Annotated in this window: 113 protein-coding genes and 1 tRNA gene (2 of these 114 cut by a window edge); 57 read left to right on the forward strand and 57 right to left on the reverse strand. The window is 39.1% G+C overall.

All coding sequences use genetic code 11. The features are described 5' to 3' along the window. Positions 1–931, reverse strand: the 5' portion of a protein-coding gene (locus ACZ48W_RS00245; protein ID WP_464828761.1) for a DUF438 domain-containing protein. The gene continues 56 nt to the left of window position 1, outside the view; only the first 931 of its 987 coding nucleotides appear in the window; the start codon lies at positions 929–931; its stop codon lies beyond the left edge, outside the window. A 116-nt stretch (positions 932–1047) separates the two neighbouring features. After that, positions 1048–1938, reverse strand: a complete 891-nt coding sequence (locus tag ACZ48W_RS00250; RefSeq protein ID WP_464828762.1) for a 5'-nucleotidase — start codon at positions 1936–1938, stop codon at positions 1048–1050. Between the two features lie 95 nt (positions 1939–2033). Between ACZ48W_RS00250 and ACZ48W_RS00255 the strand changes: the two genes are divergently transcribed. From ACZ48W_RS00255 to ACZ48W_RS00270, 4 genes are all read left to right on the forward strand, one after another. After that, positions 2034–2597 carry a LemA family protein gene (locus ACZ48W_RS00255; protein WP_464828763.1) on the forward strand — a complete coding sequence of 188 codons (564 nt, stop codon included), beginning with the start codon at positions 2034–2036 and terminating at the stop codon, positions 2595–2597. A gap of 97 nt (positions 2598–2694) precedes the next feature. Then, on the forward strand, positions 2695–4572 hold the full coding sequence (locus ACZ48W_RS00260; protein ID WP_464828764.1) for a DUF2207 domain-containing protein: 1878 nt from the start codon (positions 2695–2697) through the stop codon (positions 4570–4572). 110 nt (positions 4573–4682) lie between these two features. Then, a complete protein-coding gene (locus tag ACZ48W_RS00265; protein ID WP_464828765.1) occupies positions 4683–5024 on the forward strand; it encodes a hypothetical protein in 342 nt (113 codons plus the stop codon). 296 nt (positions 5025–5320) lie between these two features. Next, on the forward strand, positions 5321–5764 hold the full coding sequence (locus ACZ48W_RS00270; RefSeq protein WP_464828766.1) for a DsrE family protein: 444 nt from the start codon (positions 5321–5323) through the stop codon (positions 5762–5764). Positions 5765–5827: 63 nt separating this feature from the next. Here the strand turns inward: ACZ48W_RS00270 and ACZ48W_RS00275 are convergent, their stop codons facing one another. Further along, a complete protein-coding gene (locus ACZ48W_RS00275) occupies positions 5828–8401 on the reverse strand; it encodes an ATP-dependent Clp protease ATP-binding subunit (RefSeq protein WP_464828767.1) in 2574 nt (857 codons plus the stop codon). A gap of 293 nt (positions 8402–8694) precedes the next feature. On the opposite strand from ACZ48W_RS00275, the gene ACZ48W_RS00280 reads away from it, so the two are divergent. From ACZ48W_RS00280 to ACZ48W_RS00320, 9 genes are all read left to right on the forward strand, one after another. Further along, on the forward strand, positions 8695–10041 hold the full coding sequence (locus ACZ48W_RS00280; RefSeq protein WP_464828768.1) for a S41 family peptidase: 1347 nt from the start codon (positions 8695–8697) through the stop codon (positions 10039–10041). Next, positions 10041–10772, forward strand: a complete 732-nt coding sequence (gene purC, locus ACZ48W_RS00285; RefSeq protein ID WP_464828769.1) for a phosphoribosylaminoimidazolesuccinocarboxamide synthase — start codon at positions 10041–10043, stop codon at positions 10770–10772. Before ACZ48W_RS00280 ends, purC begins: the two co-directional genes overlap by 1 nt. A gap of 53 nt (positions 10773–10825) precedes the next feature. Further along, entirely contained in the window at positions 10826–11065 is a 240-nt protein-coding gene (purS, locus tag ACZ48W_RS00290; protein WP_464828770.1) for a phosphoribosylformylglycinamidine synthase subunit PurS, read from the forward strand. Then, positions 11065–11736: a phosphoribosylformylglycinamidine synthase subunit PurQ gene (purQ, locus tag ACZ48W_RS00295; RefSeq protein ID WP_464828771.1), complete on the forward strand. Its 672-nt coding sequence runs from the start codon at positions 11065–11067 to the stop codon at positions 11734–11736. Before purS ends, purQ begins: the two co-directional genes overlap by 1 nt. After that, entirely contained in the window at positions 11736–12776 is a 1041-nt protein-coding gene (locus tag ACZ48W_RS00300; RefSeq protein ID WP_464828772.1) for a hypothetical protein, read from the forward strand. The genes purQ and ACZ48W_RS00300 overlap by 1 nt, the downstream gene beginning before the upstream one ends. Next, positions 12754–13464 (forward strand): lysophospholipid acyltransferase family protein, encoded by a 711-nt coding sequence (locus tag ACZ48W_RS00305; protein ID WP_464828773.1) that lies wholly within the window; start codon positions 12754–12756, stop codon positions 13462–13464. Before ACZ48W_RS00300 ends, ACZ48W_RS00305 begins: the two co-directional genes overlap by 23 nt. Then, positions 13433–13819 (forward strand): fluoride efflux transporter CrcB, encoded by a 387-nt coding sequence (crcB, locus tag ACZ48W_RS00310; protein WP_464828774.1) that lies wholly within the window; start codon positions 13433–13435, stop codon positions 13817–13819. The genes ACZ48W_RS00305 and crcB overlap by 32 nt, the downstream gene beginning before the upstream one ends. A 17-nt stretch (positions 13820–13836) precedes the next feature. Then, positions 13837–14100: a hypothetical protein gene (locus tag ACZ48W_RS00315; protein WP_464828775.1), complete on the forward strand. Its 264-nt coding sequence runs from the start codon at positions 13837–13839 to the stop codon at positions 14098–14100. A 93-nt stretch (positions 14101–14193) separates the two neighbouring features. Then, the gene (locus ACZ48W_RS00320) at positions 14194–14340 is read left to right on the forward strand and encodes a hypothetical protein (protein ID WP_464828776.1); all 147 of its coding nucleotides are present in this window, start codon (positions 14194–14196) and stop codon (positions 14338–14340) included. A gap of 165 nt (positions 14341–14505) precedes the next feature. Here the strand turns inward: ACZ48W_RS00320 and ACZ48W_RS00325 are convergent, their stop codons facing one another. Beyond that, on the reverse strand, positions 14506–15144 hold the full coding sequence (locus ACZ48W_RS00325; RefSeq protein ID WP_464828777.1) for a superoxide dismutase: 639 nt from the start codon (positions 15142–15144) through the stop codon (positions 14506–14508). Between the two features lie 218 nt (positions 15145–15362). On the opposite strand from ACZ48W_RS00325, the gene ACZ48W_RS00330 reads away from it, so the two are divergent. Next, the gene (locus ACZ48W_RS00330; RefSeq protein ID WP_464828778.1) at positions 15363–16760 is read left to right on the forward strand and encodes an MBL fold metallo-hydrolase RNA specificity domain-containing protein; all 1398 of its coding nucleotides are present in this window, start codon (positions 15363–15365) and stop codon (positions 16758–16760) included. A gap of 61 nt (positions 16761–16821) precedes the next feature. Here the strand turns inward: ACZ48W_RS00330 and ACZ48W_RS00335 are convergent, their stop codons facing one another. After that, a complete protein-coding gene (locus tag ACZ48W_RS00335; protein ID WP_464828779.1) occupies positions 16822–17688 on the reverse strand; it encodes a universal stress protein in 867 nt (288 codons plus the stop codon). 160 nt (positions 17689–17848) lie between these two features. Between ACZ48W_RS00335 and ACZ48W_RS00340 the strand changes: the two genes are divergently transcribed. After that, complete coding sequence (locus ACZ48W_RS00340; RefSeq protein ID WP_464828780.1) at positions 17849–20434, forward strand: cation-translocating P-type ATPase; 2586 nt, start codon at positions 17849–17851, stop codon at positions 20432–20434. Positions 20435–20441: 7 nt separating this feature from the next. On the opposite strand, the gene ACZ48W_RS00345 is transcribed toward ACZ48W_RS00340, so the two are convergent. The 5 genes from ACZ48W_RS00345 to ACZ48W_RS00365 form a co-directional block, all read right to left on the reverse strand. Continuing rightward, positions 20442–21392, reverse strand: coding sequence for an MBL fold metallo-hydrolase (locus tag ACZ48W_RS00345; protein WP_464828781.1), 951 nt, complete (start codon positions 21390–21392; stop codon positions 20442–20444). A gap of 368 nt (positions 21393–21760) precedes the next feature. After that, on the reverse strand, positions 21761–23167 hold the full coding sequence (locus ACZ48W_RS00350) for an alpha,alpha-trehalose-phosphate synthase (UDP-forming) (protein ID WP_464828782.1): 1407 nt from the start codon (positions 23165–23167) through the stop codon (positions 21761–21763). A 22-nt stretch (positions 23168–23189) separates the two neighbouring features. Continuing rightward, positions 23190–26753, reverse strand: a complete 3564-nt coding sequence (gene otsB / locus ACZ48W_RS00355) for a trehalose-phosphatase (protein ID WP_464828783.1) — start codon at positions 26751–26753, stop codon at positions 23190–23192. Further along, positions 26750–27142 (reverse strand): hypothetical protein, encoded by a 393-nt coding sequence (locus tag ACZ48W_RS00360; RefSeq protein WP_464828784.1) that lies wholly within the window; start codon positions 27140–27142, stop codon positions 26750–26752. The genes otsB and ACZ48W_RS00360 overlap by 4 nt, the downstream gene beginning before the upstream one ends. 417 nt (positions 27143–27559) lie before the next feature. Continuing rightward, complete coding sequence (locus ACZ48W_RS00365) at positions 27560–27994, reverse strand: Hsp20/alpha crystallin family protein (RefSeq protein WP_464828785.1); 435 nt, start codon at positions 27992–27994, stop codon at positions 27560–27562. A gap of 292 nt (positions 27995–28286) precedes the next feature. Between ACZ48W_RS00365 and ACZ48W_RS00370 the strand changes: the two genes are divergently transcribed. Beyond that, positions 28287–28799, forward strand: a complete 513-nt coding sequence (locus tag ACZ48W_RS00370) for a type 1 glutamine amidotransferase domain-containing protein (protein WP_464828786.1) — start codon at positions 28287–28289, stop codon at positions 28797–28799. 197 nt (positions 28800–28996) lie between these two features. Beyond that, positions 28997–30985 (forward strand): glycyl radical enzyme family protein, encoded by a 1989-nt coding sequence (locus tag ACZ48W_RS00375; protein ID WP_464828787.1) that lies wholly within the window; start codon positions 28997–28999, stop codon positions 30983–30985. 103 nt (positions 30986–31088) lie between these two features. Here ACZ48W_RS00375 and ACZ48W_RS00380 read toward each other — a convergent pair whose 3' ends face one another. The 10 genes from ACZ48W_RS00380 to metK form a co-directional block, all read right to left on the reverse strand. Beyond that, positions 31089–31850 (reverse strand): slipin family protein, encoded by a 762-nt coding sequence (locus ACZ48W_RS00380; protein WP_464828788.1) that lies wholly within the window; start codon positions 31848–31850, stop codon positions 31089–31091. Between the two features lie 3 nt (positions 31851–31853). Then, a complete protein-coding gene (locus ACZ48W_RS00385; RefSeq protein WP_464828789.1) occupies positions 31854–33149 on the reverse strand; it encodes an NfeD family protein in 1296 nt (431 codons plus the stop codon). A 121-nt stretch (positions 33150–33270) separates the two neighbouring features. Next, the gene (locus tag ACZ48W_RS00390; protein WP_464828790.1) at positions 33271–34314 is read right to left on the reverse strand and encodes a glutathione synthetase; all 1044 of its coding nucleotides are present in this window, start codon (positions 34312–34314) and stop codon (positions 33271–33273) included. Beyond that, positions 34311–35471 (reverse strand): flavohemoglobin expression-modulating QEGLA motif protein, encoded by a 1161-nt coding sequence (locus tag ACZ48W_RS00395; protein ID WP_464828791.1) that lies wholly within the window; start codon positions 35469–35471, stop codon positions 34311–34313. The genes ACZ48W_RS00390 and ACZ48W_RS00395 overlap by 4 nt, the downstream gene beginning before the upstream one ends. Positions 35472–35560: 89 nt before the next feature. After that, the gene (locus ACZ48W_RS00400; RefSeq protein WP_464828792.1) at positions 35561–36205 is read right to left on the reverse strand and encodes a hypothetical protein; all 645 of its coding nucleotides are present in this window, start codon (positions 36203–36205) and stop codon (positions 35561–35563) included. A 1-nt stretch (position 36206) separates the two neighbouring features. Then, positions 36207–37013: an N-formylglutamate amidohydrolase gene (locus ACZ48W_RS00405; protein WP_464828793.1), complete on the reverse strand. Its 807-nt coding sequence runs from the start codon at positions 37011–37013 to the stop codon at positions 36207–36209. Between the two features lie 106 nt (positions 37014–37119). Further along, positions 37120–39507 (reverse strand): Lon protease family protein, encoded by a 2388-nt coding sequence (locus ACZ48W_RS00410; RefSeq protein ID WP_464828794.1) that lies wholly within the window; start codon positions 39505–39507, stop codon positions 37120–37122. Next, positions 39504–40643 carry an alanine dehydrogenase gene (ald, locus tag ACZ48W_RS00415; RefSeq protein WP_464828795.1) on the reverse strand — a complete coding sequence of 380 codons (1140 nt, stop codon included), beginning with the start codon at positions 40641–40643 and terminating at the stop codon, positions 39504–39506. The genes ACZ48W_RS00410 and ald overlap by 4 nt, the downstream gene beginning before the upstream one ends. A 105-nt stretch (positions 40644–40748) precedes the next feature. Then, positions 40749–41093 (reverse strand): TraR/DksA family transcriptional regulator, encoded by a 345-nt coding sequence (locus tag ACZ48W_RS00420; protein WP_464828796.1) that lies wholly within the window; start codon positions 41091–41093, stop codon positions 40749–40751. 89 nt (positions 41094–41182) lie between these two features. Next, a complete protein-coding gene (gene metK / locus ACZ48W_RS00425; RefSeq protein ID WP_464828797.1) occupies positions 41183–42397 on the reverse strand; it encodes a methionine adenosyltransferase in 1215 nt (404 codons plus the stop codon). A gap of 161 nt (positions 42398–42558) precedes the next feature. Here metK and amrS point away from each other — a divergent pair, with 161 nt between their 5' ends. After that, entirely contained in the window at positions 42559–43584 is a 1026-nt protein-coding gene (gene amrS / locus ACZ48W_RS00430) for an AmmeMemoRadiSam system radical SAM enzyme (protein ID WP_464828798.1), read from the forward strand. Positions 43585–43624: 40 nt separating this feature from the next. On the opposite strand, the gene ACZ48W_RS00435 is transcribed toward amrS, so the two are convergent. Beyond that, entirely contained in the window at positions 43625–44149 is a 525-nt protein-coding gene (locus ACZ48W_RS00435; protein WP_464828799.1) for an O-acetyl-ADP-ribose deacetylase, read from the reverse strand. Positions 44150–44404: 255 nt separating this feature from the next. Then, positions 44405–45724, reverse strand: a complete 1320-nt coding sequence (locus ACZ48W_RS00440; RefSeq protein WP_464827689.1) for an IS1380 family transposase — start codon at positions 45722–45724, stop codon at positions 44405–44407. 189 nt (positions 45725–45913) lie between these two features. On the opposite strand from ACZ48W_RS00440, the gene ACZ48W_RS00445 reads away from it, so the two are divergent. Further along, complete coding sequence (locus tag ACZ48W_RS00445) at positions 45914–46516, forward strand: DUF2238 domain-containing protein (RefSeq protein WP_464828800.1); 603 nt, start codon at positions 45914–45916, stop codon at positions 46514–46516. Position 46517: 1 nt separating this feature from the next. Here the strand turns inward: ACZ48W_RS00445 and ACZ48W_RS00450 are convergent, their stop codons facing one another. Further along, on the reverse strand, positions 46518–47489 hold the full coding sequence (locus ACZ48W_RS00450) for a 6-phosphofructokinase (protein ID WP_464828801.1): 972 nt from the start codon (positions 47487–47489) through the stop codon (positions 46518–46520). Positions 47490–47587: 98 nt separating this feature from the next. On the opposite strand from ACZ48W_RS00450, the gene ACZ48W_RS00455 reads away from it, so the two are divergent. Continuing rightward, complete coding sequence (locus ACZ48W_RS00455) at positions 47588–48460, forward strand: LOG family protein (protein WP_464828802.1); 873 nt, start codon at positions 47588–47590, stop codon at positions 48458–48460. Between the two features lie 64 nt (positions 48461–48524). Here ACZ48W_RS00455 and ACZ48W_RS00460 read toward each other — a convergent pair whose 3' ends face one another. Genes ACZ48W_RS00460 through ACZ48W_RS00470 form a run of 3 tightly spaced genes read right to left on the reverse strand, consistent with a single transcriptional unit; the run spans position 48525 to position 51340 of the window. Then, a complete protein-coding gene (locus ACZ48W_RS00460; RefSeq protein ID WP_464828803.1) occupies positions 48525–49160 on the reverse strand; it encodes an Hsp20/alpha crystallin family protein in 636 nt (211 codons plus the stop codon). Between the two features lie 49 nt (positions 49161–49209). After that, positions 49210–50907 carry a glutamate synthase-related protein gene (locus tag ACZ48W_RS00465; protein ID WP_464828804.1) on the reverse strand — a complete coding sequence of 566 codons (1698 nt, stop codon included), beginning with the start codon at positions 50905–50907 and terminating at the stop codon, positions 49210–49212. Beyond that, complete coding sequence (locus ACZ48W_RS00470) at positions 50900–51340, reverse strand: DoxX family protein (protein ID WP_464828805.1); 441 nt, start codon at positions 51338–51340, stop codon at positions 50900–50902. The genes ACZ48W_RS00465 and ACZ48W_RS00470 overlap by 8 nt, the downstream gene beginning before the upstream one ends. A 336-nt stretch (positions 51341–51676) precedes the next feature. Here ACZ48W_RS00470 and ACZ48W_RS00475 point away from each other — a divergent pair, with 336 nt between their 5' ends. Further along, a complete protein-coding gene (locus tag ACZ48W_RS00475; protein WP_464828806.1) occupies positions 51677–52288 on the forward strand; it encodes a class I SAM-dependent methyltransferase in 612 nt (203 codons plus the stop codon). Positions 52289–52344: 56 nt separating this feature from the next. Here the strand turns inward: ACZ48W_RS00475 and ACZ48W_RS00480 are convergent, their stop codons facing one another. The 3 genes from ACZ48W_RS00480 to ACZ48W_RS00490 form a co-directional block, all read right to left on the reverse strand. Beyond that, the gene (locus tag ACZ48W_RS00480; RefSeq protein ID WP_464828807.1) at positions 52345–52524 is read right to left on the reverse strand and encodes a hypothetical protein; all 180 of its coding nucleotides are present in this window, start codon (positions 52522–52524) and stop codon (positions 52345–52347) included. Positions 52525–52536: 12 nt separating this feature from the next. Further along, entirely contained in the window at positions 52537–52731 is a 195-nt protein-coding gene (locus ACZ48W_RS00485) for a hypothetical protein (protein ID WP_464828808.1), read from the reverse strand. Between the two features lie 293 nt (positions 52732–53024). Continuing rightward, positions 53025–54344, reverse strand: a complete 1320-nt coding sequence (locus ACZ48W_RS00490; RefSeq protein WP_464828809.1) for an IS1380 family transposase — start codon at positions 54342–54344, stop codon at positions 53025–53027. 187 nt (positions 54345–54531) lie between these two features. On the opposite strand from ACZ48W_RS00490, the gene nhaA reads away from it, so the two are divergent. Then, the gene (gene nhaA / locus ACZ48W_RS00495; RefSeq protein ID WP_464828810.1) at positions 54532–55701 is read left to right on the forward strand and encodes a Na+/H+ antiporter NhaA; all 1170 of its coding nucleotides are present in this window, start codon (positions 54532–54534) and stop codon (positions 55699–55701) included. On the opposite strand, the gene ACZ48W_RS00500 is transcribed toward nhaA, so the two are convergent. After that, the gene (locus ACZ48W_RS00500; protein WP_464828811.1) at positions 55673–56110 is read right to left on the reverse strand and encodes a hypothetical protein; all 438 of its coding nucleotides are present in this window, start codon (positions 56108–56110) and stop codon (positions 55673–55675) included. The two genes, nhaA and ACZ48W_RS00500, sit on opposite strands and share 29 nt — an antisense overlap. 96 nt (positions 56111–56206) lie before the next feature. Here ACZ48W_RS00500 and ACZ48W_RS00505 point away from each other — a divergent pair, with 96 nt between their 5' ends. Further along, positions 56207–58846, forward strand: coding sequence for a valine--tRNA ligase (locus ACZ48W_RS00505; RefSeq protein ID WP_464828812.1), 2640 nt, complete (start codon positions 56207–56209; stop codon positions 58844–58846). A 113-nt stretch (positions 58847–58959) separates the two neighbouring features. After that, positions 58960–59544, forward strand: coding sequence for a tetratricopeptide repeat protein (locus ACZ48W_RS00510; RefSeq protein WP_464828813.1), 585 nt, complete (start codon positions 58960–58962; stop codon positions 59542–59544). A 36-nt stretch (positions 59545–59580) separates the two neighbouring features. On the opposite strand, the gene ACZ48W_RS00515 is transcribed toward ACZ48W_RS00510, so the two are convergent. The 8 genes from ACZ48W_RS00515 to ACZ48W_RS00550 form a co-directional block, all read right to left on the reverse strand. Next, positions 59581–61866 (reverse strand): putative bifunctional diguanylate cyclase/phosphodiesterase, encoded by a 2286-nt coding sequence (locus ACZ48W_RS00515; RefSeq protein ID WP_464828814.1) that lies wholly within the window; start codon positions 61864–61866, stop codon positions 59581–59583. Between the two features lie 67 nt (positions 61867–61933). Further along, positions 61934–63202, reverse strand: a complete 1269-nt coding sequence (locus ACZ48W_RS00520) for a Y-family DNA polymerase (RefSeq protein ID WP_464828815.1) — start codon at positions 63200–63202, stop codon at positions 61934–61936. Between the two features lie 89 nt (positions 63203–63291). Beyond that, on the reverse strand, positions 63292–63606 hold the full coding sequence (locus tag ACZ48W_RS00525; RefSeq protein WP_464828816.1) for a hypothetical protein: 315 nt from the start codon (positions 63604–63606) through the stop codon (positions 63292–63294). A 140-nt stretch (positions 63607–63746) separates the two neighbouring features. Beyond that, positions 63747–63837: transfer RNA gene (locus tag ACZ48W_RS00530), tRNA-Ser, on the reverse strand. A 72-nt stretch (positions 63838–63909) separates the two neighbouring features. Beyond that, entirely contained in the window at positions 63910–65076 is a 1167-nt protein-coding gene (locus tag ACZ48W_RS00535; protein ID WP_464828817.1) for a GGDEF domain-containing protein, read from the reverse strand. Next, entirely contained in the window at positions 65073–65549 is a 477-nt protein-coding gene (locus tag ACZ48W_RS00540; RefSeq protein ID WP_464828818.1) for a Rab family GTPase, read from the reverse strand. Before ACZ48W_RS00540 ends, ACZ48W_RS00535 begins: the two co-directional genes overlap by 4 nt. Further along, positions 65546–67501: an OmpA family protein gene (locus ACZ48W_RS00545; RefSeq protein ID WP_464828819.1), complete on the reverse strand. Its 1956-nt coding sequence runs from the start codon at positions 67499–67501 to the stop codon at positions 65546–65548. Before ACZ48W_RS00545 ends, ACZ48W_RS00540 begins: the two co-directional genes overlap by 4 nt. Then, positions 67473–68021 (reverse strand): hypothetical protein, encoded by a 549-nt coding sequence (locus ACZ48W_RS00550; RefSeq protein WP_464828820.1) that lies wholly within the window; start codon positions 68019–68021, stop codon positions 67473–67475. The genes ACZ48W_RS00545 and ACZ48W_RS00550 overlap by 29 nt, the downstream gene beginning before the upstream one ends. Positions 68022–68150: 129 nt before the next feature. On the opposite strand from ACZ48W_RS00550, the gene ACZ48W_RS00555 reads away from it, so the two are divergent. Further along, positions 68151–68279: a hypothetical protein gene (locus ACZ48W_RS00555; RefSeq protein ID WP_464828821.1), complete on the forward strand. Its 129-nt coding sequence runs from the start codon at positions 68151–68153 to the stop codon at positions 68277–68279. Here ACZ48W_RS00555 and pyrF read toward each other — a convergent pair. After that, positions 68263–68955: an orotidine-5'-phosphate decarboxylase gene (pyrF, locus tag ACZ48W_RS00560; RefSeq protein ID WP_464828822.1), complete on the reverse strand. Its 693-nt coding sequence runs from the start codon at positions 68953–68955 to the stop codon at positions 68263–68265. The two genes, ACZ48W_RS00555 and pyrF, sit on opposite strands and share 17 nt — an antisense overlap. Positions 68956–69022: 67 nt before the next feature. Here pyrF and ACZ48W_RS00565 point away from each other — a divergent pair, with 67 nt between their 5' ends. Next, positions 69023–69550 (forward strand): peptidylprolyl isomerase, encoded by a 528-nt coding sequence (locus tag ACZ48W_RS00565; RefSeq protein ID WP_464828823.1) that lies wholly within the window; start codon positions 69023–69025, stop codon positions 69548–69550. 235 nt (positions 69551–69785) lie between these two features. Beyond that, a complete protein-coding gene (locus ACZ48W_RS00570; RefSeq protein ID WP_464828824.1) occupies positions 69786–71681 on the forward strand; it encodes an NAD(+) synthase in 1896 nt (631 codons plus the stop codon). 101 nt (positions 71682–71782) lie between these two features. Here ACZ48W_RS00570 and ACZ48W_RS00575 read toward each other — a convergent pair whose 3' ends face one another. Beyond that, the gene (locus tag ACZ48W_RS00575) at positions 71783–72325 is read right to left on the reverse strand and encodes a DUF4410 domain-containing protein (RefSeq protein WP_464828825.1); all 543 of its coding nucleotides are present in this window, start codon (positions 72323–72325) and stop codon (positions 71783–71785) included. Between the two features lie 286 nt (positions 72326–72611). On the opposite strand from ACZ48W_RS00575, the gene ACZ48W_RS00580 reads away from it, so the two are divergent. From ACZ48W_RS00580 to ACZ48W_RS00600, 5 genes are all read left to right on the forward strand, one after another. Further along, entirely contained in the window at positions 72612–73280 is a 669-nt protein-coding gene (locus ACZ48W_RS00580; RefSeq protein WP_464828826.1) for a DUF502 domain-containing protein, read from the forward strand. Between the two features lie 38 nt (positions 73281–73318). Further along, positions 73319–73795: a hypothetical protein gene (locus ACZ48W_RS00585; RefSeq protein WP_464828827.1), complete on the forward strand. Its 477-nt coding sequence runs from the start codon at positions 73319–73321 to the stop codon at positions 73793–73795. Between the two features lie 87 nt (positions 73796–73882). Further along, complete coding sequence (locus ACZ48W_RS00590) at positions 73883–74038, forward strand: hypothetical protein (protein ID WP_464828828.1); 156 nt, start codon at positions 73883–73885, stop codon at positions 74036–74038. A gap of 55 nt (positions 74039–74093) precedes the next feature. After that, on the forward strand, positions 74094–74588 hold the full coding sequence (locus ACZ48W_RS00595) for a hypothetical protein (RefSeq protein WP_464828829.1): 495 nt from the start codon (positions 74094–74096) through the stop codon (positions 74586–74588). 336 nt (positions 74589–74924) lie between these two features. Next, positions 74925–75143 carry a cold-shock protein gene (locus tag ACZ48W_RS00600; RefSeq protein ID WP_464828830.1) on the forward strand — a complete coding sequence of 73 codons (219 nt, stop codon included), beginning with the start codon at positions 74925–74927 and terminating at the stop codon, positions 75141–75143. A gap of 38 nt (positions 75144–75181) precedes the next feature. Here the strand turns inward: ACZ48W_RS00600 and ACZ48W_RS00605 are convergent, their stop codons facing one another. Both ACZ48W_RS00605 and ACZ48W_RS00610 read right to left on the reverse strand, forming a co-directional pair. Beyond that, positions 75182–75325, reverse strand: coding sequence for a hypothetical protein (locus ACZ48W_RS00605; protein WP_464828831.1), 144 nt, complete (start codon positions 75323–75325; stop codon positions 75182–75184). A 60-nt stretch (positions 75326–75385) separates the two neighbouring features. Further along, the gene (locus tag ACZ48W_RS00610) at positions 75386–75760 is read right to left on the reverse strand and encodes a c-type cytochrome (protein ID WP_464828832.1); all 375 of its coding nucleotides are present in this window, start codon (positions 75758–75760) and stop codon (positions 75386–75388) included. A 64-nt stretch (positions 75761–75824) separates the two neighbouring features. Here ACZ48W_RS00610 and folD point away from each other — a divergent pair, with 64 nt between their 5' ends. The 3 genes from folD to rpiB are packed head-to-tail and all read left to right on the forward strand — an operon-like array spanning position 75825 to position 78111. Continuing rightward, positions 75825–76670, forward strand: a complete 846-nt coding sequence (folD, locus tag ACZ48W_RS00615) for a bifunctional methylenetetrahydrofolate dehydrogenase/methenyltetrahydrofolate cyclohydrolase FolD (RefSeq protein WP_464828833.1) — start codon at positions 75825–75827, stop codon at positions 76668–76670. After that, complete coding sequence (lepB, locus tag ACZ48W_RS00620) at positions 76671–77642, forward strand: signal peptidase I (RefSeq protein WP_464828834.1); 972 nt, start codon at positions 76671–76673, stop codon at positions 77640–77642. Between the two features lie 10 nt (positions 77643–77652). Continuing rightward, positions 77653–78111, forward strand: a complete 459-nt coding sequence (gene rpiB, locus ACZ48W_RS00625) for a ribose 5-phosphate isomerase B (RefSeq protein WP_464828835.1) — start codon at positions 77653–77655, stop codon at positions 78109–78111. A gap of 19 nt (positions 78112–78130) precedes the next feature. Here rpiB and ACZ48W_RS00630 read toward each other — a convergent pair whose 3' ends face one another. Then, positions 78131–79102 (reverse strand): integron integrase, encoded by a 972-nt coding sequence (locus ACZ48W_RS00630; protein ID WP_464828836.1) that lies wholly within the window; start codon positions 79100–79102, stop codon positions 78131–78133. 464 nt (positions 79103–79566) lie between these two features. On the opposite strand from ACZ48W_RS00630, the gene ACZ48W_RS00635 reads away from it, so the two are divergent. From ACZ48W_RS00635 to ACZ48W_RS00670, 8 genes are all read left to right on the forward strand, one after another. After that, on the forward strand, positions 79567–80319 hold the full coding sequence (locus ACZ48W_RS00635; protein ID WP_464828837.1) for a DUF3825 domain-containing protein: 753 nt from the start codon (positions 79567–79569) through the stop codon (positions 80317–80319). A gap of 145 nt (positions 80320–80464) precedes the next feature. Next, complete coding sequence (locus ACZ48W_RS00640) at positions 80465–80962, forward strand: hypothetical protein (protein WP_464828838.1); 498 nt, start codon at positions 80465–80467, stop codon at positions 80960–80962. A 9-nt stretch (positions 80963–80971) separates the two neighbouring features. Further along, positions 80972–81205: a hypothetical protein gene (locus ACZ48W_RS00645; protein ID WP_464828839.1), complete on the forward strand. Its 234-nt coding sequence runs from the start codon at positions 80972–80974 to the stop codon at positions 81203–81205. Between the two features lie 81 nt (positions 81206–81286). Further along, positions 81287–81934 (forward strand): HEPN domain-containing protein, encoded by a 648-nt coding sequence (locus tag ACZ48W_RS00650; protein WP_464828840.1) that lies wholly within the window; start codon positions 81287–81289, stop codon positions 81932–81934. Between the two features lie 142 nt (positions 81935–82076). Beyond that, positions 82077–82922: an AraC family transcriptional regulator gene (locus ACZ48W_RS00655; RefSeq protein WP_464828841.1), complete on the forward strand. Its 846-nt coding sequence runs from the start codon at positions 82077–82079 to the stop codon at positions 82920–82922. A 377-nt stretch (positions 82923–83299) separates the two neighbouring features. Next, entirely contained in the window at positions 83300–83860 is a 561-nt protein-coding gene (locus tag ACZ48W_RS00660; RefSeq protein ID WP_464828842.1) for an adenine phosphoribosyltransferase, read from the forward strand. 84 nt (positions 83861–83944) lie between these two features. After that, on the forward strand, positions 83945–85171 hold the full coding sequence (gene trpB / locus ACZ48W_RS00665; RefSeq protein ID WP_464828843.1) for a tryptophan synthase subunit beta: 1227 nt from the start codon (positions 83945–83947) through the stop codon (positions 85169–85171). A 398-nt stretch (positions 85172–85569) separates the two neighbouring features. Then, positions 85570–87039: a leucyl aminopeptidase gene (locus ACZ48W_RS00670; RefSeq protein WP_464828844.1), complete on the forward strand. Its 1470-nt coding sequence runs from the start codon at positions 85570–85572 to the stop codon at positions 87037–87039. Positions 87040–87073: 34 nt separating this feature from the next. On the opposite strand, the gene ACZ48W_RS00675 is transcribed toward ACZ48W_RS00670, so the two are convergent. Then, positions 87074–88753: a cation:proton antiporter gene (locus ACZ48W_RS00675; RefSeq protein ID WP_464828845.1), complete on the reverse strand. Its 1680-nt coding sequence runs from the start codon at positions 88751–88753 to the stop codon at positions 87074–87076. 63 nt (positions 88754–88816) lie between these two features. On the opposite strand from ACZ48W_RS00675, the gene ychF reads away from it, so the two are divergent. The 4 genes from ychF (at position 88817) to ACZ48W_RS00695 (ending at position 91602) form a co-directional block, all read left to right on the forward strand. Next, a complete protein-coding gene (ychF, locus tag ACZ48W_RS00680) occupies positions 88817–89920 on the forward strand; it encodes a redox-regulated ATPase YchF (RefSeq protein ID WP_464828846.1) in 1104 nt (367 codons plus the stop codon). Positions 89921–89962: 42 nt separating this feature from the next. Further along, a complete protein-coding gene (locus ACZ48W_RS00685; protein ID WP_464828847.1) occupies positions 89963–90433 on the forward strand; it encodes a DUF302 domain-containing protein in 471 nt (156 codons plus the stop codon). A 69-nt stretch (positions 90434–90502) separates the two neighbouring features. Then, entirely contained in the window at positions 90503–91120 is a 618-nt protein-coding gene (locus ACZ48W_RS00690; RefSeq protein WP_464828848.1) for a YceI family protein, read from the forward strand. A gap of 8 nt (positions 91121–91128) precedes the next feature. Continuing rightward, complete coding sequence (locus ACZ48W_RS00695) at positions 91129–91602, forward strand: YehS family protein (protein WP_464828849.1); 474 nt, start codon at positions 91129–91131, stop codon at positions 91600–91602. Between the two features lie 18 nt (positions 91603–91620). Here the strand turns inward: ACZ48W_RS00695 and ACZ48W_RS00700 are convergent, their stop codons facing one another. Both ACZ48W_RS00700 and ACZ48W_RS00705 read right to left on the reverse strand, forming a co-directional pair. Beyond that, positions 91621–95466 carry an EAL domain-containing protein gene (locus ACZ48W_RS00700; protein ID WP_464828850.1) on the reverse strand — a complete coding sequence of 1282 codons (3846 nt, stop codon included), beginning with the start codon at positions 95464–95466 and terminating at the stop codon, positions 91621–91623. Between the two features lie 539 nt (positions 95467–96005). Next, the gene (locus ACZ48W_RS00705) at positions 96006–96785 is read right to left on the reverse strand and encodes an exodeoxyribonuclease III (RefSeq protein ID WP_464828851.1); all 780 of its coding nucleotides are present in this window, start codon (positions 96783–96785) and stop codon (positions 96006–96008) included. Between the two features lie 89 nt (positions 96786–96874). On the opposite strand from ACZ48W_RS00705, the gene ACZ48W_RS00710 reads away from it, so the two are divergent. Further along, positions 96875–97435 (forward strand): class I SAM-dependent methyltransferase, encoded by a 561-nt coding sequence (locus ACZ48W_RS00710; protein ID WP_464828852.1) that lies wholly within the window; start codon positions 96875–96877, stop codon positions 97433–97435. A gap of 49 nt (positions 97436–97484) precedes the next feature. Here ACZ48W_RS00710 and ACZ48W_RS00715 read toward each other — a convergent pair whose 3' ends face one another. The 7 genes from ACZ48W_RS00715 to ACZ48W_RS00745 form a co-directional block, all read right to left on the reverse strand. Next, complete coding sequence (locus ACZ48W_RS00715) at positions 97485–98051, reverse strand: L,D-transpeptidase (protein WP_464828853.1); 567 nt, start codon at positions 98049–98051, stop codon at positions 97485–97487. Positions 98052–98141: 90 nt separating this feature from the next. Next, positions 98142–98846 carry a DUF445 domain-containing protein gene (locus ACZ48W_RS00720; protein ID WP_464828854.1) on the reverse strand — a complete coding sequence of 235 codons (705 nt, stop codon included), beginning with the start codon at positions 98844–98846 and terminating at the stop codon, positions 98142–98144. A gap of 437 nt (positions 98847–99283) precedes the next feature. After that, a complete protein-coding gene (locus ACZ48W_RS00725) occupies positions 99284–99907 on the reverse strand; it encodes an HAD family hydrolase (RefSeq protein ID WP_464828855.1) in 624 nt (207 codons plus the stop codon). Then, positions 99904–100824, reverse strand: a complete 921-nt coding sequence (locus ACZ48W_RS00730) for a PDC sensor domain-containing protein (RefSeq protein WP_464828856.1) — start codon at positions 100822–100824, stop codon at positions 99904–99906. Before ACZ48W_RS00730 ends, ACZ48W_RS00725 begins: the two co-directional genes overlap by 4 nt. A 15-nt stretch (positions 100825–100839) precedes the next feature. Continuing rightward, a complete protein-coding gene (locus ACZ48W_RS00735) occupies positions 100840–101655 on the reverse strand; it encodes a phosphatidylserine decarboxylase (protein WP_464828857.1) in 816 nt (271 codons plus the stop codon). Next, complete coding sequence (locus ACZ48W_RS00740) at positions 101648–102484, reverse strand: hypothetical protein (RefSeq protein ID WP_464828858.1); 837 nt, start codon at positions 102482–102484, stop codon at positions 101648–101650. The genes ACZ48W_RS00735 and ACZ48W_RS00740 overlap by 8 nt, the downstream gene beginning before the upstream one ends. Beyond that, positions 102481–102942, reverse strand: a complete 462-nt coding sequence (locus tag ACZ48W_RS00745; protein ID WP_464828859.1) for an iron-sulfur cluster assembly scaffold protein — start codon at positions 102940–102942, stop codon at positions 102481–102483. The genes ACZ48W_RS00740 and ACZ48W_RS00745 overlap by 4 nt, the downstream gene beginning before the upstream one ends. A 133-nt stretch (positions 102943–103075) precedes the next feature. Between ACZ48W_RS00745 and ACZ48W_RS00750 the strand changes: the two genes are divergently transcribed. Next, positions 103076–103813 (forward strand): exonuclease domain-containing protein, encoded by a 738-nt coding sequence (locus tag ACZ48W_RS00750; protein WP_464828860.1) that lies wholly within the window; start codon positions 103076–103078, stop codon positions 103811–103813. 33 nt (positions 103814–103846) lie between these two features. Here the strand turns inward: ACZ48W_RS00750 and ACZ48W_RS00755 are convergent, their stop codons facing one another. Further along, positions 103847–105559, reverse strand: coding sequence for a sensor domain-containing diguanylate cyclase (locus ACZ48W_RS00755; protein ID WP_464828861.1), 1713 nt, complete (start codon positions 105557–105559; stop codon positions 103847–103849). A 213-nt stretch (positions 105560–105772) separates the two neighbouring features. On the opposite strand from ACZ48W_RS00755, the gene ACZ48W_RS00760 reads away from it, so the two are divergent. Then, on the forward strand, positions 105773–108049 hold the full coding sequence (locus ACZ48W_RS00760; protein WP_464828862.1) for a glutamine--tRNA ligase/YqeY domain fusion protein: 2277 nt from the start codon (positions 105773–105775) through the stop codon (positions 108047–108049). Positions 108050–108196: 147 nt separating this feature from the next. Here ACZ48W_RS00760 and ACZ48W_RS00765 read toward each other — a convergent pair whose 3' ends face one another. Further along, positions 108197–109126, reverse strand: a complete 930-nt coding sequence (locus ACZ48W_RS00765; RefSeq protein WP_464828863.1) for a Fic family protein — start codon at positions 109124–109126, stop codon at positions 108197–108199. A gap of 240 nt (positions 109127–109366) precedes the next feature. Here ACZ48W_RS00765 and gltX point away from each other — a divergent pair, with 240 nt between their 5' ends. The 3 genes from gltX to ACZ48W_RS00780 are packed head-to-tail and all read left to right on the forward strand — an operon-like array spanning position 109367 to position 112238. Next, positions 109367–110677, forward strand: a complete 1311-nt coding sequence (gene gltX, locus ACZ48W_RS00770; protein WP_464828864.1) for a glutamate--tRNA ligase — start codon at positions 109367–109369, stop codon at positions 110675–110677. Continuing rightward, complete coding sequence (locus ACZ48W_RS00775; RefSeq protein ID WP_464828865.1) at positions 110674–110949, forward strand: YggT family protein; 276 nt, start codon at positions 110674–110676, stop codon at positions 110947–110949. Before gltX ends, ACZ48W_RS00775 begins: the two co-directional genes overlap by 4 nt. A 2-nt stretch (positions 110950–110951) precedes the next feature. Then, positions 110952–112238 carry a lytic transglycosylase domain-containing protein gene (locus tag ACZ48W_RS00780; protein WP_464828866.1) on the forward strand — a complete coding sequence of 429 codons (1287 nt, stop codon included), beginning with the start codon at positions 110952–110954 and terminating at the stop codon, positions 112236–112238. 35 nt (positions 112239–112273) lie between these two features. Here ACZ48W_RS00780 and ACZ48W_RS00785 read toward each other — a convergent pair whose 3' ends face one another. Continuing rightward, positions 112274–112792: a hypothetical protein gene (locus ACZ48W_RS00785; RefSeq protein WP_464828867.1), complete on the reverse strand. Its 519-nt coding sequence runs from the start codon at positions 112790–112792 to the stop codon at positions 112274–112276. Positions 112793–112920: 128 nt separating this feature from the next. Between ACZ48W_RS00785 and ACZ48W_RS00790 the strand changes: the two genes are divergently transcribed. The 4 genes from ACZ48W_RS00790 (at position 112921) to ACZ48W_RS00805 (ending at position 115296) form a co-directional block, all read left to right on the forward strand. After that, complete coding sequence (locus ACZ48W_RS00790; protein WP_464828868.1) at positions 112921–113511, forward strand: hypothetical protein; 591 nt, start codon at positions 112921–112923, stop codon at positions 113509–113511. A 238-nt stretch (positions 113512–113749) separates the two neighbouring features. After that, complete coding sequence (gene mobB / locus ACZ48W_RS00795) at positions 113750–114247, forward strand: molybdopterin-guanine dinucleotide biosynthesis protein B (protein WP_464828869.1); 498 nt, start codon at positions 113750–113752, stop codon at positions 114245–114247. Further along, positions 114248–115099 (forward strand): class 1 fructose-bisphosphatase, encoded by an 852-nt coding sequence (locus tag ACZ48W_RS00800; RefSeq protein ID WP_464828870.1) that lies wholly within the window; start codon positions 114248–114250, stop codon positions 115097–115099. It abuts the gene before it with no gap. After that, positions 115099–115296, forward strand: a complete 198-nt coding sequence (locus ACZ48W_RS00805) for a hypothetical protein (protein WP_464828871.1) — start codon at positions 115099–115101, stop codon at positions 115294–115296. The genes ACZ48W_RS00800 and ACZ48W_RS00805 overlap by 1 nt, the downstream gene beginning before the upstream one ends. Here the strand turns inward: ACZ48W_RS00805 and ACZ48W_RS00810 are convergent. Next, positions 115293–115343: the final stretch of a GIY-YIG nuclease family protein gene (locus tag ACZ48W_RS00810; RefSeq protein ID WP_464828872.1), read on the reverse strand. The gene runs 195 nt beyond the window's last position; the window shows 51 of its 246 coding nt (coding positions 196–246); the start codon falls outside the window, past its right edge — the gene reads right to left on this strand; it ends in the stop codon at positions 115293–115295. The two genes, ACZ48W_RS00805 and ACZ48W_RS00810, sit on opposite strands and share 4 nt — an antisense overlap.

A 115343-nucleotide genomic window follows, 5' to 3' on the forward strand; every position in this document is an offset into this window, starting at 1 on the left:
CATCCTGACTCATCTCTATTACACCGCGATAAGTACCGTCCGGGTCTCGTACAGCAAAGTACTGGATATGGATAAACTTCCCTTTGAACTGGATCCAGAATTCAGCCAGATCCTGTGTTCCTGCTTTGAATTCTTCAAGGATTCTAAGGACCTGATCAACACTTTTTGGAGGGTGACAGAACTTCACTTCACGACCGATAATACCCGCACTTCTGGGGAAGACCCTGTCCTCGCCGCGGTTATAGAAAACGACCTGGTCATTTTCGTTTACATAAGTGATATCTACTGGAAGGATCCTGAAAATGGAGTTGACCTGCTCCGGAGTAAGGTAGCCTTCATCATAGTGTGTTTTGTCCTCTGTACCGAAAGGCAGTGCTTTTCGCTTTGTATCCTGGCTTGGATGTATATATTCGTCTGCAGGGTAAGGTGCAGGGGCTTTGTCGAACATCCATCCTATCTCTTTGTCCCCCTCTTTAAACTCTTTCCACTCCTCTTCACTGAGTAAGTTCATTGCATTGGGCAAAAGTCGCCCCTCCTCCACCTGCATGATGTGTTCCAGAGAACGGAATAGACGCTGGGAGTTCATAATGATCGCTTCAATATCTTCTGCTTCTATGGCTTTTCTGCTCTCTTTGATCTCTTCTCTTATCTGGTCATGAAATGCCCACATATTCTGTGAAGGACTTGTCCAGCCGTGTTTTTCAAGGTAAGGGAAAAGCTGGTTCTCTTTTCGTGCAAAGTGAAGCTCGACTTTTCTCAGCTTCTGAAAAAGTTCTTTGAAGAAACCGAACTGTGCCTGAATGTCAACAGATTGCAATTCACGGATAATATTGCGGATAAGAAGATTTTCTTCAAGGTAGGTACGTACGGGGTGTCCGTCCGGATATTGTCCTTCTAAAGGAGAGGTATGGTTATTTAAAAATTCGCTCATATGATGATAGCCTTAGATAGTTTCGTGAAGTATATTGAAATGAAAGAAAAAATCTATTGAGCTACATCAAGAAGCATCTCAAAAGTAAGAAAAAGAGAATTAATATTAATTACTATTTAACGTCTGTAAGGTACTTTTGCTGAAGGTGTCTCTTTTGAAGTATGTTCCAAATGTGCATCCTGGTCATCAAAAAAGATATCTGCACCGAAGGCTTTGATGACTTCGTATTTCTGTACACCGCCTTGAAAGAATGCTTCATCTACACGTACACCCCAACCTTCCAGTGTTCCCAGTACCCTTTCATGGGTTGAAAAGTTTCGTGCAGTCACCAGAGCTGTACGTATGGGTGAGGCTTCCATAGGAAACTTGTCCTGTATCTCCGAGATGGTTTTCAGGAATTTGAAGAAAGGTCCTTTGCTGAGTGGATTCTTGGCATTATCTTTTTCATATTCTATAAAGGCTTCCAGACCTTTTTCCTGATACACTTTCTCACTCTCATCACCAAAAATGACGGCATCACCATCAAAGGCTATTTTTACCATGTCACTCTCTTCTGAGGTAATGGGAGTATGAGGAAGTATGGTTGCTGCGGCAACACCGGAGTTCACTGCTTCTTCTACATCAGGTGCATATACAGAAAGAAAAAGATCTACTTTGAACGCTTCAAGGTAACGTGCTACCGGTGTACCTGCAGTCCATCCGGTACGTTCTATATCCAGATCGTAGTGTTCTATGGAACGTCCTATGCGTAGACCTGTGGCAGCATTATTCCGAGAAAGAATGATCACTTCTATGAGTTTATTATCAAATTTTTTATTGATGGCAAGCAGGTTTTGTACAAATCTGAATGCTGAACCTTTTGAGAGTGGGTCATTCAAATGGGAAAGCTGATACTCATAGTATGCCTCAAGGCCTTTTTCATCAAAAATAGCATTCTCTTCCTCCAAACTGAAAAGTGCACGTGAGGAAATAGCGATAACAAGTTTGTCTTTTAAGTCGTATGCCATGGGGTACTCTTTTTTGAAAAGTATATCATCTTAATTTTATCCTTATGTTATAATTAGTCTGTATTATAATAAACATCAAAGTAAAAGGATGGGAAATGGGTTTTGGGAATATTATATTGCTGATCATTGTCGGAGTAGCTGTTTATCTTATAGCGATCTATAACAAATTCGTGTCTCTCAGAGCGGGCATAGATGCTGCCTGGTCGGATATAGATGTACAACTTAAACGCCGTTATAACTTGATACCTGCACTGGTAGAAACCGTTAAAGGGTATAAGTACTATGAAGCAGGTACCCTTGAGAAAGTGATCCAGGCACGCCAGCAGGGTCTGAATGCCAATACTATGGATGAAAAAGCAACAGCGGCGAATATGCTTTCAGGTGCATTAGGCAAACTCTTCGCACTTGCCGAAGCATATCCGGATCTGAAGGCCAATGAGAATTTTCTGCATCTCCAGGGAGAGTTGAGCAATCTTGAAAATACTATTCAGAATGCAAGACGGTACTATAATGCCATTGTCAGAGACTATAATGCGAAATTAGAGTCATTTCCTGATCTTATTGTGGCACAGAAATTTGATTTCAAACCTCGTAACTATTTTGAACTTGATGAGAGTGAAGCCGAAGCTGTAAAGAAAATGCCTAAAATAGAGTTCTAAAGAAGAGTGATGATGAGAGGCATAACAATACAGTATAGCAAGGCACTTTTAAGACGGAAGTCTGAGGCAGGCTTTGTACAGAATAAAAGGATGTAAAATGCCGAAGCTTGGAAAACTTCTTGCGGTATTGCTTTTTTTAGGATGTACTTTTTCTCTTTGGGCTGAGAATATCTCAGCATACAAAGTCAATATCAGTATAGAACAAAGCGGTGAGCTCTCTATTGTGGAATTGATAGAATATGATTTCGAAGGGGCTTCCAGACATGGTATCTTCCGTGATATTCCTTTTACGGTAAAGGTCAATGGAGTTGTCAAAGACCTGGGATTTCATAATTTCTCTGTCAAAATGGACAATAAAGGGGTGGAATGGTCAAAATCCATTATGAATTCCACCCATGCCGGAAAAGTGATCCGTCTTAAAATCGGTTCTGCAAACCGTTATGTCACTGGAAAACATCTCTACAGAATCGCTTACCGTGTTAAAAAAGGTGTTCTTCCTGCAGCACAGAATGAAGAGAATGATGCAATACGGTGGAATATCGTTGGTACAGGATGGAAAATACCCATCAGAAATATTGAAGCCGATCTTTTTCTCCCTGATGCACTGGACCAGAGCAGGATAGCACTTTCAACCTATACCGGAAGTTACGGCAGTACAACATCTTCTGCTCAAAGCAGTTGGATCACACCAAGACACCTGCAGGTAAAAGTACCGATGCTGCATCCATATGAAGGTGCCACTATTGAGCTGGCATATCCTGCATATACTCTGGATCAGAATGGACTTGAAAATGTCAAAGCATCATTTTTGGACCGTTTTCTTGGCATCTGGCACTGGGGTGCCCTGATAGGTTTTCTAATCTATTTTTACCGTACCCTGGAACGTCATACAGGATTTGCAGACAGGCGATCTGTCGCAGTACAGTATGGACCTCCGAAAGGTTTGAGTCTGTTGCAGTCCGGGCTCATCCTGGATAAATTTGCCGACAATAAGGATTTTGCAGCTGCAGTACTGGAGCTTGCACAGCTTGGATACCTGGAGATACATCATGAAGAGAAGAAGGTCGATCCTCTGCTGAAACGTACAGAGAAAACAGCAGAAGATCTTACTTCAGATCAGAAATATCTGCTGGAACATGTTTTGTTTAAAGGTACAAAAAGTTTTATCATGTCAGGAGGATCAGCTTCAAAGGCACAAAAGCTCCAGAACGGATTTAAACATATTGAAGAAGATCTTTATGTCTGGTCTGTAGCTGAGGGTTATATGAGTGAAAATCCAAAAAAAGTACGTAATGCATTCCTGCTGAAAAGTATTTTGTTGCTTCTGCCTGTACTTGCTCTGGTCTTTTATACCTTTTATATCCGATTTGGTGTTGATGTGATCTTCATTCTGCTCTTTCCTGTTGTTTTTATCGGTACTGGTCTGGCGATCGCCTTCGGACAAAAGGGCTGGGCATCGAAGATCATTGGATTTGTTTTTGCAGCAGCCGGAGCAGGACCTGCTATAGGACTACTGGGGTCGACTATGTCCCTGAAAGACCTTCTGGCTGGTCCGTTCGGTATTTTTCTGTTCCTGCTTCTGGCTCTCTTCTACACATACAGGAAAATAGGGAAATATACACAAAGGGGTGCATATGCCCATAAACATCTGTTGGGTTTCAAAGAGTTTGTAGAACGGGTAAAAGAGGATGAGATCAGAAGACGTTTGAAACTGGATCCTCTTTATCTTGAAAAAACACTGCCTTATGCTGTTCTTTTCAATGAGACGGAACACTGGCTCTCTTTTTTCCCTTTGTTGAATGTATCGGCACCCTACTGGTACCATGGGGATATATCCGATATAGATTACTTTGCTTCCAGTTTTGACAGTGCTGCAACTCCTCCTTCCACAAGCAGCAGTGGAGGAGGTGGATTTTCCGGAGGGGGCGGTTTCTCCGGAGGCGGAGGAGGAGGCGGAGGGGGTGGTTCCTGGTGACCCTTCCCTCTCTCACTTTCTTTTCTTGAAAATATGACAATATGACATATTTTTAATGTTCTTTTTTAAATCACTATAAAATACTACTATAAAACAATAAAGAATTTTTCATGTACCAAAAAAAGAAAGAACGTTTTTACATCACCGATCTGATCGAAGATCCTGCTGTTCCCTATCCGGCATATTATGTCTTGAGCAGTTCCATGCTTAAAAATGAGATGTTGCAGGATGCGATCATAGCATTGCACAGTTTTGATCTTTCCTGTTATGAGACAGCAAAAAGCTATAAAGATATTTTTGCTATGTTCTACTCCGGAACATTTCCTATTTATAAAGAAAAATATATTGTAGGATATTTTGGAAATAAAATGATGTACCTGGAATCAAACGGATGGAAGGGTATGCCGGCTACAGAGGATATATTCAAGCTGGAAAACTGGCTGGTATTTTAAAACAGAAAGAGGATAAATTCCATAAATTACAGAGATCTTTTTTAATTAAGACTAATTTTATCTTATTTAGCTATACTTCTACATATCTTAGGTATCGATATAAACTTTTTATTCTTCCTCCTTTTGTAAAAAGCGTTGTATCGACTACCCTCGAACACACCCATGATCAAGTCGGTACCTAAGATAATCTCACTTTATTCCATCACTGATCCAAAATTTCTTTTCTCTTTTTTTTAGTGTATACTTATGGTCAATTTTATATAATTGCAAGTGATCATATCAGATAAGGAATCATAATGAAAAAATTACTTATGGGATTAGGCTTTTTAATACCATTTACACTTATGGCGGAAATACCCACAGAACAAAAGGTTGTTTTTGACTGTGCCAGTGATGATATGGATTATGTAAGTTCCCGTATGTGGCTCATAGCTGAAACTGCTAAAGAATTTGAAGAGAAAAACATCCCTTACAAGATGGTACTTACGATCCATTCCGGATGTACAGAAATTATCTCGAAAGAAGCTGCAAAAGAGGATGAGACCATACAGAAGATACAAAAAAGAGTCACAGAACTTTCAAAAAAATACCATGTATCCATAGAAGCCTGTAAACTGGCAATACGGAGCCATGATCTTAAAAAAGAAGATATTCTCCCCGTTATCAGTACAGTACGGAACTCCATTACACGTGTCATAATGCTGCAGACTGAAGGCTATGCTGTGATCACCTATCATTGACAGGGAAGTGTATCTCCCCATCTGTAGTAAAATATGGGGAGATGTGGAAAGATATAAAGGTGATTAAGAGATATGTACCTCTATTTCACCGTTTTGAACATCAAACTCAACATTTGATCCTTCAACGACTTTGTCTTCAAGTATCAGTTCAGCCAATCTGTCCTCTACTACTTCATATAAAGCTCTTTTAAGCGGACGGGCACCATATACAGGATCAAAACCGGCTTCAGCAATATATGCTTTTGCCGCCGGTGTCAGTGTGATATTGATATCACGCTCTGCAAGTTTTGCCTGGATACTTTTGAACAGAATATCCACAATATTTGTAATCGCTTCAAGATCAAGCGGATTGAAGATAACAATATCATCCAGACGGTTGAGGAACTCCGGTTTGAAGTTTCGTTTCAACTCATCATTCACGGCTTTTCTTCTGTCTTCAGGATCTCTGAACTCCATGATCTTGTCTGATGCGATATTCGATGTCATAATGATGATCGTATTTTTAAAATCAACCGTAACACCTTTGTTGTCTGTCAGACGACCGTCATCCAGCACTTGCAGGAGAGTGTTGAACACATCCGGGTGTGCTTTTTCTATCTCATCAAAGAGAACGACTGAGTATGGTTTACGGCGTACCGCTTCGGTGAGCTGACCACCCTCTTCGTATCCTACATATCCTGGAGGTGCACCAACCAGACGGCTTGCTGCATGTTTCTCCATATACTCACTCATATCGATACGAATAAGAGACTTCTCAGAGTCAAAGAGGAATTTCGCAAGTGTTTTGGCTACCTGTGTTTTACCTACACCTGTCGGTCCAAGGAACATGAAACTTCCTATAGGACGGTTCACATCACTGAGTCCGGCTTTGTTACGCTTGATAGCACGGGCAACAGCTTTCAGTGCCTCTTCCTGCCCTACTACCTCTTCTTTGAGGATACTTTCGATCGCAAGGATCTTCTCTTTTTCACCCTGGAGCATTTTGTTGACCGAGATACCTGTCCAGCGGCTTACGATACTGGCGATCATCTCTTCATCTACAGAATTCTTGAGCAGCGTGCCCTCTGCCATCATTTGTGCCCACTTCTCTTCCAAAGTTTTAAGCTCTTCCTGTTTTGCAGGTATCTGTCCATACTCGATCTCGGCAGCCTTGTTGAAGTCACCTTCGCGTTTGACCTGCTCTGCCTGATTTTTGAGTGATTCGATGGCAGATTTGACCTCGGCTATCTGGTTGAAGACCTCTTTTTCATTGTCGAACTGGTTTTGAAGTGAAACACGCTTCTCTTCAAGATCAGCCAATTCTTTCTCTATCTCTTCAAGACGTGCAGCATTTTTTTCATTCTCTTCCATTTTAAGGGCTTCTTTTTCTACCTGAAGCGTACTTATCTCACGTTTTGCTTTGGAGAGGTCTGTCGGTTCACTCTCTATCTGCATTTTGAGTTCAGCTGCTGCTTCATCTATGAGGTCTATGGCTTTATCCGGCAGGAATCTGTCTGTAATATATCTGTCAGACAATTTTGCAGCTGCTACCAATGCACCGTCTGTAATAATGACATTATGGTGTGTTTCAAGTCTGTCTTTGATCCCCCTGAGGATCTGCAGTGCTTCATTGATGCTCGGTTCATCAACTTTAACAGGCTGGAAACGTCTTTGAAGTGCCGCATCTTTCTCAAAATACTTTCTGTACTCTTTAAGCGTCGTTGCTCCTATGGTATGCAGCTCTCCACGTGCAAGTGCCGGTTTAAGGATGTTCGCTGCATCCATACTTCCCTCACTTGCCCCTGCACCTACAATAGTATGGATCTCATCGATGAAGAGAATAACATTGGCTGCTTCTTTGACTTCATCCACAACTGCTTTGAGTCTGTCTTCGAACTCACCTCTGTATTTTGCTCCTGCGATAAGACGGCTCATATCCAGAGAGATCACACGCATATTTTGCAGGCTTAAAGGTACCTCTTTATTTACGATACGTTGTGCAAGTCCCTCTACAATCGCAGTTTTACCTGTTCCCGGCTCTCCTATTAAGATAGGATTGTTCTTTGTCTTACGGATAAGGATCTGCATCACACGCTGCACTTCTTCATCTCTCCCGATGACCGGATCAAGTTCACCGTCCAGGGCTTTTTGGTTCAAATCTATACCGTACTGAGCCAGTGCCTCCAGTGTTTCATCTCCGCTCTGAGAGTCTATCTGTTTTCCTCCGCGAATGGATTCCAGTGTCTTTTTGAATTCGGATATATCCAGATACTTACCCAGAACATCCCTGATGAAACTCTCATTGGTATTGGCAAGCAGCCATGCATCCACGGCAAGATACTGGTCTCCATTTGCCGTCATTACACCTTCGGCATTCTGTAGTGAACGTACAAGGTTCTGTGAGAGCTTAATGTTCTCCTTTGTTACGGTGGAAACCGTTGGCAGTTTGTTGGCAATACTCTTTGCTTCCAACTCTATAGCAGCTTTGTCCACATTCATTTTATTCAGTGCCTGATGCAGAATGGAACTGCTGTTGGTAAGCAGCGCCCAGATAAGATGGATAGGTTCTACTTCCTGATTTTTATTATGCAGAGCAAGTGATACACCCGACTCTATCGCCCCTTGCATTTGATTGGTCAACTTCTCTAATATACTCATGACAACTCCTTGAAATCAATTAATTTGGATTATTATACAACTTTAGTCACTCTGTGTCAAGTTTCTTTCATAATTTTGCTTAAATATTGGAAAATACCGTCTTAAATCTAGCTAAATTTAGGTATATAAAGAAATATTCTAATATTTCTATGGAGGTAAGGATATTCATATTATAAGAATGCTTTATTAAACTTGGATTAACCCTGTGAATATACACTATGCAAAAGCGAGCTCTTATACGTTTTTAAATAAAATAATGAACTTATTCTTCATTCCTTAGGAAAAATATAATTATGATTAAAAAAAGTAAGAAAATTATTGTTACCGGATTACTCTCTACTTTAACAGCTGCCTATCTTTTCGGCAGTTTTGCCCAGGCTGAAAGTACTCCTGTAAAATCTACAGCAAAAGAGAAACTTCAAGCCTATATCAAATTTACTCAGATACTCAATGTAATAGAGAAAGAGTATGTGGATGAAGTAAACACTACAGCACTTATAGATAAGGCACTTAAGGGGCTTATGACAAATCTTGATTCCCATTCTACTTTTATGGATAAAAAATCATATAGGGACCTTACTGTTCAGACCAAAGGTGAATTTGGGGGACTGGGTATCTCTGTAGGTATGAAAGACGGTGCATTGACGGTGATCGCCCCTCTGGACGGAACACCTGCTTTCAAAGCCGGTATAAAGGCCGGAGATATTATTCTGAAGATAGATGACAAAGCGACTATAGGAATGAATATCGATGAGTCGGTCAAGCTGATGAGGGGTAAGCCCAAAACAGATATTGCCCTGACAATCATACGAAAAAAAGAGCCTAAACCTCTTGTAATCAAGATCACAAGAGATATTATTAAGATCCAATCCGTTTATGCAAAGACCATAGACAAGAATGTACTTTATATTCATGTAGCTTCTTTTGACCAGAAAGTTGTGGAAGGTGTAAAAAAAGCTGTTAAAGAACATCCGGAAACGGAAGGAATCATTCTTGACCTTAGAAATAATCCCGGCGGACTGCTTGATCAGGCGGTAGGCTTGGTTGATCTTTTTGTGGATGAAGGTATTATCGTCAGTCAAAAAGGAAGAGCAAAAGAAGAGAATATGGACTATAAGGCACATAAGGAAGAGAGTAATACCCGAACTCCTATCGTTGTTCTGGTCAATGGCGGATCTGCCAGTGCCAGTGAGATCGTCTCTGGTGCATTGCAGGATTTTCATCGTTCCATTATTGTAGGTGAAAAGACATTTGGAAAGGGATCTGTACAGATCGTTATGCCTGTAGGTGAAAATGAAGCACTGAAACTTACTGTAGCAAGATATTATCTTCCAAGCGGACGCACCATTCAAGCTGTAGGTGTAACGCCGGATATTATTGTGCATTCAGGAGAGATAGCACAGAAAGAGGATCCTCTCTTCCTCAAAGAACGTGATCTTAAAAAACATTTAGAGAGTGAATTAGAAAAAATAGAACCTAAAAAGAGTTCAGGATCTGACAGCAATACTACATCTGAGAATAATGATACAAAGATCGATAAAAATATCATTACTGAGGAACAGCTCTATAAAGATGCCCAGCTGAAAAGCAGTGTAGATATTCTAAAAGCATTAATTATCACAAATAAAGGAAAGAAATAATGGCAAAAGACACGCTTGTAAAACAATCATTGGTCTATGAAGGTAAAGCAAAGAAAATCTGGACGACAGAATATGAAGATCTTTATATTTCAGAGTTCAAGGATGACCTTACAGCTTTTAACGGTGAAAAAAAATCCAGCGAAGAGGGAAAAGGTGCACTGAACAATAAGATCTCTACGGAACTTTTCAAGTATCTTAATGACAAAGGTATTCCTACCCATTTTGTGGAAATGCTTGATGATAACCATATGTTACATAAAAAAGCAGAGGTGATTCTGATCGAAGTGATCGTCAGAAATATTGCTACGGGATCTTTAAGCAGAAATCTCGGTATAGAAGACGGGAAAGTACTTCCGTTCACTTTGGTGGAGTTCGATTACAAAAATGATGCACTGGGTGACCCGAAACTCAATGACCAGCATTGTCTTATATTGGAATTGGTCAAAGATACATCCGAACTTGACTATATCCGCTATATGGCCAGAAAGATCAATGGATTGCTTAAAGCTTTCTATGCAGAACGCAACCTTACACTTGTAGACTTTAAACTGGAGTTCGGGAGGGATTTGAATGACAATATCATTCTTATTGATGAACTCAGTCCGGATAATTTCAGACTTTGGGACAGTGAGAGTGGCGAAAAAATGGATAAAGACAGATTCAGAGAAGGATTGGGCGGGCTTAAAGTGGCTTATGAAGAGGTATTGAACAGAATACTCGGAACGAAATAGTTCTCAGACCGTTAAGAAAGATCAAAAATAATAAATTCAGGGAGAAAACAATAATGACAGCAACAGTAAATGTATTTTTAAAAGAAGGTGTTCTTGATCCGCAGGGAAAAGCAGCACACCATGCACTTGATTCTTTGGGATTTGACGGTGTAGAGGATGTACGTATCGGTAAACAGATCATCATTAAACTTGATACAACAGATAAAGCCAAAGCGGAAGCAGAAGTAAAAGAGATGTGTGAAACACTGCTTGCGAACACTGTGATTGAAGATTACACTATAGAGATAGCATAATGAAAGTTGCAGTACTTAGATTTCCAGGGACGAATTGTGAGTTCGATACCCAGTATGCTTTTGAAAAATTGGGACATACCACAGAACTTGTGTGGCATAATGATGATACACTGCCTGAAGATATAGAGCTTGTAGTCGTTCCTGGCGGATTTTCTTATGGTGATTACCTTCGTTCAGGATCTATTGCCAGATTTTCAAATATTATGAAAGCGGTGCAGGATCATGCAGAGAATGGCGGTAAAGTACTCGGTATCTGTAACGGTTTTCAGATACTTACAGAGGCGGGACTTCTTCCCGGAGCATTGAAACGCAACAATAACCTGCATTTTATTTCAAAATATCAAAAGCTTTGTGTCATCAACAATGACAATGCATTTTTGAACAAGTGTACAAAAGGTGAAGTACTCAATATTCCTATCGCTCATGCAGACGGGAACTACTACATCGATGATGAAGGATTCAAGAAGCTTGAAGCCAATGGCCAGATACTTCTTCGTTATTCGGATGAAGAAGGAAATCCTGTTGTTGTGAACGGTTCAGTCACTTCTATCGCAGGTGTATGCAATGAAGCTAAAAATGTATTTGGATTGATGCCTCACCCTGAGCGTGCATTAGAAATGATACTGGGTTCTGAAGACGGTATAAAGATGCTTAAAGGTTTTGAAGTATAATGTCATTTTCTCGCTCTATTTTGCTTATATGGGGGATCGTATTTGTCTTGACCACCCTGCTAAGCGCCCAGAACGAATATGAATATAGCTATATGCCTAAAAAGGTATATGAGAACCAGCTCTTTCCTGTAACAGTCATAGATACTACGCACCGTGAGGATCATCCACAATTCGAGTTTGATACATCAAGTGATATCCAGCCACTTTTCAAACAGCCTTTAGTGGTAAGCAACGGCAGTGACCGTTTTTATACGTTTTACTTCAAAGCATCTAAAACCGATGTTCATATTCCAAGACTTTTTATTGTATCTGACAGTCAGGATATTTCTCTTGACCCTCAAACCATCTCTTTGGGAACCCTTAAAAGCAGAGAAGATTTTTGCGCTGTACTCGCAGCAGATATGAAGATCAAGAATCATCAAGTCTCTAATTATGATGAAGAACACCATTTGGTAACCCTCTCTTTAGAAGCTTTCGAAGCGAATCTTGAAGATATGAAATTAAACCATGTAGAAGAGTACGGTATTGAACATCTCAAAAGGGATCATGCCAAAGTCGAGGCAGAGTTCTATGTCGTATTGCCCCAGGATCAAAAATTTCTGAAATTCACCTATTTTAATACGATCAAGAAACAGTATGTTTTTCTTGAAGTCCCTGTAGAACTTGAAGATGATTCTGTAACGACGCAGTCAGACCTGAATCCTAAAGAAGACAGTTTTGACAAACTGAAAAAATATACTTTTATTACCTTGGTACTTTTCTTCTTTCTGATGTTTTTGATCAGAAGAGATTTCTTTTATCTGGTCCTGGCTACTGTATCACTTATTACATTACTGACTTTTTATATACCACATAAACAGATATGTATCAAACAGGGGGCTCCACTCTATATATTGCCTACGAAAACAAGTACAATGAGTACAAAAGTAGATCAGAAATTCGATACGATGCTGCTGGGTGAACATGGTGATTTTAAGAAAGTGGAGTATAAAAAAGGAATTATAGGATGGATCAGGAATGAAGATCTTTGCGAAAATTAGATTTTACTGGGGTGCATTTGTAATTTCTTTCAATACGGCGGTTCTTATGATCCCCGCACTGATGCTGTTTGGAAAATACAAAAATACCATTGTACACTATATCAACAGCCTTACACTTGTAATGATGGGCGGAAAGTTGTCTCAGGAAGGCACAATGGATGAGAGTGCCGATATGTATGTGATGAACCATCAGGGTATCGTAGATATCATTGCGATGGAAGCATTGCAGAACCATCATCTCCGATGGGTTGCAAAAAAAGAACTTTTTGATACGCCATGGTTTGGAAATCTATTGAGGCACGGTGAAATGATCTCCCTTGACAGAGGGAACAAAGCAGGTCTGATAAAACTGATAAAAGATGTCAAAGAGTCCAGAGAAGTCAAACATAGACCTGTAGCTATTTTCCCGGAGGGAACAAGAGCAAAAAATCAGACTTTGCTTCCCTTTAAACAGGGAACAAAGATCATAGCAGAGAAATTGGGATTAAAAGTACAGCCTGTGATCATTACAGGAAGCAAATGGGTACTGAATGAACATGAAAGAACAGGACACAGCGGTACAGTACACTATAAGTTCCTGCCTACGATCGATGTCAGCAAAGCCGATGAGAACTGGTTTGAAAAACTGCATGATGAGATGCAAAAGGTAATAGACGATGAATATACTAACAATAATCGCAGTCGCTAGCGGCGGAGCAATAGGTGCAACATCAAGGTTACTCATCAACGGTATGGTCAACAAACATTTTGAACATGCTCTTCCTTTGGGAACTTTGGCTGTTAATCTCCTGGGGAGTCTGATCATTGGGATACTTTTTGCCTATTTTCATTTAAACACTTCCCTCTCTCCTCACATAAAGACTTTTATGGTCACAGGTATATTGGGGGCTCTTACAACCTACTCTACTTTTGCCATAGAAAGTTTTTTTCTATTGGAATCGGGACATTATACTCAGGCATTCAGTAATATGGCACTGAATGTCTTTGGTACGATCCTCATGGCGGGAATCGGGTATTTATCAATACTTCAACTTACAAAATAATCATTAAGGAAATTAAATTGTCAACATTAACTCAAGAGACAGAAAAACATATCAAAAAACTGGTGAACCCGCTTAAAGAAGAAGAGGAACTGCTTGCAGTACTCAAAGTAAAACTTACAAAAAAAGAATTCAAACTTCTGAAAGCATGGGCAGATGCAAGGTCACAGAAAGATATCCAGACAAGTTTAAACCTTGATGAAGAGCGTTATGGAGAACTTTCCGGTAAACTTATTAAAAAACTCAACCAGGAAAAACTCAAACAGGCAATGTGTATCGTGTAAGGTTTCATAACATTCAAAGTTTTTTTACCTTATTATATAAAAAGGTACTGCTGCTAACAGTAGTTGACCTGAAAAAAATAAAAGGATGAAGATATGATTGAGAAGAAAAAGATCAAAAAGTACATTAAAAAACAGATGGACAGTATGCTTAAAAAAGAGTTGAAGCAAGAGATCAAAAAGCACATTAAAGACTATAAAAGAAAAGAAAAAGAAGAACAGAAAAAAAGTAAGAAGAAATAGTTTTTAAAGAGAGTATTTGACCTTTTTGATATCAGTCGAGGAATAGACTGATATAAAGATCATTACTTCCAGGCTCTTGCAGCTCCATACTGTTTGTCGAATGCTTTCTGAGCAGATGGCCTTATTGTTTTATTTCGAAACACTTCTGTCCTCTGTTACAGTCAATCACTCTTCCTTAAATTCACACGCGCCACTATAGTCATCACAGGGGAATTCAATATATAAAGAATTTGCCAGATTTTCCGATACAAAATCCCAGTTAACAAGACTCCACCACTTTTCAAGGTATTCTGCTCTTGCATTTCTGTAATCTATATAGTATGCATGTTCCCAGACATCACAGGTAAGTAACGGAATATACCCATCCAGAAGTGGGCTATCTGCATTGGACCTTGCCTCAATGATCAGACTGCCATTTTTGTTGATACTCAGCCATACCCATCCGGATCCGAACAGACCTGCAGCAGTTTGCAGAAAAAGCTCTTTCAACCGTTCCATTGATCCAAAGTCACGTGCTATGCGCTCTGACAATATAGTTGAAACTTCACTCTTCCTGCTGTTTATACCGTTAAAATAAAAATCATGATTATAAACCTGGGAAGCATTATTGAAAATGCCTCCTTCAGATCTCAGAATGATCTCCTCAAGTGACAAATCCGTATAGTCTGTATCCTTGATCAGACTATTTAATTTATTTACGTAACCTGCATGGTGCTTACCATGATGATATTGTATGGTCTCTTTTGAAATATAAGGTTCCAAAGCATTTTCATTAAAGGGTAATTCCATCAATCTATGTATCATAACAACTCCTTTATATACTCTAAGTATAGTATGTATTTCTTCTTTAAATTTTAAACAGAAAGTATGTAATATCCGTGTAGTAGCATATTTGAATGGAACCTACTGTTCTAAAAAGTGCTGATTTTCCATTTCACTATTCGGGTTAATGAACTTATCATCATAAAGGAAGTAGAATAGAATATAAAGTAGATATTTCTAAATCATAAAGAGGAGGATCTATGGCTACACTACAATCATACGGCGCAGCTGAGGTCGTTACAGGTTCCTGTCATCTGCTCCAATTGCAATGCGGGACAAACATATTGGTAGACTGCGGAATGTTTCAAGGGGCGGTGGAAGACCTTAACCAAAACCCTTTTGGCTTCGATCCTGGAGATGTGGACTTTCTTCTTATCACTCATGGACATCTTGATCATGTAGGACGTATACCTAAACTGGTTAAAGAAGGATTTAAAGGGACTATCGTCACACATCGCTCAACTATGGATTTGGCGGAAGTAGTTATGATGGACAGTGCACATCTCATGGAAGAAAGTTATAAAACAGCTTACAGAAAAGCGCAACGTCGCGGTGAGGAAAAAAAGGTAAGGAAACCTCTTTACAAAAAACATGATGTACGTGCTGTCTATCGTTGTTCAATAATCTACACTACTTACAATGAGAAGATCGATCTTGGGAACGGAATCTCTGTTGTCTTCAAAAATGCCGGGCATATTCTTGACTCGGCTGTCATTCAAGTGATGTTTGAAGAGGATGGAGCGAAAAAAACAGTTGTTTTCAGCGGAGATCTTGGTAATGAGGATGATCTTGTCATGCCCTCCCCTGATATCGTTGAAGAAGCAGATGCCCTTTTTATAGAATCAACTTATGGAGACAGAAACCATAAAGGGGTTAAAGAGAGTGACCTTGAATTAAAACATGTGATACAGAAAACATTCCTGAATGAAGGGAATGTCCTTATCCCCTCTTTTGCCATTGAACGTACACAGGAGATACTATGTCTGCTTAAACAGATGTATGACAGAGGTGATCTCCCTGCATGTCAGATCTTTCTTGATTCACCTATGGCGATACGTGCAACAGAGATATATAAACGATATCACGAAGAACTAAGTAAGTGCTGTAACGATTTTTTGGAACGTGATGGCACTATTTTTGATTTTCCATATCTGCATTATACACCCGAGGTAAAAGACTCCATAAAGATCAATGATGAAGATTCCCGGTGCATTATCATTGCTGGTGCAGGTATGTGTAGCGGCGGCCGTATACTGCAACACTTTAAACATCGTCTCTGGAATGAAAAGAATGCACTTGTTTTTGTAGGGTATCAAGTAGAGGGTACACTGGGACGAAAACTTGTAGATGGTGCCAAAAAGATCAAAGTATATGGTGAGGATATCATCGTTAAGGCAGAAGTATATACTATTAACGGATTTTCCGCACACGCAGATCAAAATGGTCTTATAACCTGGATGGAAAATTTCAAAAGATTGGATAAAATTTTTCTCGTTCACGGTGAAAGAGATAAACAGGAGATCTTCCAAAAAGAGATAGAGCGTCGTTTACACAAAAAATCGCATATCGTCAGACATGGAGAGAAGATAGGGATATGATCTTCTCACTTTTACTAGAACACCTCTGAATAACCCTGGGCACTCAGAGGGCTCAATAGTATCAATCTATAGGTACATACACCAATACATCTGTTGGTGTTTCTCTCAAGATGAAAGAAGCCATACTTCCAAGCAATATATTAAAGCCTGCTGTACCTCGTGAACCGACAACCACAAGATCGTATGAATTCTTTTTTATATATTGAAGCAGCACTTCTTTGCTGTCGGTTTCTCCATCAATTACTTTTCCTTTGTTTACAGAAACTTCTTTCATTAACTCTTTTAAATCTTTTTTTGCACACGCTTTTGCAACATCATTATACTGTCGAAGATCACGACCTACTACAAAGTAAGGACCATCCATATAAATTGTTTCGGAAATATGGACTATATCAATTTTGGAAGCAGGAAAAATATTTTTTGTAAATAAAATACTCTGTTTTGACTGTATTTGAAAGTCCGTTGGAGCCAAAATATTTTTATATGCGCCTTTTACTCTGTTCTTTACAACCAAAACCGGCAAATGACTTCGATGTGCTACTTTTTGCGCTGTTGAACCCAAGAAACTTTTTCTTTTTTTGGCCTTTGTATGAGCCCCTATAACAATCATATCTACTTTGAGTAATTTTGATTCATAGAGTATGACATCATCAGCATCACCTTCTTTTAGAAGAACAAAACAAGGTACTTTTCTATCAGAGTTCAATGTTTTTATCTTTTTTTCTATCTTCTTTTTGATACCCTTTGTATCAACTATTATCTTTTTTGAACTAAAATAATCTGGTACAGATAACCAGGGTGTTTGTATCGCTTGAACAATAAACAATTCAGCTTTATTCTCTTTTGCCAACATAAACGCTCTTTTTAAAACATTGTCTGATTTTGCAAAAATATCTATTCCAACCATAATTCTTTTTAGATTTTTCATGATTTATTCACCTTTTTATCAAAATTAAATACACCTAACTTCTCAGCATCTCTTTATATTCTACTCCTTAAAAGTTAACAGTCGAACTCAACTCATTAATGATAATATTTATCTAAAAGATGTAGAATAGAAAAAACAATATATTGCAGAGAGGTTTAGAATGTATTTTCATACAAAAAGTATTGATGAATCGCTCTTGCTTTTAAAAACAAGTACTTCTGGATTAACAAGTGATGAAGCTACTAAAAGGCAGGAACAATACGGTTTAAACATTCTTCCCTCAAGATCTGAAACAACACTTTTTGCACACTTTATACGACAGTTTAAAAGTCCGATCATCTATATTCTGCTTCTGGCAGCTTTTATGGCACTGGTCATTCATGAGTATACAGATGCGGGTTTTATTCTTGCTGTTTTATTTCTGAACGCCGTGATCGGAACCTATCAGGAGTATTCTGCATCCCTAAAAGCCAGATCACTTCAAAATCTTATTAAAACCAATGCTATGGTACTGAGAGACGTCATCCAGGAGATGGACAGTAAATATATTGTACCCGGAGATATCCTGATACTTGAACCGGGTACCAAAGTTGCAGCTGACATCAGGCTGACAGAAACAAAAAATCTCATGGTCGATGAATCACTGCTGACCGGTGAATCAACTGATGTGAACAAAGATGCTTTTTTTGTAAGTGATAATACCGATCTTCTTATTGCAGAGAGAAAAAATATGCTCTTTGCAGGTACCTACATCTCCAGCGGTAGAGCAGTGGGAGTCGTATGCAGTACAGGAGCAGATACGGAAGCCGGGAAGATCGCACAGATCCTCAGTAAAAAGAGTAAAGCCAAAATACCTTTACTTGAAAAGATGGAAAAGCTTTCGTTTACCATCTCTATCGTTATCGGGATCATGATCCTGGTCCTTTTTGCGATAGGTTTGCTCAAAGGGATGACCTTTTACTCACTCTTTCTCTTCTCTGTGGCACTGGCAGTCTCTACCATACCTGAAGGGCTTCCTGTAGCGATCACCGTTGCTTTGACATCAGCCTCTATGGCAATGTCCAAAAGAAATGTGATCGTACGTAAATTAGCTGCTATCGAAGGGCTTGGGGCCTGTACACTCATAGCCAGTGATAAGACGGGAACATTGACACAGAATCGTCTGAGCGTAGAGTATTTTATCTCACCAACGCAAGTCTATGATACCGGCACAATGAATGAAACCCACGATAAAGTCTATCTTGCTTCCATCCTCTGTAATGAGATACACTATGAAGAAGGAAAGGAAGGTGGTGTTGATTTTTTCGGGGATCAGGTAGATATTGCATTGGCACGTTTTGCAGCAAATGCCAACGAATCTTATGTGACAAACTCAAAATCCTATAGAAAGATCGATGAGATACCCTATGAACCGATCAATAGATTTTCTGCAGTTATGATGGAACAGGATGAGAAGATATTCCAATTCAGCAAAGGCTCTCCTGAAACAGTGCTGGCACACTGTAATGTTACGGAAAAGGAAAAAAAAGATATTTTGACAAAGGTAGATGAATGGGCACTCAAAGGATACCGAACCATTGCCCTTGCCTATAAAGAGTCTTTTGATGAATCCACCATTAACCTCAATAACTTTACCTATCTGGGTTTTGTAGCTATTATCGACCCGGTAAGAGAAGAGAGCCCCGAGGCGATCAGAAAAGCCATGGAAGCCGGTATAAAAGTTGTTATGATCACAGGAGATCATCCAAATACAGCTTTTTGCATTGCCAAAGAGCTTGGTATTGCCTCTTCTGAAAAAGAGAGCATGAGTGAAAAAGAATTACTCAATTGGGAAAAGAATGGAGCAAAAGCAGAAGAGATAAAAGACAAAACCGTTTTTTCACGTGTAACCCCCTCACAAAAAATGAAGATCGTCATTGCATTTCAGACTCTTGGACATTATGTTGCCGTTACCGGAGACGGGGTAAATGATGCTCCTGCACTCAGGCATGCAAATATAGGTGTAGCTATGGGAAAGAGCGGTACAGATATTGCCAAAGCTTCCAGTGACCTTATTTTGACCGATGACAACTTCTCCTCTATCGTCAATGGTATTGAAGAAGGAAGACGTGCTCATGACAATATCAGAAAAGTGATCTATTTATTGATATCTACCGGGTTTGCAGAGCTTGTTTTAGTAATGCTCTCTTTTATTACCGGACTGCCGCTGCCGCTGCTCCCAGTACAACTTTTATGGCTTAATGTGGTAACGAACGGCATAGAAGATGTTATGCTTGGACTTGAAAAAGCAGAACCCGGACTTTTGAAAAGAGCCCCACGATCTCCTCAAGAACCTATTTTCAATACTCTAATGCTTAGGCGGATCATAGTAGGCGGTTTATATATCGGTATCGCCTCCTTTATCCTCTTTTACTTCTTGCTTCAAAGCGGAGAGAGTGTTGAGGGGGCAAGAAATATTACATTACTTCTGATGGTACTGTTCGAAAATGTACATGTTTTCAATGCCAGAACAGAGATCAATTACCTCCATAGAATAGACTATAGAAGCAGTGCTTTTTTAATAATGTGGGTAATATTTACTCAGCTTTTGCACCTTGCATCTATGCATATTCCGTTTATGCAAAATGTACTTAAAATCCAACCTGTTTCTTTAGATACATGGTTTGCACTTGTCCTGGTTGCGACTGGTCTTGTTCTTGTAATGGAAGGAGACAAGTGGCTGATGTTAAGAAGAAGGAAGCATTAAATATATTCTATAATTTCTCAACGATCCTCTTCCTGCCAAGTGTATAGACATCAAAATCATCGGCAATAAAAAGTCTGCCTGCATAACTGCATTTGATCTCATTGTAGATCATCTCTACACCCAGACGGCTGTTCTTGTTATAGCGGGGGTTTATATGGGTAGCAATAAGGTTTTTTACATGCTTTTCCTCTACAGCCATGCCAAGCTCTTTGGCGGTGGTATGCAGAACCTTTTCAGGCAGATCATCATAGACATCCTGTGTATAGGTACACTCGTGGACCAGCAGATCCAGATCTTCAAGATATCTTCCCAATATTGCCGGTTTGCTGTTATCTCCGGCAATGATCAAGGACCTTCCCAATATGGGTTCAAGCATAAACTCTTTTGGATCCAGTTGTTTCCCTTGAAAAGTAATACTTTTTCCCTTTTTCAATTCACCGTATAGCGGTGACGGTTCCAATCCCTCTGCTCTTAACTTCTCTTCATTGAGTTTATTGCTTATATCATTCTCTTTCATATAAAAGGCAAAACTCTCTATAGAATGCAGCAGAGGCAGGACCTTCAACGTGAATTTATCGAATATGAAAGTCTCTTCAGGTTCATATTCGATGATCTTCAGATGATATCCAAGGTGCTCATATGAAATATCAAGTGCACATTCAATGAACTTTCTGATTCCTTTTGGGCCATAAATACTCAGAGGTTTAAATGCTTTATCCAGCTTTTTGGTAGACAATAGACCCGGCAGTCCATAATAGTGGTCTCCGTGAAGATGCGTGATGAAAATGGTATCAAGTTTGCCAATAGAGAGCCTGCTTCGCATGATCTGATACTGTGTCGCTTCCCCACAGTCAAAAAGATACCACTTGTTATCCTGATCGAATTCCAGTCCAAGTGCAGAAACATTTCTTTCTTTTGTGGGTTTTCCGGCACTTGTTCCTAAAAATGTCAGTTGCAATGCCTCCTCCTTCCAGTTACTTGATACGACAATATTATATTATACTGACAATATTAAAGAAAGAGAGCATAATGAATAAAAAGGAGGACGAAATGACTCTAATAAAGAGATCAGGAGGATCGTCAGAAAGCTTTAAGGAAAGGCATATCGGGCAGTACGTTAGCAATGAACTTGATGATAAATTCAGGTGTTCTCTCCATGTGCTGCTTTTTCCATACTCTTTTAAACCTGCTGCTCCACCCATAAGATAAGCGGAGATCAATAATTAGTTTACTATGAATTTCTCAATTGCTTTTAAACCAATATCATCAGATCTTAAAATTGCGCTAAGGAAGGACATGCCTGGCTGCATTCAGAAAAGAATCCATCTACCAATAGATATCGTAAGACCGAATATTTTGTTTAAGTTTCTGCATTCGCTTCTTTTTTTTCTTTTTACTCATAAAGAAAGCCTCTTTCATTACCCGTACCAGAGATTTTGTATCAAAAGGGTTAACCAGAAGTGCTCCACACTTTAGTTGATCCATAGCACCGGCAAACTCACTGAGTATCAGTACTCCATTTTCATCACTCTTGGAGGCGCAATACTCCTTGGCCACTAAATTCATGCCATCTTTTAGCGGGGTTACGAGGGCAATTTCGCAAGCTTGGTAGTAGACCAGAAGCTCTTCCCTGCTTAATGTGCGGTAGCGATATTGAACAGGTATCCAGCCCGGCTGACTGAAGCAGCCGTTGATCTGCCCGACCAACTGTTCTATCTCGCTTTTTAGCTCCGAATACTGTGGTATGTCTACCCTGCTGGGTACCAAAACCTGTATAAGCTTAATTCTCCCTCTGAGTTCCGGATTCTCTTCCAGAAGCATCTGGTAAGCTTTTAACTTTTGAGGGATGCCTTTGGTATAATCCAGGCGGTCTACCCCAAGCATAAGCACTTGATCCTGGTAGGTCTCCTTTAGCTCTTTGGACTTTTTGAACACTTTTTCCCTTTTTGCACCGTCAGAGAATTCATCATAGTCGATACTGATCGCAAAGGATCCGACACTGATCTCTCTTGAGCCGACCTTAAACTTATAGATACTCTCCGATTCCACTTCTGTCTGTTTTAAATCAGTCAGCTTATATACGACATCAATAAAGTTCTTTTTATCCTGTTCAGTCTGAAAGCCTATAAGGTCATATTCAAGCAATGCATCAAGGAGTTCTTGTTTATTTGGCATTCTCATAAATGTTTCCAGCGGAGGAAAGGGGATATGGAGAAAATGGGCGATACGGTTAGTCGTCCCCATCTCTCTTAGGTATTGGGCAACTTTGATAAGATGATAATCCTGAATCCATACAAAATCACTTTCATGCAGATTTTCAAAGACTGTATCGGCGAATTTTTTATTTACCTCATCATAGGCTGTATAAAATTCCGGTGCAAAAACACAATAGCTGGAAAAATTATGAAAAAGTGGCCAGAGGACTTCATTTGAGTACCCTTTATAATATAGATTATAATTTACAATACTAAGTTCAACCGGTATGAGATCATAGCCCACCTCTGTTGTCTTGTTTCTGAGAAGTTCTTTTGTGTGGATCCCCTCCTCTTTGTAGTCACCCGCCCATCCTATCCAGAGCCCTTCCCGTTTTTTCAATATCGGATTCATAGCGGTCACCAATCCTCCGACCGCCGGTTTGAATTTGTTTTTTCCCATTGCGGTCTTTTTTATTACCACAGGCAGCCGGTTGGAGACTACAATCAGACGACCATCAAATAACTTTTTACTGCTCATACAGTTCCTTTCTGTTCATGTATCAATACTCTATCTCTTTGGTCTCTCCGGCATTCAGTACAAAAATTCTGCCTTTGACTTCTATCTTGATCGATTTCATTCCGGAAGGAAGCGCATGGATGCACAATTTATGTGAGCCGATCTCTAGATCAAGCGACAGCCCACGATAATATAAATGTAGCTTTATCTTCTTGAGTTCCTCCGGGAGTAGCGGATTGAGTATGAGTGTATCCTCTCTGGCTTCCAATCCTGTGTAGCATCTCTGGACAATATCAGAGCATCCGGCCATTGCACCCAGATGAATTCCTTCAGGGGTAGTTCCTCCCTGGATATCAGAAATATCAACTTTTAATGCTTCTGTAAACTCTATCCATGAAACATCTCTGTTCAATCGTGCACATACCCATGAGTGGATAACTCTGCTCAAAGACGAACCGTTGGAGGTACGCTCGGTATAATATTTGATATTTTTAGATATAGTCTCAGACTCAAAGCTGTAGCCAAGCTGTTCAAAGAGACCTGTCAGCTCTTCCACAGAAAAGAGATAGAACAGCATCAGTACATCAGCCTGTTTAGATGCCTTGTAACGGTTGGCAGTATCCTCTTCCGCTTCCAATATCCGATCCAGACGCTGAATATTTTTATATTTTTCTCTATACTTCTTCCAGTCAAGCTCCTCTAGATCCTCATAGCCTTCAAACTGACTGATGACCCCATCACTATGAAACACTATTCGCATTTTGCGACTGATCTCTTCCCATCTCTGCGTTTCTGCCTTTTGGACTTGAAGTTTCTCATACAGTTCGCCATATCGCTCCTCAGAGAGCAACTCCGGCAGCTGCAGCGCCTTGTTGATGACAAAAACTGCCATGATATTAGTGTAGGCATTATTATTTACACCCGGTACTTCAATCCCGGGGTAACCGTCATGATACTCATCAGGACCCATTACCCTCAAAATCTCATACCTGTCCAAATCCTTATTATATGTTGCTATGCTGCTCCAGAAACGGGCAATTTCGAGTATCATCTCTGCTCCGTAAAAGGAGAGAAACTCCAAATCACCTGTAACCTGATAATACTGCCAAATGTTGTAGACAATTGCCGAATTGATATGGCGCTGCAGGTGAGAGTTATCTGCTATCCATCGCCCGGATCTGGGATTGAAATGTATCAGTTGACTCTCCTCTTTGCCGTTGCTTCCACTCTGCCATGGGTATATAGCTCCCTTGTAGCCAAGTGACATGGCAGCACGCTTGGCTTCTGTAAGGCGACGATAGCGATAGAGGATCAGACTTCTTGTGATTTGGGGGAGACGGTAATTTAGAAATGGAAAGATGATCAACTCATCCCAGAAGATATGACCCCTGTAGGCCTCCCCGTGCCAACCCCTTGCCGGCATCCCTGCATCCAGATCAACGGTATGTTTGGATGCGGTTTGAAGCAGATGGAAAGCATAGAGTCGAAGGATTCTCTGAGCATAATAGTTCTCCTTTGGATCCTCCAGCTCAAGCTCTATCTCAAATCGGTGCCATATCCGTTTCCACTCAAGTGCGTGTGTCTGCAGCAAAGTGGAAAATCGGCCGACATCCGCAACCTTAAGCTTTGCCTCCAGGGCACATTCGGAAATAGCATGATCCCTTGCGGTGAAGAGGGAGACGACTTTTTCTATAACCAGTCTCTCACCCTTTGAAAGATCTATCACAAAGTGCTGAGCAATGCAGCTGTGATCTTTAGATACTGTTTTTTCAAATGTTATCGGCTCTTTGTTTCGATAGAGCATAACTCTGGCTGCAAGGGCAAGCACAAGTTTTGACTGACTTGTTTGAATCTCTAAAAGAGTGGTCTTTTCATCAATCTCTTTTGTCTCTAAAATTTTCAAGTGTCGGTTGTTCAGTCCCTTGTAGCGCTCCACCCCGTCGTTTTTAATATCTCCATCCAGAGTCGATCTCACTTCCAGCCTCCCAGACCAGTTCACAGGATCAACTATCATCTCCAGCGCAGCCAAATGCCTCTGCTCTATATGAACCAGTCGCCTCTCCAGCATTCTGGTCTCCCTGCCTTCTTTGTCTATGAAACGGATAATACGATGAAGTATCCCATTTTTTATATCCAACTCCTGGCGATAAAAACGTATTTCTACCTGGCTTAGATCAAACCAATCCCCATCCTCAATTCTAAAATTGAGCAGAAGCCAGTTGGGCATATTGACCAGGCTTTCATTTTTAACCACTTTTCCTGCTATCTCGGTTTTTAGCCGATTATACCCACCGGCCAGATATGTTCCCGGATAATGGATATTGTTTGCAGAAAAATTAGCCATTGCTCCCCGGGTAGCGAAGTAGCCGTTTCCAAGTGTACAGAGTGTTTCTCGAAGTTTTTCTTCATGAGGAGAAAAGCCTTCATACACCAGAGACCATGTATCTCCTTCCTGTATCGCAAAGGCGAGCCAGTTCAGGAAGATAGAAACATCGTCCACATCACCCAAGCGGTAATGAGCTTCTGTCTTTCTGGGCTCATCCCCGACCACTATTCCTATGCCGCAGGCTTTAATGGCCCCAAATGCATCTTCGTCGGTTATATCATCTCCCAGATAGAAGATCGCAGTATCTTTTTTTGTAATTTCAAGCATATCCATAAGCCATTCGATGGCTTTACCCTTGTTCCAGTCAATATCGGGCTGAAGTTCGTAGATCTTTTTACCGTACGTTTTACGAAGCTTGGGATTATCTTTAACGGCTTCATTGGCGGCAGTTTCAACCAGATGGATATCTTTATCGGGTACATTTCTATAATGCAGTGCGATACTGAATCTCTTTCGCTCTACCAGTGCACCTTCAACTGAAGCAAGTGTGCGCCTTAGACTCTCTTCCAGTTCATCCAGAACAGGAATAAAATCCAGGGCTTTTTCATATTCCATCTTTACGCCGGGGCCCTCTATCTCAAAGCCATGGCTTCCCGCATAGTATACTCCACCAATGGCTACTCTTTTTCTTACATCTTCCAGTCCCCTGCCGCTGATCACACCTACTGTACACCGGTTGGTCAGCTTCATCAGGGTTTCTCGCATCTCTTCACTGAGCCATGCATCCTGCGGGTGTGGGACGATAGGGGTCAGACTGCCGTCGTAATCCAGCAGCAGTATGATATCTTTATCTTTTATGTTGTCATAGATCTGCTCTTTTGATTCAATTAGCATAGGAAGGTCGGTGATCTTAACTTCGACCGTGATCTCTGAAAGATCCTTGACTATCCACTGGGCACCTGAGGCCTTGAGTTCTTCCTCCTGATCTTTTCTATCAACTCCCACTACTATGCCAAAGCCCCCGTTCCTTCCCGCCTGCACACCGACGATGGAGTCTTCTACTACTACACAGCGCCTGGGATCGACTTCAAGCCGCCTGGCTGCTTCTAAAAAGGTATCCGGATGGGGCTTTCCCGGAAGCTCAAGAGCCTGTGCATCGATCCCATCTATCTTGACATCAAAAAGATGGGATATATTTGCATTTTCAAGAATAGTTGAACAGTTTTTGCTCGAAGATACCACAGCTATTTTGAAGCCCCTGCTTTTTAGATATTCGATCAACTCGATACTGGAGTGATATACCTCAACACCTTTTTTATTAATTGCTGAAAAATCTGATTTTTTTGGTTTCCTATTGCATAAACTGTCTCCACACCCGGCAGATTTTCGGGTTCTCCTTCAGGCAGTTTGATGTCTCGTGAAGCAATAAAACTTTTAACACCCTCATAGCGTGGTTTTCCATCAACGAACCTGAGATAATCCCTGTCCAGATCAAAAGGCTCAAAGGATTTTCCTTTGTGATACTTTTCCAAAAAGTCATCAAATGTCTTTTTCCATGCGCGTGCATGAAGTTTTGCACTCTGGGTGATAACGCCATCAAGATCAAAAATCACCGCATCATATTCTGATTTTAAAAGAGCAAACCTGTATTTTTCTTTTTTGTAATCCATAATAATGTATACATGGTATCATAATATATACAGTTTTCCAAAATTTTACAAATTGTAGCAGGAGACTGAAGTACTTTGAATGTCTGCAATACAGATGATGAAGACCATGAATCAACCTCTCTCTTTTCAAACATGCCAAATGGAATGGATATTGGTTTTCTGTTTGGGCAGTATGATTGTAATAGCAATATTTTCCACCATTTCAATCAGTAACAAATAGATTGCAATATGAAACAAAAGATCATTTTCAAATCCAAGCAGCACAACAACACCGGCACTCATCAGTACAAATGGAACAATAAAATATATTTTAGAAAAGGGGATAGGAGATAGGAGATTTTTCTCTGCTTGACACTAGCATATCAAATTACGTTTTAAAACAATTAAGAGGGATATATCCCTCTCAATGGTAAAAGATTACTTGATCTTGATCTTTTTCGTCTCTTTTTTGCTTTTTTCCATCTTCGGTATCACTACCTCAAGTACACCATCCTGCGAATTTGCTTCGATGTTTTCAATATCTGTATTTTCAGGGAGCGTAAAGCTTCTTTGAAACTTACCGTAAGAGCTCTCCATCTTGTAGTAATCTTTCTTTTTAACCTCTTTTTGGGTTTTTCTCTCACCCGAAATGGTCAAAACATTATCTTTAATATCTACATGGATATCATCTTTTTTGACTCCCGGCAGATCCACCTCTATATGATAGGCATACTCACCTTCTCTCGTATTGACAGAAGGTGAAAAGCCAGAAACGTTTGAAAGCTCCGCGATATCCGGCAATTTTAATGCTGTCATCAATCTCTCTTCCAGATCTCTGAAATCTCTCATTGGATCAAATTTTGCTAATAACATGATTATCTCCTTTATCTAATAATTCTGCTACGAACCATTATATCTAGTTTAGTCTATTACTGTCAAAAATTATATATATAGATAACTAAACTTATAGTATTGTTATCGCAGCAGCTAAATACCTGTAATTTTAAAAGAATAAAAGAGTTAGAATGTTTTCGCCCATACACTGCGGAGATGGCCTCCGACAACTATACGCTATAATTCCTGTATAAAAGAATAGAACACTTGTAAGAAAAAATAGTTGTCTGGTACCAACATTGAAGAAACAAATTTTTGGGAGAAAGAAAATATGAGAGCTTTGATTATCAGTGCAGATCTTTTTGAAGACTCTGAATTGAAAATACCCTATCACTGTCTTCGAGAACTAGGTTTAAGCGTGGATATCGCTTCTTTGAAAAAAGGTGCTATTATCGGGAAGCATGGATATAATATACATGCTACTATGACACTGGATGAAGTAGATCCAGAGAGGTATGATATACTCATTCTCCCCGGAGGAAAAGCACCTTCTGTGATACGTAAAGAACCAAAGGCATTGGAGATAGCCCGATACTTTTTTAAACAGAACAAACCGGTAGCTGCCATATGTCATGGTCCTCAGATACTGCTCTCTGCCGGTCTGCTGGAAGGAAGAGTTGTTACAGGCTATAAGAGCATTGCAAAAGAGTTAAAAAATGCCGGTGCTACATATAAGGATGAGGAAGTGGTAGTGGATAAAAACCTGATCACCTCCAGACAGCCTTCAGATCTGAAGGCTTTTATAGAAGAGATTAAACAGGCTTTACATATAGGGCACCCATAATGGGAGAGAGAAAATCGGTACTGAAACAAGAGGGACATTTTTCAACCCGAATTATGCAACAGGATTGCACAATTCGGGTTTAATAAATCCATCTATCTGTAAGAGTTGGATAAAATAAAATACAAGTGCCCCTATTTAAAACCGCAACCACACTCATATTTTTCGGGTGGATCGTTGCTTATCAAGAAGAGGATATTATGAGTCTAGAAGATAAAGAAGTCCTGCGATCAAAAGTAGTTGTCAAAGAACGGTTCCGCCTCAAAGAGGCATTTTGTAACAAGATCCTTTCCAAAAAGGCTGAGTTCGGTTTCGGAGGTTTTGGTGAGGCAACCTATTATCGTACATACAGCCGGATCAAACCCGATGGTACACAGGAGCACTGGCCGGATACTGTCATTCGGGTGATCAATGGGGTGATGTCAATTCGTAAAAACCATTATGTCTTGAACCGTCTGTCCTGGGATGAAACGAAGTGGCAGCTCTATGCCAAAAAACTTGCGATGACTATGTTCGATATGAAGTGGCTGCCACCGGGGCGTGGTCTGTGGATCATGGGCACAGAGTATGTTTATGAGCGCGGAGGTGCAGCATTAAACAACTGCGGTGCTGTGGATACAACAGATCTCTCCCTTGCGGCGGACTGGACTATGGATATGCTGATGTGTGGAGTCGGAGTCGGCTTCAACACAGTATGGAAAGGTGAAAATGTTGCCATACCGGACAAATCGAGACCGGTTCCCTATGTCATTCCAGACAGTAAAGAGGGGTGGGTGGCCTCGGTACGGCTGCTGATCGATAGCTATACAAAAGGGGGTGCCTGGTTTGAGTTTGACTATAGCAAGATCCGTCCTGAGGGCTCTCCTATTCATGGTTTTGGCGGTACGGCATCAGGTCCGGCCCCATTGAAAGAACTGCATGAGCGTACTGAGAACTATCTGGACAGTTATTGTAAGGGAGAGATCGATAAGACGCGTTGTGTCGTTGATGTAATGAATGCGATCGGTGCCTGTATTGTGGCAGGAAATGTGCGAAGAAGTGCCGAAATATCACTGGGTTCCGTGGATGACAGGACTTTTCTTGAACTGAAAGATTATGCAAAAAATCCCGAACGTGCCGAAATCGGCTGGATGTCAAACAATACCGTTGTATTGGAAAAAAAGGAGGATTTTGAAAAATTGCCGATGATCGCAAAACATATACGCGATAACGGAGAGCCGGGCATAATGAACCTGATCAATGTACAAAAATATGCCCGTTACGGTGAGCAGTCGGAAGACCGGGCTTGGCTGACAAATCCCTGCTCCGAAATTCCTCTGGAGAGTTTTGAGCTCTGTAATCTGGCCGAAGTTTTTCCGGCACGATGCACCAAGGAAGAAGCGTTTTACGAAGCATTGGAGTTTGCTACTTTTTACGCTTCAACCGTTGCACTGCTGCCGACACACCGTCCGGAAACAAATACGATCATAGTGCGCAACCGCCGTATCGGTGTCAGTCTTTCGGGTGCTGCTGATATACTCGATGAATTGGGTGCAACAGAACTGACGCGAAGACTGCGAAAGGGGTATAAACTTGTACGTGCCGTCAATCATGAACTTGCGGCAGAAGCAGCTGTTTCTGCATCGGTGAGAGTAACGACGGTCAAACCCTCAGGTACTATCAGTCAGTTGGTCGGTGTTAGTTCCGGCATGCATTTTCCAACATTCCAGTATGCGATCCGCCGAATACGCGTCGGCAATACATCCCGTATCTGCGAGCTACTCAAAGCGCCAGGTATCCCGTATGAAGATGATCGATACAGCGCGAATACAACTGTTTTTGAGTTTCCCATCGATCAGGGAAAAACAAGAAAAGCAACCTCTGTTTCAGCATGGGAGCAGTTTTCATTTCTGGCAATGCTGCAGCGCGAATGGAGTGACAATATGGTCAGCTGTACCATCTATTTTGACCCGAAAACCGAGGGTGCGCAGATTGAAAATATGCTGGCACTGTTCGCACCGGTCATCAAGTCGGTCTCCATGCTGCCACACACTGATACCGGTGCCTATGTGCAGATGCCCTATGAGGGGATTTCCAAAGAGGAATATGAAGCACGTTTAACCAAGATGCCGTCGATCGACTGGAGTGATTTTGGCGTCAGTAACGGTATGGAGAGTCGTTTTTGCACGAATGATTCGTGCGAACTGTAAAAAGAGAAGGAGTGTTGTTGTCATTTTTCAAATATAAAGCAAAGGGTGTACCTCTCACCCTTTATCTTTAGAGAGAGCTGTTAGAACTGGAGGACATGGTCAACTACTCTTTTACCATCCTCTTCATAAACTGCTGAAAATCTGTCGGGAACGGGAAGACCACTGTATTGGTTTTATCATTGGAAATATCACTCAACGTCTGTAGATAACGCAACTGGATTCCCTGGGGGTTTTCGCTCAGTATATTAGCCGCTGCAAGAAGGTTCTCACTTGCTTCGAGCTCTCCTTTAGAGTTAATCACTTTGGCACGACGTTCCCGTTCTGCTTCTGCTTGTTTGGCAATGGCACGTACCATACTCTCATCAAGATCAATATGCTTGATCTCGACATTAGAGATCTTGATCCCCCAGGTATCCGTCTGTTTGTCCAGTATCTTCTGAATATCAATGTTCAGCCGCTCACGTTCTGCCAGCATCTCATCCAGTTCATGTCCACCCAAAACAGAACGCAGGGTCGTCTGGGCAAGCTGACTTGTAGCATCATAAAAATCCTCCACCTGGATAATTGCTTTTTCAGGATCAATCACCCGGAAATACACAACAGCATTGACATGCACAGAAACATTATCGTGCGAGATGACATCCTGTGTCGGAACATCCAGAACAATGGTACGCAGATCGACTCGTACCATCTGTTGGATATACGGGAACAAAATGATCAGTCCCGGACCTTTCACTCCGGTAAAACGGCCAAGAGTAAAGATCACTCCACGCTGGTATTCACGTAAAATACGTATGGCAAATGCCAGTATAACAAGCACTATCACCGCGATATAAAGGGTTGTCATTGGTATAACAGGTAACATAATTTACTCCTTGATTGGATTCACATGCAGTATCAATCCGGACAGACTCTCTACACGTACATTTTGACCAACTTCAAGTACACTATCCGACGTTGCATACCATATCTCGCTATGACAGCGGACACGGTACCCTTCTTTCGTCGATTCAAGTACTTCGGCAGTGGCACCTACCATCTCATCCATACCGGTTACTATTTTTACAGATCTGGAGTGCAGAAGAAACCGTAAAACAAAAATAAAAAATCCCAAACTGACCAGAGAGAAAGCAATGATCAGAGGTATGGACACCCCGCTGCCGAGAGTCTGCGCATCAAACAGCAGCAGTGATCCAAAGGCAAAAGCAACAACCCCGCCAATACCTAAAATACCAAATCCGACGATAAAAACTTCTGCCACCATAAAAGCTATGCCCAGAAGGATCAGCAACAATCCCGCATAATTAAAAGGGATCATATTCAATGCATAAAGTGCGATCACACCTGAGATCACCCCGATCACACCGGGAAATATTCCACCGGGGTTCATTAACTCGAAAAAAATACCGTAGATGGCTATAAGCAGAAGTATATAGGCAATATTGGGGTTGGTAATGATGAATAGAAACTGGGTTTTCCAGTCAGCTTCAAAGGTCTGTATCACCGCACCTTCTGTTTGCAGTATGATACTCTTTCCGGAAACAGTAACGCTTCTACCTTCAAGTTTACTCAACAGCTCATTGGTATCCTCAGCCATCAGGTCGATGACACCATAGCGCAGAGCATCTTTGGCAGAGATGCTTTTGGCCTCTTTCACAGCATCTATAGCCCAGGAGATATTACGCTCATTCAGTTCAGCCAGACTTTTGATATAAGCTATAGCATCATTGATCACTTTTTTCTCAAGAGCAGAAGGGCTGCTGGTGTTTGAATCTGTGATCTTCGGTGTGGGCATCAGACTGACTGGAGTAGCAGCACCAAGATTCGTTCCAGGCGCCATGGCTGCTATATGAGAAGCATAAAGAAGATAGGTTCCGGCACTTGCAGCGCGTGCACCTTTTGGAGAGACATAGATGATGACAGGAAGAGTACTGTTTGTGATCACCTGTATCATCTCTCGCATAGAGGTAGAGAGACCTCCTGAAGTATCCAATTCGATCAGCATCATCTGAGCATTTTGACGTACTGCAGCATCCATCCCCTCTTTGAGATAGTTACTGCTGGCAGGACCGATAGTACCTTTTATCTCTAATTTTATGATTGTAGAAGCAGTAGCGAAAAGCGATAAGGCTATCAGAAGTACTAAAAAGAGTAATCGTTTCATCTTGTTCACCCATAATCCAATCTTAAAGATAATTATAATTCATAGTATCCAATAAGTACAAAGAAAGTCAAGTGATAAAGAGATATTAATTTTTCTTAAAAGAGTAGAACAGATATCTATATCACAGAGTGTTCATCTCAACATTATCAAAACTTCTCACATAATATCGCTTATATGCTACCTTTTGTTCCAGTGCTTCGATCAATGCCGTACAAAAATCTTCATTTTCAAGCTTGCCTGCGATATTAAGACCACCCGGACTGAATACATTGACTTCCAGTAATTTATCCTCCACGATATCAAGTCCTGCAAGAAATATCCCGTCTTGTATCAATTTGGGTTTGACAATCTCTGCGAGTTCCAAAATCTTATCCGTTATTTTTATCGGTTCCGGATGGCCTCCTGCATGGAGATTGCTTCGGATACCTTTTTCGCAGCTGATCCTTTTGATCGCTGCATATTTGCCATTGACCTCAAACGGTTTGCCATTGACCATAAAAAGACGTATATCACCTTTGGAAGCGGGCTCAAAAAACTCCTGAGCGATCACATAACCGTCTCTCATCACTGCCTCAGTCATCTGTTGAATATTACCCTCATCTTCGGGCTGCACCAAAAAGACATTTCTGCCTCCCGATCCCAAAAGCGGTTTGATGATGATTTTTTTGTTATTTTTGCGATAAAACCCAAGTATATCCTGATAGTTTTTTGTGATCAGAGTTTTTAATCTGATATCTTTTGGAAATTGCTGAAAATACATCTTGTTGATCGCTTTTTTGAGTCCTTCGGGATCATTTAGGACGATCACACCATGCTCTGCTGCAACAAAACCAAAAACCAAAGAAGCATGTTGCGCCCATGGCTTGTCAAAATCCGCTGCCGGATCATTTCGAAGCATTAACACATCCAGATCTTCTACCGTTATACGCTCTTTTTTTGCATCTTTGCTCACGATATGACACATATACTCCTCAGTGTCTTTAAATCTCTTTTTTGAAGCGCTGACCGCATGGGCATGTATTGTATCGTTCGGATCATAAGCAAAATCAGCCACACCCATCAGCCAGACTTCATGTCCCATATGCAAAGCTGAAACTACCAAGTTAATCGTAGTACTTGGCAATGTTTCATTCATCACGTCATTGAGTACAAATCCAATTCTCATCTCATCTCCTCATCAATAATATCCAAGATACCAAAACCGTTTTTTATCTTTTCCAAACGCTTCAGTGCCTCATCATCTTTCAGATACCTGGGTGACAAAGGCGGCTCGTGCAACACTTTTCGATAAAGCAGCTCCTGTACGATAGGGATATGGTTTGCCGCGATCTTGCCGACAAATAACAGATCAAGCTTCCCGCCCTCTTTGATATAGTCAAATACCTGCAAGAGACCTCTCAGGTATACAGCATCTTTTGTCAAGCCTCCGCCACGAAATACTCTGATTGTGATACTAAAAGCAGTTTTTGGCAGAAATCCATACTCCTCTTTGAGTAGATGAAAAGTATCGACAAATGTAGCTCCGTGGATCATTGCGTTGACCGCAATCACCCTTCCTGCCAATACTTTGATCCTATATATATTTAATCCACCGCATAGATACTCTGAAAGTACAGCAATACCCTCTTGCATCTCATCATAGCCACGAAGCCCTGTATGAAGCTGTTTAAAAGGTTGCGAAAAACCGTTGAAATAAGTCAGGATATGGGTTCCGATCTCATGATGGATCAGTGCTTCTACACGATCTTTGGGAAAATTAGACCATCGGTATATCAGAAAGTTCCCGCTACTTACCATCGCACCGGATGCAATATCATCACGGATCTCGACTTTGGCATCAACACTCGGATAGATCTGCTTATAGTAGGATATCTCCTCTTTGGCTGCTCTTGCAAAGGTCACTGCATCCACCATCTCTTTGACACGCTCTTTTGGCTGCAGTTGAGAAATGGCAGTTAAAATATCTTTTGCAGTCTCCAACAACTCCCTCTCAACATCTCCGTATATCTGTATACTTCCATGAAGAAACTTTGAAGTTCCCCTGTCATTCAGCATCGTTAGTTTTCTGTCTATCTCATCCCTTTTTTGCATAAAGATCTCAGTAAGTACAGGATCTTCGATCTCCTCTATCGGGATCCTAAAAAGCGCTCTTTTGACCAATGAGGGATCAAATGGTCTGGGACGATAACAGAAAAGAGGTATCTCTTTAAAATCGGTCGATTGAAACTCTTTCCATGCTTCATTACTGTTTACCGGACTCACTTGAAGCAAAAAATCAAAACTGTCTTCTATCTTTGCCATCGCGTCATCGATTTTGTACACTACCTTGGTCACACCTTTACGTCCAAGTTCCCGATAATCAGAAGTTACAGCAGTCGTATGTTTTCTGACAAAGGTGAAAAAAGTTTTTTTCAGTGCTTTAGAAATGCCTTTTGAAGTTTAGAGAGTTCAAAAGGATAAAGTACCACCCCCTCCTGGTCCTGATAGATCGGCTTGACTGCCAACCCAAGCATATAACTGCTTGTGCCACTTAAACTCCTGATATCAATAATAGGCTGCATGCCCTGTGGTGCTATGGCTATACTGTTTTTTATACAGACATCTGCTCTGATGTGATCAATTTTTACTCTTGAGAGTCCATTTTTCATAGTCTCGATCACAGGTGTCAATAATCCCCGTTTTTTTGAAACAATCATAAATGCTTCTGTGGTGTTTTCCACAGAGAGCACATCTTCTTCTTTCGGGAAACACATTGACCAAACCTCGATCAATAAAAAAGCACCGCACTCTTCACTGATAGTTTTGGCGATCGCTTCAACCAATTTACCCAGACCGCTGTCTGTTAATGCCTCCTCTGCGATGATATAAGATGCCTCCGACAGAACCAACTTTTGTGTTCCGACATCCTCTCTGCCCTTTGGCAACCTATAGAGGCACAAAAACGGTAATTGACGATCGATATGCACTCTGCCCCATCCCGGCAGATCCATCCTGACAGGTTTATTTTTTCTTATCTTTTCGCAAATACTTTGAATAAAATCATCCGTAATTATCATATTATTCTCCATCACTTCTCTCTTTCAGCTTATGTAGCTCTTTATTGATCACCGGCAGAATGGTTTTAAGCATCTTTGTAATCTCTTCAATTTGATCCGGATCTGCTTCTCCACTCCATTCATCCATAAAAAACTTTTTAAACTCTATAGATAAAACGCATGCATGTGGATAAAAATTTTCATGTATCCACTGGGCAAAATATCCTCCACAGAACTTTACATTTTCACGAACATCAAGATGTCTACCCTGATAGTCATACGCTCTCATCTCTTCTATTACACTCTCTATCAAATGGTGCCATTTCTCAGGATTTTTCAACGTTTTGGTTCCAATATTGATCTCAGGATTAAACAGAGGATCAGCATATGGTGCACTGGGGCCTGATCTTCTGTGGTTATATGAATGAATATCCAGCACAACAACACATCCATATTCTTTGATAATATTGCTAAAATAGGTTTTTAACTCTTTATAAAAGAGATCATAGGAAGATAGAGATTTTTTTATCTCCAATTTAGAGAGTGCAGTATGCCATATATGTAAACCCCAGGCATCTTCAGGTTCTTTGTAGACAGCTTTATCTCTGGGCCTGTTAAAATCGACTTCAAATCTGGTATGAGTATCTACAACTCGATTCTTGGCAATTTGCGTAAAGGTATCAGTAAAAGGATCTTCTTCTCTTAATCTTTGCAATTCGTCAAGAGCCATATTCTCTTCCATCCCAGCTCTTAACTCATGGCCGCAATGCAAGGCTGTAGCTACTATCGGAGAGTGATCGGTTTCTATCAGCCAAAATGACCGTTTCATCTCGTCTCCTTCTTCTATGATTATACCCTAATATAAAATAGGAGATTTTCAAACTTAACAGATGATGAAATTAATCTGATCATATCTACAAATACTTCTACTTTTTTTATATCTTTTTTTGCTTGCTTTTATTTGCAAGATGTTTCAGCTTCTCCTCCACAAGATAGTTGATACTCCCTTTTGTAAATTTACCGTTTTTATCTTTTTTACCGCTTGCTTTACCGGTGAGTATCTCCATCCCTTCATCAATACTCTCAATAGCATAGATCTTAAATATATCACTTTTCACAGCTTCCAGGACATCCTCTTTCAACATTAGGTGCTCTACATTTGATGCAGGGATAATAATGCCATTGTTTTTGGTACTGCTTACAAGATAGCATACATCAAAAAAGCCCTCTATCTTTTCATTGATGCCACCTACTGCCTGAACTTGGCCATGTTGATTGACTGAACCCGTTACAGCAATGGATTGGTCCAGAGCTATTTCACTTAGTGAAGAAAGTAGAGCGAACAGCTCTGCACATGAAGCACTATCACCATAAATTTTACTGTATGATTGCTCAAATACCAGTGTTGCCGTTATGCTAAGTGGAAAATCCTTGGCATAGGTAGCTGCCAAATAAGCTGAAAGTATCATTATGCCTTTATCGTGTGTCGGCCCACTGAGTTTCGCTTCTCGCTCTATATTGACCACTCCCCCCTTGCCAAGTCGGGTAAGTGCTGTGATCCGGGAAGGATGTCCAAAAGAGAAATTTCCAAGATCCAGGACAGCTACACCATTTATCTGTCCTATAGCATTTCCATCAGTCTGTATGAGGATCGTTCCTCTTTGAATTGCTTCGTAAATTTGATCTTTGATCCTATCTGACCTCTCGATCTTTTCAACGATCGCTTGAACTATTTCAGCTTTATTGATCGTTTGCAGTTTCTTCTGTCTGGCAATAAAATCAGCCTCCTGCAACAGGTCATTTAAACTTCCTAAGTGTGTTGATAGCTTTTGACTATCTTCTGCCAATCGGGAACTATATTCGATCACTTTACCTACAGCCTCTTTATCCAAAGGCAAAAGTGCATTCTCTCTTGCAATCATACCGATCATTTTGGCATAGAGCAGGCTATTTTCATCATTTCTCTGGGTATCATTTTCAAAATCAGCATTGATCTTAAAAAGCTCTTTAAACTCCGGATCATAGTTATAGAGTAGATAATAAAGTATTCTGCTTCCGATCAAAACAATCTTAATATCCAATGCTATTGTCTGTGGTTCCAATGTAAGTGTACTGCTCAGACTAAGAGACTGAGCTAAAGACTCTATACGTATTTCACCGGATCGGAGCATCCTTTTGAGTCCTTCCCAGACAAAAGGCTGCATCAATACCTTTGAAGCATCCAAGATTAGATATCCGCCATTAGCTTTATGTAATGCACCAGGTTTGATAAGATTAAAATCAGTCAAAAGTGTACCCATTTGCGCAATATATTCTATCTCTCCAAAAAGGTTTGCATACGTTGGATTATTTTCATAAATGATCGGAGCACCTTCTCCATCTTTATGGCTTACAAGGACGTTGACACGATATTTGTTAAATATACCGCTGCCTTTTGCTGATCCTATTCCCATAAATAAAAAATTACTCTGTGTTGAAGGTAAAAAATCTTGAGAGTTTTTGATAATATCCTCTTCAATACTTTGCAGATAGGTTACGACTTTATCGTAATTTTGATATCTCTTTTTCAACTCATCTATACTGTTGTCTACAGCCTTTTTTGTCATAGCCCGTTCAAGTTCTCTGATCTCTTTTTGCTGCTCTCTGCTTTTTATCACCATATCTTGTGCAGTATTTTCTATTTGTATTGTAAATTTTTTGATCTTCTCCTGGATCTTCCCTTTCTCTTTATCACTAAGCGCCTGATATTCGTGTTTTTCAAGAATTTTGTTTTCTTTGCTCATAGGAGAAAGTGTGTAACCCGATGCCGTATAGTAGATAGATATGAATTCTTGCTTTGCTTTCTCTTTCAGCTCTTGAAAAGATTGTTTCTTAATCTCATTGAGTCTGTTGATGATAGACTGCTTCTTTTCCCTATATTCTTCACTCTCAAAAATAGACGGAATGATACTTTTCAACTCCTCTATAAACTCTTCCATATCATTTTTAAGCTGTACCCCTATAGAAGGCAGAAGTTTTAAGGAGATCGGCTTTTGGGGATCTTCAAAATTGTTCACATAACACCAGTCTCCCGCTTTCTTCTCATCTTTAGCATGACTTTGAATGAATTTTTCAACAACATTGTGTTTTCCACTGCCAAGTTTTCCCATAGCATAAAGATTATATCCTTCTTTCTTTATGCCGATTCCGAAACTGATCGCTTTGAGCGCTCTACTCTGCCCTATGATCTCATCAAGCTCTTCCAGTTCTGCAGTAGTTTTAAAATCAAATATCTCCAAGTCACAATACTTATAAAGCTTATCAACATTAAGTGGTTTTATCATACTCTGCCTCCAAACTCTGGACAATTATCAATAATAGCTTTTAGCTCGTGATATTCCATCTGATGCGCTTTGGCTACAGGCTGTTCCGTCACAAATCCGCCTGCAACATTGACACCGCTATAGATAGCACTGTCTTGTAAACTGGCATTCTTCCATCCCATGTCTGCGATCTTTTTCACATAAGGAATTGTTGCATTTGCCAATGCCTGTGTAGAAGTTACAGGATAATCTCCAGGCATATTGGCAACACAGTAATGTATCACACCATTTACCTCAAAAACAGGATCATCATGTGTTGTTGGTCTGGAAGTCTCTATACATCCCCCCTGATCAATAGCAACGTCTACTAAAACCGCTCCTTTTTTACAAAGAGAGAGCATCTCCCTTGTGATCACGTGAGGTGCTTTCTCGCCTGTAACATAGACTGCTCCTATGACGATATCTACTGTAGGTAGGATCTTTTCCATATTGTAGGTGTTGGAGTAAATCGTTGAAACATTTTCTGGCATTATATCTTCAAGTTCAGCCATACTGCTTGGGTTTCTTCCCATAATAATGACATCAGCACCCATTCCGGCTGCAATTTTGGCTGCATTTTTAGCTACTGTACCGCTTCCTATGATCAATACTTTTGTTGGTAGAACACCACTGGTTTTACCTATCAGTACCCCCATTCCATTGTTATGGGCTGAGAGGAAATAGCCTGCGACCATCGGTGCGATCTTACCTGCAATTTGGCTCATAGGTTCAAGCAGAGGTACTTTTTTCCCTTCTTGTACTGTTTCATACGCTATAGCTATTACTTCTTTTTCTTTGAGTATCTCGGTCAGTTCTTTCAGGGGAGCAAGATGAAGATAGGTAAAAAGTATTTGCCCCTGTTTTAAAAGATCATACTCATGGGGTTGGGGCTCTTTGACCTTTAAGATCATTTCACAGGTATGATATATCTCTTGGGGAGATTGAAGGATAATTGCACCGGCTTCCTTATAGTCATCATTAGAAAACCCGCTTTTTTCTCCGGCATCTTTTTCAATATAGACATCATGTCCGCTTTGAACAAGCAGCCTAACACCCGAAGGGATAATACTAACCCTATACTCCTTGGTCTTTATCTCTTTTGGAATACCAATTTTCATTCGAAAATCTCCTTTTAGCAAAAAAAGCCCAGTAAAATTCCTCTTACTGACGCTTGCCCTGTAAGGCACCATGAAACAATTATAAACGTTTCATAAGACTATTCTTTAATCCTCTATTCCTACTATATGCCTTGCTATAGGATTTGCCTCCAGCCTTTCAAAAGGTATGGGTTTAGCACTTTTTTCACATATCCCGTATGTTCCGTTCTTTATTTTTGTCAGTGCATGATAGGTTTCTTTGAGCTCATTCTCCTGCTGATCCAAAAGGGTATTGTCTTTTTGGCTGATATTCTTCAATGAAACAAGGTCTTCAACATCATTGATCCCGTCATCACTGCCTACATCCTCCAATTCTCCTTTAAGCTGTGTTATATTGTCTTCAAGCTGTACCACTCTCTCTTTAAGTATTTTTTCAAATTTATCAAAGTCAAGATCATTTCTTTTTTTCATCATATACTCCTTCTTTTTTTATTATATCACTTTCCAATAGATTTTGAAATCAAAAAGATAAAAGCAATACAGGAGAAACTTTAAAGAGGCTATTCTGGAGTTTGATTCATTAAACACCTGAACCAATCCAGTTCATCCAGTTTTTCCCATGGATATTCTGCATATCCGATCTGTCCTTTTGCTGCAACCTCTGCATATAAAAAATGCTCCTTATATGGTCGGTCCAATCCAAACTTGTCCGTGATCCATCTGGGTGTGAGTGAGAATTTCTCAGCGATCATCCGGGATAGTTCTTCGTCTTTAAGATCGGTCAAGGCTGTATGCTCTGTATTAACCGTTACAGAGATCGGTCTGGGTTCAGCGATCACATAAGAGAGCTGTACCAGAGCTTTTTTTGCAAGTCCTGCCGCTACGATATGTTTTGCCAGCCATCTGGCAGCATAGAGTGCCGACCGGTCAACCTTGCTATAGTCTTTTGAGCTCTGTGATCCTCCACCTATAGGGGCATAACCACCATAGGTATCACACACCACCTTTCTGCCGGTCAAACCCGAATCAGCAATTGGAGAATGTCTGACGAATCTTCCTGTATTGTTAATATAAAATACTATCCTGTCTGCGTCAAAATGCCCTGCTTCAAACTTTACTTCCTCTGCTATGATCTTTTTAACCAACGCCTGAACTTCTTTCTGTTTTATCGTACTACTGTGAGAAATTGCCACAATGATCTTTGCAATGCGTTCAGGCCGGCAATTATCAAAATTTTCTTTACTGCCATAATCCATGACCACTTCCGTTTTGAGATCCACACCGAATGTCTCAGGATGTTCAAGCGCATATTGATACAATACATCCCTGATCTCTCGGGCATATGCTAAGGCTGCAGGCATATAATCTTCACGCTCACTGCTTGCATAACCGAACATCATCCCCTGATCTCCGGCACCTATCTCATCATTCTCTTTAACCACTCCCATGGTGATATCAGGAGATTGTTTACTGACATAGACCTGAATATCTGTCTCTTCGGGAAAAAGTGTTTCACCTCTTTTAAATCCGGATTCCGGATACCCTATCTGCTTAAGTGCCTGCTTGGCAATACTTTCATAGAATGCAGAGTCCACAGGGAACTTGGTTGTGACTTCTCCTCCTATGATAATATGTTTACCGCTGATAAACACTTCAGTTGCTACTTTCGCATCAGGATCAAGCTGTAACAATTTATCTACGATCGAATCGGCAATAATATCGGCACATTTGTCCGGATGCCCTGCTGATACAGATTCTGAAGCAAAAAGATACATAAGAGACTCCTCCTTTCCTTTATGGTCACATATAGATCTTTACTCTAACCTATATTTTATATTCTATCATAATAATTTACCCGAATAACAGGTATTCCAAACGAATGATTTTAATAGTATAATGAAGAAAGATACAAAAAAAATATAAAAAGGAGAATAAGATGTCAGTAACAGCATGGTTAAGTAAAAAACTCGGCAGCGGAAAAATTCTATGTCAGGCATGTGCACAGTCGTGTAAGCTGGATGAAGGTGAATACGGAATCTGCGGGATAAGAAAAGTTGAGAACGGTGAGCTCAAACTTCTTGTGTACGGACTTGCCGCTGCAGTGAACATAGATCCGGTAGAGAAAAAACCGATGTTCCATTTCCTGCCTGGCAGTACAGCTTTTTCGTTTGGAACAGTTGGTTGCAACTTTTCCTGTAAATTTTGTCAGAATTTTGATATCTCCCAATACCCAAAAGAGCATGAGCACAAGATATTCGGCGAGGAGCTCCCTCCTGAGAAGATCGTTGAACTTGCAATAGAAAATGGATGTAAATCCATCGCCTATACCTACAATGAGCCGATCGTATTTTTTGAATATACATATGATACGGCAAAACTTGCACATGAGAAAGGACTGAAAAATATCTATGTCACCAGCGGATTTGAAACACACAAGGCCCTAGACCTGCTTGCACCGTATATCGACGGAATGAATATAGATATCAAAGGTTTTACAGAGGAGTTCTACAAAGAGATCTGTGGTGCCAGGCTGAAACCAGTACTTGAATGTGTCAAATATGCTTATGAAAAAGGAATATGGGTCGAAATAACAACACTGTTGATCCCAGGGAAGAATGACTCAGACGAAGAGATAAGAAATATTGCCAAATTCATTGCAGAGGTTGATCCAACCATACCATGGCACCTCTCTGCATTTTACCCGATGTACAAGATGCTTGATGTTCCCCCTACCCCAGGCTCAACATTGTTCAGAGCATATGAGATAGGTAAAGAAGAAGGGTTGCAATATGTTTATGTCGGTAATATTGATGATGAAGAGCATGAATCAACTTACTGTCCAAAATGTAAAAATAGAGTGATCGATCGGAAAGGACATATCGGGCAGTACGTCACCAATGAACTTGACGATAATGGTATCTGTCCGCATTGCGGGTACTCTCTGGAAGGATTATGGCACTAAAAAGAGTCAAGCTGAAATATGAAGTATGAAAAAACTCTTGTTAGCGGATCGCTTTCTCAAAGGTTTTTTTATCTTCATCGTTATGAAATATGAAATAGATTTTGATATCATATCCTTCCTCTAATAAAAAACGTTTGACTGTTTCATAGGCAATGCGTGCTGCTTTCTCTTTTGGATATCCGTAAATACCTGTTGAAATAGCAGGAAATGCAATATTCCTGCATCCAAGTTCAACTGCCACTTTGAGTGAATTCCCATAACATGATGCCAAAAGGGAATCACAATTGTTACCACACAGATGATAAACAGGACCCACCGTATGGAGTATATACTGTGCCGGAAGATCTCCGGCCGTTGTTGCTACAGCTTCACCTGTGGGCAGTCCGTTGGGATATTTCTCTTCCCGTATCTTTCTGCAAGCTTCCAGGACCGTCGATCCTCCGGCTTTGTGTATTGCAGCATCCACACCGCCACCTCCAAAAAGTGAATTGTTGGCTGCATTGACGACAGCACAGACATTTTCTTTGGTGATATCCCCTGTTTTGAGGATAATGTTATTGTGCATATATGACCTTTTTATTATATTATAACCCAAATCCCGAAATAGAAAATTCATTTCATAAAAATTGAGAGACTATAACCCGTTTTTGTCTCCGAACTGTAAAAAAGTGTGCTTAAAAGAGCTCTTTGTATCCCTATGTCAACAAAGTGGTGCGTCAAATACTCTTTTTAAAGCCATTTTCCTGATTTTTTGACATAGCTATCCTGTCACTTTGTCTGAAGAAGAAATGATAAAGGGAATGCCGCAGTGGTGAAGTTGCTACTCTAAACTGAGCAAATAGCATTGATGCCGTATGTGATTGAGGATATCCACAAACGCTTCATTGACTTTAAGCACGATTTGGCGAGCATGATGGACTACTTTACCTGCAATATGATACAGTTTATAGCGAATGGTTTGAATGGTGTGTTTTTGCCAGCTGACATGTAATATACGTTTAAAGAGTATGAACAGGTTGTATGCCAATGTACCGATATGAAAGTAGAGCGCATTGGCTTGAAAGTCTGAAGTTGGCAGGTACTTCAGATTGAACCCGTTTTTCAGTTCTTTGATTCGGTTTTCACTGGTATCACCCCGTTGTCGGTAAAAGCGTACAATCTCTTCAGCTGTTTTCTCCAAGTCATTGGTGGCAATCACACTGTAACGTTCAGAAGCGAGTGCCAGCTTCTCTTCCTGGCTTAGAAACGCCTCCATGCCATGCAGCAATGGGGTGGTGGTTTTTTTAATCACAATCATACGAAAGGCATGATCGGTATTCTGCATCGTGTGGTAAAATTCTGCTACCTCTTCTTTGAGATGATGTGCGGTACCTTTTATTGTTCTAAGGGGTTCCCAGGAATCAATTGTTTCAATGTTTGTCAGTACACTCCTGTCAAGATGCCCGCCTACCACATAGATGATATTACGATTATTGCAATAATTGAACAGTGATGACTGATACGAAGCGCTATCGGCTCTCAGATAGGAGAGTTTTCGATGTTTGGGAAGTTGTGCTTCACACTGTTTGACGAATGCAAGATTATGATCAGCAGGTGCTACATTACCGGCTCTAAACTCCTGATGAATCACATAGCCGCCATTAAGATGCCCAATGATGGGAGTAAATCCCGGGAACATTTTATAGGTGGTAAACGCAATAGATTTATGGCTTTCTATCACGGTTGCATCAATATCAAGCACCAAAGGTTCATCTATTCTGCGAAGATAGCGTTGTAGCAAGGTACGGTTGAGTTTTTCCATCCCCGACATCTTGACTTTGCCGGAGCGTTTGAGCCATTTGCCGATACTGTCTGCTGTGGGAATATGCTTTATCCCAAGTAGTTCTTGGAGTGCGTGATCGGACTGAAGGGTGCGGATATCCTCCAGATATCTGCCTCCACTGTGTAACATTAGAACAAGTGAATGGATAAAGGTATAAGGATCGTAGCCTCGGTTACTTTTAGGTAAAGGAAGATATCGGTTGCATAACCGATCAAGCTTGATTGCTTTTAAAAACTCTCCAAAGACTGCCTCTCCTGCTCTGGGTGTCAGTCTCTCTTCGGTGCTCTCTACAGTGAAATTTAAAACACTTTGTGCCATACTTTTATCCTCCTGGAAAAAGCTCACCCATTGGGTGAAAGCGTTGAGTGGGCTTTTTCTCTGGCTTTCTTCGTATTTTACGGCATCTTCACTTATTCTTTTGTTTTTCTATTTCGGGATTTGGGTATAACAGAGATGAGATATCAAAATAATTTTAGTGTATAATACTGTAAATCAAAGGAGTATCTTATGCCCCGGTCACATAAAATGATCTATGCTGCTTATGTATTTGTATGGATCATCATGGCGATAAACCCTAAATATCCCCAAGATTGGCTTCTTGAAAATGTATTAGTTTTTCTTGTTTTTCCTCTGATCATATGGTTAGATACAAAGTACAGGTTCAGCTCTATCAGTTTAATATTACTTCTGATATTTGCCAGTCTGCATTCATTGGGATCACATTATACTTATGCAGAGATGGAACATTTTAATATGATCACTGAGTTTTTCGGATTTGAACGAAACCATTTTGACCGTCTGGTACATTTTCTTTTTGGATTGCTCACATACAGGATCATTTTTGAGATGATCAGACCCAGTGTTTCAACACTGAAACCGGCTTTACTCTTTACCTTTACAATGATCGTTTCCATCTCCACACTGTATGAAATGCTTGAATGGTTTGCTGCCATCACATTCCATCCGGAACTTGGTTTAGCCTTTTTGGGAACACAGGGAGATATATGGGATGCACAAAAAGATACTCTTGCTGCGCTTATCGGTGCTTTGATCAATATCACTTTTTATAAAAACTATAAAAAGCTATTGCATCATCATAGTGATACATGATTCAGTTCATTCTGCCATACTCCATACCGAACTTCAGAAGGTCACTGTTGATCTCATATTTTTGAAAAGAAACCTCTTCGATCTTTTTAGACTCGAATACTCCCTTATTGTAACATATAACAGAACTTTTCTTCCCTTCAAGCAGAGCATCTATGGCATGTGTGACAAAATGAAAAGCCATAAGACGGTCATAGACTGTAGGGGTGCCTCCACGCTGTATATATCCAAGTACAGTAATACGGGATTCAATACCTACTTCTTTTTCAAACCATTGTGAAACTTCTTCAGAATTTTTCAAAGATTCAGAGACAAGAGCAATAAAATACTTTCTGCCTTCTTTGATCTGTTTTTTGAACAGTACTTTATAGGTATCCAACTCATAGGGTATTTCCGGTATCAGACACATTTCTGCTCCACTTGTAAGTGCAGAGATCAGGGTCAGATAACCGCATTCTCTTCCCATTATCTCTATAATAAAGGCTCGACTAAATGATGAAGCTGTATCACGGATAGAGTCTATTGCAGACTTTATGACATTCAGTGCCGTATCTACACCCAGACAGTATTCTGTCCCGGCAATATCATTATCTATTGTGGAAGGAATACCGCTGAAATTTATCCCATCACTTTCATTGCTTAGGAGCTGCATACCTTTGAAGGAACCATCACCTCCCAAAATGATCAGATAAGCTATTTCATGAGATATAAGGTTGTTTATGGCCAGTTTCCGATATTCCTGTTCCATAAAACGTTTTGAACGAGATGTATATATTTTGGTACCACCACGGGAAATGATACCGCTGACATCACTGTAGCCGGCTTTATATATTTCATTATCTATCAAGCCTTCAAAACCATTATTTACAAAATAAGGTGTAAGGCCTTTTTCTATACTGTATTCAACAAAACGTTTCAATGCAGCATTCATTCCTGAAACATCACCACCCGAACAGAGTATGGCTATATTTTTCATGGTTTGCCTTTTTCAATAGATTAAAAAATTATAGCATGAAAAAGCATTCAAAGTTATTCAGTTAAAAAATATGTATAATTCCTGTAGAGGTATTGAATATGAAAAAAACATCAAAAAAGAACAATAAAACATTAAAACAGATAAAAACCATTATGCGCCACCCCAGTTTTGAGGTAGCAGAGGAAGATAAAGGTTTTCTCTACTCTAATGAAGCTAGAGGTGTAAGGCTGGAACTTGATTATCTTAAGGCAGAGGTGAAGATGAGGAAACAGGGAATTGACCATACTATTGTAGTATTCGGAAGTGCCCGTATCACTGAATTTGACAAAGCAATGGAAACACTTGAAAAGATCAAGAAAGCATTAGAAAAGTCTCCCCATTCAGAAGATCTGATAAGCGCTCTAAAAAGAGCTGACAGTATGGTGAGTAAAAGTATTTACTACGATGAGGCACGTAAATTCGGACAGCTGGTCGGAAAGAGCGGTAAAGGTCCTGATGATTGTCATGTCACATTGATGACCGGGGGTGGTCCGGGCATTATGGAAGCTGCCAACCGGGGTGCATGGGATGTGGGTGCCAAATCCATAGGCCTTAATATTGATCTGGCACATGAACAGTTCCCCAATCCCTATATCACCCCTGAACTCTGTTTTCAATTCCGTTATTTTGCCATACGGAAATTACACTTTCTCCAGCGTGCCAAAGCACTGGTCATCTTTCCCGGCGGTTTTGGTACATTGGATGAGTTCTTTGAAGTATTGACACTGATACAGACCAGAAAAACACCGGAGATCCCTGTTGTTCTTATAGGTGAAGCGTATTGGAAACGTGTGATTGATTTTGATTTTTTAAAGGAAGAAGATGTCATTGCACCGGAAGATGAAGGAATATTTATATATGCTGAATCGGCTAATGAAGCCTGGAAAAAGATTATTCACTGGCATGAGGAAAATAAAACACCGCTTTTTTAATATCTTGTAACACCTGTGAGACATGGAAGCAGTGCTCTCCCAGTGTCCCAAAACATAAAAAAGATCAACTCATAGAAGTTTTATCAGAGAGTGTTCTTTTTTTAATGGTGTTATTATCCTCCATCTTCTTTTTCTCTTCTTTTTCCGGTTTTACCTTGGATGTCCCAGCCGAGTCGGATCTTGCAGTTTTTTTCTTAGCCATACTCACTACAAGTTTCCCTGCTCTATATGCAGTTTTTATGGTTCCTTCATCCGCATTATCCGGAAGAGAGAGACTTTGCTGATACATACGGACTGAACGGGACTTGCTTACACTGTTCGCTCTTTTGTTCTCCTGTTCCTGTACGATCTTGGCTGTGATCGACATTACATGATCGGTTGTTGTAATATCTATATGGTTCTCTTTGCTCTCAGGGATATTGGTAACCAACTCATAATGATCCCCCTTATCTTCTAATTGATTACGTACAGCTATTTTATAAGTTCCCAATGGACTTACAAGTCCTGATGAACGTTGCTGCATACGCTGATGCATACGTTCGAACATTTTATCCATATTACGTTGCATCTGCATCATCTCTTTAAAGATATCATCTCCGAAAGGGTCATTGAAAAACGGATCGTTAAAAGGATCGCTTGCATGAAGTGACAATGTTGCTACAAGAGGCAACACTAAAAAGGAAAGTTTTCTACTTAACATTCTTTGCTCCTTAACATGGGTTTCTTCACCAAATTATAAGAGCCAAAGTTTAACCGTTTTTTAATCGAAAAAGAAGGTCATCCATAGAGAGTTCATTAATATGTGTCTTGCCCATTACAGCAAGCAAAGAGCGTATACCGTGAAGAAGCTTATGATGATAAAAAGCTATGTGTTTTGATTTCTCTATCACTAGGTATTTGCTTCTTTTTGCTTCATTCATCGTAGCAAGTCCTACAGGACAGTCTTTTCCGTTTGCTCCACTGCACTCTCTGGCACGTATACACCCCGCTGATATCATAAAACCTCTGGCAATATTCACAAAGTCTGCACCATAGCACAGCAACTCTACTATGTCATCCGGAGTAAGTACTTTTTCTGCAGCAATGATCTTTATCTCTTTTCGCAATCCATAGGTTTCAAGTACTTCATTTACGATGTGAAGTGCTTCCCGTATGGGTAACCCGATCTTACTCATCATTTCAAGCGGAGCGGTAGCGCTTCCTCCGTCACCCCCGTCCAGAGTAATAAAATCCGTGATACTTTTCCCCTCTTCCAATCTCATTTTCAGTGCTTTGGCATATATCTCAAAACTTTCTTTGGATGAAATAACGATCTTAAATCCTACCGGTTTTTCAGATACTTTTTGTAAACGTTCAATAAAATCAAAAAATGTTTCCATATTTGTAGCATAGGGAAAACGATTTGGACTGATAAGATCTTTATGTACAGGGATACCTCTGTAATAGGCGATATCATCACTGACTTTTCTTGCAAGCAGTTTACCTCCTGTCTGCTTTGCTCCCTGTGCCAGTTTTACTTCGGTCATACGGCAGAAACGCATGACTTTGACATAACGTTCTTCATCAAAGTTCCCCTCTTTGTCTCTGACACCATAAAGACCGCTTCCCATTTGAAATGTGATATCAGGTACACCGGATGGCACACTGTCAGGAAACAGTTCCAATGCTTTATCCCAATCAATACGAAAATAGACCAGTTCGGTTCTATCAAAGATAAATGACCCTTTGTCTTTTTGACGTACCACCATACTCCGGTAAAGACGCTGAGACACTTCTCTGTTCGTAAAGAACTTCATGATCCTATAAACAGATTTGGCAAACCATGTACCCTCTTTTTTTTCTAGATAAGCATGATCACAGTCACACAAATTGAGTGTAGCAAGGAAGTTTGAGGTTAAACCGCCTTCTCCGGTATTGATGGGAAAATGTCCATTAAAGGCACCTCTGGCAAATGCCCTTGTACCTTCAGGTGAAATGGCACCATCACTCATAGCAGATCTTCCTATAATACTTTTAGTCTGGTAAGGTTTTTTTCTGTTCGGACCGAAAAGTACAGAAAAATCACTCTGTACTTCATGTGTCTCTTTGACAAAATTGGCATGTTTGAACAATGTTTTCTGGTTCCCGTAGGGATTGGCCGTAGAAAAGGAGAGATAGGCATTTTTACCTTCTGAGACTTTATTGATCCAGTCAAGTTTCTCAAAAGAGTCATAGAATGTTTCATCACCGAAATACTGGCGCATAGGATTCCGCAGCAAATAAAAGAAATAACGTAAACGTCCTATAAGAGGATAGTTGATAAGTACCTGGTTCTTTCTTTGTACAAAACGGTCATAGATCGCAACAGCGACCATAACCAGAAGTATAACAATGAAAAAAAGTTTTAACAGTATGCCCCAGTCTGCGGAGAGAATGGTGAAATAATGGAAGAGATTCTCTTTATTCATATTTTTCCCCTTCGAAGAACAGATGATCCAAACTGTATTTTCCTGCACCGAAAGTAGCAAAGATCATAAGAAAAATAAAATAATACATTGGTATCTCTATACCGTTATCTGCAACAGAAAAACCGTGTTGGGCATGTACAAAAACCATAGCCCCCAACATTACACAAGAGAGGAGTACAGAGATCATACGGGTAAAAAGTCCCAATATGAGTAATACGATACCCAGTGTTTCAACACCGGACACCAGATATGCCGCTAATGAGGGAAAAGGAATGGAAATACTTTCAAACCACTTTACTGTCCCTTCCAGGTCATTTATCTTCACAAGTGCCGGTACAGCAAAGCCATAGGCAATGGCCCATCGTGCCAGTAAAATAATGATATTTTTCGGATATGAAAAAAGTACACGACATTCTCCTAAAAAATCTTTCATAGAATTTCCTCCCGGTACACAACTATTACATAGAATAATTATACACTTTTAATCGTGTAGCTTCTATGCAATAATGAAAAACCGGAAAACTTTATGAAGAAACTTATTTTGATTCTATTACTCTCTCTCCTCTTTTGCTTTCTCATAGGATGTTGCGAACATTAGGCAAAGAAAAAGAGACAAAAAGAGAGAGATACATAAGAACTATAACGGTCCGGTGAAGTTTGCAGATGATAAAAGTCGTTATAGACTTGCACACTGATTCATAGTCAAATGTCTAAATAGCTTGATACATCTTATTAACTTAGTGTATTCCATAGAAAAAGGATCAAGAAAATGAGAGAATTTACCTCCCGTAAATATTCAAGAATCGCAAAACTCTATGACCGGTTTGAATGGCCGATTGAAAAACTGTTTTTTAAAAGGTTAAGGAAAGAAGCCGTCTCATATGCTTGCGGCAGAGTGCTGGAGATTGGCGTGGGAACTGGTAAAAACCTGCCTTATTTCAATGGGAATGTTGATTTGACAGCAATAGACTTTAGTCCCGGAATGCTCGAAATTGCCAAGAGAAAAAAAATAGAAGCAGGATTAAAAGATCTTAAACTATATGAGATGGACGTTCAAAACCTGAAATTTAAAGATAATACATTTGATGCAGTAGTCAGTACTTTTGTATTTTGCACTGTTCCCGATCCGATCGCAGGTTTAAAAGAAGTATACAGGGTAGTTAAACCTAAAGGAAAAGTCATATTTCTTGAACATATGAAAAGTAAATATTTTGTAGTGAATATAATGTTATACCTCATGAATATACTATCAGAAAAACTTCTCGGGACCTCAATGACAAGGGAAACACAAAAGAATATAGAACAGGCTGGTCTCACAATTATATCAGTTGAACATAAAGTCCTGGATGTAGTCAGACTTATTATTGCGACAAAGTTATGACGTGTGACAAATCTCTGAAACAGCCAATACAGGTAGTTTCGATTGGCTTAGATCAATCATGAACCGGCTTTAAAGCGACACTCACCAAGTGTAATGGTTTTTCCTTTCCGTATCTCCCCCAGTATATAGTCAAGTGTGCCTTGAGCATCTGCTTCAGGCATCTCTTTTTCTATCATACGCAAAGCCTCTTTTTCAGTGGTTTTGGTCCACGTTTTTTCATACGGGTATTGTGTCATTATCACCATATATCAGATCAAGCCCAACTCTGCAAAAATAGGTTCTACTTCAATCCACCAATTTTCAAGTTTTACAGCGATATCGTTTACCGCACTCTTCTCTTTACGCCACTCTTCGATCTTTTCTATGATCAACGGCTTGTTCTCTTCGGCAATTTTATCTGATTTTTGTATACGATTTATAACTTCTTCAATTTTCTTTTTCATAACATAAACTCCTTTTTTCTTATTTTAGTTCAATCCTTCACTATTGTCAACCATAGTAATCATCCCAAATCCCGAAATAGAAAATTCATTTCATAAAAATTGAGAGACTATAACCCGTTTTTGTCTCCGAACTGTAAAAAAGTGTGCTTAAAAGAGCTCTTTGTATCCCTATGTCAACAAAGTGGTGCGTCAAATACTCTTTTTAAAGCCATTTTCCTGATTTTTTGACATAGCTATCCTGTCACTTTGTCTGAAGAAGAAATGATAAAGGGAATGCCGCAGTGGTGAAGTTGCTACTCTAAACTGAGCAAATAGCATTGATGCCGTATGTGATTGAGGATATCCACAAACGCTTCATTGACTTTAAGCACGATTTGGCGAGCATGATGGACTACTTTACCTGCAATATGATACAGTTTATAGCGAATGGTTTGAATGGTGTGTTTTTGCCAGCTGACATGTAATATACGTTTAAAGAGTATGAACAGGTTGTATGCCAATGTACCGATATGAAAGTAAAGCGCATTGGCTTGAAAGTCTGAAGTTGGCAGGTACTTCAGATTGAACCCGTTTTTCAGTTCTTTGATTCGGTTTTCACTGGTATCACCCCGTTGTCGGTAAAAGCGTACAATCTCTTCAGCTGTTTTCTCCAAGTCATTGGTGGCAATCACACTGTAACGTTCAGAAGCGAGTGCCAGCTTCTCTTCCTGGCTTAGAAACGCCTCCATGCCATGCAGCAATGGGGTGGTGGTTTTTTTAATCACAATCATACGAAAGGCATGATCGGTATTCTGCATCGTGTGGTAAAATTCTGCTACCTCTTCTTTGAGATGATGTGCGGTACCTTTTATTGTTCTAAGGGGTTCCCAGGAATCAATTGTTTCAATGTTTGTCAGTACACTCCTGTCAAGATGCCCGCCTACCACATAGATGATATTACGATTATTGCAATAATTGAACAGTGATGACTGATACGAAGCGCTATCGGCTCTCAGATAGAAGAGTTTTCGATGTTTGGGAAGTTGTGCTTCACACTGTTTGACGAATGCAAGATTATGATCAGCAGGTGTTACATTACCGGCTCTAAACTCCTGATGAATCACATAGCCGCCATTAAGATGCCTAATGATGGGAGTAAATCCCGGGAACATTTTATAGGTGGTAAACGCAATAGATTTATGGCTTTCTATCACGGTTGCATCAATATCAAGCACCAAAGGTTCATCTATTCTGCGAAGATAGCGTTGTAGCAAGGTACGGTTGAGTTTTTCCATCCCCGACATCTTGACTTTGCCGGAGCGTTTGAGCCATTTGCCGATACTGTCTGCTGTGGGAATATGCTTTATCCCAAGTAGTTCTTGGAGTGCGTGATCGGTCTGAAGGGTGCGGATATCCTCCAGATATCTGCCTCCACTGTGTAACATTAGAACAAGTGAATGGATAAAGGTATAAGGATCGTAGCCTCGGTTACTTTTAGGTAAAGGAAGATATCGGTTGCATAACCGATCAAGCTTGATTGCTTTTAAAAACTCTCCAAAGACTGCCTCTCCTGCTCTGGGTGTCAGTCTCTCTTCGGTGCTCTCTACAGTGAAATTTAAAACACTTTGTGCCATACTTTTATCCTCCTGGAAAAAGCTCACCCATTGGGTGAAAGCGTTGAGTGGGCTTTTTCTCTGGCTTTCTTCGTATTTTACGGCATCTTCACTTATTCTTTTGTTTTTCTATTTCGGGATTTGGGATCATTTACCTTGGTTAGTATAATTTAGTTAAACTAACGGCATTTTAAAAAGAGGATATACTTTGAAAGATGTTATTAAAGATTTCATAAAAAAAGATTCATCGTCCGGCATACTGCTTATTATTGTTACTGTTTTAGCCTTGCTGCTGCAAAACAGTGTACTCTCTTCTTTCTATACAGGATTTCTGCATACTCCTGTAGAGATACGTTTTGGAGCTCTACAGATAGCAAAACCACTTCTTCTATGGGTAAATGACGGACTCATGGCAATCTTTTTCTTTCTTGTCGGGTTGGAAATAAAAAGAGAGGTCATAGAAGGACATCTCTCTTCTCTCTCTCAAATCGCCCTGCCGGGCATTGCTGCTCTTGGCGGCATGATTGTACCTGCACTGGTTTTTATAGCCTTTAACCGTGGTGAATCATTTGCTATGAACGGTTGGGCTATTCCTACAGCTACGGACATTGCATTTGCACTGGGGATCCTCTCTTTGCTTGGAAAGAGAGTACCTGTCTCTTTAAAGATCTTTCTTATGGCACTGGCGATCATCGATGACCTTGGTGCTATTGTGATCATAGCACTTTTTTATACCAGCGAACTCTCCACTGCATCCATTACTGTTGCAGCTATAGCATTGGCAATACTCTTCATTATGAACCGCATGCATGTTGCCAGACAGTCAGCCTATATCTTGGTAGGTATCATTTTATGGGTAAGTGTACTGAAATCAGGTGTACATGCCACCTTGGCAGGTGTGGCACTTGCATTTTTCATCCCTCTCTACTCAAAAGATGAAAATGGAAAAACTTTCTCTATGTCACACAAAATGGAAAATGACCTGCATTACTGGGTTGCATTCTTCATCTTGCCGCTCTTTGCCTTTGTGAATGCAGGAGTTGACCTTAGAGATCTCTCCATTGAAGAGATGGGAGGAACAGTGCCTATGGGTATCATGGCAGGACTTTTCATAGGTAAGCAGGTAGGTGTATTTGGTTTCTCATGGTTGGCTATCAAGATGGGAATAGCATCATTGCCAAAAGAGAGTACCTGGATGCAACTCTATGGTGTAGCTGTTCTTACAGGTATCGGATTTACCATGAGTCTATTCGTTGACACCCTCGCCTATAACGATACCAAACTCTTCCACTATGCCGATAAACTGGCAATTCTGCTTGGTTCACTCTTCTCCGGAGTTGTCGGATATCTCATTTTGAAGATGGCAATGAAACGATAGTCTGCTTCATCACTTCTCTCCAATCACGGGAGAAGTGCTTTTTTATCACAGATCTTTTATGTGGAATACAGCAATCTGAACAATCTTGATGTATAGCCTCATCACTTTCAAATCTTTTACCTTTTTTTGCCTCTATGCTGCATATACTGTAGCAGGTTCGACCCTCCTCTTTCTTAAGCCCTTCATCTGAAAAACGAAAGTACATACATCCGCAGAAGTAGCAATTCAGCTCTTCCATCTTATGACATTTTTTATTTTGAGCATAAAGAGGACAAAAGTCCGGATGTTTCTCTTTCATATTCTCATAAACAAAATACCCGATCACTTCATCATCACTCAAATGGGTAAGTGTCTTCATAATGTCAGCATGCTTTTGGGCATGGGTTTCGAACCATTCTGTGTAGGTCATAGTACTCCTTTCATCAAAGTATAACCCAACTGCCATAAAAGAAAAAGCACCATTACGCTATAATCGCGGCAATAATACATTAGATATGGATGCAACATGAGCGAAACAACAGAAAAAAAAGCAGTATATAACCCAAAAGAGATAGAAGAGAACTATTATAAGATATGGGAAGAACGTGGATACTTTGAGATAGAGGGTAACAAAAAGATACAGGAAGAGGGAAAAAACTTCTGTATCATGATGCCCCCTCCCAATGTTACAGGACACCTGCATATCGGCCACGGGTTGACATTTACACTTCAAGACATCATCGTACGTTACAAGCGTATGGACGGGTTTAAAACACTTTGGCAGCCTGGTACCGACCATGCCGGTATCGCTACACAGAACGTTGTTGAGAAACAATTATTGACTGAAGGTACGACAAAAGAAGCGCTTGGACGTGAAGCATTTTTGGAACGTGCCTGGATGCAGAAAGACAATTCCGGGAATGCCATCACCAATCAGCTTAGAAAACTGGGGGTTTCTCCTGCCTGGTCACGTGAACGTTTTACTATGGATGAAGGACTTGCAAACGGTGTAAAAAAAGCCTTTAAACAGATGTATGACAACGGTCATATTGTTCGTGGGAACTACATGATAAACTGGTGTACTCACGATGGTGCCCTCTCTGATATCGAAGTAGAACATGAAGACCATATGGGAAAACTCTACCATATCAGGTACCCTCTTACAGACGGTTCAGGCGTAGTAGTCGTTGCAACAACACGTCCGGAGACATACTTTGGTGATACAGCTGTCATGGTACATCCGGATGATGAACGACATAAACATCTTATAGGGAAAACCGTAAGGCTTCCACTTATCGGCAGAGAAGTGGAGATCATTGCAGATGAACATGTAGATATGGAGTTTGGTACAGGTTTCGTTAAAGTCACTCCTGCACATGATCCGAATGACTACGAAGTAGGAAAAAGACATGATCTTGAATTTATCACTATTTTCGATGAAAAAGGTATATTAAATGAGTACTGTGGAGAGTTTGAAGGCATGGAGCGCCTTGAAGCAAGAGATGCTATTATGGCAAAACTTGATACTGAAGGTTATGTAGAAAAAGTAGAAGACCATGCACATCAGGTAGGACACTGTTACCGATGTAAAAACATTGTAGAGCCGTATATCTCTAAACAATGGTTCGTCAAAAAAGAGTTTGCCAAAGCATCCATTGAAAAAGTAAACAATGGTGAAGCTGAATTCTTCCCTTCTCACTGGATCAACTCTTACAATGCATGGATGGGTGAGCTTCGTGACTGGTGTATCTCTCGTCAACTCTGGTGGGGACACCAGATACCGGTAATGTATTGTGATGACTGTGGTGCAGAATTTGCCTTTGAGGGAGAGACACCTTGTGAATGTGTTAAATGCGGAAGCAAGAATATCCACCAAGACCCGGATGTTCTGGATACATGGTTCTCTTCCGGACTTTGGCCGTTTTCTACACTGGGTTGGGGGAATGGAGATACCTTTAAAGGTGAAAAATGGACAGAAGAAGATCTTGCAAACTTCTACCCTAACAACCTGCTTATCACAGGGTTTGACATCCTCTTCTTCTGGGTTGCACGTATGTTGATGATGGGTGAGAACATCATGGGTGAGCTACCATTCAAAGACATTTACCTGCATGCTCTCGTCAAAGACGAGAAAGGAGAAAAAATGTCTAAGTCCAAAGGAAATGTTATCGATCCTTTAGTGATGATAGAGAAGTACTCTACCGATGCACTTAGATTTACACTGGCTGTACTTGCTGTACAGGGGCGTGATATTAAACTGAGTGAAGAGAAGCTTGAACAGAGCCGTAATTTTACGAACAAGCTCTTTAATGCAACGAATTACCTGCAGTTGAATCAGGAGACCTTTGAGGACCTGGTTCAAGAGAACATTCAAACTCCTCTTGGACGTTACATGCTCTCACGTTTCAACCTTGCAGTCAAAGAGACCCGAGAGTTCATGGATGTCTACCGTTTCAATGATGCAGCAACCACACTCTACCGCTTTATGTGGGGTGAATTCTGTGACTGGGGTATCGAGCTTTCTAAAGCAAGTAAAGAGAGTGTATCTGAGTTGGGAAGCATCTTTAAAGAGTCACTCAAGCTTCTGCACCCTTTTATGCCGTTCATCACTGAAAACCTCTATCAGAGACTTTCCGGACAAGAACTGAGTGAAACTGAATCTATTATGGTAATGCCCTATCCTAAAGTTACTGCTATAGATGAAGAGATAGCAGAACAGTTCAACCTTGCCATCGAAGCTATTGTTTCAGTAAGGCGTTGTAAAACACTCATTGAAAAAGGGAATCAAAAGATCGAAAAAGCTTCTATCAAGTTTAATAAAGAGGCGGACACTGCCCTGCTCAAGCCATTCATAGAAAAACTAGGAAAAGTCGAAGAGATCAGTTTTGTAACGGAAAAGCCGGACAACTGTGTAACAGATGTCTCTGATTCGCTTGAAACGATGATCTCAACAGCTGATATTGATATGTCAGCTATCATCTCCAAACTCTCTAAACAAAAAGAGAAACTGGAAAAAGAGATACAAAAGCTAAACGGTATGCTGAACAATGAAAAATTTGTAGCTAACGCTCCAGAGCAAGTGATCGCTGAGAATAAAAAGGCTTTGCAAGAAGCACAAAGCAAGATGGATAAAGTATCTGCTGAACTTGAAGGGTTTAGCAAATAAATCCACAGGGTCGGTTTACCGTCCCTCTAAAAATAATCTTTTCAGTCAATATTTATTTTCTCCAGATAAACTCACTGACAATTTAAATTATTCATTATTTTAAGGAAAACTTCATGCAAACACAAATTAAAGAAGCCTATGATGCGCTACTTTCTAAAGAGTATGACAAAGCATTTCTACTCTACAGCCGACTGGCAGAGCAAAAAGAATCTACAAGCTTCTATTACCTCGGATTTCTTTACTTCAGAGGCTTTGGTGTAGAACAGGACTCTAAAAAGGCTTTTGATAACCATCTTGAAGCTGCGACAAGAGAAGTCCCTGTAGCACAGTTTGAAGTAGCACTCATGCTTGAAAACGGTGAAGGATGTGAGCAGAACTTCTCAGAAGCTGCTTTCTGGTATGAAGAAGCTGCAAAAAGAGGCAACATCGATGCATTTAACAACCTGGCTGCCATGTTCAAAGAGGGACGCGGTGTAGAACAGGATTATAAAAAAGCCTATGTGCTTTTCAAAAAAGCCGCCATGGCTGGAAATGCCTCTGCACAGTTCAATTTGGGAGCACTCTATGATATGGGCTTAGGCTGTACGGAAGATAAAGAAAAAGCCATAGAGTGGTGCAGAAAAGCCTCTTTCCAGGGACACCAAAAAGCCAAAGAGATCATGATGCGTATGCAAAATGACGGACAGATCGTTTTTTAAAGTGATTTCTCTGATCCAAGATCATAAGTAGAATCTTCAACTATTTAAGAATTTCTTTCTGAACTCTGGTTCCGGAATCGGAGGACTGATAAGATACCCCTGATAACTAAGGGTATCATCGATCTCTTTCTGTGCCTCTTCTTCTATTCCCTCTACTACGATATTATAATTAAATTGTTTTCCGATTTCAATGATCGTTCGTATCAGTATAATATGCTCTTCATTGTATAACATATCACGAATAAACTCTCTGTCTATCTTTAAAACAGAAAATGAGAGTTTTTTCAGATAGGAAAGAGAAGAGTATCCTGTTCCAAAATCATCAATAGCACATTTTATTCCGTTGCTGCGAAGCTCTTTAATGACCTGCTGGGTTATTTCAAAATTATCGATCAATGATGTTTCCGTGATCTCAATTTTAATATCACTGTTATCAACCCCGTACTGTCTCAGTTTTGAGAAAAAGGTATTTGTAAAATCACTTTTGATCAACTGTTTTGCATTGATATTAATGGAAACATATCTTAATTTCCATTCACCCCGTTCTTTCCATTGGGAAATATAGAGACATACTTTTTCCAATACCCACCATCCAATATCTGAAATAGCACCGGACTCAATGGCCAGCGAGATAAAGTCTGCAGGCAGGATCACCCCTTTTTTCGGATGTTTCCAACGTATAAGAGCCTCTGCTGCACGCAGTGAATCATCTTTAATATTAACGATCGGCTGAAGGAAGAGTTCTAGTTGATCCTCTTGTATTGCAAAAATAAGATCATTCTGAGGGTCAAATGTTTTTTTACGTTCAGCATCCAGCTTGGTATTGTAGTATGAGATATGCTCCTGACCGTACTTTTTTGCCTGGTACATGGAAATATCTGCATGTCTTACGATCTCTTCGATATTATAAAAATTCGGTTCAATGATCACAATACCTATACTTGTCTTTATATTGAGCCTCATACCATCTATGATAAAAGGCTTATTAAAACATTCTTCTATTTTCAGTACATATTCATCAGCTTTATTTTTTGTCTTATCCATCTCTTTTGCAACAAAAGGAATGACAACAACAAACTCATCTCCCCCTAATCGGGTTAAATTATTTGACCTTTCAATAAGTAACTGCAACCGTTTGGCTATTTCTATCAAAAGTTTATCTCCAAAGGTATGTCCCAAAGAGTCATTAATATATTTAAAATGGTTCAGATCCAGATAAAAGAGAATCGAAAAATAACTGTGGTGTTTTTCTTCGTTGATCATATCTTCCATAAATTCTTTAAAGCCTCTTCTGTTACAAAGGGATGTCAAAGGATCATGTGATACAAGATATTTCAACTCTTTAAGTGCAGCATGTTCTTTTGTTTTATCTTCTATAAGCACTACACCGCCAATGATGACATTTCCCTGTCCGTAGATAGGAGAGCATTTTGCCTCAACCCAGAATTCTTTATTCTTAATAGAGTGATAAGGACCGACATAGGTCTGTGTTCCCATGATGAGTGAATCCTGTATCACTTCCGTTGGTTTTTTATCGGGAAGATCATTAATGTTCTTGCCGATTATCTCCTCTCTTTTCAGATCGAAAAGAGTTAAAAAAGACTGATTGCAGTCAATGATGTTCAGCGCAGTATCATAGGTAAAGATCCCGATAGGTGCCTGTTTGAAAAAGAGCTGAAGCATTTCCTGCTTTTCATGAAGTGTTGCCTGTACTTTTGATATCTCACGATTTTTCATTTCCAGAGCACGGCTCTGTTCAGTTGCATGTAAAATAATACTGATCTGAGTAAAGAAATAGAGAATCAGTAAAAAAGCAAGAATGATCGTATCTACTCTCATGAGAAAAAGCATTTCGATTGATATGGGAATAAGCAGTATGAGTAAATATCCTATAGCTGTACGGGCATCTTCAGCAAGAGAATTAACAGCTCCTCCACTGATCCCGATCAATATCGTAAAGATAAGAAGCTGTTGGTAATAATCCAACATAGGTGCTATCCAAAGGGCTAAGAAAGATAATAGAAATGCTGTGAGCCATGCTTTTAGAATAAATTGCTTATGCCAAAAAACAAGGGGATACCTGTCTGGATACTTTTCAAAAATATAGGCATCATAAAATCGTACCAAGGTTAATGCAACAATAGCCCCATACCAGATCAATATACTCTTCCCTGCGACAGGCATCAGAAAAAACAGGAAAATAGTTTCTAAAAGGATAAGAGAAATAAGCGTTCTTTTTGCAAATGAAAAAAGATTTTGAACTACTTCCCTCTTTACTCCCTGATAATGTCTCAACTTAAATAATTTTTTAAAAATAATCATGATTCTATTATACACTTATACACTAAATATAATTTGTCATTAAGACAAAATACAAATTTATTAATACTTATAATTCATCACCTGTCCTAATAATATCCAGTCCAAAACGTTCTCTTAGTTTTTGTATCTCTTGACTTAATCGGTTTTCATTCATATCTGTCTCAAAATGCATCAAGGAAAGCGTTTTTTTATGCTGTGAACTGAAATTGGAAACATTAAGTGAAAGTTTTATGGCTCCTTTCGAAGGAAGAGAAAGTTCTTCATACATTCTGGCCAATATTGTTTTAAAAAGAGTTTCACTGAATACTCTGTCTACGGTTGTACTTTTTTTTACTTTTGTACCATACTCATAATTTATTTTCAGATAATATGTTGTAGGATTTACTTCTATCGCCATGACCATATAGACAATGTGCCTTGCCATGATCATGATACGGCGTTTCACTTCATTTGCAGCGTAAATAGCATCAAAAGTACGACTGATACCTATGGATCTTCTGTCTCTTTTGTCAGTTATACCTTCATTATCGCTTCCTGTAACGCGATGATAGAGTTGAATCCCCGGTTTTTTCCATGAATAAAGAAGTGATCTGTGCCGTTTTATATCACCCAGCGTTGAGATGTAATGATCTCCCAGTCTCTTCTGAAATCCCTTTCCTATTCCCGGGAATGCCTTTACAGGTATTTTTTCAATATAAGTGTCTATATTTTTCACTTCATAAACGCCATAAGGTTTAGCAGATTCTGTGGCAAGCTTGGCTATCCACTTTGCCTTAGCGATGCCTATAGAGACAGGGATATCAAAATGCTCCAATATCTTTGCCTGTAGTTCTTTTGCAAAACTGTAGACCTCTTCATCTTTTATCCATCCACTTACATCACCGAAAAATTCATCTATGCTGTACTGCTCTACTTGAGGTATATGTGCTGTCATAAAGGCATGGATTTTATGTGACAGTTTATGATACAGTGGATAATTTGATGGCACTACTACCATTTGAGGGCAAAGCTGTAACGCCTGGGCAATAGGCATGGCTGTTTTAACACCCATGGCCCTGGCTTCATAACTGGCTGTCGTCACGATACCCCGTATCTTCTTACGTCCATCTATGTCATCTACAAAGTAAGACTCAAAGGTTTTCTTTTTATCACTATAAAACACAGGGGTTACAAACGCTCCACTGTTATCATTCATCAGTTTGATATGAGTTCGTTTTTTATTAAATATTTCCAGATTGCTACGACTTCCTACAGCCACAGGTATCCCTTTGAGAGAAGTATCCACAGAGCGTTCAGCAGAAGCAAAAAAACTGTCTATATCTATATGCAGGAACAAATGAAAAGCCTTGTTTTTATATTTGACCAAGTATATCCGACTTTGAACAAAAAAGTAAAAAGTATGACAGAATGTCATACTTTTTAACTTTATGAGAGGGAAGGGTTGCTGTTTTTTGTCTGAGGATCATTTTCTGATGGACTGTCTTCACCGGAAGGTTGAAAAGCACTTGGTCTGGTTTTGTGGGAGAGCTTTAGGATCATTGTGGTGATGACTGCTCCTCCCGGAACGATCCAAATAACAGTCAGTCCAGCCATTTTGAATATATCTATGATCTGATAGCCAGCTTTTCTGTATTCTTTTTTTCTGATAAGAGAAGGGATCTCAATGGTTTCTCTGATCTCTATATTAATGCCTTTACCAATTTTCTTTGTAAATTTGGCAAATCGCTTAATACGTTCCAATTTTTGTCCTTTACATGTTTAATAATGATCATTTTACTTTGGTTTGAAGGATACAATAACAGAATCATACAATAATTGTACAAATAATCTAAATCAATGAAAAGAATTTTGGAATAGTATAAATATTAAGAGGATTTGAATGGCGGACAGTGAGGGATTCGAACCCTCGGTACCGTTACCAGTACGCATCCTTAGCAGGGATGTGGTTTCAGCCAACTCACCCAACTGTCCGTGTGTTTTGTGGGTGAGATTATAATGCATTTGCCTTAAATGAAAGCTTAAAAAAGCTTATTTTTTTCTTTTTTAATCTTTTTTCAATACAACTTGATTTTTACCATTTATTTTTGCTTCATAAAGTGCTTTATCTGCCCTTCTCAATATGCTATCACTATCATCATTCTCTTGACGATAGGCTAACCCAAGACTTGATGAAAGATGTCCTATGGTATTAAAAGAGTGTCTATCAATGATTTGACGAATATCTTCAGCTTTGATCATAGCATCCTCAAGACTGCTATCTTCTAATAATAGTAAAAATTCTTCACCTCCCCATCTGGCAAAAATGTCTTCTTTACGTGTATGACTTTTTACTAATGATGTAAATTCTTTTAGGACTTCATCACCAACCTGATGTCCGTATGTATCATTTATTTTCTTGAAGTCATCAAGGTCAAGTACGATCAAAGCAAAATTACTTTTTTTCTCTTTTAGCATCTCTTTAAGTCTATTGCTTAGATAGCCTTTTCGATACACATTGGTCAAAGGGTCAAGTTGCATTATCTTGGAAAGATTTGTGATCTTCGTAAGCGTAAAAAGTTTATATCTTGTCTCAACAAGTGTTGCTTGTAAAATGAAAGTATCATTACCTATTTTGATATGTTCTTCATTACCATCAACACGATCAAAAAGTTCATCATAATTTTTTAGGGTATTATCAAATTTTTCGTAAAGTTTTAAATTTTTTCTTCTAATGTCTTCTATATCTTTTGCATGAAAATAGTCTATAAATTTTTTATTTGCAAATTCAATTTTTTCAGCATCTGTAACAAAAAGCAGTGCATTTTGGTTATCAACTACTTTTTGTAAAGTATTATACAGCAATGTAGATTCATTACTGTATTGAAGTAGATTTTGTTTGCTAAGTGTGATCGCAGTAATATTGTGAATTAATACAATGGCTGTATTTTGATCACAGTATTCTATGGAAATATTAACATAATACTCATTTTTATGTACAGATTCCAAACTAAAAAGACAGTATTTTTCAACAAAGATCTTTTTGATCTCTTCTTCGTTACCTACCAATTCAGGTAAATAATCTAAAATATTATCACCCTCTTTGGGTGTACTATCAAGATATTTCTTCACACCATCAGATGCACTGATCACATTTAATTCTCTATCAACCAAAATGTATTCAAAAATGTTTTTGGACAGTATAGCATTAAGTATGATTTGTATATTTCTCACAGCAATATCTCCTTGGCTAGTGTAATAAAAAGAGTATCAACATTACTATCGTCTTTAGCAGAGGTCAAAAATGCATTTCCCGAGAGGTTAAGTGCTTCTTGTTGTTGTATGTTTAACAGGTCGGATTTGTTATAGGCTACAACATATTTTGCATTCTGATTAAGCACTAAAAAGGTATTGATATGTTCATTAAGACTTTCTATGGTTTCACTTCTATTCACATCACAGACAAAGATAGCCCCACTCGCCCCTTTAAAATAGGAATGAGGTATACTTTTCATGGGTGTAGCACCCTCTACATCCCATATAAGAAGTTCACATTCTATATCATTTAAGATCAGTAACTTCTTTGATATCTTTACCCCTATGGTTGTTAGATAACTATCATTAAAAGTATTATCTACATACCTACGGATAAGACTGGTCTTGCCAACACAAAAGTCTCCAAGAAGCAGTATTTTTTTTCTAATCATGTATTTGTTTTCTTTATAGAATTTATCATTTTTTGTGTATTTATTTCAAATTTTATCTTAATTCGTCTTGAAGCTTCTTTGTCCTCTACCCCATTTACAATAATAGAATTTTCGTTGGCTAAGCCTTTGGCTTGTAATATCTTTACAAGATGATATTTTTTTGAAACATTTAATTGCAACAAATACTCTTTTATCTTCAGTGCTCTTTGTAGTGAAAGGTTTTTATTATATGCATAGCTTCCACTACTGTCTGTATATCCCTCAATGATGATACTTTTAATATATGGTGCTATTTGTTTATCATTCATCAATTGTTCAACATATATTTCAAAAGCATCAGCAAGAGGCTTGATTACTTCTATGTTTGGTATGACATCCTCTATATTGAACAGTCTTTTATTTTTAAAATCCAAAGAAGCATCTTCACTACAAAATGTATCATTTTTTGCAAATCGTTTCGCTAATTTCTTTATAATGTGTTGTTTCATCTGCGTAATTTTTTTTATTTGACTTGTTGTGTTTTTTAGTCTGTCTATTTCAGTTTGTGCATTATCATATTTTGCTGCTAAAGTATTCATTCTTTGTTCTAGTGTAGCTACCTTGTCTAGCAGCTGACTCATATGTACAGAGAGATTACCTTCTACTTGTGAAATAAGATTATTTTGATTAGTAAATTTTTTATCTATCTCTTCTAGAGGCATATGCATATCATTGATAAACGTTTCTCCGGTTTCTTTTAAAATGATTTTTTGAATTGCATAAAAATCATGCATTGATGAAATATTGCCAGAAATATGCATTTTGTTATCTATACGCTTAATATGCACACTTTGTTGTGTTTTTCCCAAAATATGATTTTCCAAACGATAAGCAAAATAATATTGATTCAATAAGTAGAAGAAGTAACCGAACAAAATGACGCCTGGAAAAATCAATATATATTTCACAGGGCTTTTTTTTATAAGGCTTTTCTTGGATTCTGTATCGTTCTCTTTTTCGGTTTTTGTTTGCATATATAAAAAAGTATGCATCATTTGTGAGATTGACTTAACCTCTTCACTGCTGTCATCACCATCAAAATGTTGAAAATATGAACTATAGTTTTTAACCAGCTTTGCGAAGAATTCATTAATTTTTGAACGCTGTTCGTGATCCGGTTCAGCATCCAAAAAAGCGATCAAGTACACAGAGCCGGCACTCTCAATGTAAAGCGTAGCATTCCCGTAACTGAGTAGTTGTACTTCAGAGCTCTCTTTGGCATTTTGTATCCAGTCGTTTACAAAATCTTTAATGGCACTTGCCATAGAAGCGACCATATGCGGATCATCGATCTCTTTATCATTCAGATGGGCTTCTGCGACAAGTAATCCTGTCTCTTTTTGGATCACAAACAAAGATTGGATAGTCGCATCACTGCTCTCTTCCAGAAGTAATTCCGTTTCACTGACACCTGTAATTTTAGATTTGATCTTTCGTTTGTATTTATCAAAAGAGAGTCCATCTTCTATTTTTTCATTGATGCTTTCTATCATCTCTTTAATTGCAGTAGAAACATATTTAGAGATCATCCCACCCATAATCGGATACAGTGCATCTACCATTACATTCTGATTTTCAGCGATCTCTTTTGCAATAGCCGGGGCTATCACACTTTGAAGTGACTCACTGAGTTCAGTCAGGTTATTTGAAGATGATTGAGAGATAATCTTTGTAAAATGATCTGAAAGTATTTTGATTGTTTGGGCATCTTTATTTCGTAAGCGTTCCAAAAGGATTTCATCAAATAGAGGAGTAACTCTTTCTATGATAGTCTCTTGATCCTGAGATTGGAAATCAAGTGTTTTTAATTTTGCTTCTAGTTTTTTAAGCTGTTCGAGTTCAGGCTCAAGAAGCAGCTTCTTAAGCTGTTCTAACTCCGAAATACTATTTTTCAGTCTTCGTGCCTTGTGCAAGAGCAGAACCTATATCCGTACCTTGTATCTTCATGGCAACATCTAAAAGCATTTGTGCCATAGAATCACGGGAGAGTTTATCATCAGAAAGCTTATCAAGTCCTGCTTCCAGTGTTGCTTGGATTTCTGCTTTCATCACATTTAAATTTTCTGACATTTTTTTATTTTCATCAGAAATATTCTCTTTTATTATCTTCAGTTTTGCATCAAATTCATCTTTTTGATTATTGATCTGATCTTGCAAGCTTTCATCAGTAGTATCTATAAGCTCTTTGAGTTTACTTCTTTCTTTTTGAGTAGCAGAGGAAAGATTGTCTATCTTTTTTTCAATCACTTCAAGCGAACGCTCTGTCTCTTTCTGAAGTTTTACGTGTGATTCATGAAAAGCTTTTGTAAGTTTATCTTCCAAAATTTTGAGAGTATTGTTCAAGCTGTTGAACCTTTCTTCAAAATCTTTAATTTGAGAACCGAAGATAATATCTCTGATCTGATCTACATTATTTATATTTTTATCTGACATTTTTGCCTCTTTTTATGAAAATAAAATCTTTTAATCGATAGATTCTATCCAAAAATATCTAATATAAAGATATTATTATTGTATGATTTCATTACAAAAAGAAATTTAAAATCAAGGTAGAAAATAAAAATGTTAAAAAAATTTACACCACTTATCGTTCTGGCACTCTTTGGTGTAGGTGCTTATTTTATGATACAAGGGATGCATAGTGCCTTGGAAATGACCAAACAGAAAAAAGAGATCAAAAAGCAGAAATAACTTTGAGTATTTCTTCTACTTTTACTTTCGGATTTTCATCTCTATAAATAGGTCTGCCTACTACAGGATAGTCTACACCCTCTTTGGCTGCAAGTTCCAGCGTAGCCACACGCTGTTGATCCCCTGCATCTTCACCGAAAGGACGGATGCCTGGACAGAGCGTTAAAAACTTTTCAGAGGTAGCATTTTTGATAGCCCTGCTCTCAAATGTTGAGCAGACTACACCATCCAATCCATTCTCATAACTCATCTTGGCGAACTGTTCTGCTTTTTCATCGATGCTTTTTTCATATACTGCTCGAAAGTTGGCTTCATCAAAAGAGGTTAAAGCTGTCACTGCCAATACGAGTGGTCTGTTTTTATAGGTAGAGAGTCTTTCCATGACTGTTTTCATAGCTACTGCACCTGCGGATGCATGAATATTGAACATATCTACGCCAAGTTTGGCTATCTCCTCAGCTGCATCTGCCATGGTATTAGGGATATCATAAAGTTTCAGGTCAAGAAATATCTTGAAATCCGGGTTGATGGCCTTAAGCGCTTCTATAAAAGGTTTACCGTCACGAATGTAGGCACGAAAGCCTACTTTCATCCAAACATTGTACGATTTAAGTGACTCTGCCAGAGCCAAATTCTCTTCTGCAGACGGCAGATCGAGTGCAACACATAGTTCCATAGTTAAAACCCTTATCTTTTAGTGGTATAATAATATCCTAAATTCAATAAACAAGGACTAAACGAATATGTTTGGAAAACAATCAAAAAGATACGACATCCCTCAAGATGTAATGGATACATACCAATACGCAAAGATCAAAACGAACAAAGGTGACATTTGGGTAAAACTCTATCCTGAAGATGCACCTAACACTGTGGCAAACTTCGCTCACTTGGCAAATGAAGGGTTCTACAACAACCTTAAGTTCCACAGAGTGATCCCGGGATTCATGGCTCAGGGCGGTTGCCCTCACTCAGGACCTACAGGTAACCCGGCAATGGCTGGTACAGGCGGACCGGACTGGCAGATAGACTGTGAGACCGACACTAGTACAAACCCACACAGAAGAGGAACTCTCTCTATGGCTCATGCAGGACCGAACACAGGAGGAAGCCAGTTCTTCATTACTTTTGTACCAACTCCACACCTGGATGGTGTTCACACGGTATTTGGTGCGATTGAGGAAGATGACACGGATTCTTTCATGGTGCTTGATAATATTGAGCAGAATGATGATATTGAATCTATTGAGATTCACGCTACAAAAGCGTAAATCTACCCTTTTAACCCTCGTTCCACCTCTCCTGAGGTGGAATGCATACAAGAGTTTGATTTCTTTACAAAAGCTTCTTTTGTATTTTAGGGTTTCTTTTCTACTTTTTTAGAAAAAGTAGAACAAAAAGCGTTGTCCTCTCGAAACGCGACGTAATCTTTGCAGGTTTGCAAAAATTACTGCTTACAAGGTTGTTCGGACAACAGATTTATTATTTAAATAATGGGAGTGTTTGATGTATGGTTTTTATAGAGTTGCAGCAGCAGTAAACAAAACAGTTGTAGGAAATCCTGCTAAAAATGCTGAAGAAGTTCTCGCTCTCATTAAAGAAGCTCACTCTAAAGAGGTCAGTGTCGTTGTATTTCCGGAGCTTACGCTTACAGGATACACTGCCAGTGACCTTTTGCTTAACCAGACGCTTATTGCTTCGCAAGATGAATCTTTGGAACATATATTAAAAAATATAGAAAAGATTGATACTGTTGCTATTATCGGTATAGCCGTACTTGAAGCAGATAGACTCTATAACTCTGCTGTTGTAGTACAAAATGGAAAAATACTGGGAGCCGTACCGAAAAGCTATCTTCCCAACAAAAAAGAGTTCTATGAAAAACGTCAGTTCGTAAGTGGTCGTGACATTGTACGCACAACTACAGAACTTTTGGGGGAAGAAGTACCTTTTGGGGTTGACCTTCTCTTTACTGACAAAGCTGATATGACTTTCGGCATAGAGATATGTGAAGATCTTTGGGCTGTAACACCTCCCAGTAATCACATGGCAAGTAACGGAGCCAACCTGCTGTTCAATATGAGTGCAAGTAATGAACTCATAGGTAAGCATGAGTACCGTGAAGAGTTGGTACGTACACAGAGTGCCAGATGTATGGCTGCATATGTTTACAGTTCTGCCGGTGTAGGTGAATCTACGACAGATACGGTCTTTGGAGGACATGCCATCATCAGTGAGTATGGTACTACACTCGTTCAGAATGAACGCTTTAGTCTTGAGAGTAGTCTTATAACAGCCGATGTGGACCTGGAACGCCTCAGATGGCTTCGTCTCAATGAGTCCAGCTATGGTGACGGCAGACGCAAGAAAACAAGAACGATCAAGGTAGATACGCTACCATGTATCTCTAAACTGGATAGAGAGATCACCCCTGATCCCTTCGTACCTTCACGCTATGCCGACAAAAAGAACCGCTGTGATGAAATAGTCCACATACAGGCACACGGTCTCATCAAACGTATGAACCATGCACAGATCAAAAAAGCTGTTATAGGTATCTCAGGCGGTCTTGACTCTACCCTCGCCCTGCTCTCTACACACAGGGCATTTGAGATGATGGGTTGGGAGAATAAAGATATCATTGCTGTAACCATGCCCGGATTTGGAACTACAAGTAGAACCAGGTCAAATGCCGTGAAACTTTGTGAAGCGCTGGGTGTAACACTGAAAGAGGTGGACATTACCGATATATCCCTCAAGGAATTTGAAGCCATAGAGCATGATAAAGACGAGCACAACGTAACATATGAGAATGTACAGGCACGTGCCAGAACATCTATATTAATGAATATGGCAAATAAAGAAGGGGGACTTGTCATCGGTACAGGTGATCTCAGTGAGATCGCCCTTGGCTGGAGCACCTATAACGGTGACCACATGAGTATGTATGCCCTCAACTCAGGCATTCCAAAAACACTCATCAAGTATGTGATTGAATACTACAAATCCAACGAGTCTGTTGCTGATATAATCGATGATATTTTAGACACACCTATAAGCCCGGAACTCCTTCCTCATAAAGAAGATGAGATAGTCCAGGAAACAGAAGCGATCGTAGGTCCATACGAGCTGCATGACTTCTTTTTATACCACTTCATCAAGTACGGAGCCAAACCAAGTAAGATACGATTCCTTGCGACCATAGCATTTGATACTAAATACGATGAAAAAACGATCACTAAATGGCTCAAACTCTTTTTAAGACGTTTCTTTACGCAACAGTTCAAGCGTTCATGTATGCCGGATGGTCCGAAAGTAGGTACGATCTCTTTAAGTCCCAGAGCAGATTGGAAGATGGCCAGTGATGCGGATTTTGAGGCTTGGTTGGAAGAGTTGGAGTAATATAGAGTTACCCTCGTTCCTTTACTTAATATAGCAAAGGAGAATGAGAGAATTTCTCTACATCCGCCTAACGATATACGGAAGGGGTTGTAGAATAAATCTTATTTTTTCTTATTTTGTGTAACAGCTTCTGCAATACCTTTAGCAAAACCTTCTTCTACAGTTTCTATGGTTGTACTTGCACCATAAATCCCACCCCATGCAAATGTTTTATTGAGATTAAATTCAGTGACTTTTCTCTTTGTAGGTAATACAAGTACATTTGTATTTGCATCTATATGTATTTGTCCTAAACCAGCTAATAACATACGGGCAAATGCATTCCCCTTTTCATACTTAAGAAGTTTAATATCCAATTCATACTGATTTGATTTAGCAGTTTTAGGATTATTCATTTTAAGAATATCTATCTCTTTTTTAACTTTTTCAGCTAAACGATTTTTTTCTGCCTCTGTTATTGCAACCTCTTCCTTGGCATTTACTGTTACGGAGACAGTATCGTTAGAATTGATCTTAAAAGCCTTAGTATATGCTTTGATATGTGTAGGCTTTGGTGCCGAGGTTGCTGTACACCCACTAAAAATCAATATACTTGATAATCCGATCAAAATATATTTCATTGTGCTCCATGTTGTTTTTTTCATTGCTTTCTTCCCCTGATATAATTTTTATCTAAATAAACATTAGATTTTATATTCTACCAAAAGAGTATTAAACGCCATACACAATAGAATACTCAAGCTGAGATAGTGTATTATATATATTCCCACGCAAAGCATGTGAACAAAAGGCAATATAAGGAAGTGGGGACTTCAGTCCCACTAGAAGTTTAAACGATTAAGCAAGTTATGAAAAACTTCCATAAAGTTATGGCTGTGAGGTGGGACTGAAGTCTCCACTTCCGAATACTACAGAATAAGGAAAAACCATATGAAAACCAGCAAACCCCTAAAACATTTCACACAAACTGCACTTCAAGGACTCTTTGGACTTTTACCTGTTGTTATTATCGTAGTAGTAATACTCTGGCTTTATGGCAAAATAGACCTTTTGATAGGTTGGGTATTTAAAACTGTGGGATTTGTACCTCAGAAACATGAATTTTTATGGTTTATGCTGATCATAGTTATCTTTTTGCTTCTTTTGTATTTCATGGGGCACATTATGAAGACAAAATTAGCTGGTTACTTCGGGGTGATACTTAAAAAAATACCCGGCTACTCAACCATCAAAGACATCATCGGCATCTTTAACTCTTCCAAAGAGGGAGAGAACCAGGTACTTGTTGTTGCCATACGCGGTTTTGCAAATGAAGGCTATAACATAGGGTTAATGTACTCACAAAAAGAGAGTATCATCAAAGACCATTACACAGTGACACTCTCTATGTCCCCTATCCCGAACGGCGGATATATGTTTGAGGTACATAAGGATAATATCTACGTCATAGACTCTGCAACTTTTGACGATAATCTTCAGTATCTGCTTTCTATGGGGGTGAAAAGCTTTGCAGAGATCATAAAGAGTGAACCAAAGGATCTGGATGAATTGGTACTGTTGAGTAATTGGTTGGAAATACATCAAAAACAAACATCATAAAAAGTGCTATAATAAGAAAAAGAGAAAAGGAGAAAATAATGGAAAAAGAACTTAAAGAGATCATTGAACAATCCAAAAAGTCACTTGAAAAATCTGAAGAGAAAATAGAAGCGATCAGTAAAGAGTTTACAGAAGAAGGAAATGAATTCTGGATTGGGCTGAAAAAACGTTTATCTGACATTAATGACAAACTGAAAGATGCATCCAGAGAGTTTGAAGGAAACACAGAACTTCAAGGCCATCTTGCCATAATGGAAGCACGTGACAAACTTGAAATAATAAGAGAGAGTACAGAAAAGTTCATTTTTAAAGTATCTAAAAAAATGGAAGAAGAGTTAGATATAGCCGAACTGAAAGCACATCTTGCAAAAATGGAAACAGAAGACAAATGGGAAGAGACAAAAAAAGAGTTATCCCACAGATATGCAGTCTCCAAGGTAGAAGTTGAACAACTTGCAAAGAAAGCCGGAAAAGAGATAAATGAGATATTTCTTAAATTAACCGAAATAGTATGATAAAAGATCCATACAACAGAGAATGAAACTATACTATAACACTCTATCTTAGTGTATATGGTATGAAGAGTCTGCAACTGGGCAAGTATGCTGAAAGTACTGAAAGCTGATATCAAAAGAGCTTATTCCAGACAGGTCATCACTATAAAAGATACAAACAAGGCTGTATTCAGCAAATGGAGTGTACAAAAAGTACATTTTTACCCTTTGGTCTCCCCGGTACCTAAAATGCTGCCCAGATAATACTTCCTCTAAAACAGGAAGTACCGTTTAACTCTAATTGTTATAGAATCACATTATGCAAAAAAATTTACCTTACATAGCCATTTTCATTGTATTGCTATATGCACTTTACAATGCAAAATTTCGTCATCCTGAAAAACCAGAGATCAAAACAGATACACACTATACAGAGCACATAAAAGTACATCAAAAGACCCATTATGAAGATGAACTTTCCAGGCTACAGACAACAGAGTATGTAAAACAATATATCATCAATGTCATCAATCATGGTTCAAATCAGTTTGATTTCAAAGGAGGTGAGATGGAAAAAGGATTTGCTTCTGTAAAAGATGCGCCAAAGATCGCTTGCTATGTTCTGGAACTTTCCGGAAAGAAGTGTAAAGAGCCTTATCCAAAAGATGCTGCTATGTTCTACACCAGTATCTGTGCCGGATGTCATGGAAATGATGGCAAAGGTTTAGGGGGTACTTACCCCGATCTTACCAGAAATAAATTATTGGGTATTGAAAAAAGAGAAGCATTTTTAAAATCAATGATGATGAAATAAAACAGATCACCTTACAGGACACTATACCGCTCCATAAAATCATCTTCATTAACGAAAATGCTCTTATAAGTGCAGGATAAAAATATGATATTTTTCTGGATAATCATTAAATAATATCATTTTTCAATCATTTTTCAATCATTTTTTATTAAATAAGCTTAACCCTAAGAAAAGAGGGTACAATAGATTCGATGAAAGATGAGGTTCGAGTTCATCTATCGTGTGTTAAGTGTGTGTGTTAAACTCTGCTAGACCCCCGAAAGACTCTCACCGATTTGGATTCCGCTTATATTAGGGAGACCCCATAAGTGAATATTATTACCCAAAGGTACAACAATGGCAGAATTAGTAAACGGAACTGTAAAATGGTTCAACGATGAAAAAGGTTATGGATTTATCCAACAAGAGAACGGTGGGAGCGATGTATTCGTACATTTCCGTCAAGTAAATAACGAAGCTGGTGGTCGTGTAACACTTGCAGAAGGTCAAGCTGTAACATTCGAGATCGGTGAAGGTCAAAAAGGCCCACAAGCTGAGAACGTAACTGCACTTTAATCGTGCTTCCTTATAGGCTTTACGCCTATAAGTCCTTCCTAATAATTTATCTTCAAATCTTTATCATAAGAAATTTCAAACAATACATCAATTTTTCTAGTTTCATGTGCATCTAATGTAAGTTTTATCTCTATTTTTCCCTCTTTAAAAAGTTTATAATTTACTTTTTGATCTGATTTCACCTCTAAAAGTTTTACTTTTATCTCCTCTGTTGTAGAAGTTGGTATACGTTCATTATCCTTTTATTCGGTAGTGGTATTATTCTCCTTTACCTGAGACAAATACGCTTCATTTTTCTTTTGCAGATAATCATAGATAGCTTTTACTTCCTCATTCGTCAGGTAGTATCTTGGCATGATCTCATGATAACTGTTTACACTTTTGATCATGGTCTGAAGAGTTTCCATACGTATATCAGGCCCTTTTATAGCCTGTTTTCCATGAATATCACGAAACTCGACTATGGTTGTACCTGCACCCTCTTTGCCATGGCACTGGGAACAGCTTACTCCCCTTGGATTGTTATAAAGCATTTCACCATACTCATAGTGTGAAATAAAATCTTCATCTGCCCCCAGCAACAACGGTACTAAAAGCAATAATCTCTTTATGATCATATATACGTTAATTCCCCCTAAACTATTTTTGATATAATACCTTAAAAAAATAAAGGGCATCTCAATGCAACTTATCGATGGTAAAGCCTTAGCCAAAAAAGTACAGGATTCTGTAGCGACCGAAGTCGAGCAGCTGAAACAGGAAGAAAATATCGTTCCCGGACTTGCAGTGATCCTTGTAGGTGATGATCCGGCAAGTCATGCCTATGTAAAAATGAAAGCAAAAGCGTGTGAAAGGGTCGGTTTCTACTCCATTACACACAATATGCCCGATACCATTTCCCAGGATGAGATCATAGCAACCATCGAAATGATGAATGACAATCCCCGTATAGACGGTATTCTGGTACAACTTCCTTTACCAAAACATATAGATACAGATAAAATACTGGAAGTCATAGATCCCAAAAAAGATGTAGATGGTTTTCATGCGTACAATGTAGGCCGTCTGGTGACCGGTCTTGACAGTTTTGTAGCCTGTACCCCTCTGGGTGTTATGAAAATGTTTGAAGAGTATGAGATCGATCTCCAAGGTAAAGATGTCTGTGTTGTAGGGGCAAGCAATATCGTAGGTAAACCTATGGCATCTCTGCTTCTTAATGCAAATGCTACAGTGACGGTTACACATATCTTTACCAAAGACCTTAAAGCACATACTTCCAAAGCCGACATCATTGTTGTAGGTGTCGGTGTTCCCGGGCTCATCAAGGAAGATATGGTGAAAGAAGGTGCTATCATCATTGATATCGGTATCAACCGCATAGAAGACGGTTCACTTGTGGGGGATGTTGATTTCAAAAATGTTGCTTCCAAATGTTCATATATTACCCCGGTACCGGGCGGTGTCGGTCCAATGACTATTGCGATGCTGCTTTCAAATACCCTAAAATCTGCCAAACAAAGGGTTTAAGTGAAAAAGTTTCTCTCAGCATTTTATAGATTTTCAAGTTCATGGACAGGTACGGTCATCATCGTACTTTTTCTTATTTTCTTTGTAGCACAGTCCTTTGTCATTCCAAGTGGTTCTATGAAAAGAACGCAACTCATAGGTGACTTCCTTTTTGCTAAAAAGTACTCTTACGGTATCCCTATCCCTCATCTGCCTTGGCTGGAAATACCTCTTTTACCGGACTTTAACAATAACGGTCACCTCATAGAAGGTCCCAGACCGAAAAGAGAAGATATTGTTATCTTTCGTTATCCTAAAACCCCTAAGATACACTACGTAAAACGTTGTGTTGCTGTAGGTGGAGATGAACTCATCTATGCAAACAAAAAACTTCTCATTCACTTTCATGAAGGAGATGAATATATTAGGAAAAACTATCCTCAAGAAAAGATCGTCTCACTTAGAGGTAAATTATGGGTAGAAAATCCCTACATGAATAAATACCCGGGTATACAGTATGTACCTGAAGGGATGAATATCTTTGAAGTACTGCTTCGTTACTATAGCTACAATAAAGAGATCGATATGACTCCCGTCATGGTAGAGGGACTCAATGCTCCGGTATTTGAACTGGGAAGTAAAGTGATCAATGCACTTTACACTAAAGTAGAAGAAGACCACTTTTATATGATAGGTGACAACCGTGACAACTCCAATGACAGTCGGTTTTGGGGTTCTGTACCCTATAAACTCATCGTCGGTAAGCCTTGGCTTATCTATATGAGTTTGGAACATCGTTCCTATGACCGTGTTTTTAAAGGCGATCAATATGGTGGCGGGAGAGACCATGCAGGGCTCAAACGTGTCTGTGGCGATGTAGCTATAGACTCCAAAGAGTGTGAAGCACTTTGGAACAGACAGCGTTTTACCGTCCGTTGGGGACGTGTAGGAAGACGCATCGAATCTATACAACTGGAAGAACCAATTCAATAAGGGAAAAAATATGTCAAAAAAATTCTATATAGCAACAGACCATGCCGGGTATGCAGTGAAAGCCTATGTCAAAGAGATCGTTACCGGTCTGGGGCATGAGATCATTGACCTTGGACCGGATTCTGCAGACAGAGTGGACTACCCTGACTTTGCCAAAAAGTGTGCCCAGGCAGTACTTGCCGATGAAGGGAGCTTTGGCATTCTTATCTGCGGTACAGGTATCGGCATCTCTATATCAGCAAACAAAGTAAAAGGTATCCGTGCAGCACTCTGTCACGACCACTATACTGCAAAACTCACCAGACAGCACAATGATGCGAATATCCTCTGTTTCGGGGAGCGTGTCGTAGGAAAAGGTGTCATAGAAGATATGATAGAGGTCTTTGCCAACACTGAGTTCGAAGGCGGACGTCACGCCGGACGTGTAAGTAAAATAGAAGGCTGTGCTTTTGGTACAGATCTGGGGTAAACGGTACGTTAATTTTGAGCTATATATCTAAAGGGCTCACTACCCTCCCCTTATTCATCTCAGCTACTACATGGGTATAGACCATCGTAGTCTCTACACTTTTATGTCCAAGCAATTCTTGAATGCTTCTTAGATCAATGCCACTTTGTAAAAGGTGTGTAGCATAAGAGTGTCTAAATATATGTGAAGTTACTCTTTTGTGTATGCCAGCCTTCATAGCCGCCTGCTTGATGTTTCTGCCCAAAGTCTTTTCATGCACATGATGTCGCCTGATCACTTTACTTCTGGGGTCTTTGGCAACATTTCTCATAGGAAAGAGAAACTGCCATTTGGTCTCAACCTTGGCATTGGGATATTTCCGCTCCAATGCATAAGGCAGATAGACTGTACCGTACCCGTCTGCTACATCCTTTTGATGCAACGCTTCTACATACTCTACCTGAGCTTTGAGCCTTTGTTTAAGTACCTGAGGTAGTGGTACTGTACGGTCTTTGAGACTTTTGCTGTCCCAAATGTATACTTTGTCAAATCCAAAGTCGATATCTTTTATACGTAAATTCAATACCTCTTTCATACGTAATCCACATCCATACATCATCTGCACCATCAGTTGATAAACTCCTGTAAGATTGGCTATAACATTTTGCACTTCATCTTTAGTAAGTACTTGCGGAATGTGCTTTCTCTCTTGAGCTCTAAGGGCTTGTATATTCCAACTGCTTATATCAATACCAAGTACCTCTTTATAAAGAAAAAGTATAGCTGAAAAGGCTTGGTTCTGTGTAGTTGGCGATACCTTTTTTTGTATAGCAAGATATGTCAAAAACTCTTCTATTTCACATTTAGCCATCTCAATCGGATGCTTTTTATTGTGAAAAATAATGTAATATTTTATCCAGTAAATATATGTTCTCTCTGTTGATATACTATAATGTTTAAAGCGAATCTTATCTCTTACTATCTCCAATAATTTTCTCTTAGGTTTTTGCATAATTTATCTCCTTAAAATTATATTAAAAAGGACAAAATGTCTGTTATTGACTATATTTGCCAAATAACGGACATTTTGTTCAAATAATGCCAAATATCCTGCAAAAAGGACATTATGTATAGTTATAATTGTAATAAATTTTGAAGAAAACAGATAAAAAAATGACAAATTGTCATATTTTTGTCATTTTTATGCATTATTTGAAAAATAACAGGACATTTTTATGTTCTGTTATTTATGGTTGTTAAGGCTGATAGGTATATAATGTTCCTTGAATAAATAGTTGCCTCGGACGCTTCGCTTACCGAGGCAACGGGGGCGCGGGCTGAACACCCGCTGGTCGCCCGGCGCAAAGCGCCAGGCAACAAGCGGGAGGAGCAAACACCCCCTCCTGAAAGCAAGCTTTCTTCCGTGGGTGTTGCTCACCCGCGCCCCCGTTATACTTTATTTACAAAAGGAATGAAATGCCAAATGAATTATTTGATTTTGCATACATGGGAAATTATGATGAAGCTATAGAGAGATTAGCCGAGTTCGCAGAACCTGAAGATTGGAGTTATACTTCAATGAGTTCAAACAGAAGTAACCCAATTTTATATAATTATATCTTGTATACATTCAAAAGACTATCGGAAGAAAATAAAATTTCTACAAATGACAGTTATGCCTGTTTTGACACAGGATTGATGACAATCAGTCAGGAACCAATCTATGCCTTTTTTGATAAAAATAATATTCAAGGACAACAAGAATGGCATTTTAAGCAATGGGCAAGAAAAGGTGAAAGCATTATGAATAATTTTTCAATATTACCAGAAATGGCACATTATTTTGATAATCCAGGAGATTTAGTATATGATACAAGATTAGAATTAAGAGAAAATATTGAACACATAATAGAAGAAAATAAAGCAAGATTTCCTGAACCATATAATAGCATGAGTAATTATCAGTTGCAAACTCATTTTAAAGGTGCACTTGATAATGCAATTAAAAGAGTTAAAAGAAATTATAAAACAGCTATACCTCAATATTATAATGGAAAAATGCAATTACTCTTTCCAATATGCTTATCGGATCCAACGAAAGCAGATATTGCATTAACAATAGAAAAGCATAACGAGTTTTATCGTGCCGCAACTATTATTACTCTTGATATGGCATATAATAATGCAAGACTTATTGCAAAACCAGATAAAGATTGGTTACAACCATAAAATATAACAAATCAGAGAAGCTAATAAATTACCCTGCGGCTAATTTATAGCTTACTTTGATCGTTATATCCAAGTTACCACATTTATTTGGAAGTTTGAATATTCCTATTTTATAGGTGAATTTTAAAGTTTTAAGGAGGACTTCATGAAGAAGTTAATTTTAGGGTTAGTTGCAATTACAATGACAATAAGTTCTGCAAATGCTTGGAGTATAGAAAAAAAAGAATACACTGATAGCGGTATAAAATATTTTGTTAATTGTAATGGCATTAAAATTATTACAGCGACAAAAGATGGAAATTCATATTGGGATAGCAATGGTATTCATCGTAATAGTTTAAATAGTGCCATTGAATCAAGCTGTAAAAAATATTTAAATTCTGAAAAAATTGGCACAATTAAAAAAGGAACTATATTATTTAAAAAAAGATTTGGGAAAAAGAGTATTGAATATTGTTTAAAGAGAGAACTAAATTGGGCATCTTGTGAATTGGATGTAGAACTAGGATATCTCCCTAAAGTAACAAATAATTCAAAAATTAAAATTTTACAATCTTTCAGTAATAAAAATTTAATTGAAGATTATTATAAAATTACAGATAATAATAATATATATTATGTTAGAAAACAAGATGTACAATAAGGAGTTTTTATGTATATAAAGCCTTTTTTTATCGGTTGTAATTGTAGTGGGGGACATATTTATCCTCAAAGTAGTATTGTAATTGATAGTGTATATTTCAATGATGATGATTGGTGGTTAGCAGAAAAATGTAAAAGCTGTGGAATAGTTACAGTTGTTGGTTCTCCAAACCTTTACTTAAATAGCAAAACAATTGACATTGAAGGAAAAACATATTCTGTTGTTGAACCAAGATTTATTTAAGATATAACAAATCATTGGAGAGAAATATTTGACCCTGCGGCTCAAATATTTCTCAACTCAGTCGTTATCTAAAGGAAAAAATTGCCATCAATAGCACTAAAAGAATTCAAAAAGAATATGATAGATGTATATCGCTTGAATCAAGCACATGATGAATTAAGCCCTAATCATAGAGGTAGAAGAGGCTTAGGTCATATCACTAGAAGTGGAATTATTATGTTATGTGCTAGTTGGGAATTATATGCTGAATCAGTTTTAATTGAATCTACAAGATATCTTGCAACTAAAGCTGACACACCTAATGACTTACCATTACCAGTAAGAAAACATTTATCAAAAAAAGTCAAAGAGGCTTCTCATAATCTAAAACCTTTAGAATTAGCTGGAATGGGATGGAGAAATGTTCTTGATTCATATTGTTGCCAAGAAACGAGAGCATTAAATACACCAAAACATGGAAAACTCAAACCATTATTTTTTAATTATTTAGGACTTGAAGATATTGCAACCTTATGGTCTGCAGATAAATCAATCATTGATGAATTTGTAGGTCTACGTGGTAATATTGCTCACAATGGTCGATCTAGTGAATATGTAACTATTGACACTCAAATGTTAAATACACAAATGATTTATGAAAATTGCTTGGAAATGGATAATAACTTATGCGATTATTTTTATAGTATTACAGATGGAACAATACAACCTTGGAGAAAGGTGACTAGATAACAAAACAGTGTAGCCAATAAATTACCTAGCGGCAATTTATTGACTATCTTCAGTCGTTATCATCACAGAATTAGCAATCTAAGAGTAGTTTTAAATTTTTGATTATCTTATAATTACATCATAAAGCAGATGAGAGGAAACAATGAAAAAGACAACAAAAAATGATTATATCCAAAGTGTATATAAAGTCATTTTTTATATTGAGAAAAACTATAATGAAGATTTAACTCTTGAAGAGTTATCAAAAGTTGCTAGTTTTTCAAAATATCATTTTCATAGAATTTTCAAATCTATTATTGGTGAGAATTTAAGCGATTATATTAGACGAGTAAGACTTTCAAGTACAACTTTAAAGTTTAAAACAAATCAAAAAATCACTCAAATTGCAATGGATAGTGGATATGAAACAAATGCTTCCTTTACAAAAGCTTTTAAAAAGCATTTTGGAATAACTCCCAAAGAGTTTTCTTTAAATGCAAAAAAGAAAAAAGGATTAAAGATGTTAGAACCTAAAATAGTTGAGTTAAAACCAGTAGAGGTTTTATATGTGAGAAAAGAAGGTGCTTATGATAAATCAGCAGGAGAAGCATGGGAAGTTTTGATGAGCTTTGCTTACAAAAATAAAATTAAATACAAAAAAAATTTAATGGGAATAGATGCAATGATGTTTGGAATAGGACATGATAATCCAAATGTAATAGATGAAGATAAATTAAGATTTGATGCTTGTATTACTTGGGATGATAAAACTGTTAAACCAGAGGGTGAAATATTATCAAAAATTATCGAAGGTGGTAAGTATGCTATGTTTTTACATAAAGGAGCTTATGAAAATTTAAAGGCTACTTATGATGAAATTGGAGACTGGATTGTAGAGAGTGGTTTGGATGTTAGAGATTTACCAATGTTTGAAAAATATTTAAACAGAGACCCACGAAAAACAAAACTAGAAAACCTTAAAACTGAAATTTATGTACCATTAAAATGATAACAAATCATTGGAGAGAAATATTTGACCCTAGTGGCTCAAATATTTCTCAACTCAGCCGTTATATGAAAAAGGAACCGTGGTGGCAAGGATGCAGGTGATAATTTGATTTACGCAATAATTCAAAAGGAAAAAAAGAAATGATGGAGTGGATGGAATACTCTATAAGTGAATTAAAGAATCAAAAAAACCCATTCAATATTGAGTATATTCCAGTGAGTTACCCAAAACCAAATGAGCTTGTGTTGGTAGCGGAATGAAACACATAACAAGGCCGGACTGAACACCCGCCCCCCTTACCCACTTCAATAACCTTCAAACAACCTATGCTACAATAACCCCAACCAAAACAGATAGATCAACCCCAAGGAAACATCATGACACTCACCCCTGAAGAGAAAAGCATTATACTAGACAGTATCCGAGATATTCCGGACTTCCCAAAACCGGGCATCATCTTCAAAGACATCACCACATTGCTGAATAACCCAAAAGCACTCAATACACTTATGGATCACCTGACAAACCGTTACCTGGGTTATGATCTGGACTATATTGCAGGCATAGATGCCAGAGGCTTCATCTTTGGTTCCATTCTGGCTGACAGACTGGGAGTAGGCTTTGTACCTGTACGTAAAAAAGGCAAACTCCCCTACACTACTGTTGCTGAAAAATACAGCTTGGAGTATGGTTTTGATGAAGTAGAGATACATATTGATGCTTTTGGTGAAAATGGGTGTTGCCATACAGGTGATCCTTCCAAAGTCCTGCTTATAGATGACCTCATAGCCACAGGAGGAACAGCCAAAGCAGCTGCAAATCTCATAGGTAAAGTAGGTGCAAAATGTGTAGAGGCCTGTTTCATCATGGAACTTGGATTTTTAAACGGACGTGGAGGGATAGAAGCTCCTGTGTATTCCGTTTTAGAGATAGATTAAACAATATGCCACTCTTTAGGGATTTAACACTCCCTAACCTCCTATACGATATAATTTACATAATTACTACTACAAGAGAAATAAATGAATTTAAATAAAGAAATATATATCCCAAGACCAAGTCCTCATGATCCGGATGACTTAGGGCATTTTGGTAAATTTGGCGGGCGTTTTGTACCTGAAACACTGATGCCGGCACTTGAGCAGCTTAGACTGGATTACGAAGCAGCACGTTTTGACAAGGACTTCTGGTCTGAAGTGGACTACTACTACAAAAACTATGTAGGCCGTCCTTCAGCACTTTACTTTGCAGAGAATCTCTCTAAAGAGCTTGATGCGAAGATCTACCTCAAGCGTGAAGACCTTAACCATACAGGTGCTCATAAGATAAACCACTGTGTTGCACAGGCTGTTCTGGCAAAAAGACTGGGCAAGAAAAAAATTATTGCAGAGACCGGTGCTGGTCAGCACGGTGTGGCTACGGCAACGGTTGCAGCACTTTTTGGACTTGAATGTGAAGTCTTCATGGGCGCCAAGGATGTAGCCAGACAGGAACTCAATGTATTTCGTATGAAACTGCTTGGTGCAAAAGTACATGCCGTAGAGTCCGGCAGTAAAACACTCAAAGATGCTATGAATGATGCTATCCGCCACTGGGTAACCAATGCAAGAGACACCTACTACCTCATAGGCACGGTTGCAGGGCCTCACCCTTACCCTATGATGGTACGTGACATCCAGTCTATCATCGGATGGGAAGCAAAAGAACAGCTTCATGTAGTTGAGGGTTGTCTTCCTGATAAAGTCATCGCATGTATCGGCGGCGGATCGAACGCTCTTGGTATCTTCAACCACTTCCTGGAAGATGAAAGTGTGGAGTGTATCGGTATTGAAGCAGGAGGAGAAGGACTGGACTGCAAACATGGCTGTTCTTTGGAAAAAGGAAGCCCGGGAGTACTTCACGGTCAGCTCAGCTACCTCCTTCAGGATGAAGACGGACAAATACAGGAAGCACACTCCATTTCAGCGGGACTGGACTACCCGGGCATCGGACCTGAACATGCTTTTCTGAAAGATGAAGGTGTCGTAACCTATGACCACATCACAGATGATGAAGCCATGGAAGCCTTTGTATGGCTCTCACAGGCTGAAGGTATCATCCCTGCATTTGAGAGTTCTCATGCTATTGCCTACCTGAAAAAAATGAAGCCTGAAGAAGTTAAAGGTAAAACCATTCTGGTAAACCTTTCCGGCCGCGGAGACAAAGATATGATGCAGGCAAAAGATATACTTAAAGAGCAGTTTATATAACAAGATCACATATCCAAAGGGATAACCACCCTGCCTATGTTTTCGCTCCTGTACACGCAGAGCTTGAACATTCCAACTGCTTATATCTTCTATACCGGGAACCGGGAACCCCTTTGTAGAGAAAAAATATTACTGAAAATGCTTGATTTTGTGCAGTGGTGATACTTTTCATTCTGCTGCAAGGTAAGTTAAAAAAGCTTCTATCTCAGGTTTAGCCAATTTCTATGGGATGTTTTTTATTTTGATAGTGTTATACCTCTTCAAAACTCTCTCATATTTTTTATAGATACCATGCTCGTGTAATCTACACACCATATACACTAAACCAGATTTTAGAAATTATTGATACTATATACTGCTAAATCAATCATAGAGTTATACCAACACTAAGGAAAAAAATGAATTTCAATATTAGAACAGATAATATTTCAGAGATCAAAGCCGATCTTGAGATCATCATCGTTATAGACAAAGACCTCAAACACGATTTCATAAAAGATAAAAAACTTCTCAAAAAAGCCGGTTTTTCCGCCGGACAGGATGAAGTTTGCCATCTTATAGAAAAAAACAGACTCTATGTCGGTGCCGATACACTTAAAGGTGTGGGTGTCCGTGCAGCAGTAGCAACTGCAATACGCTCACTCCTGGGTAAAAAAGCTTACAAAACAGTAAAAATAGCAACATATTTGAGCCATCCGAGATGTTCAGCATCACTCAGAGCTGCAGTGGAAGGATTTGTCCTCGGAAGCTACAGTTTTAACACCTATAAAAGCAAAAAAGTAAAATCATCCGTTAAAAATATAGAGATCTCATTAGAAGGATATAATGAACATGAGATCACTATGGAAACAGCGGCAAGAGCTGTACATAACGGTGAGATATCTGCAAATGCCACGAACTTTACAAGAGATATCGTAAACACTACACCGGATGACTGCTACCCTCAGATTATGGCGGAGATCGCTGAAGATCTGGCTAAGAACAGTGACCTGCAATGTAAAATACTTAAACCAAAAGCACTCAGAAAAGAGAAGATGGAAACGCTTTTGGCCGTTGCACGTGCAAGCCGTCATAAACCAAGAGTGATCCACCTGGCACATAAACCTAAAAATCCTAAAGCAGTTGTTACTTTGGTGGGGAAAGGTTTGACTTATGATTCAGGCGGGCTCAGCCTTAAACCGGCAGACTATATGGTAACGATGAAGTCAGACAAGAGTGGAGGTTCTGCAGTTCTTGGTATCATGAAAGCGATCTCTGAAATGGATCTTCCTGTAGAAGTACACGGTTTTGTAGGAGCAGTAGAGAACATGATCGGTGGGGATGCCTACAAACCTGATGATGTACTTGTAGCCAAAAACGGTAAAACGATCGAAATACGCAATACAGATGCTGAAGGCCGTCTCGTATTGGCCGATACACTCTGTTATGCACAACAGGAAGTGAAGGCAGATTACCTTTTTGATTTTGCCACACTGACAGGTGCCTGTGTTGTAGGTGTAGGCCACTATACTTCAGGTGTGATGGGAAACAGTGATGAGACCAAAGCAATGGTAGTGAATGCAGCCAGAATGGCCGGAGAGTTGGCAACATCCCTGGACTTCAATACCTACCTTAAAAAAACCATCAAGAGTGAGATAGCAGATGTGTGCAACATCTCCAATACACGCTACGGCGGGGCTATTACAGCGGGGCAGTTCCTCTCTGAATTCATTGATGATGAGCATAAAGAGAAATGGGCCCACATCGATATCGCAGGACCTGCATTCGTAGAACATGCCTGGGGAGAAAATCCTCATGGCGCTTCAGGTGCAGGAGTAAGGATGATGTTGAGACTCATTGAAAAGATCGCACGTACAAAAGAGAAATAATACTATACAGTAAAAGGTCAGAAGTATTGGCTTTTTACTGCTTTGCCTGAAGATGGCAGGCCAATGCTTCTTCAGCCAGCATATCGGCAATGATCTCTCTGCTGTTAATAATATGTTTGATACCCAATCCTGCTATCACCTCTTCCTCAGCAATGTTATTGACCTTTACAATACTGTTGATCTCCGGTTTGAATGAAGCAATATTTTCACAGATCAACTGCCTCTGTATCTCATTTTCTATAGTAACAATAATAGCTGTACAGGCATTTACATTAAAATGTGTAAGTACCATTTTTTGTGCTGCATTGGCAAGATAAATAGCCTCTTCACCTTTACTGATCTCCTTGTCCACTATTCTGACATCATGTTCAAGAATAACATAGAGCAATTTTCTTTCTCTAAATATTTTCACAAGCTTTTTTCCTACAGGACCATAGCCGCAAATAATAATATGATCCTTAAAGGTACCACCTATCAGTGCCCTGTCACGCAATGCAATGGGTTCTTTCGTCAGTATATCGGCAAGCTTTTTAATATTTTTTAATACAAAAGGTGTAATGATCATGGAAAGTACTATAGTAATGATCATGATCTGATTAAGTTCAACAGAAATAAGACCACGGGAACCGGCAAGCGCAAAGATCACCAGGGCAAATTCCCCTATCTGAAAAAGTGCCATTGACGTTTTAAGTGCTGTCCTTTTTTGAATAAAAAACTGTAAAATACCGAAGATGAATATGCCTTTTAAAAGTATTATTCCGGCAAGCAAGCCCAAAATAATATCTGCATAGGCCATAATGGAATGCCAGTCAATAAGCATTCCGATCGTAACAAAGAACACCCCTAAAAGGATATCTCTAAAAGGTACCAGATCCGCTTCGATACGGTAACGATATTTCGTTTCCGCCAGCATCATTCCTGCAAGAAAAGCACCTAAAGAGTAGGAAAACCCAAACATCTCTGCCAACAATGAGGCACTTATAACACCAAGCAGAACGGCTACAAGAAAGATCTCTTCCGAATTGCTGGACATGATCCAGTCAAAAAATCGTTCAACAAAATATTTACCTACAAAAAACAGTATCAGGAAAACGACGATAGCACTTCCCAGTGTTTCCAAAAGCATTACAGATACAGAGCCTGTATCTGATGTGAAAAAAGAGACCATCAGGAGTATAGGGATCACAGCAAGATCCTGAAAAAGCAGTATCCCGAGTGTTGTACGGCCATAGCCGGAATGTATCTCATTATTGTCATTGAGTACCTTGAGGACAATAGCCGTAGAAGAAAGGGAGAGTGCAAACCCTACTACAATGGCACTTTTGATCTCCAGTCCAAAGAGCCAATACCCCAATGCCGTAAAAAGCAGTCCGGAAAGCATGACTTCCAGTCCGCCATAAACGAATACTTCCTTCTTCATGCTTTTAAGATGATTGAGAGAAAATTCCAATCCGATCGTGAACATCAGGAAGACAATCCCGAACTCTGCCAAATGTGACAGCATCTCTTTGGAATCTTCAGCAAAGTTGAAAATAGAAGAGATAATAAAACCGGAGAATACATATCCGATCACGGTCGGAATATCAAACTTCTTTAAAAAAACATTGAGTATGGTCGATATTGTAATAGTTATGATCAATATCAGCAAGGCATTTTCCATAAAACCCCTCCTGTTTTTATTTATATTATACATGATTCTTGTGATTCTTGCCATACTAACCCCCTCTTCACCAATTTTTAGATAAAATCACGGCAATATATAACCAAAGGAAATACCATGGGACTAGGCATAGGACTTGTCGGATTACCGAATGTCGGAAAATCCACCACTTTTAACGCACTGACGAAAGCACAGAATGCAGAGAGCGCGAATTACCCGTTCTGTACAATAGAACCGAACAAAGCTGTTGTACCTGTACCTGACAAAAGGCTTGAAGAGCTTGCAAAAATCGTAAATCCTGAAAAGATACAGTACTCTACACTGGACTTTGTAGATATTGCAGGTCTTGTAAAAGGTGCAAGTAAAGGTGAAGGTCTTGGAAATAAGTTTTTAGGAAATATCCGTGAAACTGAAGTGATCCTGCATATCGTAAGATGTTTTGAAGACCCCAATATCGTACATACAGAAGGTTCCATTGACCCTATCCGTGATGTAGAGATCATTGAACAGGAGTTACTTTTTGCCGATATCGATGCTGTACTTAAACGTATTGAGATGCTAAAGAAAAAGGCAAAAGGGAATGATAAAGATGCCAAAGCTCAGCTTGAAGTGGCTGAAGCACTGCTGGCCCATATTGAAGAAGGCCACCCTGTTTCTACTTTTTCAGACTTGGAGAGTGATGCATTCAAAGCAATGAACAAAGATCTGCGTCTTCTTACAAGCAAAGAGATCATCTATGGTGCGAATGTAGATGAAGACGGACTCGGTGAAGACAATGAGTTTGTCCAAAAGCTTAAAGCCTATGCAGCAGAGAGAAACTCTGAAGTCATTAAGCTATGTGCCAAAGTAGAAGAGGACATGGTGGACTTTGAAGAGGAAGAGAAAGAGGAAATGCTTGCTGACCTTGGTGTAACAGAGTCAGGACTTGAGCAGATCATCCACAAAGGGTTTGACAAACTCGGACTTCAAAGTTATTTTACAGCAGGTGTAAAAGAGGTACGTGCCTGGACTATCCGTAAAGGTACAACTGCACCCAAAGCAGCAGCTGTCATCCATAACGACTTTGAAAAAGGGTTTATCCGTGCAGAGGTTATCTCTTACGAAGACTTTGTAGAGTTTGGTGGTGAGCAAGGTGCAAAAGAAGCTGGCAAGAACAGACTTGAAGGAAAAGAGTACATCGTTCAGGACGGCGATGTCATGCACTTTAGGTTTAACGTATAATTGTAGGGTGCGTTTACTAACGCACCGATATAAAGGTTAATTATGAGAAAACTACTACTTATCGGATTGATCGGTTTGACAGGATTTGCATTGCTTGGTTGTGAGAACAAAAAAGGGGCATTCCTTGAAACGGTAGAGACACAAAATGATGTACCTACGGCTGTAAGCAAGTTGATCAGTACGATCAAGGCAAAAGGGCTTACCCACTTCGAGACCATAGACCATGCCAAAAATGCTAAAGAAGCAGGATTAAGACTTAAACCTGAGACAGTTGTGGTATTCGGTAACCCTGAAATGGGAACGAAACTCATGCAGTGCAACCCTTCCATGGGATTGGACCTTCCGCTTCGTATGCTTTTCAGTACCGATTACGAGGGGAAAACCACGATCACCTATACCAATCCTGAATACTGGACACTTAAACACAATATTAAAGATAAAAAATGTTTAGGCATTATACAAAAAGCACATATCGCTTTACAGAATCTTGCAGAAGCTGCGGCTAAAAAATAATTTTTAAATGGAATGAAGATTAATATGATATATTCTTATATAACAAAATAAAGATCCAAAGGCTTCATTATGAAAAAAATTATACTTTCGCTTATAGCCCTCTTCTCTTTCTCATATGCTGCAACAGGGTGTGTACTTGTTCAATCTTCAGACATAAATGTCACATGGAAGGCATACAAGACATTGGCCAAGATCGGTGTAGGCGGTAAATTTACATCTGTTACCTATACACCTGCCCACAAAGAGGGTAAGAATTTTAGAGAACTGTTCGTAGGTTCAAAGATCTCCATCGATACAAGCAAGATCGATACAGGAAATCCTTCGAGAGATGATGCACTGGTCAGAATGTTCTTCAAAAAACTGAAGAGTACGATCATAACAGGCAGAATCACCGATATTAAAGCTACCGATAAACATGTGAAAGGCAAACCCCGAACCGGTATACTCAAAGTCATGCTGACCATGAATGAAAAAACACTGATCATTCCAATGATGTACCATTATGAAAAGGGGCATTTTCAGGCAAATGGTACGATTGATCTCTTTGATTTCAATGGAAGATCCGCACTGACCACGATCAATAAAACATGCTATGATCTGCATAAAGGCAAAACATGGAATGATGTGAGTATCAGTTTCAGTACTACTATTGAAGCGACGCTCTGTCATGTTGAAATTAAAAAGTAAGGCTAACATTGAAAACAAATGATATTCTCTATAAGATCCAAAAAGCATTGAACTTAAGTGCAGAAGAGATGCTCGATGCATATGCATCAGCAGACTATGAAATGGATGCAACACATTTAAACTCACTTCTTAAACGTCGTTTTGATGATGGATTTGAGCTTTGCAGCTATGCAGAATTAGGTGTATTCCTTGATGGTTTTGTCATTCTAAAAAGAGGTCCTTCTCCTAAAAAACAGAATGATGCTGAAGTCGTAGAACTTACCAACAACCTCATACTCAAAAAACTGCGTATCGCTCTGGAACTCAAAGAGGCAGAGACAGAGATCATCTTTAGTTTAGGAGAAGCAGAACTCAGCAAACAACAACTAGCTTCCCTCTTCCGTAAAGAAGGACACAAGAATTTTAAAGAGTGTTCAGATGAACTACTTATGGCTTTTTTGGACGGTTTGGATGAATTTTATTTTGTCGGAGAGATCAGCTAATTCCCTTTCCTGCTTCTTTCATATCTGATACGAGAATACAGAAGGGAATCGGGGACTTACTTTTTTGTCTTTAAATCTTTTGAGATACTCAGTTGCTTCAGTAACATTAAGAGGTTTCGAGTAGTAGTAGCCTTGTATCTGTGTACAACCTTCCTGCAGAAGAAATTCCAGTTGTGCTTTAGTTTCTACCCCTTCAGCAATAATCTCGAGACCAAGGTTCTCTGCCAGTGAGATGATAGTCTTTGTAATGGCAACATCATCCTCTTTGTATGGTACATGGTCAATGAATGATTTATCGATCTTTAGTTTTGTAATTGGCAGCTGCTTCAGGTAATTAAGCGATGAATAGCCTGTTCCAAAATCATCTACTGCGATCGTTACACCATAATCTCTCAATGCCTGTAATTCTTTTACGCCTTTTTTCACTTCACGCATGAGAAAACTTTCAGTGATCTCTATCTCAATACATGAACTTTTAAGTCCATTACTCTCGATCTGCTCTTTTAATTCCTTATACAGTGACGTATTCCATACTTGTTGACCTGAAATATTGATTGATATTTTTTTGCAATCCAACTTCTCTTTTTTCCAAAGAGCAGCCTGTCTGCAAACCTCTTTCATAACCCACCGTCCAATATCTACAATAAGACCGCTGTCTTCAGCCAGAGGAATGAAATGATTTGGAGATACAAAGCCCCGTATCGGATCTTCCCAGCGTATGAGTGCCTCAAAACCGATAATATTGTTCTCCAGAACATCGATCTGCGGTTGATAATAAAGCTGAAAATAGTCATGATCGATCGCTTCTCGCATAGCATTCTCTATCTCCATACGATTAATGGCTTCTTCTGTCAATGCCTGCGTATAAAAACGGTAACGGTTTCGTCCATCATCTTTGGCTGAATACATCGCTGTATCAGCATTTTTTATAAGCTCATGCCCCTCTTCCCCATCATCCGGATAAATAGCAATACCCATACTTGATGAAATATAGAATTTTTTATCCTGGAGATTGAAAGCATTTTTAAAAGTACTTTTTATTTTGTCTACAAGGAAAACAATGTCATTGTTTTTCTGAATATTCTCAAGCAAAATAACAAACTCATCACCACCAAAACGGGACAGTGTATCATCCATACGTATTACACTGCTTAAACGCAAAGCAACCTCTTTGAGCAGTTCATCACCAACCGTATGTCCCAATGAATCATTAATATCTTTAAAGTGATCCAGATCCAGAAAGATAAGTGCAAATCTTGTCCGATTCCGGGTAGCACGTTTAATGGCATGTGTAAGTTGATTGTTAAACAGTAAGCGGTTAGGCAGGTCTGTCAATATATCATGATGAGCATGATGATCAAGTTTCTCCTGAATGGTTTTTAACTCGCTTATATCGCTGAAAACACCTACATACCCTGTAAGTCTGTCATTTTTATCCAGAACATCACTTACAGTCAACCACTCAGGATAGAGTGATCCGTCTTTTTTACAGTTAATGACTTCACCGGAAAAAGAGCCTCTTGTTCTAAGTTGATACCAAAACTCATTCCAGAAATTTTTAGTATGTTTTGATGACATTAAAAGGTTTGGCTTTTTACCAATCACTTCCTCTTTTGTATAACCTGTAATAGACGTAAATGCATCATTTACATCCTGTATAACAGCATCTTTATCCGTAATAATAACACCTTCATCAGTATTACGGAAAACCGTAGCTGCAAGTTTCAGATCATATTGACTCTGGCGCAGTTCATGTTCTATCTTCTTCCGTTTCTGGATATCTCTTTGCAACTGTTTTGTTAAAAGAAGCTGTCCGAATATCGCTTCAATACGGCGTGCGATCAGATCAAAGAGATGCAGCTGTGTATCACTGTATCGTGTAACTTCTTTACATTGGTGCATACCCAGGATCCAAAGATCATCTTCATAAGGATTGATTATGGTCAGTGTTGAACTTTTGATCTGCATCCTGTCCACCCATTTTGGAACATGCTTTTTAAAAGAAGATCGCTCTACCTGAAGCGGTGCTTTATGCTTTTTTACTTTAGCAAGGATCTCCTTTTCAAAAGAACCTTCCCGTAATATATATTGCCCGATATTTTTACTTCCATATCCTTTCTTACTTGCTTCATACTCAATAACAAATCCATCTTTTTTGTTTTGTTTGTGATAGAACCACGCTATCTCAACATTGAAGATCGTTAATATTTTAAGCAATATATCATTGATCTTGCTGTCGATCTCTTTATTGGATGCCAGGATATCGGTAATAGAATTAAGATCTTTAAAAAATTTGTTTTGTTCATTAATGATTCTTTTTTGTTCAATAAGATCATGGATATCATGTCCGGTACCTGCAATACAGTTCACTCCGTCTACAACTGTCATCTGGGCATTAAAATGATAGATACGTTCACCCTTGCTTGTCAATATGGGAAAGTCTGTTTTTACGATTCCTTTTTTCAGAACCACTTTAATCAGTTCTCTTACCTTTTTTTGATACCTTTTTGCTACAAAATCAATTGCAAAAAGCCTGTCTATCTCTTTATGGGACCTTTTTGTTACCGTTTCCAGTGCTTTGTTCCACCAGAGTATTCTTCCCTGCATATCAAGAAGGAACATAAAGTCTGTTGAGAGTGAAAGAACAATATTTTGCATGTTGAGTGAAGAGGTGAGTTGTGTATTCAACTCTTTCGTATCCGAGAGTTCACTCAAGTCTATATCTACACAGAAGAGCTCTTTTTTCCCTTCAATATTGGTTTGCATAACATGAGAACTGAATACTTTGACATCACTGCCGTCTTTATGCTTTAAAACAAGTTCGGATGAGGGTATCACTATATCGTTCTCTATCCAGTTATCGATCCCCTTGCGAACATCATCAACTGCTTCTTCCGGGATAATAAGATCTTCAAGGAGGTGTCCCATAGCCTCATCACTGCTGTACCCATAAAGCTTTTCACTCGCCTTGTTCCAGTAAATAACCCTATGGTTCTGATCATAGCCTTGTACAGCGATAGTTGAGAGTCCGGCAACAAGCTGTTTAAAGCGGTTATCACTCGCTAACAGACGCTCCTGCATCTCTTTCTGCTCACTCAGATCGGTAAAAAAGGATGAAATAAATCTTTTTCCCTGAATCGTAATAACTTTCCTTGTAATATCGGCATAAAAAATGGAACCGTCTTTACGCTGCATCGGTATATTGAGAGCTGTTTTCAATTTCCCTGATGACTGAAGATCAAATTGTGATCTGATAAAGGAATGGAACTCTTTGGGGTGTATATCCAGAACAGACATAGTAATAAGTTCATTTTGGCTATATCCCAGCATAGAGCAGATCGCCGGATTTACTGCTTGAAACTCCATAGTCTCTATATCCAATAAAATGATCCCTGAAAGTGTCTGTTCAAAAATAGCCTGAAGCTGCATATTGGTCAGATTGATCTCCTGGAGTTTATTCTCTTCAAGAGTAATATCTGTAATGGTACTGATGGTATAAAGAGGTTTATGATGTGTGTCGAAATAAGTACGGGAAAGAAGCTGTACTATTCTCTCATTGTCAGGGTCGGTTATAATGGTATATTGACCTTTCAGTTCTTTTTTAAAAGGTATTTTTGAAAAAAACTGATTCAGGAATTTATTACGTTCCTCTTTTTTGATAAAATGGAGTATATCATTGCTGGTCAAAGTATTTTGATATTCAGAAATATTCAGAAGGATGTAAACAGTATTACTGATATAGACCTGATTCTCACTATAATCAATGTAACAAAACCCTGTATTAAGCAAGTGTTCATAATTATTAAAAAGATGATGTTTTGTATCTAAAGTTTGTAAATTGCTGATATTGATCTTTTTCATCATACATCCACTTCATAAACTGTCCCGCTGCAAGCAAGGGGATCACTCTATTCTAGATTCTAATTCAAACGTTAACTTATCTGTCTATACCTTCTTGCATCCAAAATTCTCTTTGTTCTTTCAGCGAGACACTAAGTGATATAACTCTGTAACTCTTAAATATATAAACAACCCATGCAATCGTATATCCTTGATTCCAACTAACCAAAGGTATAAAAATCTTTTTAATTATAGGATTTATATAGTTTTTTGTCAATATTATTAACCGTTTATTGTAGACAATTGACGATAAATTTACAATATTTCATCGTTCTAGTTATTTTGGCAACAAAGTATAATTCAGAGTAAATCAATGGATAAGAAATAGTAATAAGAAATATCTTTATTAAGATACAATAACTCTACAAAGAAAAGAGAAATAACTAACTATTTGTATAGTTATAGAATCTGCTTTAAAAGGAGAAAGTGATAAAAGATAAAGATATCACTTTAACTCTTTTGCCAGAACACTCAGAAAAGTACTCCTTTAAACAAAACTGGAATTACACTTCCAACACCAACTTCACCGGACAGTGATCACTTCCCGTCACATGATCCAGAATATCTGCATCAATTATTTTCTCTCTTAAGTCTTCGGAGACAAAGAAATAGTCTATACGCCAGCCTACATTCCTTGCTCTGGCCCCTGCTCGGTAACTCCACCAGCTGTAGCGGTCAACTTCATCACCTTTTATGTGTCTGAAAGTATCTATGTAGCCGTGTTCCAGGAGTTTGTCCATCCATTCACGCTCAATTGGCAGAAAACCTGATGTATCTTCATTCGCTTTTGGACGGGCGAGGTCTATCTCTCTGTGTGCGGTATTTACATCGCCGCAGACTACAATGGACTTACCCTCTTCCCGTAAAGAATTAATATGGTCCAAAAAGCGGTCATAAAATGCCATTTTGTATGCTAAACGCTCATCGTTACGTTGTCCGTTAGGAAAATAGACGTTAAAATATGCGATATCTCCAAAGTGGTATTCGTTGATGCGTCCTTCATCCAAGATGTCTACATGGGAACAGCAAAAAGCTTCACCTTTGATGTCAGTGTAAAGTGCTACACCCGACTGTCCTTTTTTTGAAGAGGAGTTGATGCTTTGGAATTTATAGTTTCTTTCAAAAATGCTTTCAGGTATCTGGTCGGCTTCTGCTTTAATCTCTTGCAGTCCTAAGAAATCTACCTTTGCCTCATCTATCCACTTGAGTGCTTCTTTCTTCTCCACCGCTCTAATGCCGTTTACATTCCATGATATAAAAGTAAGTGTTTTACGATTTGTCATTTAGTGCCTCACTGTACTGAATTTTAATTCTTTTTATAATAGTTCCTTGATTATTCTTTGGATAGAATAATAGCAAAAAAGGCTTCATTATGGCTCAAGCTGATAAAGAAAAATGGAATAAAAAATACCAAAACAACCCTATCCCTGATAGACCCATCAAACTCATTACAGATTTTGCCGAACTTGCTCCAGGGAAACAAGCCCTCGATATCGCCTGCGGTATGGGACGGCACAGTAAGTACCTGGCATCACGGGGCTTTGAGGTGGATGCTTTGGATGTAAGTTCACTGGCCATAGAGTCACTGCAGGGCATCCCTCATATTCATGCCAAAGAAGTGGACTTTGATACCTATACCCTGCCTAAAGACCACTATGACCTCATTGTCTGTACCTTCTTTCTCAAAAGAGAACTCTTTCCCCAGATCATAGAGGCACTTAAAACAGGCGGTATTCTGATCTACGAGACATTCGTTTATCATCCCGACAATGAGCAGGTACCCTCAAAACGTTCTTATCTGTTGGAAGAAGGCGAACTTGAAAATGCATTTAAAAATGATCTGGAACTTATAGAGAGTCGTGAATACTGGGATGAAACGATGAAAGGGTTTAAGATGAAAAAAGCTTCGATAGTGGGTAAAAAGAAAAAATAAGAGAATAGAGAAAAATTCTCGGGGAACCCCGAGAATAATAAGTGAAAGATTATTGAACTACGCTTACTTCAGTCCCTTTGCCTACGTAGCTGTAAATTTTGTTCACAACAGCATATGGTACACGTACACATCCGTTACTGTGAGGTACTCTAAAGATATATTTACTTCCGTGAATACCGATACCTGTGCTTGTTAAACGCATCCAGTTTTTAAGTGCAGCACCTTCGTATCTGGTGTATTTACCTTTATACTTTCTTCTGTCACCTTTGAAAACCATTTTCTTTCCATTATAAAGCTTTCCAAAGATAGTTGAACGTTTATTTTTGATCTTCTCAGTAATTTTAAAACTGCCTTTAGGTGTTCTTTTATATTTTTTGCCTGTTGTTGCAGGAGAGTCGATAGCTATTTTATTATTTGCATAAAGTTTGATACGCTGTTCACTGATATCGATCTTCACTTTTGTATTTTCTCCATTTGCCTTTTTAAGAAGAGCATCATCTGTAAAAACCTTAGTGGTTTTAGGGAAGTTTGTTGATTTTTTAAACTCTGTATAGCTCTTTGCATTTGCAATAGATATGAGCAGTAGTGTTGCCAATAGTATTTTGATATATTTCATTCAGTCTCCGAATTTTTGATGAGAGCATTCTATCTGTTTAATATAAATTAGAAATAAAAGTATTCTTAGTTCCTGCTTAAAAATAGGCAGTTAAATGAAAAATGATGAAATAAGTCCTATAAGTCCACCAAAAACGCCACCCCATACGACTAACCAGCCCAAATGCTCTTTGATAAGTTCCTGTACAAGTTCTTTAACCATCCTGGGTGTCAGTTCCTCAAGCCTTCTTGTAATGAGTTGTTCAACAGAAGCTATCAGGTCTTCACTGAGTGCTGAACTTTGTATGTGGTGGTCCAGTTGCGCTTTGAAGGCATCAGAAGAGACGATGGAACTTACTGCACTTTTCAGTTTACGGGAAAAAGGCTCTCGCAATCCATCCAGAGCCTCTTCTCCTCCGAACATACTGATAGCTCCACCGAACTTTGACTCCATCACTGTCTTGGAAAGTGCATCAAAAGCCGGAGAAAAATCCGCCCCTTCTACCAAAGGACGAAGGTCTATCTTCTGCTCCTCTTTTGCAAAGAAATTTCCCAACTGTTCTTTGGTAAAGAACTGTTTCATGATCATATTTTTAATAGAGACTTTAAAGGTATCGAAATTCTTCTCTATGACCCCCGAACCATACAACAAGGGTACTTTCTCAAAAAGCATATGAATGGCAAGTTGGTTGGTAACAGCTCCGGAGAGTGCAAAGAGCCCTGTAAAAAGTACGGCATTGTGGTACTGCGGCGGCAGTACAAATGATACACCTATAAGTAATATGGAAAGGATATCGGTAACCAGTGATTTGGACATGGTAAATCTCTCTGTTTTTTTTTGTGAACTATAGCATATTTTAGGTTTATTTACACAACTTTAGTACATGCATTTCCATCATCATCCTCGTGCTTGATACGGGGATCTAGAATCTTTGATACATTGCCCATATATTCTCTGAAGTTTAAATTCTAGATTCCCGATCTGGTCGGGAATGACGTATATACGAAAGTTAAATTATTTGTTTTTCTCGTCCCCAAGCTCCGGAGACGGTGAAAGAACTCATGGAAGTGGAGACTTCAGTCCCACCAAAAGCTTTTTTGCCTAAAAAAGTTTGTATTTAATGGAAAATATTGCTTTTTCTGTTAAAACAACCTAAAAATATGCAAATATTTGGGTGAGGCTGAAGCCTTCACTTCCAAGGTGCCTAGTTCTTTTACAGTCTCCGGAGAGGTGGGATGAAAGGAAGTCAAACGTTAACTCCCAAGCAACATCTCCCTAAGATCATCTACGCTTCTGACAGCATCCCTGTGCTCTGTAAAACCCCAGTCAACCATAATATAAGGGATCTCTGCCCTTTTACTTGCCATCTCATCACGCGGACCGTCACCGATAAAAAGTGCTTTATCTTTACTGTGATCCAACTCATCCAGTATCTTGTAGAGCATATCCGGATGGGGTTTTCCCTGCTGTACATCATCATAACACGCTATGGCATCAAAATGGTCATACACACCAAGATGTGTGAGTGATTCAATAGTAGAGCCTCTGTAGGCATTGGTAGCCACTGCCAATGCATGTCCTCGGGATTTAAGAGCCTCCAGAAGTTCTTTGATACCATCATAAAGCACCAGTTCATTTTCATGGTTTTTCGTATAATATTCGGAAAACCACTGTTCATGATGCGGTTCAAATCTACGTGTATGGTAAAAGGCCTGGGCAGGGTTGAGTGTATGGTCATTCACACGTTTCAGAATATACTCCTGACTCATAGGCTCAAACCCCAGATTTTGGCGTACATAGTTAATGGCATTGGCAATGGTCAGAGAACTGTTTACCAGTGTACCATCCATATCGAAAATGATCAGTTTTTGTCTCATCTATTGTTCTGGTTCACTTTTTGATTTACTTTCAAATAAACAGAAAGCCCCAATATCAATGCAGTGATCCCGATAAGAAGGTAAACGGCATAGAGCAGTTTTTCCGGGTCAGTCAATGCAAACTTGAAGACAAGCATCAATGCTTCTATAGAGAGGGCGATGATGATAGAGCCCAAAAAGCGTATCATTGTCTGATGACTGTCTTCCGAACTCCCTTTTTTCTTCTCTTTCCCCAGTACCTCTTCTTCAAAGATCGCTTTGACCAGGTCTATAATGGCCAGAGAAAGGGTAAGAAGAATGGTTGACTTGAACATTTCATTAATATCAATATTTGTGAAATCCATCCCAAAACTCATAAAACTTGTTACCCCCTTGACAAAAAGCAGCAACGCCACTGCAAAAAGTGCTATGGAGAAAGCAGAGTATATCCATTTGCTTGCCGTACCGAATGTAGAATTGACAGAACTTGGATGTACCATTCTGAGGATATTATGCAGGGTAATATCTATACAGATGATCGCTAAAAGCTGATCATCCTTATCATAAAGTGGAAAGGTTGCAGTCACGACAAGTTCATTGCTTACAAGCGAAGGATACGGGTCGGTCAGCATACATCGATGTTCTTTAAAGGTTTTATAATAATAGGCTCTGTCGCTTCTGTCTTCCCCTTTGCCAAAACCGTTCAGTTTGGGGTTGGAAGAGATATTGTCAACGATCTGAATACCGTTACCGTCTATTGCATAGATCACTTCACTCTTGGGGATCGCCTCTTTGAGGTTCTTTATCTTTTTGATCACACTCTCAAGTGTACTACCCTCCATGCTTTGTGAGATGTTGCGACTCATAATATAGCAGAGGTAAGCTCTGGCTTTGGTACGTATCTGTGCGTATTCCTGTATCTCTCTAACGACTAGCATACTACTCCTTTATAATTAAAGTATCTTTCCCAGGACATCTGTAAATGATACCTTTTGATTGATCGCTACTTCAGGAAGGATACTCCCTTTCTGTGAGAAGGTCAAAAGTGTCGACCCCATTTCAAACCAACCGAAAAGTTCTCCTCTCTCCAACCATAGATCTTCATAAGTATAATGGTCGGATTCCCGTATATCACTGTTTGTTCGTACACGTTCTTCAAAAGAAACAACCATTTCACCTACATTCAGTGCCCCGACCAATACAAGCACATGCATTCTGCCTACCCTGTCTTCACACTCCATGACCACTCTTTCATTCTCTATGAAAAGTTCTTTCATATTGCGCAAAAGCGGGAAATTAACCGGGTAAAGCTTACCTGGGATATGGGTAAGAGAATGGACCTTCAGATCCATAGGCATATGATATCGGTGGTAATCTTTGGGAGAAAGATAAAAATTCATGAACTCTCCGCCTTCCAACCAACCGGCTGCGGCCTTATGATGCTCTCCGAAAAGCTTCTCAATACTGTAGCTCATCCCTTTGATCTGATAGGCTTTCCCGTCAGTGATGGTACCTGCATCCGTGACCAGTGCATCTACGCCTGAGATAAGTGCATCTTTATCTTCCGGTAACGGTCTGGGCTTCTCTAGAGCTCTGGTGAAAAGTTTGTTAAGGGTAGGATAGGCATTAGGATCCTTAAACTCACTCATATCAAGCCCCATAAGTTTCACATAACCGGTATTGATAAAATGCTGTACAGGTGCAGGAAATGCTTTGGAAGCGAACTTTCCAAAATAATTTGCTATGACAGAAGTAAAATGTTTAGGCATTTTTATCCTTTGTATAATGCGCTAATGCATCTGTCATAAGTGAAATATGGTAGTTTTCCTGATGATTGATGAAATCAAAGAATTTTGCCAACTCGGGACTGTCTTTCGATACAGCTTCAGAAAGTTTTTTACACTCCTCTTTTGCAGCAAGCTCTTCATCAATACCGTCTTTAAGGAACTGTACGACATCCTCTACCTGATAAAGTTCTTTCATCACTACACGCGGTACGGCCAGTATTCCCATCTTTGCCCCCATATCTCCAAAACTTTTGAGATGGAAGAAACTCTCGTCAATGAGTATCTGAAAGATCCTGTTCATGTAAGCATCATTACTGTGCGCTTTGAGATAGTTGTATATCATAATGAGTTCATACTCTTTATAGGTCTCTTCAAATAAGAACAGTGTCAAAGCATCTGTAGCCTCCTCTGTCAGTTCCAGACCCGGAAATTTACGCTCCATACTGAATGCAGTGATCACTTCATCATTCATATCTTTCAGGACATTGATCATATAGTAAAGGTCACTTGAGATACGTGCATCCAGCGCTTTGTCCGGTGAACTGAGCAGCTGAAGGTCGATCTCATTGAGTCTTTTTATAATATCATTCAAAAGATCGGATAATCTCTCTACTTTAACAGGAATATTATCCCTGTCATAATCATAGGATTCTCCAAGTTCAATAAGTTCATTTTCCAGCCAGGTAAAATGTCTGAACAGAATATCTGAAAAATCAAAAAGTACCTGTTTGTTTTCAGTTCTGCTCATAAAACCCGCCATAAGCATTGCAAGCCAGGCTTCATGTGTTTTGATCATTACTGTTTTCATCATTGTTCTTCTCCCTCTTGGTTTTCTTCTTTCGGCACACAGCTGTTGACGACTTTATAGGTGATCACAGGATAGTCCGGGTCTTCCAGTTGTTTTTCATAGGTATCGATAGCTGCTTTCAATGCCAAAGCTACCATTTCTGAACATGCAGCATCTTCAGGCGGAAGTCTTTCAAGCAGCTTCATCGTTGCTTCTATAAGGTTTCTCACCCCGTTAAAATTAAGCCCTCTTGCCTCTTCTGTTATCATAGAGCCTGCAACGACTGTTGTCGTACAGCCTATGGCCTGAAAAGCAATATCATCAATATAGGCTTCATCTTCATCGGTACCTACCCTCAGATAGATCACTACCTTTTCACCATTTTCAGGATTTTTCCCTATCCCCTGTGCATTGCTACTTGCCAATGTACCATAGTTTTTGGGATTCATCATATGTTCTATCAGTTGTGCATCAACATTCATTTATACTCCAGTGTTATACAAATAATCAGTATTATATCCATTTGTTATTAATTAGGCAAAACTATAGAAAAAAACGCTATGATTTGCAAACTGAAGATAAAATATCCACAGACAAAAAAACGTAAGGTTATTCATGGCAAAATATATACTTTTCGATACAGAGACCACGGGAAACAGGGAAGAGGACCGTATCATACAGATAGGGGCAATGATAGTATACAGCAAAGAAAAAATAGAAGTATATGACGAGTTCTGCTCCGCACCATTGGCGATCAGTATCGAAGCGATGGAAGTACATAATATCACACCCGACATCATCGCCGGAAAAGCACCCTACTCTGAAACAGAATTTGCTCAAAAGATCGTTGAATTAAATGAAAAAGAGAACTATCTCATTGCACATAATATCAATTTTGACTTATCCATGCTTAAAAAAGAGGGATTTGAAAATCACTATACGCTTATAGATACACTGCGCTGTGCAAAACATCTTCTACCTGAAATGCCCTACCATCGCCTGCAGTATCTACGTTATGCCCTGGATCTCTACAAAATAGAGGAAGCGGAAGCAGCCAAGCTTGGTATTACCATCAAAGCACATGATGCCATCGGTGATGTATTGGTAATGAAATTACTTCTGTCCAGACTGGTACAACTCACCCAGGAACACTATCCGGGATTGAATCCTATGCAAAAACTGGCAGAACTCACTCAGACACCTGTGATGATGAGAACCTTTAAATTCGGAAAATACAAAGACAGAGACATAGAAGAGATAGCCATGGAAGATCCAGGATACCTCAAATGGATGAGAAACAACCTTGAATTAGATGAGGATATGCAGTTCACTCTGGATCACTATCTGGGATAATATACCAATGACTCTGAATGGACTGTTCTATTTCTATTCTCCTTCAACCCGGCTGTTTAAGATGACTACTCTGTCCTTGCCGGACTTTTTAGCCTGATAAAGTGCTTTATCTGCCCGTTTTGCAACATTTTCTATACTTTCATCGGTCGGTACGAACTGAGATATACCGAAACTGGCTGTAATAGAGTGTTTATCTCCATTCACTTTTATCTTTTGGTCCTTTAGTTCTGTTCTGAGGCGTTCAGCCAGTTGATAGGCTTCTGTCTCCTTTGTTTCCGGCAATAACAGCAGGAATTCATCTCCTCCCATTCTAAAAGCATAGTCATACTCCCGCATGACCCGCTTTACAATACTTGCTACAGTTTTCAACATAATATCGCCTGCATTATGGCCATACGTATCATTCACTGTTTTAAAGTCATCAATATCAAACATTATTACAGAGAGGCCCCTGTCCAGACGGACTAATCTCTGGTACTCCGCATGACTTATTTTATCATAGGCTCTTCGGTTGAACAATCCTGTCAAAATATCTGTTTTTGCCTCTTTTTCCGCTATCAATTTCTTTTCCTGTGTGATCTTCATACGATCTGCAAGTGCCATAGAAAGAAGTACTGCATCAATATACATTCCAAAATCAGTCGCTTTGTATGTCATATAGCTGTACGGGATAAAAGACATCACCGTCAATGCAGTTATAAAAGAGCCTATAAGACCACTGGCAGCACCAAGAAGGAAGAACCTTGCTGAACGATTGCCCTTTAACCAGGAAAACAGTGCAATACCGAAGATATAGATACTTGTCAGCATAATAGAGAGAATGGCGAAGATCACATGATAACGATACCCGCCGATAGCTGCCGAAAGCAGTGAGATACCAAGAATAAAATATATAAAATAAGTAGTTACCGCATAAAGGGTAAAATGATATTTTTTAAGATTTAAGAAGGATTGGGCAAAGAGAAGTGATGCAAATACAAAAAAGAAGATCGATATGGACTGTGCCCAATTTTGGACATTAGGATAATTGGAAAAGAAATACATAAACGTATAACCGTTATAGGCTGCATTCATCATAAAAAAAGTACAAAGATACAATACATAAAAAGCATAGTAACGCTCTTTGATACCAAAAAAAAGAAAAATATTATAAAACAACATAGCAATGATTCCGCCATAGATCAAGCCGATCCAAAATGAAGCACCGATCTGGTCTGCCAGGAATGTTGGTATTTTCATAAGAGAGATAGAAACAATAAAAGGATCACGCGTTCTCACCTGTACATAAACTGTAGAAAGCCCCGGTTCAAAATCATGATTGAAATTGATAAAATAATGATCGATCACACGTCTGGCATAAGGGTATATGTTACCACTCCGGTAGTTTTGTATCTGTCCATTTTCGGATACTATGGTAATATTGATCGTATCGAGCCAGGCGGGTTCAAATATGATCAATCTGTTTACAGGATCTTTCTCATTGTTAATAACTGTGAACAGATACCATAATGCAGAATTTGTGAACAGCCGACTTGATACAGGCTTATTTAACGGTACAAAATCATTTGAAGAGAGGCGACGGATATCATAAAGTGTCATATTGGCATCTTTATCTTCATATACCAGGACAGAACGGCCGATCGCATAATGTGATGTAGCAAGATCAAGTGGTTTGATGGAAATATTTGCCTGAAGAGGGTTAATATAAAAAGAAAATAACAAAATGAAAGATAATATTTTTTGCATCTCTGTACCCCTTATATCATTCATTAGGCAGAGTTGTTCAACACAGTAAACTTTATATATATACTATAACTAAAAATAATTAATGAAAAAAAGTATATAAAATAATATAATTAAAAATGTTTTCTTTTTCCTTCAAAGAACAACTCTAAGATGCGATAAGCTCTAATTCGGTAAAATACAGCTTTAATAAGAGTTTCAAAAGGTTTAAGAACAATGAGAGAGAGCAAAGATTTTTTACGTACTATAGTGGAAGAGGACTTGAAGTCAGGCAAGTATCAAGAGGTTCATACAAGGTTTCCTCCGGAGCCTAACGGTTTTCCACACATTGGACATGCTAAATCTATCGCTATCAATTTCGGTATCGCACGTGACTATCAGGGACGTTGCAACCTTAGAATGGATGATACCAACCCAACCACAGAAGAGACCAAATACGTCGAGGCTCTCAAAGATGCTGTACATTGGCTTGGTTTTGAGTGGGATGACAGTGTGCGTTTCACTTCCGATTATTTCCCCAAACTGTATGATTACGCAATCCGTCTTATCAAGATGGGCAAGGCATACGTCGATAGCCTGAATGAAGAGGAGATACGTGAGTATCGCGGTACGGTCACAGAAGCAGGAAAACGAAGCAAGTACGCCGAGCGTTCCATAGAAGAGAACCTTGACCTTTTTGAAAGAATGAAAAAGGGTGAGTTCAAAGACGGTGAACACGTCCTTAGAGCACGTATAGATATGAGTGCAGCCAATATGCAGATGCGCGACCCGCTTCTCTATCGTATCAGGCATGCAAAGCATCATAGGACAGGGAATGAATGGTCCATCTACCCGATGTATGACTTTGGGCATTGTTTGTCTGACTATATCGAAGGTATTACACACTCACTCTGTACACTTGAATTTGAGAACAACCGTGCTATTTATGACTGGGTTTTGGATACGCTGGAGCTTGAACCGCCACGCCCTTACCAGCATGAGTTTGCAAGGCTTGCCATCAACTATACGGTTATGAGTAAAAGAAAGCTTTTGGAACTGGTTGAGGGTGGATACGTTAATGGGTGGGATGATCCCCGTCTGCCGACTATTGCCGGATACAGAAGACGGGGTTATACCCCTGAGTCCATCCTGAACTTTTGCGATCAGATCGGTATTGCCAAGACAAACTCAACAGTGGATGTCGCACAGCTTGAGTTTTGTATCAGAGATGATCTCAATACCAAAGTCCCGCGTGTCATGTGTGTCCTTGATCCACTCAAAGTAACCATCGAGAACTATGAGGGCAGTGAAGCACTCGATGCTTCATACTACCCGCATGATGTGCCTAAAGAGGGCTCAAGAAAGCTGCCTTTTTCCAGTGAGATCTATATTGAACGTGATGACTTTACGGAGGATCCTCCAAAAGGGTATTACCGTCTTACACCAGAGCAACCCGTAAGGTTGAAGCATGCTTATATCATCACCTGCAAAGAGGTTATCAAAGATGCTCATGGCAATATCATAGAGATAAAAGCAGCGTATCACCCAGATTCCAAAAGCGGACAGGACACCAGCGGTATAAAGGTCAAAAGTGCGATCCAGTGGGTAGATGCAAAGAGTGCCGTGAAAGTTGAAGTAAGACTCTATGACAGATTGTTTAAAAATGAATTTCCGGAGGGCTTGGATGATCTCAATCCGGACTCTCTGAAAGTCATCAAAAATGCCCTGATTGAACCTGCGGTGATCACTGAAAGACCTGATGAGAGATTCCAGTTTGAAAGACAGGGGTATTTTTATGCTGACCCTGTTGATTATACAGATGAAAACCCTGTGTTCAATAAAATCGTCAGTCTTAAAGACTCTTGGGGCAAAAAGAAAAAAGCACCGGGAAGAGCACCCAGGGGTGAACGTAAACCTCAAGCCAAAAAAGTACAGATAGAGGGTGAAGTTGCACCTATGAGTGAAGCCCAGCAAGCACTGTTTGATAAATACACGGGTGAGCTTAAACTGAACAGTGAAGTAGCCAATACTTTAGCACGTGATGAGAAACTTTCCCATTTTTATGAGAATATACTTGCTGAGTTAGAATACATCAAGCCAAATAATCTACTAAAGATTATTGCAAATCTTGTAGTTAATGATGTAGCTAGAGAATTAAAAAAAGAAGTGGATAGGTTAACTGTCACAGCTAACCAAGTTCTTTCACTTTCTTATATGATATATTATGAGACAATCTCTACGAAAATTGCCAAACAAGTCTTTGAAGATATGGTACAAAGTGGCGAAGACCCAAAGCAAATAGTAGAAGCGAAAGGTCTCATACAGATAAGTGACCCCTCTAAAATTTTACCTATTATTGATGAAATAATTGTAAAAAATCCAGACAACGTCGCCAAATTCAAGGCGGGTAATACCAAACTTTTAGGCTTCTTTGTCGGACAGGTACTTAAATCCACAGGGGGCAAAGCCAATCCGAAAGTGGTCAATGAGCTTGTAGCTGAGAAGTTGAAATAGCAGATCAACCCAAATGGCATTCGAAATCCTATGATGCAGTGTTTTATTGTTAGCTCGTTCCCATCGTCTCGATGGGAATGCAGACTAATGCTTGATGACCAATAAAAAGGTTACATGAATATATAACATAATTACAGTATCAAACATTTAACTATATACTTGGTGCGGTAATACATGTAACTGCTCTTTCATTCGCTCTACCGCCTCTGTCAAGAAATAAACCAAAGGGATGATATTGCCTTCAACCTGTGCCTTTTCAAGTGCGGCATAGTATAGTGCTTTGTTGTGTCCGTCTATCATTGGGGGGAGCAGACCAAGTTTTAAAAACTGATGTGCCATAATAAGTCTGCCTACACGTCCGTTACCGTCACCAAAAGGGTGAATAAGCTCAAAATGTTCATGGGCATAGGCAATGTCATAGATGCTTCTGACATCACTGTATTTCCCCACCCAGTACTCTACCTCTTCAGGTATATCTTCGGGTGCTGTCAAAGTAATCTTTGTATCGGGAATGATACGCATCTTCGTGGAGTATTTGCCTGCATCATCTCTAATGCCGTTCATTAAGCCAAAGTGCCATTGTTTAATGATGTCACTGTTGAGACGCTCTATTTTTTTCTCTTGCGTATCTATAAGTATCTGTTTGGTCAAAAATGCAAGATTGTTCATCTCCAAAAACTTTCGTTTCTCGATATCTTTTTCGATAAAGCTGCCCTCAACAACACTGTAAAAAAGTGCTTCATCGGTATCAGACACCTCCACTTCCAGTGATCCAAAGGCATTTTTCCTGCTTACTTCTGTCACCACGTCCACATTCTCCAAAAACGGTGCATACTCTTCACGTTCAAGCTTCCGGACACGGGCATCTACCTCAGACTTTTGCAATGCAGGAATCACACAATGCATAGCATAAAGCATATCAATATTAAGCCGGTTCTCTTTTGTGATGCCTGTAGTGTCATCCCGCCAGTTTTGGATGGACATGCGATGCACATGCAGTGCTTCAGCCAGTTTGGTAGAGAATTTATAGTGCTTTATAAGTGCTTCGATCTTCTCTTTGTAGCTGATATTTTGCATACTATATCCTTTTATTGTCATATATTTTATGCATAGTATAGCATAATTGCATAGTAAATGTGAATAATATCTATTTTACTATTCAATTTTAATCAAAAAAGGTAAATATCCTCGTTCCTATCGTCTCGATAGGAACGAGGACATTGCCTCAGACACTTCATTCTGTTTTATGCCTCTTTCAGTAAAACATCCTATAATATCATCAATACTAATTAACCATTATCGGAGTCTAACAAACAGATGCTAAGATTTGCCCCCTCACCTACCGGTGATATGTACATAGAAAGCCTACGTGTTGCTATACTTAACTACCTTATTGCACAGCAAAGGAATGAACCCTTTATTGTTCGTATTGAAGATATGGATAAAGTACGCAATATTGAGGGGAAAGATACAGAGATCCTACAGATCTTAGAGAAGTTTGCCCTTCACCATGATCAGGTTTTTCATCAGAGTGAACATCTTCATATGCATCAGACACTTGCAATCCGTTTACTTGAAGAAGGAAAAGCTTTTGTCTGTACCTGTACTCCTGAACAACTTGAAGCAGACAGGGAAAATGCAAAAGCACAGAAAACCGCTTATCGATACAGCGGTCAATGTTTTGATGTCAATAAAGAAGAACTTGCCAAACTCAAAGAGAGCGGTACACCTTTTGTGATCCGTATTAAAAAGCCGAAGCATGATATCATCAACCATGATCTCATCAAAGGCAATATTGTCACTGCACCCGATGAAGTGGACAGTTTTGTTATTTTGCGTGCAAACGGTACTCCTACCTATAATTTTGCATGTGCCTGTGATGATATGCTTTCAGGTGTGAACTTTATCATCCGGGGGGAAGACCATCTCTCCAACACACCTAAACAGAAACATATCAAAATGCAACTGGGTTATGAAGAAGAAACCACTTATGCACACTTGCCTATTATCCTCAATTCAGAAGGCAGGAAGATGAGTAAACGTGATAATGCCAGTTCTGTCAAGTGGCTTTTTGAACAGGGCTTTATCCCTGATGCTATCAGTAATTATCTTTTACTTTTAGGGAATACAAAAGCACCTAAAGAGATCTTTACCCTGCCGGAAGCAATAGAGTGGTTCAAGCTTGAAAATATTTCAAGATCTGCAGCCAAGTTTGATATAGACAAACTTCGTTTCATCAACAGGGAACATCTTAAAATGATGGATGACAAGAAACTTTCAACACTGTTCGGTTTTGCAGATGCCGATATTGGCAAACTTGCAAAGATATACCTGGAAGAAGCAAGTACCATTAATGAACTGGAAAGCAAGATAAGACCTGTTTTCAGCCCTAAGAATTTTGATAATGAATGGGGTGAGCAGATGCGTACAATGGAAAAACTTATCCAACAGGCTCCCATGATAGATACTTTTGATGAGTTCAAGTCATATATTATGAAAGAGAGCGGACTGAAAGGCAAGAACTTCTTTAAACCGCTTAGACTTTTGCTTACAGGTGTCGAACACGGACCGGAACTCAGTGACATTTATCCATTTATCAAATCTTATTTATTGGAGGTAGCATCATGAATGCACTAATATATTCTATCGTACAACTTTTACATACAGTGATCAATATTTATATTTGGATCGTTATTATCTCTGCATTGTTAAGCTTTGTAAGGCCGGATCCCGGCAATCCTATTGTCCAGATCCTTTACAGGCTTACAGAACCTGCCTACAGCTTTATACGTCAAAAAATACCTTTTATTGTTTTTTCAGGTATCGACCTTTCCCCTCTTGTCATTATATTGGGGCTTCAATTCCTTGATACCTTTATGATGCGTATATTTTTAGGGTAAGCATGAATATAAAGTACCTGTTTTTAACACTTATTGCCAGCTTTGCTTTAAACACAGCTGTACTTGAGGCTAAAACATTTACTTACTCAGAGATACATAAAATGCCTCAAAGTGTTGAAAAAGACTACTATATCTGGCGCTTTCTCTCTCAAAGAACCACTACCGTCGGAGAAGCGAAGTCTATTATTCAAGAGGCTGATCATCTTAACAAAAAACTTCGTACAGCATACAAAAAGAAAACCGGACTAATTGCTCATTTGAAACCTAAACCTCCTCTTTTTAATGTACTCGATAAAACCGATTGGAAACGCAAAGCAGAAGCGAACAAATATTTTAAAACTGCTATAAAACTGGTCGAAAAAAAGAAACTTCAAAAAGCAGAGAATTATTTTTTCAAAGCATATAAAACATATATGGAAAGATGGGAAAAAGACAAATCGCTTTTTTGGCTCTATCTTCTGAGTAAAGACAAAAAATATCTTAAAGAGCTTTTAAAAAGTTATCATATCAATATGTATACCCTCCTGGCAGCTGATATGGCACATAAAAAATATCCCCGAACCATTATTACGCCATTTGTCCGCAAAAACAGTGTATTTGGCATAGATGCCACAGACCCGATTGACTGGGCAAAGATGAAAGTAAAAATGAATCTTCCCGATGCAGACCTAAATGATCTTGCAGAAGATTGTGAATCTCAGGCAACCATAGGTATGAATACCTATCTTAAAGCCAAAGCATGCAACTATAGAAAATCCTATTTCCCTATGCCCTATCGGAATACTATGAAAAAGTTTTCAAAGGAACGTCAAGCCCTTATCTATGCTATTGCAAGACAGGAAAGTCGTTTCGTACCTGCTTCTGTCTCACGCTCTTTTGCTCTAGGCATGATGCAGTTCATGCCTTTTCTAATTGAGCATATAGCTAAGAAAAAAGGTGAACGGATAGATCTGGATGATATATTTGATCCTCATAAAGCGATAGAATATGCGGACTTCCATCTTGACTACCTGAATAAATATCTTTACCATCCGCTTTTCGTAGCCTATGCATATAATGGAGGTATCGGATTTACAAAAAGACTTATCAAAAGATCCGATTATTTCAGAACCGGGGCGTTCGAACCTTACTTAAGTATGGAAAAAATGAGCAATGTCCAAGCCAGAGAGTATGGAAAACGTGTTCTTGTAAACTATGTTGTTTACCTCAATAAACTGGGTATTTCAACACGTCTTCTGCCTTTTATAAAAAGTTTGACGAACCCGGCAAAGACAGACAGGTTCAGATAATAAGACTATAGCATAACCAGGAAGTCTTTTTTTAACTAAAAGATCTTCTTGCTCAACACATATTTTGCCACTTTTGCAAAGTGCAACTCACCTTTTCCATACTGATCACTTTCAAAGATCAATTTAAAACTTTTATTTGAAACATGGGGAAAAGAAACAAGGTAGAACTGACTCCACTCTGTCACAAAAGAGATATTTTCCAATCTCCTGTCACTCTTTTTCAGTTTTTGAATATGTGCAGGTTTCTTTCCGTTCAGTGTCAATGCGAAGCCTTCCTGATCAAAAACCTGCATTTCATTCTCTTCAAGATAAACACCTACGATAAATGTTTCATCACGTTCATCCTCTTTTTCCAAACTGGGTTCATACAGATAAGTTGCCGTAAGAAGTACTTTGGTGACCTGACCGTCGTAAAGTTGTATTTTTTCAGTTCTTTGAAGTTGTTTAGAATAGATCTTATGTTTCTCATACGCCTGCATGAGTGCTTTTTCTTCTTTAGAGGTACAGCCTGCAAGTAGTGCCATAGCACCCATAGTCAATAGTATATTACGCATAAGTCCTCCGGGATAATTAGGATTTTAACATAGTTTCAATAAAGTTTTATGTATAATTCAAATAATTTAACTAAAGGTTTATGCGTGAAAAAAAGAGGATAGGATAAAATGAAAATGGAGAGTTTACTTTGAATAAAGAATCAAAACAAATAGTATATTTATTATTATCATTTATCACTATAGTATCAGGGTATATATATCTAAGATATGCATACAAAGTTACAGACAGTACGCCGTTTACTCAAGAAATTGTCCTTATAATTCTGGGGACTCTTGCAACCATATTTATTACCGCTTTACTTTTAAATAAGCAAACTGCCGTTGAGATAGAGAAAGAACAAAATATCAAATTTCTTGAACTAAAGGCAACAACATATGAAAAACTACTTGACCTTCTAGAAAAAATGTCTCTGTCAGACAACTTTACGACAGCAGAACTTACCAGTTTACAATTTACAACACATAGATTAGCTATTGTTGCATCTGTAGATGTTTTAAATGAATATCAAAACTTTATCAAGGTAGTTTCCCGGCTATCAGAAGATAAGAGTTTTAGCGGTGATACACATTTACTGTATGAAGCTTTAGGTGTATTAACTGTACAGATACGGAATGATCTAATAGGAACTCACTCCAAAATACATTATACAAATAGTCAAGTTCAAAAAATCATTGAAAATAACTCGTATAAATCATCGGAAATAAAGAATAACTCATAGTAGAATTCATTCAAACCGGCAAAATATGTATCCCTTCATGTTTTGTATTTTCTTGTTTGTATCATCTCAATATATATATCTTCAAGAGAGATGACATACTGACAGTCAATTAATATTCTTTACACTTTCTACTATTCTATTCAAGAGGTATGTAATTACCTACTAAATCTAATTTTTTTAACATAGTTTCAATAAAGTTTTATGTATAATTCAACCAAATCAACTAAAGGTTTATTGCGTGGACAAAAGAGTTGCAGTAGCATTTACAGGCCCTTCAGGCAGCGGGAAGACCACACTTGTGGAAAAAGTAGCAAAAGTACTTATCAAAGAACAAAAAGTTGCTATCATCAAAAATGATCCTAAAGACAAAGCCGTGTTCGATGTTGAAGGAAAAGACAGCTACAAGTTTTCTCAGACAGGTGCAGAAGTGGTAGTCACTTCTCCCACACGTACGACATACTTCTCTCAGCGAGAAAAAACGCTGGATGACATCATAGCAATGATCAATGACTTTGATATCTTGCTTGTGGAGGGGCTCAAGACACTTCCTTTACCACGTATAGCCATCTTCAGAAATGAGATAGATGAGAGTTACTTCTCCTGTAGTGAAGCTATCGCTATAGACAAAAGCATAGATGTCACAAAATACACTATCCCCGCCAACATTCAATTGCTTGATCTAAACAATACGACTCAAATTATAGAGTGGATAACAAATAACGCCAAGGAGATATAGATGCAAACCATTTTTGAGACCATTAAACAAGTTGCCATTAAGATAGACCATGCCATTAAAACTGAAGATTTAGGATACAGTAACAGTTCCAACACTTCAGGTGAAGAGCAGCTCAAACTCGATGTTAAAAGTGACTATATCGTAGAAGAGGCTTTTAGGGATATCTCTATTGTTAAAGCTTTAGTAAGTGAAGAGAAGGAAGGGGTTTTAGAACTTCATGATGAAGGAAAATACACTATCTGCTACGATCCATTGGACGGTTCCAGCCTGGCTGATGTCAACCTCTCAGTAGGTTCTATCTTCGGTATCTATGAAGGTGAACTTAAAGGGGAGAACCTTGTAGCTTCTGCCTATGTTGTCTATGGACCACGTATTGAACTGATGATCGCGACTAAAGAAGGAAAACCTTTACACTACAGAGCTCAGGAAGACCTCTTTAACTTCATCGGTGAAGTAACCTTGGATGAAAAAGGTAAACTCAATGCACCAGGCGGAACACAACAGAACTGGTGCGACTACCATAAAACATTTGTAGATGATCTCTTTGCTGAAGGATACCGTCTCAGATACTCTGGCGGTATGGTTCCGGATCTACATCAAATTTTACTCAAAGGGGGTGGGATATTCTCTTACCCTGGAACATCAGACAAACCAAATGGAAAACTGAGACAACTATTTGAAGTCATTCCTTTTGCCTTTATGTATGAACAGGCAGGAGGACAGGCTGTCAACAGCAAGGGGATGAGACTCATGGAACTTGTTCCTGCACATCCACATGACACAAGCCCGTGTTTCTTTGGTTCCAATTATGAAATAGAAGCACTCAAAAAGGCATATGGGGTCAAAGCATAATGTCCGAAGCAGTACTTGACGAATGGCAAATAGCTCTCAAGCAAAAAAAAGCAGAACTTGAAGCATGTCAAGCACAGCATGGTGTCGATAGTTGCATGAAGTGTGAAAAACTACTCGATTGTACACTTCGGGATACCTATATAAAAGCGGTCTATGACAGCATGAGTAAAGGTGCAGGTGGAGGGTTTGAGTTCTAACCCTCTATCAGCTTTAATTTCTCTGCCCTACTCATCTTTTTTTTAAT

The sequence above is a fragment of the Sulfurovum aggregans genome (assembly GCF_055385215.1).

Excerpts from the sequence above, each read along its gene's own strand:
- ACZ48W_RS00490 (WP_464828809.1), bottom strand. The coding sequence starts at position 54,344 with ATGGCACAAAGTGTTTTAAATTTCACTGTAGAGAGCACCGAAGAGAGA.
- ACZ48W_RS00280 (WP_464828768.1), top strand. The coding sequence starts at position 8,695 with ATGATTAAAAAAAGTAAGAAAATTATTGTTACCGGATTACTCTCTACT.
- ACZ48W_RS00435 (WP_464828799.1), bottom strand. The coding sequence starts at position 44,149 with ATGCACAATAACATTATCCTCAAAACAGGGGATATCACCAAAGAAAAT.
- ACZ48W_RS00780 (WP_464828866.1), top strand. The coding sequence starts at position 110,952 with ATGAATATAAAGTACCTGTTTTTAACACTTATTGCCAGCTTTGCTTTA.
- ACZ48W_RS00735 (WP_464828857.1), bottom strand. The coding sequence starts at position 101,655 with ATGCCTAAACATTTTACTTCTGTCATAGCAAATTATTTTGGAAAGTTC.
- ACZ48W_RS00475 (WP_464828806.1), top strand. The coding sequence starts at position 51,677 with ATGAGAGAATTTACCTCCCGTAAATATTCAAGAATCGCAAAACTCTAT.
- ACZ48W_RS00635 (WP_464828837.1), top strand. The coding sequence starts at position 79,567 with ATGCCAAATGAATTATTTGATTTTGCATACATGGGAAATTATGATGAA.
- ald (WP_464828795.1), bottom strand. The coding sequence starts at position 40,643 with ATGAAAATTGGTATTCCAAAAGAGATAAAGACCAAGGAGTATAGGGTT.
- ACZ48W_RS00655 (WP_464828841.1), top strand. The coding sequence starts at position 82,077 with ATGAAAAAGACAACAAAAAATGATTATATCCAAAGTGTATATAAAGTC.
- ACZ48W_RS00555 (WP_464828821.1), top strand. The coding sequence starts at position 68,151 with ATGTTAAAAAAATTTACACCACTTATCGTTCTGGCACTCTTTGGTGTA.
- pyrF (WP_464828822.1), bottom strand. The coding sequence starts at position 68,955 with ATGGAACTATGTGTTGCACTCGATCTGCCGTCTGCAGAAGAGAATTTG.
- ychF (WP_464828846.1), top strand. The coding sequence starts at position 88,817 with ATGGGACTAGGCATAGGACTTGTCGGATTACCGAATGTCGGAAAATCC.
- ACZ48W_RS00350 (WP_464828782.1), bottom strand. The coding sequence starts at position 23,167 with ATGAGCAGTAAAAAGTTATTTGATGGTCGTCTGATTGTAGTCTCCAAC.
- ACZ48W_RS00765 (WP_464828863.1), bottom strand. The coding sequence starts at position 109,126 with ATGCAAAATATCAGCTACAAAGAGAAGATCGAAGCACTTATAAAGCAC.
- ACZ48W_RS00645 (WP_464828839.1), top strand. The coding sequence starts at position 80,972 with ATGTATATAAAGCCTTTTTTTATCGGTTGTAATTGTAGTGGGGGACAT.
- ACZ48W_RS00410 (WP_464828794.1), bottom strand. The coding sequence starts at position 39,507 with ATGATAAAACCACTTAATGTTGATAAGCTTTATAAGTATTGTGACTTG.
- ACZ48W_RS00670 (WP_464828844.1), top strand. The coding sequence starts at position 85,570 with ATGAATTTCAATATTAGAACAGATAATATTTCAGAGATCAAAGCCGAT.
- ACZ48W_RS00595 (WP_464828829.1), top strand. The coding sequence starts at position 74,094 with ATGCAAAAAAATTTACCTTACATAGCCATTTTCATTGTATTGCTATAT.
- ACZ48W_RS00375 (WP_464828787.1), top strand. The coding sequence starts at position 28,997 with ATGAGTCTAGAAGATAAAGAAGTCCTGCGATCAAAAGTAGTTGTCAAA.
- ACZ48W_RS00380 (WP_464828788.1), bottom strand. The coding sequence starts at position 31,850 with ATGTTACCTGTTATACCAATGACAACCCTTTATATCGCGGTGATAGTG.
- ACZ48W_RS00330 (WP_464828778.1), top strand. The coding sequence starts at position 15,363 with ATGGCTACACTACAATCATACGGCGCAGCTGAGGTCGTTACAGGTTCC.
- ACZ48W_RS00465 (WP_464828804.1), bottom strand. The coding sequence starts at position 50,907 with ATGAATAAAGAGAATCTCTTCCATTATTTCACCATTCTCTCCGCAGAC.
- ACZ48W_RS00250 (WP_464828762.1), bottom strand. The coding sequence starts at position 1,938 with ATGGCATACGACTTAAAAGACAAACTTGTTATCGCTATTTCCTCACGT.
- ACZ48W_RS00405 (WP_464828793.1), bottom strand. The coding sequence starts at position 37,013 with ATGAAACGGTCATTTTGGCTGATAGAAACCGATCACTCTCCGATAGTA.
- ACZ48W_RS00575 (WP_464828825.1), bottom strand. The coding sequence starts at position 72,325 with ATGAAAAAAACAACATGGAGCACAATGAAATATATTTTGATCGGATTA.
- ACZ48W_RS00640 (WP_464828838.1), top strand. The coding sequence starts at position 80,465 with ATGAAGAAGTTAATTTTAGGGTTAGTTGCAATTACAATGACAATAAGT.
- ACZ48W_RS00785 (WP_464828867.1), bottom strand. The coding sequence starts at position 112,792 with ATGCGTAATATACTATTGACTATGGGTGCTATGGCACTACTTGCAGGC.
- rpiB (WP_464828835.1), top strand. The coding sequence starts at position 77,653 with ATGTCAAAAAAATTCTATATAGCAACAGACCATGCCGGGTATGCAGTG.
- folD (WP_464828833.1), top strand. The coding sequence starts at position 75,825 with ATGCAACTTATCGATGGTAAAGCCTTAGCCAAAAAAGTACAGGATTCT.
- ACZ48W_RS00775 (WP_464828865.1), top strand. The coding sequence starts at position 110,674 with ATGAATGCACTAATATATTCTATCGTACAACTTTTACATACAGTGATC.
- ACZ48W_RS00755 (WP_464828861.1), bottom strand. The coding sequence starts at position 105,559 with ATGCAAAAAATATTATCTTTCATTTTGTTATTTTCTTTTTATATTAAC.
- ACZ48W_RS00540 (WP_464828818.1), bottom strand. The coding sequence starts at position 65,549 with ATGATTAGAAAAAAAATACTGCTTCTTGGAGACTTTTGTGTTGGCAAG.
- ACZ48W_RS00445 (WP_464828800.1), top strand. The coding sequence starts at position 45,914 with ATGCCCCGGTCACATAAAATGATCTATGCTGCTTATGTATTTGTATGG.
- ACZ48W_RS00630 (WP_464828836.1), bottom strand. The coding sequence starts at position 79,102 with ATGCAAAAACCTAAGAGAAAATTATTGGAGATAGTAAGAGATAAGATT.
- gltX (WP_464828864.1), top strand. The coding sequence starts at position 109,367 with ATGCTAAGATTTGCCCCCTCACCTACCGGTGATATGTACATAGAAAGC.
- crcB (WP_464828774.1), top strand. The coding sequence starts at position 13,433 with ATGAATATACTAACAATAATCGCAGTCGCTAGCGGCGGAGCAATAGGT.
- ACZ48W_RS00510 (WP_464828813.1), top strand. The coding sequence starts at position 58,960 with ATGCAAACACAAATTAAAGAAGCCTATGATGCGCTACTTTCTAAAGAG.
- ACZ48W_RS00570 (WP_464828824.1), top strand. The coding sequence starts at position 69,786 with ATGTATGGTTTTTATAGAGTTGCAGCAGCAGTAAACAAAACAGTTGTA.
- ACZ48W_RS00460 (WP_464828803.1), bottom strand. The coding sequence starts at position 49,160 with ATGTTAAGTAGAAAACTTTCCTTTTTAGTGTTGCCTCTTGTAGCAACA.
- ACZ48W_RS00700 (WP_464828850.1), bottom strand. The coding sequence starts at position 95,466 with ATGATGAAAAAGATCAATATCAGCAATTTACAAACTTTAGATACAAAA.
- ACZ48W_RS00710 (WP_464828852.1), top strand. The coding sequence starts at position 96,875 with ATGGCTCAAGCTGATAAAGAAAAATGGAATAAAAAATACCAAAACAAC.
- ACZ48W_RS00320 (WP_464828776.1), top strand. The coding sequence starts at position 14,194 with ATGATTGAGAAGAAAAAGATCAAAAAGTACATTAAAAAACAGATGGAC.
- trpB (WP_464828843.1), top strand. The coding sequence starts at position 83,945 with ATGAATTTAAATAAAGAAATATATATCCCAAGACCAAGTCCTCATGAT.
- ACZ48W_RS00470 (WP_464828805.1), bottom strand. The coding sequence starts at position 51,340 with ATGAAAGATTTTTTAGGAGAATGTCGTGTACTTTTTTCATATCCGAAA.
- purC (WP_464828769.1), top strand. The coding sequence starts at position 10,041 with ATGGCAAAAGACACGCTTGTAAAACAATCATTGGTCTATGAAGGTAAA.
- ACZ48W_RS00705 (WP_464828851.1), bottom strand. The coding sequence starts at position 96,785 with ATGACAAATCGTAAAACACTTACTTTTATATCATGGAATGTAAACGGC.
- ACZ48W_RS00305 (WP_464828773.1), top strand. The coding sequence starts at position 12,754 with ATGAAGATCTTTGCGAAAATTAGATTTTACTGGGGTGCATTTGTAATT.
- ACZ48W_RS00690 (WP_464828848.1), top strand. The coding sequence starts at position 90,503 with ATGAAAAAAATTATACTTTCGCTTATAGCCCTCTTCTCTTTCTCATAT.
- ACZ48W_RS00400 (WP_464828792.1), bottom strand. The coding sequence starts at position 36,205 with ATGATAATTACGGATGATTTTATTCAAAGTATTTGCGAAAAGATAAGA.
- ACZ48W_RS00325 (WP_464828777.1), bottom strand. The coding sequence starts at position 15,144 with ATGATACATAGATTGATGGAATTACCCTTTAATGAAAATGCTTTGGAA.
- ACZ48W_RS00660 (WP_464828842.1), top strand. The coding sequence starts at position 83,300 with ATGACACTCACCCCTGAAGAGAAAAGCATTATACTAGACAGTATCCGA.
- ACZ48W_RS00370 (WP_464828786.1), top strand. The coding sequence starts at position 28,287 with ATGAGAGCTTTGATTATCAGTGCAGATCTTTTTGAAGACTCTGAATTG.
- ACZ48W_RS00265 (WP_464828765.1), top strand. The coding sequence starts at position 4,683 with ATGTACCAAAAAAAGAAAGAACGTTTTTACATCACCGATCTGATCGAA.
- ACZ48W_RS00515 (WP_464828814.1), bottom strand. The coding sequence starts at position 61,866 with ATGATTATTTTTAAAAAATTATTTAAGTTGAGACATTATCAGGGAGTA.
- ACZ48W_RS00685 (WP_464828847.1), top strand. The coding sequence starts at position 89,963 with ATGAGAAAACTACTACTTATCGGATTGATCGGTTTGACAGGATTTGCA.
- ACZ48W_RS00750 (WP_464828860.1), top strand. The coding sequence starts at position 103,076 with ATGGCAAAATATATACTTTTCGATACAGAGACCACGGGAAACAGGGAA.
- ACZ48W_RS00725 (WP_464828855.1), bottom strand. The coding sequence starts at position 99,907 with ATGAGACAAAAACTGATCATTTTCGATATGGATGGTACACTGGTAAAC.
- ACZ48W_RS00340 (WP_464828780.1), top strand. The coding sequence starts at position 17,849 with ATGTATTTTCATACAAAAAGTATTGATGAATCGCTCTTGCTTTTAAAA.
- ACZ48W_RS00360 (WP_464828784.1), bottom strand. The coding sequence starts at position 27,142 with ATGGATTACAAAAAAGAAAAATACAGGTTTGCTCTTTTAAAATCAGAA.
- ACZ48W_RS00480 (WP_464828807.1), bottom strand. The coding sequence starts at position 52,524 with ATGACACAATACCCGTATGAAAAAACGTGGACCAAAACCACTGAAAAA.
- ACZ48W_RS00610 (WP_464828832.1), bottom strand. The coding sequence starts at position 75,760 with ATGATCATAAAGAGATTATTGCTTTTAGTACCGTTGTTGCTGGGGGCA.
- ACZ48W_RS00745 (WP_464828859.1), bottom strand. The coding sequence starts at position 102,942 with ATGAATGTTGATGCACAACTGATAGAACATATGATGAATCCCAAAAAC.
- ACZ48W_RS00275 (WP_464828767.1), bottom strand. The coding sequence starts at position 8,401 with ATGAGTATATTAGAGAAGTTGACCAATCAAATGCAAGGGGCGATAGAG.
- ACZ48W_RS00720 (WP_464828854.1), bottom strand. The coding sequence starts at position 98,846 with ATGTCCAAATCACTGGTTACCGATATCCTTTCCATATTACTTATAGGT.
- ACZ48W_RS00800 (WP_464828870.1), top strand. The coding sequence starts at position 114,248 with ATGCAAACCATTTTTGAGACCATTAAACAAGTTGCCATTAAGATAGAC.
- ACZ48W_RS00260 (WP_464828764.1), top strand. The coding sequence starts at position 2,695 with ATGCCGAAGCTTGGAAAACTTCTTGCGGTATTGCTTTTTTTAGGATGT.
- purQ (WP_464828771.1), top strand. The coding sequence starts at position 11,065 with ATGAAAGTTGCAGTACTTAGATTTCCAGGGACGAATTGTGAGTTCGAT.
- ACZ48W_RS00565 (WP_464828823.1), top strand. The coding sequence starts at position 69,023 with ATGTTTGGAAAACAATCAAAAAGATACGACATCCCTCAAGATGTAATG.
- ACZ48W_RS00270 (WP_464828766.1), top strand. The coding sequence starts at position 5,321 with ATGAAAAAATTACTTATGGGATTAGGCTTTTTAATACCATTTACACTT.
- ACZ48W_RS00675 (WP_464828845.1), bottom strand. The coding sequence starts at position 88,753 with ATGGCAAGAATCACAAGAATCATGTATAATATAAATAAAAACAGGAGG.
- ACZ48W_RS00505 (WP_464828812.1), top strand. The coding sequence starts at position 56,207 with ATGAGCGAAACAACAGAAAAAAAAGCAGTATATAACCCAAAAGAGATA.
- ACZ48W_RS00385 (WP_464828789.1), bottom strand. The coding sequence starts at position 33,149 with ATGAAACGATTACTCTTTTTAGTACTTCTGATAGCCTTATCGCTTTTC.
- ACZ48W_RS00455 (WP_464828802.1), top strand. The coding sequence starts at position 47,588 with ATGAAAAAAACATCAAAAAAGAACAATAAAACATTAAAACAGATAAAA.
- ACZ48W_RS00440 (WP_464827689.1), bottom strand. The coding sequence starts at position 45,724 with ATGGCACAAAGTGTTTTAAATTTCACTGTAGAGAGCACCGAAGAGAGA.
- ACZ48W_RS00300 (WP_464828772.1), top strand. The coding sequence starts at position 11,736 with ATGTCATTTTCTCGCTCTATTTTGCTTATATGGGGGATCGTATTTGTC.
- purS (WP_464828770.1), top strand. The coding sequence starts at position 10,826 with ATGACAGCAACAGTAAATGTATTTTTAAAAGAAGGTGTTCTTGATCCG.
- ACZ48W_RS00805 (WP_464828871.1), top strand. The coding sequence starts at position 115,099 with ATGTCCGAAGCAGTACTTGACGAATGGCAAATAGCTCTCAAGCAAAAA.
- ACZ48W_RS00585 (WP_464828827.1), top strand. The coding sequence starts at position 73,319 with ATGGAAAAAGAACTTAAAGAGATCATTGAACAATCCAAAAAGTCACTT.
- metK (WP_464828797.1), bottom strand. The coding sequence starts at position 42,397 with ATGTATCTTTTTGCTTCAGAATCTGTATCAGCAGGGCATCCGGACAAA.
- amrS (WP_464828798.1), top strand. The coding sequence starts at position 42,559 with ATGTCAGTAACAGCATGGTTAAGTAAAAAACTCGGCAGCGGAAAAATT.
- ACZ48W_RS00420 (WP_464828796.1), bottom strand. The coding sequence starts at position 41,093 with ATGAAAAAAAGAAATGATCTTGACTTTGATAAATTTGAAAAAATACTT.
- ACZ48W_RS00500 (WP_464828811.1), bottom strand. The coding sequence starts at position 56,110 with ATGACCTACACAGAATGGTTCGAAACCCATGCCCAAAAGCATGCTGAC.
- ACZ48W_RS00450 (WP_464828801.1), bottom strand. The coding sequence starts at position 47,489 with ATGAAAAATATAGCCATACTCTGTTCGGGTGGTGATGTTTCAGGAATG.
- ACZ48W_RS00365 (WP_464828785.1), bottom strand. The coding sequence starts at position 27,994 with ATGTTATTAGCAAAATTTGATCCAATGAGAGATTTCAGAGATCTGGAA.
- ACZ48W_RS00740 (WP_464828858.1), bottom strand. The coding sequence starts at position 102,484 with ATGATGAAAACAGTAATGATCAAAACACATGAAGCCTGGCTTGCAATG.
- ACZ48W_RS00255 (WP_464828763.1), top strand. The coding sequence starts at position 2,034 with ATGGGTTTTGGGAATATTATATTGCTGATCATTGTCGGAGTAGCTGTT.
- ACZ48W_RS00600 (WP_464828830.1), top strand. The coding sequence starts at position 74,925 with ATGGCAGAATTAGTAAACGGAACTGTAAAATGGTTCAACGATGAAAAA.
- ACZ48W_RS00550 (WP_464828820.1), bottom strand. The coding sequence starts at position 68,021 with ATGTCAGATAAAAATATAAATAATGTAGATCAGATCAGAGATATTATC.
- ACZ48W_RS00730 (WP_464828856.1), bottom strand. The coding sequence starts at position 100,824 with ATGCTAGTCGTTAGAGAGATACAGGAATACGCACAGATACGTACCAAA.
- ACZ48W_RS00760 (WP_464828862.1), top strand. The coding sequence starts at position 105,773 with ATGAGAGAGAGCAAAGATTTTTTACGTACTATAGTGGAAGAGGACTTG.
- ACZ48W_RS00335 (WP_464828779.1), bottom strand. The coding sequence starts at position 17,688 with ATGAAAAATCTAAAAAGAATTATGGTTGGAATAGATATTTTTGCAAAA.
- ACZ48W_RS00580 (WP_464828826.1), top strand. The coding sequence starts at position 72,612 with ATGAAAACCAGCAAACCCCTAAAACATTTCACACAAACTGCACTTCAA.
- ACZ48W_RS00390 (WP_464828790.1), bottom strand. The coding sequence starts at position 34,314 with ATGAGAATTGGATTTGTACTCAATGACGTGATGAATGAAACATTGCCA.
- ACZ48W_RS00715 (WP_464828853.1), bottom strand. The coding sequence starts at position 98,051 with ATGAAATATATCAAAATACTATTGGCAACACTACTGCTCATATCTATT.
- ACZ48W_RS00485 (WP_464828808.1), bottom strand. The coding sequence starts at position 52,731 with ATGAAAAAGAAAATTGAAGAAGTTATAAATCGTATACAAAAATCAGAT.
- ACZ48W_RS00590 (WP_464828828.1), top strand. The coding sequence starts at position 73,883 with ATGCTGAAAGTACTGAAAGCTGATATCAAAAGAGCTTATTCCAGACAG.